Annotated in this window: 117 protein-coding genes, 2 tRNA genes and 4 pseudogenes (2 of these 123 cut by a window edge); 64 read left to right on the top strand and 59 right to left on the bottom strand. The window is 62.1% G+C overall.

The window, feature by feature from the left end:
* Both BDK61_RS08890 and BDK61_RS08885 read right to left on the bottom strand, forming a co-directional pair.
* Window positions 1–180 carry the 5' end (the start) of a CDC48 family AAA ATPase gene (locus BDK61_RS08890; RefSeq protein WP_121303034.1) on the bottom strand. 2094 nt of this gene lie to the left of the window's left edge, so the window shows 180 of its 2274 coding nt (coding positions 1–180); it begins with the start codon at window positions 178–180; its stop codon lies beyond the left edge, outside the window.
* Between the two features lie 3 nt (window positions 181–183).
* Window positions 184–423, bottom strand: coding sequence for a DUF7127 family protein (locus tag BDK61_RS08885; protein WP_121303033.1), 240 nt, complete (start codon window positions 421–423; stop codon window positions 184–186).
* 147 nt (window positions 424–570) lie between these two features.
* Between BDK61_RS08885 and BDK61_RS08880 the strand changes: the two genes are divergently transcribed.
* Window positions 571–1347: an alpha/beta fold hydrolase gene (locus BDK61_RS08880; RefSeq protein ID WP_121303032.1), complete on the top strand. Its 777-nt coding sequence runs from the start codon at window positions 571–573 to the stop codon at window positions 1345–1347.
* A gap of 71 nt (window positions 1348–1418) precedes the next feature.
* Here the strand turns inward: BDK61_RS08880 and BDK61_RS08875 are convergent, their stop codons facing one another.
* The 4 genes from BDK61_RS08875 to BDK61_RS08860 form a co-directional block, all read right to left on the bottom strand.
* Entirely contained in the window at window positions 1419–3149 is a 1731-nt protein-coding gene (locus tag BDK61_RS08875; RefSeq protein WP_121303031.1) for a histidine kinase N-terminal 7TM domain-containing protein, read from the bottom strand.
* Window positions 3150–3274: 125 nt separating this feature from the next.
* The gene (locus tag BDK61_RS08870) at window positions 3275–3961 is read right to left on the bottom strand and encodes a protein sorting system archaetidylserine synthase (protein WP_121303920.1); all 687 of its coding nucleotides are present in this window, start codon (window positions 3959–3961) and stop codon (window positions 3275–3277) included.
* Between the two features lie 72 nt (window positions 3962–4033).
* Complete coding sequence (locus BDK61_RS08865) at window positions 4034–4726, bottom strand: metal-dependent hydrolase (RefSeq protein WP_004961609.1); 693 nt, start codon at window positions 4724–4726, stop codon at window positions 4034–4036.
* Window positions 4727–4917: 191 nt separating this feature from the next.
* Window positions 4918–5214 (bottom strand): hypothetical protein, encoded by a 297-nt coding sequence (locus BDK61_RS08860; RefSeq protein ID WP_004961612.1) that lies wholly within the window; start codon window positions 5212–5214, stop codon window positions 4918–4920.
* 143 nt (window positions 5215–5357) lie between these two features.
* Here BDK61_RS08860 and tnpC point away from each other — a divergent pair.
* Window positions 5358–6831, top strand: a pseudogene (gene tnpC / locus BDK61_RS08855) (IS66 family transposase).
* Between the two features lie 7 nt (window positions 6832–6838).
* On the opposite strand, the pseudogene BDK61_RS08850 reads toward tnpC, so the two are convergent.
* Window positions 6839–7339 (bottom strand): annotated as a pseudogene (locus BDK61_RS08850) (DoxX family membrane protein); the annotation flags it as partial.
* Window positions 7340–7560: 221 nt separating this feature from the next.
* Here BDK61_RS08850 and BDK61_RS08845 point away from each other — a divergent pair.
* Both BDK61_RS08845 and BDK61_RS08840 read left to right on the top strand, forming a co-directional pair.
* A complete protein-coding gene (locus BDK61_RS08845; RefSeq protein ID WP_121303029.1) occupies window positions 7561–9024 on the top strand; it encodes an RtcB family protein in 1464 nt (487 codons plus the stop codon).
* A 55-nt stretch (window positions 9025–9079) separates the two neighbouring features.
* Window positions 9080–9496: a universal stress protein gene (locus tag BDK61_RS08840; protein ID WP_004961619.1), complete on the top strand. Its 417-nt coding sequence runs from the start codon at window positions 9080–9082 to the stop codon at window positions 9494–9496.
* A 15-nt stretch (window positions 9497–9511) separates the two neighbouring features.
* On the opposite strand, the gene BDK61_RS08835 is transcribed toward BDK61_RS08840, so the two are convergent.
* On the bottom strand, window positions 9512–10651 hold the full coding sequence (locus BDK61_RS08835; protein ID WP_007187813.1) for an acyl-CoA dehydrogenase family protein: 1140 nt from the start codon (window positions 10649–10651) through the stop codon (window positions 9512–9514).
* Window positions 10652–10734: 83 nt separating this feature from the next.
* On the opposite strand from BDK61_RS08835, the gene BDK61_RS08830 reads away from it, so the two are divergent.
* Window positions 10735–11529 (top strand): RIO1 family regulatory kinase/ATPase domain-containing protein, encoded by a 795-nt coding sequence (locus BDK61_RS08830; protein ID WP_121303028.1) that lies wholly within the window; start codon window positions 10735–10737, stop codon window positions 11527–11529.
* A gap of 16 nt (window positions 11530–11545) precedes the next feature.
* Here the strand turns inward: BDK61_RS08830 and BDK61_RS08825 are convergent, their stop codons facing one another.
* From BDK61_RS08825 to BDK61_RS08810, 4 genes are all read right to left on the bottom strand, one after another.
* A complete protein-coding gene (locus tag BDK61_RS08825; protein WP_004961626.1) occupies window positions 11546–12454 on the bottom strand; it encodes a DMT family transporter in 909 nt (302 codons plus the stop codon).
* 144 nt (window positions 12455–12598) lie between these two features.
* Window positions 12599–13084, bottom strand: coding sequence for an SRPBCC family protein (locus BDK61_RS08820; RefSeq protein WP_004961629.1), 486 nt, complete (start codon window positions 13082–13084; stop codon window positions 12599–12601).
* Between the two features lie 63 nt (window positions 13085–13147).
* Entirely contained in the window at window positions 13148–14404 is a 1257-nt protein-coding gene (locus BDK61_RS08815) for a Glu/Leu/Phe/Val family dehydrogenase (protein WP_004961632.1), read from the bottom strand.
* Between the two features lie 195 nt (window positions 14405–14599).
* Window positions 14600–14983 (bottom strand): DUF5658 family protein, encoded by a 384-nt coding sequence (locus BDK61_RS08810; protein ID WP_004961637.1) that lies wholly within the window; start codon window positions 14981–14983, stop codon window positions 14600–14602.
* A 235-nt stretch (window positions 14984–15218) separates the two neighbouring features.
* Here BDK61_RS08810 and BDK61_RS08805 point away from each other — a divergent pair, with 235 nt between their 5' ends.
* The 3 genes and pseudogenes from BDK61_RS08805 to BDK61_RS08795 form a co-directional block, all read left to right on the top strand.
* On the top strand, window positions 15219–16529 hold the full coding sequence (locus BDK61_RS08805; RefSeq protein WP_244209741.1) for a PKD domain-containing protein: 1311 nt from the start codon (window positions 15219–15221) through the stop codon (window positions 16527–16529).
* 41 nt (window positions 16530–16570) lie between these two features.
* Entirely contained in the window at window positions 16571–17422 is an 852-nt protein-coding gene (locus tag BDK61_RS08800) for an IS5-like element ISHma10 family transposase (RefSeq protein WP_121303027.1), read from the top strand.
* A gap of 17 nt (window positions 17423–17439) precedes the next feature.
* A pseudogene (locus BDK61_RS08795) lies at window positions 17440–18216 on the top strand (PKD domain-containing protein); the annotation flags it as partial.
* Window positions 18217–18234: 18 nt separating this feature from the next.
* On the opposite strand, the gene BDK61_RS08790 reads toward BDK61_RS08795, so the two are convergent.
* A complete protein-coding gene (locus tag BDK61_RS08790; RefSeq protein ID WP_004961643.1) occupies window positions 18235–19110 on the bottom strand; it encodes a class 1 fructose-bisphosphatase in 876 nt (291 codons plus the stop codon).
* Between the two features lie 268 nt (window positions 19111–19378).
* Between BDK61_RS08790 and BDK61_RS08785 the strand changes: the two genes are divergently transcribed.
* Together BDK61_RS08785 and BDK61_RS08780 are read left to right on the top strand one after the other, a co-directional pair.
* Window positions 19379–20236: a 3-hydroxyacyl-CoA dehydrogenase family protein gene (locus tag BDK61_RS08785; protein ID WP_004961648.1), complete on the top strand. Its 858-nt coding sequence runs from the start codon at window positions 19379–19381 to the stop codon at window positions 20234–20236.
* Between the two features lie 105 nt (window positions 20237–20341).
* Window positions 20342–21490: an acyl-CoA dehydrogenase gene (locus BDK61_RS08780; RefSeq protein WP_007187807.1), complete on the top strand. Its 1149-nt coding sequence runs from the start codon at window positions 20342–20344 to the stop codon at window positions 21488–21490.
* Here the strand turns inward: BDK61_RS08780 and BDK61_RS08775 are convergent.
* Both BDK61_RS08775 and BDK61_RS08770 read right to left on the bottom strand, forming a co-directional pair.
* Complete coding sequence (locus tag BDK61_RS08775) at window positions 21487–21741, bottom strand: hypothetical protein (RefSeq protein WP_121303026.1); 255 nt, start codon at window positions 21739–21741, stop codon at window positions 21487–21489. The genes BDK61_RS08780 and BDK61_RS08775 overlap by 4 nt on opposite strands.
* Before the next feature lie 89 nt (window positions 21742–21830).
* The gene (locus BDK61_RS08770; RefSeq protein WP_121303025.1) at window positions 21831–22121 is read right to left on the bottom strand and encodes a PadR family transcriptional regulator; all 291 of its coding nucleotides are present in this window, start codon (window positions 22119–22121) and stop codon (window positions 21831–21833) included.
* 86 nt (window positions 22122–22207) lie between these two features.
* Here BDK61_RS08770 and BDK61_RS08765 point away from each other — a divergent pair, with 86 nt between their 5' ends.
* From BDK61_RS08765 to BDK61_RS08730, 8 genes are all read left to right on the top strand, one after another.
* Window positions 22208–22495: a DUF7111 family protein gene (locus BDK61_RS08765; RefSeq protein ID WP_011223220.1), complete on the top strand. Its 288-nt coding sequence runs from the start codon at window positions 22208–22210 to the stop codon at window positions 22493–22495.
* Between the two features lie 292 nt (window positions 22496–22787).
* Window positions 22788–25466 (top strand): alkaline phosphatase PhoX, encoded by a 2679-nt coding sequence (locus BDK61_RS08760; RefSeq protein WP_121303024.1) that lies wholly within the window; start codon window positions 22788–22790, stop codon window positions 25464–25466.
* Between the two features lie 43 nt (window positions 25467–25509).
* Window positions 25510–26250, top strand: a complete 741-nt coding sequence (locus BDK61_RS08755) for a cell surface protein (protein ID WP_121303023.1) — start codon at window positions 25510–25512, stop codon at window positions 26248–26250.
* 18 nt (window positions 26251–26268) lie between these two features.
* Window positions 26269–26691, top strand: coding sequence for a hypothetical protein (locus BDK61_RS08750; protein WP_121303022.1), 423 nt, complete (start codon window positions 26269–26271; stop codon window positions 26689–26691).
* Window positions 26692–26950: 259 nt separating this feature from the next.
* Entirely contained in the window at window positions 26951–29125 is a 2175-nt protein-coding gene (locus BDK61_RS08745; RefSeq protein WP_121303021.1) for an alkaline phosphatase PhoX, read from the top strand.
* 47 nt (window positions 29126–29172) lie between these two features.
* Window positions 29173–29595, top strand: coding sequence for a hypothetical protein (locus BDK61_RS08740; RefSeq protein WP_121303020.1), 423 nt, complete (start codon window positions 29173–29175; stop codon window positions 29593–29595).
* Window positions 29596–29805: 210 nt separating this feature from the next.
* Window positions 29806–31341 (top strand): TrkH family potassium uptake protein, encoded by a 1536-nt coding sequence (locus tag BDK61_RS08735; RefSeq protein WP_121303019.1) that lies wholly within the window; start codon window positions 29806–29808, stop codon window positions 31339–31341.
* Window positions 31342–31414: 73 nt separating this feature from the next.
* Window positions 31415–31771: a hypothetical protein gene (locus tag BDK61_RS08730; RefSeq protein ID WP_121303018.1), complete on the top strand. Its 357-nt coding sequence runs from the start codon at window positions 31415–31417 to the stop codon at window positions 31769–31771.
* Window positions 31772–31794: 23 nt separating this feature from the next.
* Here BDK61_RS08730 and BDK61_RS08725 read toward each other — a convergent pair whose 3' ends face one another.
* Both BDK61_RS08725 and BDK61_RS08720 read right to left on the bottom strand, forming a co-directional pair.
* The gene (locus BDK61_RS08725; protein WP_121303017.1) at window positions 31795–33489 is read right to left on the bottom strand and encodes a potassium transporter TrkG; all 1695 of its coding nucleotides are present in this window, start codon (window positions 33487–33489) and stop codon (window positions 31795–31797) included.
* A gap of 1 nt (window position 33490) precedes the next feature.
* A complete protein-coding gene (locus BDK61_RS08720; protein ID WP_121303016.1) occupies window positions 33491–34174 on the bottom strand; it encodes a potassium channel family protein in 684 nt (227 codons plus the stop codon).
* Between the two features lie 124 nt (window positions 34175–34298).
* Between BDK61_RS08720 and BDK61_RS24165 the strand changes: the two genes are divergently transcribed.
* From BDK61_RS24165 to BDK61_RS08710, 3 genes are all read left to right on the top strand, one after another.
* The gene (locus tag BDK61_RS24165) at window positions 34299–34433 is read left to right on the top strand and encodes a hypothetical protein (protein ID WP_004961683.1); all 135 of its coding nucleotides are present in this window, start codon (window positions 34299–34301) and stop codon (window positions 34431–34433) included.
* A 128-nt stretch (window positions 34434–34561) separates the two neighbouring features.
* The gene (locus BDK61_RS08715) at window positions 34562–35440 is read left to right on the top strand and encodes a shikimate kinase (protein WP_121303015.1); all 879 of its coding nucleotides are present in this window, start codon (window positions 34562–34564) and stop codon (window positions 35438–35440) included.
* Complete coding sequence (locus tag BDK61_RS08710; RefSeq protein WP_004961688.1) at window positions 35437–35730, top strand: chorismate mutase; 294 nt, start codon at window positions 35437–35439, stop codon at window positions 35728–35730. Before BDK61_RS08715 ends, BDK61_RS08710 begins: the two co-directional genes overlap by 4 nt.
* Window positions 35731–35805: 75 nt before the next feature.
* Here BDK61_RS08710 and BDK61_RS08705 read toward each other — a convergent pair whose 3' ends face one another.
* The 4 genes from BDK61_RS08705 to BDK61_RS08695 form a co-directional block, all read right to left on the bottom strand.
* A complete protein-coding gene (locus BDK61_RS08705; RefSeq protein ID WP_121303014.1) occupies window positions 35806–36486 on the bottom strand; it encodes a carbonic anhydrase in 681 nt (226 codons plus the stop codon).
* A 264-nt stretch (window positions 36487–36750) separates the two neighbouring features.
* Window positions 36751–36931 (bottom strand) — tRNA-Trp (locus tag BDK61_RS23010).
* Between the two features lie 54 nt (window positions 36932–36985).
* Complete coding sequence (locus tag BDK61_RS08700; RefSeq protein ID WP_004961693.1) at window positions 36986–37213, bottom strand: DUF5795 family protein; 228 nt, start codon at window positions 37211–37213, stop codon at window positions 36986–36988.
* 41 nt (window positions 37214–37254) lie between these two features.
* Window positions 37255–38142 carry a DUF5794 domain-containing protein gene (locus tag BDK61_RS08695; protein WP_004961697.1) on the bottom strand — a complete coding sequence of 296 codons (888 nt, stop codon included), beginning with the start codon at window positions 38140–38142 and terminating at the stop codon, window positions 37255–37257.
* A 413-nt stretch (window positions 38143–38555) separates the two neighbouring features.
* Here BDK61_RS08695 and guaB point away from each other — a divergent pair, with 413 nt between their 5' ends.
* Window positions 38556–40040, top strand: coding sequence for an IMP dehydrogenase (gene guaB, locus BDK61_RS08690; RefSeq protein ID WP_011223206.1), 1485 nt, complete (start codon window positions 38556–38558; stop codon window positions 40038–40040).
* A 203-nt stretch (window positions 40041–40243) separates the two neighbouring features.
* On the opposite strand, the gene BDK61_RS08685 is transcribed toward guaB, so the two are convergent.
* Window positions 40244–40468 (bottom strand): hypothetical protein, encoded by a 225-nt coding sequence (locus BDK61_RS08685; RefSeq protein ID WP_004961702.1) that lies wholly within the window; start codon window positions 40466–40468, stop codon window positions 40244–40246.
* Between the two features lie 87 nt (window positions 40469–40555).
* On the opposite strand from BDK61_RS08685, the gene BDK61_RS08680 reads away from it, so the two are divergent.
* The gene (locus BDK61_RS08680) at window positions 40556–40996 is read left to right on the top strand and encodes a GNAT family N-acetyltransferase (protein ID WP_049944758.1); all 441 of its coding nucleotides are present in this window, start codon (window positions 40556–40558) and stop codon (window positions 40994–40996) included.
* A gap of 354 nt (window positions 40997–41350) precedes the next feature.
* On the opposite strand, the gene BDK61_RS08675 is transcribed toward BDK61_RS08680, so the two are convergent.
* Window positions 41351–41424 (bottom strand) — tRNA-Lys (locus BDK61_RS08675).
* Window positions 41425–41679: 255 nt separating this feature from the next.
* Between BDK61_RS08675 and BDK61_RS08670 the strand changes: the two genes are divergently transcribed.
* Window positions 41680–43146, top strand: a complete 1467-nt coding sequence (locus BDK61_RS08670; RefSeq protein WP_004961706.1) for a DHH family phosphoesterase — start codon at window positions 41680–41682, stop codon at window positions 43144–43146.
* Here the strand turns inward: BDK61_RS08670 and BDK61_RS08665 are convergent.
* Window positions 43143–43442, bottom strand: a complete 300-nt coding sequence (locus BDK61_RS08665; protein WP_004961709.1) for a PRC-barrel domain-containing protein — start codon at window positions 43440–43442, stop codon at window positions 43143–43145. The genes BDK61_RS08670 and BDK61_RS08665 overlap by 4 nt on opposite strands.
* A 203-nt stretch (window positions 43443–43645) precedes the next feature.
* Between BDK61_RS08665 and BDK61_RS08660 the strand changes: the two genes are divergently transcribed.
* Window positions 43646–44101, top strand: coding sequence for a redoxin domain-containing protein (locus BDK61_RS08660; RefSeq protein WP_121303013.1), 456 nt, complete (start codon window positions 43646–43648; stop codon window positions 44099–44101).
* On the opposite strand, the gene BDK61_RS08655 is transcribed toward BDK61_RS08660, so the two are convergent.
* Together BDK61_RS08655 and BDK61_RS24325 are read right to left on the bottom strand one after the other, a co-directional pair.
* The gene (locus tag BDK61_RS08655; protein WP_121303012.1) at window positions 44102–44641 is read right to left on the bottom strand and encodes a GNAT family N-acetyltransferase; all 540 of its coding nucleotides are present in this window, start codon (window positions 44639–44641) and stop codon (window positions 44102–44104) included.
* Between the two features lie 55 nt (window positions 44642–44696).
* Window positions 44697–45215: pseudogene (locus BDK61_RS24325) on the bottom strand (GNAT family N-acetyltransferase).
* Window positions 45216–45332: 117 nt separating this feature from the next.
* Here BDK61_RS24325 and nth point away from each other — a divergent pair.
* On the top strand, window positions 45333–46016 hold the full coding sequence (gene nth / locus BDK61_RS08645; RefSeq protein WP_121303011.1) for an endonuclease III: 684 nt from the start codon (window positions 45333–45335) through the stop codon (window positions 46014–46016).
* A gap of 16 nt (window positions 46017–46032) precedes the next feature.
* On the opposite strand, the gene BDK61_RS08640 is transcribed toward nth, so the two are convergent.
* On the bottom strand, window positions 46033–46539 hold the full coding sequence (locus tag BDK61_RS08640; RefSeq protein WP_004961725.1) for a universal stress protein: 507 nt from the start codon (window positions 46537–46539) through the stop codon (window positions 46033–46035).
* A gap of 87 nt (window positions 46540–46626) precedes the next feature.
* Window positions 46627–47109, bottom strand: a complete 483-nt coding sequence (locus BDK61_RS08635) for a DUF7321 family protein (protein ID WP_121303010.1) — start codon at window positions 47107–47109, stop codon at window positions 46627–46629.
* Between the two features lie 87 nt (window positions 47110–47196).
* Between BDK61_RS08635 and BDK61_RS08630 the strand changes: the two genes are divergently transcribed.
* The 8 genes from BDK61_RS08630 to BDK61_RS08595 all read left to right on the top strand — a co-directional run bounded on the left by BDK61_RS08630 (window position 47197) and on the right by BDK61_RS08595 (window position 52395).
* Window positions 47197–48120 carry a DUF7319 domain-containing protein gene (locus BDK61_RS08630; protein WP_011223200.1) on the top strand — a complete coding sequence of 308 codons (924 nt, stop codon included), beginning with the start codon at window positions 47197–47199 and terminating at the stop codon, window positions 48118–48120.
* A 64-nt stretch (window positions 48121–48184) separates the two neighbouring features.
* Complete coding sequence (locus BDK61_RS08625) at window positions 48185–48841, top strand: halocyanin domain-containing protein (protein ID WP_004961731.1); 657 nt, start codon at window positions 48185–48187, stop codon at window positions 48839–48841.
* Window positions 48841–49260, top strand: a complete 420-nt coding sequence (locus tag BDK61_RS08620) for a DUF7318 family protein (RefSeq protein ID WP_004961734.1) — start codon at window positions 48841–48843, stop codon at window positions 49258–49260. Before BDK61_RS08625 ends, BDK61_RS08620 begins: the two co-directional genes overlap by 1 nt.
* 1 nt (window position 49261) lies before the next feature.
* Window positions 49262–50128 (top strand): ubiquinol-cytochrome c reductase iron-sulfur subunit, encoded by an 867-nt coding sequence (locus BDK61_RS08615; RefSeq protein WP_121303009.1) that lies wholly within the window; start codon window positions 49262–49264, stop codon window positions 50126–50128.
* Window positions 50129–50131: 3 nt separating this feature from the next.
* Window positions 50132–50935, top strand: a complete 804-nt coding sequence (locus tag BDK61_RS08610) for a cytochrome b (protein WP_004961742.1) — start codon at window positions 50132–50134, stop codon at window positions 50933–50935.
* 4 nt (window positions 50936–50939) lie between these two features.
* Window positions 50940–51704: a cytochrome b family protein gene (locus BDK61_RS08605; RefSeq protein ID WP_004961745.1), complete on the top strand. Its 765-nt coding sequence runs from the start codon at window positions 50940–50942 to the stop codon at window positions 51702–51704.
* Window positions 51705–51815: 111 nt separating this feature from the next.
* A complete protein-coding gene (locus BDK61_RS08600) occupies window positions 51816–52115 on the top strand; it encodes a DUF7315 family membrane protein (RefSeq protein WP_005534631.1) in 300 nt (99 codons plus the stop codon).
* A gap of 10 nt (window positions 52116–52125) precedes the next feature.
* The gene (locus BDK61_RS08595) at window positions 52126–52395 is read left to right on the top strand and encodes a DUF7314 family protein (protein WP_004517812.1); all 270 of its coding nucleotides are present in this window, start codon (window positions 52126–52128) and stop codon (window positions 52393–52395) included.
* Window positions 52396–52440: 45 nt separating this feature from the next.
* Here BDK61_RS08595 and BDK61_RS24470 read toward each other — a convergent pair whose 3' ends face one another.
* The 4 genes from BDK61_RS24470 to BDK61_RS08575 form a co-directional block, all read right to left on the bottom strand.
* On the bottom strand, window positions 52441–52617 hold the full coding sequence (locus BDK61_RS24470) for a DUF7317 family protein (protein ID WP_007190444.1): 177 nt from the start codon (window positions 52615–52617) through the stop codon (window positions 52441–52443).
* Between the two features lie 233 nt (window positions 52618–52850).
* Window positions 52851–53312: a DUF7313 family protein gene (locus tag BDK61_RS08585; protein ID WP_004961752.1), complete on the bottom strand. Its 462-nt coding sequence runs from the start codon at window positions 53310–53312 to the stop codon at window positions 52851–52853.
* Between the two features lie 41 nt (window positions 53313–53353).
* Complete coding sequence (locus BDK61_RS08580; RefSeq protein ID WP_121303008.1) at window positions 53354–54067, bottom strand: NAD(+)/NADH kinase; 714 nt, start codon at window positions 54065–54067, stop codon at window positions 53354–53356.
* 54 nt (window positions 54068–54121) lie between these two features.
* The gene (locus BDK61_RS08575; RefSeq protein WP_004961756.1) at window positions 54122–55357 is read right to left on the bottom strand and encodes a digeranylgeranylglycerophospholipid reductase; all 1236 of its coding nucleotides are present in this window, start codon (window positions 55355–55357) and stop codon (window positions 54122–54124) included.
* A gap of 111 nt (window positions 55358–55468) precedes the next feature.
* Here BDK61_RS08575 and BDK61_RS08570 point away from each other — a divergent pair, with 111 nt between their 5' ends.
* The 4 genes from BDK61_RS08570 to BDK61_RS08555 all read left to right on the top strand — a co-directional run bounded on the left by BDK61_RS08570 (window position 55469) and on the right by BDK61_RS08555 (window position 58032).
* Complete coding sequence (locus BDK61_RS08570) at window positions 55469–56638, top strand: hypothetical protein (protein ID WP_121303007.1); 1170 nt, start codon at window positions 55469–55471, stop codon at window positions 56636–56638.
* Between the two features lie 68 nt (window positions 56639–56706).
* On the top strand, window positions 56707–57255 hold the full coding sequence (locus BDK61_RS08565; protein ID WP_121303006.1) for a hypothetical protein: 549 nt from the start codon (window positions 56707–56709) through the stop codon (window positions 57253–57255).
* Window positions 57255–57737 carry a metal-dependent hydrolase gene (locus tag BDK61_RS08560; RefSeq protein ID WP_121303005.1) on the top strand — a complete coding sequence of 161 codons (483 nt, stop codon included), beginning with the start codon at window positions 57255–57257 and terminating at the stop codon, window positions 57735–57737. Before BDK61_RS08565 ends, BDK61_RS08560 begins: the two co-directional genes overlap by 1 nt.
* Before the next feature lie 85 nt (window positions 57738–57822).
* On the top strand, window positions 57823–58032 hold the full coding sequence (locus tag BDK61_RS08555) for a TOBE domain-containing protein (protein WP_007190449.1): 210 nt from the start codon (window positions 57823–57825) through the stop codon (window positions 58030–58032).
* 29 nt (window positions 58033–58061) lie between these two features.
* Here BDK61_RS08555 and BDK61_RS08550 read toward each other — a convergent pair whose 3' ends face one another.
* The 4 genes from BDK61_RS08550 to BDK61_RS08535 form a co-directional block, all read right to left on the bottom strand.
* The gene (locus BDK61_RS08550) at window positions 58062–59432 is read right to left on the bottom strand and encodes a cryptochrome/photolyase family protein (RefSeq protein ID WP_121303004.1); all 1371 of its coding nucleotides are present in this window, start codon (window positions 59430–59432) and stop codon (window positions 58062–58064) included.
* Between the two features lie 103 nt (window positions 59433–59535).
* On the bottom strand, window positions 59536–60330 hold the full coding sequence (locus tag BDK61_RS08545; RefSeq protein WP_121303003.1) for a class I SAM-dependent methyltransferase: 795 nt from the start codon (window positions 60328–60330) through the stop codon (window positions 59536–59538).
* 249 nt (window positions 60331–60579) lie between these two features.
* The gene (locus BDK61_RS08540; protein WP_004961781.1) at window positions 60580–61443 is read right to left on the bottom strand and encodes a 2-oxoacid:ferredoxin oxidoreductase subunit beta; all 864 of its coding nucleotides are present in this window, start codon (window positions 61441–61443) and stop codon (window positions 60580–60582) included.
* The gene (locus tag BDK61_RS08535) at window positions 61440–63200 is read right to left on the bottom strand and encodes a 2-oxoacid:acceptor oxidoreductase subunit alpha (RefSeq protein WP_004961782.1); all 1761 of its coding nucleotides are present in this window, start codon (window positions 63198–63200) and stop codon (window positions 61440–61442) included. The genes BDK61_RS08540 and BDK61_RS08535 overlap by 4 nt, the downstream gene beginning before the upstream one ends.
* Before the next feature lie 205 nt (window positions 63201–63405).
* Between BDK61_RS08535 and BDK61_RS08530 the strand changes: the two genes are divergently transcribed.
* Entirely contained in the window at window positions 63406–64041 is a 636-nt protein-coding gene (locus BDK61_RS08530; protein WP_121303002.1) for an FAD-dependent oxidoreductase, read from the top strand.
* Between the two features lie 71 nt (window positions 64042–64112).
* On the opposite strand, the gene BDK61_RS08525 is transcribed toward BDK61_RS08530, so the two are convergent.
* Window positions 64113–64979 carry a universal stress protein gene (locus tag BDK61_RS08525; RefSeq protein WP_011223190.1) on the bottom strand — a complete coding sequence of 289 codons (867 nt, stop codon included), beginning with the start codon at window positions 64977–64979 and terminating at the stop codon, window positions 64113–64115.
* Window positions 64980–65110: 131 nt separating this feature from the next.
* Here BDK61_RS08525 and BDK61_RS08520 point away from each other — a divergent pair, with 131 nt between their 5' ends.
* Window positions 65111–65401, top strand: coding sequence for a transcriptional regulator (locus BDK61_RS08520; RefSeq protein ID WP_007190454.1), 291 nt, complete (start codon window positions 65111–65113; stop codon window positions 65399–65401).
* 37 nt (window positions 65402–65438) lie between these two features.
* On the opposite strand, the gene BDK61_RS08515 is transcribed toward BDK61_RS08520, so the two are convergent.
* The 6 genes from BDK61_RS08515 to BDK61_RS08490 form a co-directional block, all read right to left on the bottom strand.
* A complete protein-coding gene (locus tag BDK61_RS08515; protein ID WP_007190455.1) occupies window positions 65439–65855 on the bottom strand; it encodes a Rieske (2Fe-2S) protein in 417 nt (138 codons plus the stop codon).
* A 92-nt stretch (window positions 65856–65947) separates the two neighbouring features.
* Entirely contained in the window at window positions 65948–66820 is an 873-nt protein-coding gene (locus BDK61_RS08510; RefSeq protein ID WP_121303001.1) for an aminotransferase class IV, read from the bottom strand.
* Entirely contained in the window at window positions 66805–67539 is a 735-nt protein-coding gene (locus BDK61_RS08505; protein ID WP_011223186.1) for an anthranilate synthase component II, read from the bottom strand. The genes BDK61_RS08510 and BDK61_RS08505 overlap by 16 nt, the downstream gene beginning before the upstream one ends.
* Window positions 67536–69005 carry an aminodeoxychorismate synthase, component I gene (pabB, locus tag BDK61_RS08500; RefSeq protein WP_121303000.1) on the bottom strand — a complete coding sequence of 490 codons (1470 nt, stop codon included), beginning with the start codon at window positions 69003–69005 and terminating at the stop codon, window positions 67536–67538. The genes BDK61_RS08505 and pabB overlap by 4 nt, the downstream gene beginning before the upstream one ends.
* A gap of 70 nt (window positions 69006–69075) precedes the next feature.
* Window positions 69076–69663 (bottom strand): helix-hairpin-helix domain-containing protein, encoded by a 588-nt coding sequence (locus BDK61_RS08495; protein WP_121302999.1) that lies wholly within the window; start codon window positions 69661–69663, stop codon window positions 69076–69078.
* Between the two features lie 50 nt (window positions 69664–69713).
* On the bottom strand, window positions 69714–70511 hold the full coding sequence (locus tag BDK61_RS08490; RefSeq protein WP_121302998.1) for a shikimate dehydrogenase: 798 nt from the start codon (window positions 70509–70511) through the stop codon (window positions 69714–69716).
* A 133-nt stretch (window positions 70512–70644) separates the two neighbouring features.
* Here BDK61_RS08490 and BDK61_RS08485 point away from each other — a divergent pair, with 133 nt between their 5' ends.
* The 7 genes from BDK61_RS08485 (at window position 70645) to BDK61_RS08455 (ending at window position 79212) form a co-directional block, all read left to right on the top strand.
* Window positions 70645–72006 carry a sodium:calcium antiporter gene (locus tag BDK61_RS08485; RefSeq protein ID WP_121302997.1) on the top strand — a complete coding sequence of 454 codons (1362 nt, stop codon included), beginning with the start codon at window positions 70645–70647 and terminating at the stop codon, window positions 72004–72006.
* Window positions 72006–73361: a D-aminoacyl-tRNA deacylase gene (locus BDK61_RS08480; protein WP_121302996.1), complete on the top strand. Its 1356-nt coding sequence runs from the start codon at window positions 72006–72008 to the stop codon at window positions 73359–73361. Before BDK61_RS08485 ends, BDK61_RS08480 begins: the two co-directional genes overlap by 1 nt.
* Window positions 73362–73464: 103 nt before the next feature.
* Entirely contained in the window at window positions 73465–74625 is a 1161-nt protein-coding gene (ftsZ, locus tag BDK61_RS08475) for a cell division protein FtsZ (RefSeq protein WP_004592941.1), read from the top strand.
* A gap of 128 nt (window positions 74626–74753) precedes the next feature.
* The gene (locus BDK61_RS08470) at window positions 74754–75992 is read left to right on the top strand and encodes an ABC transporter substrate-binding protein (RefSeq protein WP_244209737.1); all 1239 of its coding nucleotides are present in this window, start codon (window positions 74754–74756) and stop codon (window positions 75990–75992) included.
* Window positions 75989–78442 carry a methyl-accepting chemotaxis protein gene (locus BDK61_RS08465; RefSeq protein ID WP_208644663.1) on the top strand — a complete coding sequence of 818 codons (2454 nt, stop codon included), beginning with the start codon at window positions 75989–75991 and terminating at the stop codon, window positions 78440–78442. The genes BDK61_RS08470 and BDK61_RS08465 overlap by 4 nt, the downstream gene beginning before the upstream one ends.
* Before the next feature lie 148 nt (window positions 78443–78590).
* Window positions 78591–78770, top strand: coding sequence for a protein translocase SEC61 complex subunit gamma (locus BDK61_RS08460; protein WP_004516835.1), 180 nt, complete (start codon window positions 78591–78593; stop codon window positions 78768–78770).
* Window positions 78771–78774: 4 nt separating this feature from the next.
* On the top strand, window positions 78775–79212 hold the full coding sequence (locus BDK61_RS08455) for a transcription elongation factor Spt5 (protein WP_004516836.1): 438 nt from the start codon (window positions 78775–78777) through the stop codon (window positions 79210–79212).
* A 331-nt stretch (window positions 79213–79543) separates the two neighbouring features.
* Here BDK61_RS08455 and BDK61_RS08445 read toward each other — a convergent pair whose 3' ends face one another.
* The gene (locus BDK61_RS08445; RefSeq protein WP_004961826.1) at window positions 79544–79843 is read right to left on the bottom strand and encodes a DUF7565 family protein; all 300 of its coding nucleotides are present in this window, start codon (window positions 79841–79843) and stop codon (window positions 79544–79546) included.
* A gap of 115 nt (window positions 79844–79958) precedes the next feature.
* Between BDK61_RS08445 and BDK61_RS08440 the strand changes: the two genes are divergently transcribed.
* Window positions 79959–80720 carry a PHP-associated domain-containing protein gene (locus BDK61_RS08440; RefSeq protein WP_049938819.1) on the top strand — a complete coding sequence of 254 codons (762 nt, stop codon included), beginning with the start codon at window positions 79959–79961 and terminating at the stop codon, window positions 80718–80720.
* Here BDK61_RS08440 and BDK61_RS08435 read toward each other — a convergent pair.
* Window positions 80717–81223, bottom strand: coding sequence for a metal-dependent hydrolase (locus tag BDK61_RS08435; RefSeq protein ID WP_004961832.1), 507 nt, complete (start codon window positions 81221–81223; stop codon window positions 80717–80719). The genes BDK61_RS08440 and BDK61_RS08435 overlap by 4 nt on opposite strands.
* 36 nt (window positions 81224–81259) lie before the next feature.
* Window positions 81260–81769, bottom strand: coding sequence for a CinA family protein (locus BDK61_RS08430; protein ID WP_011223177.1), 510 nt, complete (start codon window positions 81767–81769; stop codon window positions 81260–81262).
* 78 nt (window positions 81770–81847) lie between these two features.
* Here BDK61_RS08430 and BDK61_RS23350 point away from each other — a divergent pair, with 78 nt between their 5' ends.
* Together BDK61_RS23350 and BDK61_RS08425 are read left to right on the top strand one after the other, a co-directional pair.
* Window positions 81848–81991 (top strand): hypothetical protein, encoded by a 144-nt coding sequence (locus BDK61_RS23350; protein ID WP_004961837.1) that lies wholly within the window; start codon window positions 81848–81850, stop codon window positions 81989–81991.
* Between the two features lie 38 nt (window positions 81992–82029).
* Window positions 82030–83148 carry a pyridoxal phosphate-dependent aminotransferase gene (locus BDK61_RS08425; protein ID WP_007190467.1) on the top strand — a complete coding sequence of 373 codons (1119 nt, stop codon included), beginning with the start codon at window positions 82030–82032 and terminating at the stop codon, window positions 83146–83148.
* Between the two features lie 15 nt (window positions 83149–83163).
* Here BDK61_RS08425 and citE read toward each other — a convergent pair whose 3' ends face one another.
* From citE to glmS, 5 genes are read right to left on the bottom strand one after another with little or no spacing between them, the layout of a single operon-like run.
* Entirely contained in the window at window positions 83164–84204 is a 1041-nt protein-coding gene (citE, locus tag BDK61_RS08420) for an L-malyl-CoA/beta-methylmalyl-CoA lyase (protein ID WP_121302995.1), read from the bottom strand.
* Window positions 84201–85277 (bottom strand): 2-methylfumaryl-CoA hydratase, encoded by a 1077-nt coding sequence (mch, locus tag BDK61_RS08415; RefSeq protein WP_121302994.1) that lies wholly within the window; start codon window positions 85275–85277, stop codon window positions 84201–84203. The genes citE and mch overlap by 4 nt, the downstream gene beginning before the upstream one ends.
* Window positions 85270–86538: a methylaspartate ammonia-lyase gene (locus BDK61_RS08410; RefSeq protein WP_121302993.1), complete on the bottom strand. Its 1269-nt coding sequence runs from the start codon at window positions 86536–86538 to the stop codon at window positions 85270–85272. Before BDK61_RS08410 ends, mch begins: the two co-directional genes overlap by 8 nt.
* Window positions 86528–87991, bottom strand: coding sequence for a methylaspartate mutase subunit E (locus BDK61_RS08405; RefSeq protein WP_121302992.1), 1464 nt, complete (start codon window positions 87989–87991; stop codon window positions 86528–86530). The genes BDK61_RS08410 and BDK61_RS08405 overlap by 11 nt, the downstream gene beginning before the upstream one ends.
* A gap of 2 nt (window positions 87992–87993) precedes the next feature.
* Complete coding sequence (gene glmS, locus BDK61_RS08400; RefSeq protein ID WP_004592954.1) at window positions 87994–88434, bottom strand: methylaspartate mutase subunit S; 441 nt, start codon at window positions 88432–88434, stop codon at window positions 87994–87996.
* 121 nt (window positions 88435–88555) lie between these two features.
* Between glmS and mct the strand changes: the two genes are divergently transcribed.
* The 6 genes from mct (at window position 88556) to BDK61_RS08375 (ending at window position 94975) form a co-directional block, all read left to right on the top strand.
* Window positions 88556–89746: a succinyl-CoA:mesaconate CoA-transferase gene (gene mct, locus BDK61_RS08395; RefSeq protein ID WP_121302991.1), complete on the top strand. Its 1191-nt coding sequence runs from the start codon at window positions 88556–88558 to the stop codon at window positions 89744–89746.
* A gap of 70 nt (window positions 89747–89816) precedes the next feature.
* Window positions 89817–90257: a TRAM domain-containing protein gene (locus BDK61_RS08390; protein ID WP_004961865.1), complete on the top strand. Its 441-nt coding sequence runs from the start codon at window positions 89817–89819 to the stop codon at window positions 90255–90257.
* 203 nt (window positions 90258–90460) lie between these two features.
* A complete protein-coding gene (locus tag BDK61_RS08385) occupies window positions 90461–91021 on the top strand; it encodes a TATA-box-binding protein (RefSeq protein ID WP_004516850.1) in 561 nt (186 codons plus the stop codon).
* Between the two features lie 140 nt (window positions 91022–91161).
* A complete protein-coding gene (locus tag BDK61_RS08380; protein WP_121302990.1) occupies window positions 91162–93615 on the top strand; it encodes an ATP-dependent DNA helicase in 2454 nt (817 codons plus the stop codon).
* 58 nt (window positions 93616–93673) lie between these two features.
* Entirely contained in the window at window positions 93674–93835 is a 162-nt protein-coding gene (locus tag BDK61_RS24465; protein WP_004516852.1) for a DUF7563 family protein, read from the top strand.
* A 51-nt stretch (window positions 93836–93886) separates the two neighbouring features.
* On the top strand, window positions 93887–94975 hold the full coding sequence (locus tag BDK61_RS08375) for an ArsA family ATPase (protein WP_004961875.1): 1089 nt from the start codon (window positions 93887–93889) through the stop codon (window positions 94973–94975).
* Between the two features lie 17 nt (window positions 94976–94992).
* Here BDK61_RS08375 and BDK61_RS08370 read toward each other — a convergent pair whose 3' ends face one another.
* The 4 genes from BDK61_RS08370 to BDK61_RS08355 form a co-directional block, all read right to left on the bottom strand.
* Window positions 94993–95817 (bottom strand): SDR family oxidoreductase, encoded by an 825-nt coding sequence (locus BDK61_RS08370; protein ID WP_007190475.1) that lies wholly within the window; start codon window positions 95815–95817, stop codon window positions 94993–94995.
* Between the two features lie 55 nt (window positions 95818–95872).
* Window positions 95873–96688, bottom strand: a complete 816-nt coding sequence (locus BDK61_RS08365; RefSeq protein ID WP_121302989.1) for an endonuclease V — start codon at window positions 96686–96688, stop codon at window positions 95873–95875.
* Complete coding sequence (locus BDK61_RS08360; RefSeq protein WP_121302988.1) at window positions 96685–97629, bottom strand: rhomboid family intramembrane serine protease; 945 nt, start codon at window positions 97627–97629, stop codon at window positions 96685–96687. The genes BDK61_RS08365 and BDK61_RS08360 overlap by 4 nt, the downstream gene beginning before the upstream one ends.
* Window positions 97630–97847: 218 nt before the next feature.
* A complete protein-coding gene (locus BDK61_RS08355; protein WP_121302987.1) occupies window positions 97848–98792 on the bottom strand; it encodes a response regulator in 945 nt (314 codons plus the stop codon).
* Window positions 98793–99199: 407 nt separating this feature from the next.
* Between BDK61_RS08355 and BDK61_RS24160 the strand changes: the two genes are divergently transcribed.
* Complete coding sequence (locus BDK61_RS24160) at window positions 99200–99331, top strand: DUF7503 family protein (RefSeq protein ID WP_279629711.1); 132 nt, start codon at window positions 99200–99202, stop codon at window positions 99329–99331.
* 66 nt (window positions 99332–99397) lie between these two features.
* Here BDK61_RS24160 and BDK61_RS08350 read toward each other — a convergent pair whose 3' ends face one another.
* Window positions 99398–101485, bottom strand: coding sequence for a hypothetical protein (locus BDK61_RS08350; protein WP_121302986.1), 2088 nt, complete (start codon window positions 101483–101485; stop codon window positions 99398–99400).
* A 228-nt stretch (window positions 101486–101713) separates the two neighbouring features.
* Between BDK61_RS08350 and BDK61_RS08345 the strand changes: the two genes are divergently transcribed.
* The 3 genes from BDK61_RS08345 to BDK61_RS08335 are packed head-to-tail and all read left to right on the top strand — an operon-like array spanning window position 101714 to window position 104361.
* Complete coding sequence (locus BDK61_RS08345; protein WP_004961894.1) at window positions 101714–102166, top strand: DUF5788 family protein; 453 nt, start codon at window positions 101714–101716, stop codon at window positions 102164–102166.
* Between the two features lies 1 nt (window position 102167).
* Window positions 102168–103904 carry a DNA polymerase/3'-5' exonuclease PolX gene (gene polX, locus BDK61_RS08340; protein WP_121302985.1) on the top strand — a complete coding sequence of 579 codons (1737 nt, stop codon included), beginning with the start codon at window positions 102168–102170 and terminating at the stop codon, window positions 103902–103904.
* Window positions 103897–104361 carry a Mut7-C RNAse domain-containing protein gene (locus BDK61_RS08335; RefSeq protein WP_004961900.1) on the top strand — a complete coding sequence of 155 codons (465 nt, stop codon included), beginning with the start codon at window positions 103897–103899 and terminating at the stop codon, window positions 104359–104361. Before polX ends, BDK61_RS08335 begins: the two co-directional genes overlap by 8 nt.
* A 24-nt stretch (window positions 104362–104385) precedes the next feature.
* Here the strand turns inward: BDK61_RS08335 and BDK61_RS08330 are convergent, their stop codons facing one another.
* Window positions 104386–105405 (bottom strand): LolA family protein, encoded by a 1020-nt coding sequence (locus BDK61_RS08330; RefSeq protein ID WP_007190480.1) that lies wholly within the window; start codon window positions 105403–105405, stop codon window positions 104386–104388.
* 58 nt (window positions 105406–105463) lie between these two features.
* Here BDK61_RS08330 and BDK61_RS08325 point away from each other — a divergent pair, with 58 nt between their 5' ends.
* From BDK61_RS08325 to BDK61_RS08315, 3 genes are read left to right on the top strand one after another with little or no spacing between them, the layout of a single operon-like run.
* Window positions 105464–106219, top strand: coding sequence for an ABC transporter ATP-binding protein (locus BDK61_RS08325; RefSeq protein ID WP_195156667.1), 756 nt, complete (start codon window positions 105464–105466; stop codon window positions 106217–106219).
* Window positions 106219–107454 carry an ABC transporter permease gene (locus BDK61_RS08320; protein ID WP_011223165.1) on the top strand — a complete coding sequence of 412 codons (1236 nt, stop codon included), beginning with the start codon at window positions 106219–106221 and terminating at the stop codon, window positions 107452–107454. Before BDK61_RS08325 ends, BDK61_RS08320 begins: the two co-directional genes overlap by 1 nt.
* A gap of 52 nt (window positions 107455–107506) precedes the next feature.
* Complete coding sequence (locus BDK61_RS08315; protein ID WP_121302984.1) at window positions 107507–107986, top strand: DUF5797 family protein; 480 nt, start codon at window positions 107507–107509, stop codon at window positions 107984–107986.
* Window positions 107987–108009: 23 nt separating this feature from the next.
* On the opposite strand, the gene BDK61_RS08310 is transcribed toward BDK61_RS08315, so the two are convergent.
* Window positions 108010–109065 carry a DUF5787 family protein gene (locus tag BDK61_RS08310; RefSeq protein WP_121302983.1) on the bottom strand — a complete coding sequence of 352 codons (1056 nt, stop codon included), beginning with the start codon at window positions 109063–109065 and terminating at the stop codon, window positions 108010–108012.
* 136 nt (window positions 109066–109201) lie between these two features.
* Between BDK61_RS08310 and BDK61_RS08305 the strand changes: the two genes are divergently transcribed.
* A complete protein-coding gene (locus BDK61_RS08305; protein ID WP_004961916.1) occupies window positions 109202–109675 on the top strand; it encodes an RDD family protein in 474 nt (157 codons plus the stop codon).
* An 84-nt stretch (window positions 109676–109759) separates the two neighbouring features.
* Here the strand turns inward: BDK61_RS08305 and BDK61_RS08300 are convergent, their stop codons facing one another.
* Window positions 109760–110162, bottom strand: partial view of a bis(5'-nucleosyl)-tetraphosphatase gene (locus tag BDK61_RS08300; RefSeq protein ID WP_004961919.1) — the 3' portion only. Its footprint extends 29 nt past the window's final position; only the last 403 of its 432 coding nucleotides appear in the window; the start codon falls outside the window, past its right edge — the gene reads right to left on this strand; its stop codon occupies window positions 109760–109762.

The following is a 110162-nucleotide window of genomic DNA, read 5'->3' as shown; positions in this document are numbered from 1 at the left end:
GTTCCCTTCGTCCTCGGGGTAACCGGGCCACACCCGGGCGACTGCACGGCTGTCCTGTTTCCCTTCGAGAACGATGTAGTCGCCGTTCTCGAGTTCGAGTTCGTCCATCGCGGCGCGGTCGATAGCCGCGAGGCCTCGGCCAGCGTCTTTCTGTTTGAGTGGTTTAACAGTGAGTCTCATCAGTTATCTCTCCCCGTCTGACAGTTCGATAGTGAGAACCCCGTGGTTGATAAACGCTCGTGCGTCGTCAGCGGGGATGTCCTGTTCGTACTGGTGGCCGTCAGCGACGACGATGACGGTCCCATCGACCACATCGACACTCGCATCGGCGGCAGGTCCCACGTCCGCCGCGAACACGACGCTGTCGTCGTACTCGAATCGGCGGAGGGGCGTCTCGTCGAACAACTGCTGTTCTGAAGTCATGCTAACCCAAAGTAAGTGCTATAAGTATATAACCTCATCGCCGAAATACGCCGTACGGCAGAAAAATGAGGAGAGTTGCTTGAATGCGGTTCACACCTCATCTGAGCGCGCCAACCTTTTATCCACACCGCTTCCGAACGGTGTCGCATGGAACAGGTCGATCATGACGGGCGAGTCACGGCGTACAGACAGACACAGCCTGCGGCATCGGGGTCGACGGCGCTGTATGTCCACGGCAGCGGGGCGACACACCGCGTGTGGGGTCACCAATACGTGCCATCTGGACCGGCTCACCCCGCCGTCGCACTGGACCTGTCAGGGCACGGTGACTCCGACGATATCGACACCGAGGCTGGGACCCCGACGCTCGACGCCTACGCGGACGACGTGGTCGCTGTGGGGCGGGAGACAGACGCGGACGTGCTGATCGGGAACTCGCTTGGCGGGGCCGTCGCCCAGTGGGTCGCACTGGAGCGGGACTGGACGCCCGAGGCGATAGTGTTGCTTGGAACCGGCCCTGAACTCCCGGTGTTCGAAGGGCTGCAGGAATGGCTCGCAGACGACTGGGACCGCGCCGTCGAGTTCCTGCACGAACGGGACCGCCTGTTCCACGACACCGGCCACGAGGCCGCGTCTCGCTCCCGCGAGCAGATGGCGGCGGTCGGGCAGGCGGTAACCCGCCGCGACTTCATGACGTGTCACGGTTTCGACGTGCGCGAGCGACTGGGCGAGATTGACGTGCCCGTGCTGGCCGTCTGCGGCGAACACGACAAACTGACTCCGCGCGCGTATCACGAGACACTGGCTCACGAGATCCCCGACGGAGAGGTGTCGTTTGTCCCCGACGCTGCCCATCTGGCGATGGTCGAACAGGCCGAGACGTTCAACGACCTCCTGAAGGAGTTCATCAAGGACGCGGTCTGAGCGGTTTGAGATATACTGAAGCGGCGCTATTGAGACACACAACTACTGACTGGAGGGGGCGACAGTGGCGGTCACGGCTTCGGCTGTTCTGCTGAAGCAGATGGCAGGCGAATAGTGATGACCGAACCTCGTGGCGTATTCTCGGCAAACGTGATGGTTCCGCCGGAGGTAGTGATAGTCCAGTAGGCGATCCAGAGACCCAGCCCGTTGCTGTGCTTGAGAGCCGTTTCTGTCCCCGTTTCGATCACCTCCTGCTCTCGGTCAGGGAGTCCGGGACCGTTATCAGCGACCGTAACCGTAACGTCCCCGTCATCTGTGGGTCCCATAACCGTCACCGATACCTCTGGGACCGACTGGTCGTTGTGTTCGGCCGCATTTTCCAGAACGTTCCTCAGCGCGGAGTCGATCAAATCTACGGCGGATACCTCCGCCCGGTCCGGCCGTTCGACGCGAAACTCCACGTCTGGATACGTCCGTTCGAGGTCAGCTATTACGTCTGCAACGACAGCGCTGAGATCGACGGTCGTAGTTTCGACTGCGCCGTCCCCGACGAACCGCTCAAGGTCGCGAGCCCGCTCGCTTAATGTGACAATATCCTCTCCTTTCCGTTTGATTCGCTTCAGTTGTGGCTGGGCTTGCTGTGATTTGAGGAGGTTCTCAGTGGTCCCCAGAATGACCTGCATATCGTTACGGATGTCGTGGCGGAGGACGCGGTTGACGACCTCTAGGCGCTGGCGCTGGCGCTCGATGCGTTGTTCACGTTGTTTGCGCTCGGTTACATCAGTGAGTGTAATCAGTTGTCCCGTGACTGTGCCGTAGCCACGATGCAGCGGTGTCTGTCGTACTTCGTATGCTCGCTCTTCGCCATTCACAGGCACGGTAATTTCGGCACGGTCTGGGATGTCGTCGGTTGGCGAGTCACGGAGCTCAATCAAACCGGGGAGCACATCCTCAAGTGGCCGGCCGATCCACGCTGCCCCCGGTGTCCCGATAATGGCTTTCGCCTGTGGATTGAGATCGATGACAACGTCGCGTTCGTCGACGACGATGACAGCCTCTTTCATCGACGCGACGATCTCGTCCCGGGCGATCTCTCGGGCTGCAGGAATGACTTGAAGCAGTTGCCGACGAAAAACAGCGCCCCCCAGAAGGACGCCACTGAACACGAATCCGATCTTGGTCAGGTCAAATACGCTCGAGACGCCGGTAAGGTAGAGAATGTTTCCTCCCCACGGGAGGAGTGCTGCCAGGCTGAGTCCGATCGCCTGGGTACGGTAGACGCGTCCTGAGAACAGTGCCAGCTTCAGCATGAGGCCGGTCCCCACAGCCATCACGACGTACGCGTATGCGGTCCATGCCCAGAACGCGGGGCCCCGCTCCGTCACTGAAACGAGGAGCGAGCCCTGGAAAGCCAACTCCATCGAGGACCAGAACCACCCGTGGTATTGGTTTGTCCACACGAGCAAGATCATCAGGACAGGCCCGAGGAGTATGCCCGCCAGCTCTTTGCGGGTCGGAAGGCGAGTCTGACCCGTGTACTGGATGGCGAACAGGAGCCACGCGACGGGAACAGCCCCAATTGCGGGATACATGAGCTTGAGTGCGAGGCGCTTCGTTGCAAGGTCGGTCGCCCCGAGTTCAATCACAGACATCACCGACCACCAGGCGATGGCAACCATCAAAAAAACGAGAGAGCGAGACCCCGTGCAGTCGCGATAGTACACGCCAACACCAGCGATAAGAAGCGAAACTGCGGCGGAGAGAAGAGGGGTATATAGGTACCAAGAGAACTGGAATTCCATTCCTGCTGTTGAACTCTGTACCACATATGTATGGGATTAACAGACTTTAAACCACCAGATATACCGATCAAGATCGAGAGTTGTACGAGCCTGAGCGGAACTGAACGGCTGAAGCTGCTGGCGTCTTACTCTCCGGGGTAAAACCACGGGCCGAGCGCGAAAAACAGTAGCGCGATGGCGAGCATCGCCCGCGGGCCGGCCCGGAACAGCGCAGCCGGCGCGACGACGGCCACCGCCTGCACGACGCCCATCGGCACCGCGTGTTTGGGACCGGGTTTCGGATAGTCGAAGGGCGCGATCATCGCCAGTGAGAGACCGAGCGCGCCGACACTCAGGACGAGCGGGTTCGTGATGCCGCTCAGATACGCCGTCGCGATGATGATACTCCCGAGGGTGTTCGGCATGCCCGGCCGCTCATCGGGAGAATTGAAGTACGTCGAGTAGAAGGCGGTCCGGACGATGGAGCACACGACGTACGCGGAAGCGAGCAACGCGAGGCCGACGAACACGGCCGGGTGCGCGGACTCGATACCGCCGTAGGCGTCCGTCAACAGCACGTAGAGAAAGAGGCTCGGTGTCGCACCGAACGAAACCACGTCGGTCACGGAGTCAAGCAGCGGGCCGACCGCCGAACTGTCGCCGTTCCGGGCAACGATTCCGTCGATAGCGTCAGCGATAACCGCCAGCAGAATGAGCCGAGCGGCCAGATGGGGGTCAGTGAAGGCGATGGCTCCGGCGACGAACCCGACGACGGCGTTGAACAACGTCACCGTGTCGGCGACACTGAGTCGTCGGCGTACCTCGAAGCCCATGGTTCCCCGGTTGGCCACGGCGTATATGAAGGACTCGAAAGCGAACGCTCCACAGTGCCGACCGGCAGCCCATCACTCCTCCGGGAGGTCGTGGCCGATGCGCAGACGGATGGCGGTGGCGAGCGTCCCGACGACGAGGACGACCAGTTCCCAGCCGCTCCGGGCGATTGGGAACACACGGTCGACAGTCTCGGGTTCCGGCTGGCCCGGATTGGGGTCGATACCGGTACTCATCTGCACCTCGCTGGAGTTGCCCATCGACTGCGTGGTCGAGCCACCGCTCCCGCCCGTACCGGTGCCACCGGCTGTCTGAGCGCGCGGCTCGGGTAGCTCGACGAACGTCTGGACGATACCGCGCTGGCTCGACAGCTCCAGATGGCCGCTGAGCTGATAGAACTGGTCGTACAGCGGCCAGAAGAGGTTCGCACCGCCAGTAATCAAGTCCAGCAGTACGTGACCCACCGCATACACCACAACACAGAACCAGCTGACTCGAACACCGTACGCCCCCCAGCGGCGCTTAATATACGATTTGTCGCGCAGGTACAGGTCGGCTCCGATGAGGAGCGCCAGCACCGCCGGGATGACGAGGTTCGTCGTCGCGGCTCGGTGACCGGCCTGCCAGTAGAGACCGAGGAACGCGTCTACATCGGGAAACGTGACGACGAGTATCGACAGGAGCAACGACCGCTTATCGAATGCAGCACCCAGCAGCGTTGCGGCGAGTAACCCAACAAAAGCGTAGTGGACCACCAGCGAAGGCATATAATAATCACTACCACCACAGAAATGAGCGTTGTGGTGGGCTCTATCAGAATTAGAAACTACCCCACTTGATTAATATAGACACAGTAAATACATTGTTAGTGGGGAATCGGTGGGGTGGAACGGCACCCACTATCATTTCTGTAGATAAGAGCGACACGTCGGGTCAAAACAGCGAAAACGAGGACTGCTCAGTCTGCCGTGATTTCTTGCTGTGTCGTGGCCGTCTCAGTCTTCATTGGGGCGACGAGCCTGTAGACCCCGTACAGGGCCAAGACTAGGAGGCCGGCCAAGACCAGCCCGGTCCGGAGCGTCGGATCGACCATCGGGGTCGCGATGATCTCGCCCGCGTCGTTCGTCAGCGGTGCCGCGCTGTAGGGCTTACCCGCCAGTATCTCCACGATGCCGAGGACAACGACTCCCAGCAGCATCAGTCCGCCGCTGAGTGCCATCGCCGCTTTGTCGATGACGGTGGTGTGTTGTTGCATTGGTGGTCACCTCCTTAGCCGAGCAGGTACCTGAGTTTCGGGTGTCGGCATCGGTTTACCCCCAGAACGATTTCGGTACTCTCTCGTAGATTGCCCCTGACCTGCCAGTAGGTCAATGCAGGCGACAAAGGCGATTGTGAGGGATGGTCTCTCTGACAGAGACCATCCCGTGTCGTCTGCTTTGGGGAGTGCAGTCGCGTGACTTCCTCAGATGACAGCGTTGAGGTTTCGCGTGAGGAACTTCTTGCGCTCAAAAATCGTGTTGAGAAGCTTGAACAGGAGAATCAACACCTCCGCGAAGAGAACAAGCGGCTCAGAGCCAAACTTCGCTGGCACGAAGGACCGCACACCCCCTCCAGTCAGAAACAATCTGACTCTGAGGAGTCGTCCTCGTCTTCATCCGACGAGGACGACGAAGAACCTCGTACTGACGGCGGGACACCGGGTCGAAAATCCGGCCATAATCCCGAGTGGCGGTCTGCACCCGATCCAGATGAGGTGGTCGAAGTCACGTGTGACTGTTGCCCTGACTGTGGTGAGCAGTTCGATGAGTCGGAGGGCGTCAGCCCGCGACTCGTCGAAGAGATTCCTGATCCGCAGCCTGTGGAAGCTACCCAGTACAACCGCCATTACTACGAGTGCGACTCGTGCGGAACCGAGACGGTGGCATCACACCCCGACTGCCCCGATGAGGGGCAGTTCGGGGTGAACGTCATCGCGCAGGCGGCTCTTTCCCGGTACGATCACCGGCTTCCCTACCGAAAGATCGCTGATCGTTTCAACCAACTCCACGGATTGGACCTTTCGGGCGCGTCCGCGTGGCATGCGACCGAGCGCGCAGCGCGCGCCGGTCGCTCGGAGTACGAGCAGATACGTAGACAGATTCAACAGGCCGACGTGGTCAACGTTGATGAAACGGGAATCAAGCGCGACGGAGACCAAGCGTGGCTCTGGACGTTCCGAACGGACAAGCACACGCTGTACGCCGTCCGGGAAAGTCGTGGCCACGATGTTCCTGCGGAAGTCCTCGGGGAGGACTTCGCAGGAACGATTATCTGTGACGGGTGGACAGCGTACCCAGCTTTCAGCAAGAAACTCCAGCGGTGTTGGGCGCACATTCTCCGGGAGGCCGAGGATGCTGCCGAACAGCAGGAAGAAGGCGAACCGATCTACCGAGCGCTCACACAGTTGTATGCCGCTCTCCAGACTCAGCTGGAGAGCGACTTGACACTGCGCGAGCGGGCAGAATTACAGCGTGTCGCGCGGAGAGAACTCGAATCGTTGATTGAGCGGTCGGTCCCCGACGGACCAGTGGCAACACTACTCGGGAAGATCGAAGGAGGCCTCGACCACTGGCTCACCTTCGTCGGTGAGCCAGCGGTCTCGCCGACGAACAACGCTGCGGAAAACGCGCTACGTGAACCAGTCGTTCTTCGGAAAATCATCGGGACACTCCGGAACGACCGCGGAATGTTCGTCCACGAAACCCTCTTCTCCCTGCTGGCAACGTGGAGCCAGCAGGGACGCAATCCCTATGAGGAACTCAAGCGAGTCGTTCGGGACAACGAGATGATCTCACGAGCTCGCGCTGTACCGGTCGTTGAATCCACAGGGTAAACACATACGGGTGTCGTTTGACCAGTTTGGTCTTCTCGATGATCGCGTCGAGGCCGTAGTAGCGACCGGTGGCCAGCACGATCATCGTCATGAACAGCAGCAGGCCCATGAAGTCGCTGTTGACCAGCCCGTGGCCGAACTCCGCGTTGCCGATCCAGAACAGGGACATGAAGAAGGCCCCGAACACGGAGGCGAGCCTGACTAGCGCGCCGACCATCAGTCCCAGCCCGATGAGCGTCTCGCCCAGCGGAACCATCGCCTGAATGAGCCAGCCCAAGTGTTCGCCCATCAGCACGGGGATCGGACCGAGTGCCGTGCCAGTCATCTGCTTGAGATACATCGGCCCGTAGCTGTAGGCCAGCCCGTCTTCGATGAGCTTCGTTACGCCTGCGTGGAAGAACCACCAGCCGGTTACGACACGCAGGAACGCCAGCCAGTATGCGGTCCAGGCCCCGCCGAGCTCGAGCTCGAAGTCGTCTGCCAGGGGGTTCGCCGCTTGATAGGACATCTGTGTCACCTCACATATGGAGTTCCGCACCACGGTGGCATATAAGGGAGAGGGTGTTCCCACAGAGTGAAACCCATCTCAGCGGCTGAGAAGGCAGATTTCAGCGGTTGGGTGTATCGGGCCCTGTTCGGCTGTGGGTTTTAGGAGCTTTCGCGGGGATGAGAGCCACCCACGGGCCACCGTGAGGTTCAAACCCTCCATGCAACTACGGTACGACACCAATGGTACTCGAACTGACGGGCGAACACACCACAGCACGGGTGATGGTCAACGACGAATCGCTCGTCGAGAGCGGGTGTCGGGAGCAGATCGAGACGCTCATCGACCATCCGGCGTTCACTGAGCCGGTTCGAATCATGCCGGACACGCACTGGGGGGCCGGCGCACCTATCGGCTTTACGATGCCGTTGAGCGAGCGCGTCGTGCCGAACATCGTCGGCGTCGACGTGGGGTGTGGAATGGCCGCGACGAACCTTGGCCCGCAACTCCCGCTAGAAGACGCTGAGCGCGAGCGACGCGTCCGCGAGGCGGTCCCGATGGGGCGGTCGGTCCACGACTACGACGATGCGGTCCACTTCGTCGAAGCGTTCCCGTTCGAGCGGGCCAACCGCATCTTCGAGCAGTTCGACACGGCCTACGCCGAGCGGTTCGGCGAACACATCGACCCCGTCGAGTTCGACTTCAACGGCTACGACGGAGAGTACTTCGAGTCGCTGTGTGACCGCGTTCTGGCTGACCAGCGCCAGGGCATGGGGTACATCATCAAGAGCGCGGGGACGCTGGGCGGCGGGAACCACTTCGTCGAGTTCGGCCAGGCCCGCGAGTCGGGTGACTACTGGCTGGTCATCCACAGCGGTTCCCGGTATCTAGGTAAGTCCGTCGCCGAGTACTGGCAGTCGACAGCGACGGACCGCCGAACAATCGGCGAGATCCGCGACCAGCTTCCCGAAGAGTACGTCGAGTACCTGAAATTCGACCCCGATACAGTCGAATCCCGCGACCTCTACGCCTGGGTCACTGGCGGGATGGGCGAATCCTACATCCGGAAGGACCGCCTCCGCCGCGAACTGGACGGCAAGGAAATCGAGGACGCCTTCGACGCCTTAGGACAGGTTCAGGACGCCATCCACAGCAGCGACGACGAGGACCGCAACACGGACTTAGACTGGCTGGAGGGTCGCGAGGCCCACGGCTACCTCGTCGATATGCTGTTCGCCCAGCAGTACGCCCGCTGGAACCGCGAACTGATGAGCGATGCCGTCTGTGACGCCCTTGGCGTCGACCCCGTCGACCGCTTCCAGTCGATTCACAATTACATCGACTTCCGTGACCTCACTATTCGCAAGGGAGCGACGCCCGCTCGCGACGGACAGCGGTTGCTGGTCCCGTTCAACATGGCCGACGGGTCGATTATCGCACGCGGGAAGGGCAACGACGAGTACCACCAGACAGCGCCACACGGTGCGGGCCGTGTGATGAGCCGCCGGCAGGCCCACAGCGAGGTCGATATGGACGAGTTCGCCGAAGCGATGGACGGTATCTACTCGGAGTCCGTCATCAAAGGCGTCCGGGACGAAGCGCCGATGGCGTACAAGGACGCCGACGCGATACTCTCGGCTATCCAGCCCACTGCCGAGGTCGTCGAGTACGTCGACGCCGTCCATAATCTGAAGGCAACTGAGTGAGCGAACCTGTTGGTCTGGCAGAAAGTGATTAGGACACGAAGGCCCTGTCTCCGGTATGACCATTCTTGTGGCTATCGCCAACGATTCGGTCTCGCCGGCAGTCATTGATACGGCAGTTCGACTCGCCGACGGACTCGACGAGGAACTGTACGTCGTCCACCTCGTCGACGAGAACACCGCTGATGGCACAGCCATGCAACTCCGGGACGAGATGCGCGACCGGTTCCGCGACGCCACCGTCGTGGCGACGGTCGCTATCGAACACGTCGGCCGGTCAGCAATGCGGTCGGGCACGCGGATCGGCAACGAACTGCTCGAACTCGCGGCTGACGTGGATGTGCATCACATCGTCATGGGCCACGAGCCGAAGGGGCTGGCCGGCAGACTCCGGGAAGGCGACGCCGCAGTCGCTGTCATCGACGCCGCCGATGTGCCCGTTACTATCGTCCCCGAAGGTCCCGTCGACGCGTGAACGCCGTGCGGCGTATCACAGGCCCAGCTCCCGGCCGAGCACCATCCGCTGTATCTCGCTCGTTCCCTCGCCGATTTCCATGAGCTTCGCGTCCCGGTAGAACCGCTGCGGGGCGAAATCCGTCGTGTAGCCGTAGCCGCCAAGCACCTGAACGGCGTCTTCGGCGACCTCGCGACAGATTTCGCTGGCGTCGAGTTTCGCTAGCGACGACAGACGCGTCACGTCTTCGCCCTGGTCGTACATCGTCGCAGCCTTGTGGGTCAGCAGGCGAGCGCGCTCGATTTTGCGGTCCATCTCGACGATCTTGTCCCGGACGGCATCGAACTTCGAGATAGGACGGTCGAACTGTTCTCGTTCGGTGGCGTAGGACTTCGCGGCCTCAAACGCCCCCTGTGCGAGCCCCGTCGAGAGCGCAGCAATGGAGATGCGGCCGCCGTTGAGCGTCTTCAGGGTCTGTGCCCAGCCGTCGCCTTCCTCGCCGAGCAGTCGGTCCGCGGGAACCCGGCAGTCGTCGAACTGGAGTTCGCAAGTCGGCGAGGCGTTCAGCCCCATTTTGTCCCACTCGGTCGTCACGTCCCAGCCGTCGTCTTCGGGAGCGACGATGAATGTCGAGATGCCATCGTAGCCGGCCTCGGGGTCGGTGACGGCCTTGACCAGCACTGACCCGGCGACAGAAGCGTTCGTGATGAACTGCTTGGTCCCGTTGATGACGTACTCGTCGCCGTCACGCTCGGCCATGGTCTCCATGTCGCTGGCGTCGCTTCCGCTGCCCGGCTCTGTCAGCGCCCAGCCGCCGAGCTGGTCCCCAGAGGCGAGTGGTGTGAGCCAGCGCTCTTTCTGGGCATCCGTGCCGAACAGCTCTATCGGCTTGGCCCCAAGAGAAGTATGGGCCACGTACGAGAGCCCGATGCTTCCGGAAACGCGCCCGAGTTCCTCGGCGACGAGCGCATACATCAGCGTATCGCCGCCCAGCCCGCCCCATTCCTCGCTGATCGGCACCCCCATCACGTCCAGCTCGCCGAGTTCCTCGAATATCTCTGCCGGAAACCGGTGCTCGTCCTCGATGTCCTGCGCTATCGGCTGAATCTCGTTTTCACAGAACGTGCGGACCGAGTCCCGTATCATCCGGTGTTCGCCGGGAACGTCGAACTCCATACCGAGCCTATGTGTTGTGTTATTAAATACCTCGCGGGGGCAGACACAAGCTATTTGACCGCCCACGGCGTTTCTTAGAGGGAATGGCGTTCCGGCGACTCCTCCGTGGAACAGTCCCCTGGGAGCAACTGGAAGGTGTGGTGCGAGCGGTGATAGGGCGGTACGACGAGCCCGCGGCTCGCGTGGCGTTTCTGGAGGCGGACAACTGGCTCTCGACCCCGCTGGTCGTCAACGACCAGTGGTTCGTGAAAGTCATCACGGGGCAGAACTCGCTGGTCCACACGCTGCTGACCGCCGGCCGCAACATCGGCGCGTTCTCGTCGGGCACCGAGGGCTTTTTTGAGCACTTCGGGACGCCCTACGAGATGGCGGAACACGAACTGGCGGCGACCCGGCGGATGCGGGAGATCGGCGTTAACGCTCCCGAACCAATTGAGGCCTTCGAGTACGACGGAATGGGGGTTCTGGTGCTGGAGTATATTCCCGACTTCGAACCGCTGGACGACCTTCCGGCCCAGACCGTCGAGCGACACAGTCCAACGGTGTTTGACTTCCTCAACCGGATGCACAAGGACGGCCTCGCACACGGCGATTTCCGCTGTGAGAACGTGCTCGTGGCCCACGGTGACCTGTACTTCATCGACGCCACGAGCGTCCGCGAGGCGGCTATCAGGGATGCTCGCGCCTACGACGTGGCCTGTGCGCTTGGCGCGCTGGAGCCGCTCATCGGTGCACCGGCTGCTGTCTCCGCTGCCGCACAGTATTACGATACGTCTGAATTGTTGGCTGCCGAGGAGTTCCTCGATTTCGTCAACATTCGCCCGGACCACGACTTCGCTGCCGCCGAAATCCGCGGAGCCGTCGAAAAACACGCGTAGGCCGTCCGGAACAGTTTCAGTCCGCTGGCGCTGCTCCGACCGACCGGCTTCTAGCAACAACGCCGATACCGACGAGCACGACGGCGCCGCCGGCGACGGTCGACGGACCAGGTATTTCCGCGAGCAACAGCAGCGCCAGCAGCGCGCTCCCGACCGGTTCACCGAGCAGTGAGACACTGACCATACTGGATTCGACGTGTGCCAGCGCCCAGTTGAGGACGGTGTGGCCGAATACGCCGGGGCCAACGGCCATCGCGAAGAACAGTGCCCACTCCCGGGGCGGGTAGCCTGTCACAGGGTGGCCCGACGCGACGACGAAGACGAGCAGGCAGACCGCGGCGACACCGTAGACGACGGTCACGTAGGGGATAAGGGGGAACCGCTGGCGGAGCGAGCGTCCGGCGAGCACGTAGCCGGCGGCCATGACACCACCGACGAGAGCCAAGGCGTTGCCGTACAGTGGACGCTGGCCGACAGTCCCGCTTCCGAGCAGTTCGCCGACAGACATCACGATGATACCGCCGATAGCGACCAGAATGCCCGCCGTCGTGCCACGCGTGACACGCTCGTCCAGTAGCGCCCACGCGCCGATGGCGACGAACAGCGGCTGGCACTGGACCAGCGTGACCGACGCCGCAACACTCGTCCACGCCAGGCTCTCGAACCACGCGGCGAAGTGCACTGCGAGCGCGACGCCCGTCGCCCCGGCCGCCAGTACGTCCCGTCGAGCGAGTCGCCCGAACGCCGACCGATGCCGACCCAGCGCCAGCGGGGCCAGCAGCGCGGTCGTCAACAGGACACGGTAGAATGCCGCTACCGACGCCGCAGCGTCGGTCCAGCGGACGAGAATCGCGCTCGTACTGACCGCAAGGACTGCGATGACCAGCCCGATTCGCGGGTCGATTCGCGGCTCGGTCACGTCCACTCCGCTCCGCTGTGGCGCGGAGACATCACGACCACACCAGTTATCGTAACGACACGTCCACTCATCCTGTGGCAGTATCCGACACGGGGATAAAGAAACACCGGATACCATAGTTGGGACCGTGCCGTCTGCGGGCAGGCCAAGTTACCCTTCGAGTAGTTTCTTCGTCTGCTGATGGCGATACCGGAACATCGGTTCCATCCCGAGACAGCCGAAGGGGCCAAGGGCCCGGCCGAGCGGTCCGCCTGGCAGTTCAAACTCGACGTGGTCGTGGACGAGCGTCTCCCTGTCGCTCAACGCTCGGAAGGTGTGCGTATGCTCCCAGTGGGGAAAGGGCCCTTCCTCCATCACGTCGCGGAACATCGCTTCGTCCTCGCCTTCTTCCCGAGCAACGATGTTCGAGACCCACTGCTGGCGCGGCGGCACGCCAAAGGGCTTGATCGAGGATTCGACGACCGACCCGGCGGTTAGTTCGTCGGGGTTCGGCTCGCCATCCGGTCCCCGCTCCGCCTCGATGCGGATGTTCATCCAGTCGGGGGTCAGTGCGACCAGCCCGTCGCCTGTCGCGTGGAATTTCCAGACTTCTGCTAGCGGGGCTTCGACGCGAACCTGGCGCTCGTAAATGTCCATACACACAGTAGGGGAAGCGCTGGCAAAACACCCGCGGTAGCCGCGACTGATTCCGGGACGCGGTCAGGGCCAGATGCCGCCTTCCTCGGCCGCAGCGACGACGCGCTGGATAGCGACGACGTACATCGCCGTCCGGAAGTTCGGCGCGCCGGTCTCCTCGTAAGTCTCGACGAGGTCGTCAAACGCGTTCGTAATGATGGTCTCCAGTTCGTCGTTGACCCGCTCTTCGGACCAGTAGAACCGCTGGCGGTTCTGGACCCATTCGAAGTACGACACCGTGACGCCGCCGGCGTTGGCGAGGATATCAGGGAACACGGCCACGTCGCGCTCCGTGAATACGTCGTCCGCGTTCGGTGTCAGCGGGCCGTTGGCCGCCTCCACGACGATGTCGGCCTGTACATCCCGAGCGAGGTCGCCGTCGATAGCGTTTTCGAGTGCCGCCGGAACAAGCAGGTCCACGTCCATCGTTAGCAGCTCTTCGTTGGTCAGTTCCTCCGTCGCGCCCTCGTAGCCGGCTAGCGACCCGGTCTCGCTCTTGAACGCCTTCGCGTCGCGTGCGCCGAGCCCGTCGGGATTGTAGACGGCACCTGAGGAGTCCGATACGGCGACGATGTTCGCGCCCAGATCCTCGATGAGTTTCGCCGCCACGGAGCCGGCGTTCCCGTAGCCTTGGACAGCCACCGTCGCGTCCTCGATGTCCTTGCCAAGATAGTCGAACGCCTCGCGGGCCGTGAGCATCACGGACCGGCCAGTTGCTTCGACGCGGCCCGCACTGCCACCCGACTCCGGAGCCTTGCCGGTGATGACGCCGGGTTCGGTGGTGTTCTCCAGCGTCTCGTAGGTGTCCTTAATCCAGTTCATTTCCCGCTGGCCGGTGTTGACATCGGGCGCGGGGATGTCCCGGTCCTCGCCGATGATTTGCCGGAGTTCTTTCGCGAACGACCGCGTTATCCGCTCGATTTCGCTGGCCGAGTACTGGCGCGGGTCGATCTCGATACCGCCTTTCCCGCCGCCGTAGGGGATGTTGACCGCAGCGCACTTGTACACCATCCAGCCAGACAGCGCCTTGACCTCATCGCGTGTGACCTGTGGATGGTACCGGATCCCGCCCTTGTACGGTCCCCTGTCACCGTTGAACTGTGACCGGTAGGCCCGAAACACCTCGACGGAGCCGTCGTCCATCTCTACGGAGAGGTTCGTCTCCAGCACTCGCTCGGGGTGTTTCAGCCGTTCGAGCACGTCGGTCGAATATTCGAGATAGTCCGACGCGTCGTCGATCTGCTCCTGTAAACTCTCAAATGGGTTTACCTCAGGCGACATACGGCTAATATCTCAGACTGTGGGGAAAAGGGTACCGCCGTCCATGGGATTTTCCAGATAACAGTTACCCACGACGGAACCAGTCGGTCAGACGGAATGTCTGTGACTGAATCGCCCACGGCTACACGATACGTGCAGGATACTGGTCCAGCGAACGAACAGGTAACGTCGGAGGACAGCGCAATCCCAGAGCGGCTACAGGCTAACCAAGAGGGCCGCGTTGATCACGACGGCCGCCACCCACGGGAGCGCCAGCCCGAGCGGCACGACGACACCACGTTGGTCGCTCAGCAACTGGCGGGTCAGCCCTGCCAGCCCGAGAACGCCGATCTTCGTCAGGCCAAGAACGGCAATTCCAAACGTCTCTATCGCGGCCCGCATCACGGGGTTTCCTTCGTGGAGACCGTGCTGGAGGCCGATGTGTGTCAGCCACACGTCGACGATGAGCGTCACGGCGACGACAAACCATAGTTCTCGCTCGACGGCCGCAAGTTCGTCGAGCAGAGCGCTACACCACCCGTCGATGGTCCCTATCAGGACCGTTCGGTCCGTTGTGAACACGTCACCCTCCGCAACCACGCCCCCACGTGGTCTGTTATCCCGTTTTCACCCACCGTATTAAATACACACTGTTTACCACTGAAAGGGAGGGAGTAGGGGCTGTATACTCCCGACGACTACGATCCCAAGGGGTTGACCGTCGACAACACGTTCGATGTCCCAGTGCATATCATCGTAGCTACCCCACGCGTGATTATCACCTCTCATAATGGTGGCATACCATTGATATTGGGTGCCTGAATAGCTAGATACTATGAGTGCCATCGGTCATTCCCGAGTCACGCCTTTGATACCCGGGAGTCCGCGCCGATGGCTCCCGCTTCTGGTTTTGCTTCTCGCGGTCCCGCTTCTCATGCCGATTGCGACAGACACCGTTGTAGCCGAAGACACTGAACCACCAGAATGGGGCAACGCGACGCGGAGCGACGACACGACCATCGAGGTCACTCTGTATGACGACGAGTCGATAGCCACGAACACGATTCAAGCAGACGATTTTACACTGACTGCGGGTCGGGTAGAGAACGTCTCTGTCACGTCGATCAGTGCAGCGAAGGGGAATAAAAGTGGGGCGCGTGTGTCGCTCGCCCTCGAAAGCAAGGTAGACAAAAACAATGTCTCAATCAGCCTCCGCAATACTGCGAACATCACCGATACGGCAGGCAACGAACTCCCGGATGAGACAGTCACCGCAACCGGAATGGATGCTGTCGTACCGAAGTACAGGGATTTCAATGTCACGCGGGTCAACAGTTCGACCGCCGAAATCACCGTTGAGACACATGAACGATTAGATCAACTACGCGTCTCCATCGGCGGGGCATCGCTTGACACGCTCAATATCTCAGCCTTCACTGAACGTACCGGCAACTCAGCCGTCTACACCCGGGAATACACGTTCCCTGAAGAAGGTGAGTACTCACTGTTGCTGATGTCGGTGACCGACAGGCACGGGAACAACAACTCCTTTTCCCGACAGCAGACGTTCCTCTATGATGGGACTGGACCGAACGTCACCGTTACTGGTCCGAGAAACGCGACAGTTGGCGAACCGGTGGCGTTCTCTGCAGCGGAAACGACAGACGGCCAGGGTGTTGAGTCTATCCAGTGGCAGGTGGGTGATGACACGATCCTGAGCGGCGAGAACATCACCGTGGCATTCGCCTCGCCTGGCAGTCACGAGGTTGCAGTGACGGCTACCGATCCATTTGGGAACACGGAAACAGTGACCAGAGTCGTGTCTGTGACGGGGAATGGAACCGTTGGGAACGTGACCGTGCAGCAACCGAATGCGACTGTCGCAAGTGTCTCGGTGAATGGGACTGGGCAGTCACAGGTGATCCAGCCCCGAGTGGGTGCACTCACCAGCGGCCCGAACGGAACACTGGAACGACTCACGGCGTCGTTCCCGTCCAACGAATCTGCGACGCTCACCATCCGCTCTCGCCAGCCTCCGCCGTCGTTCGCGACTGCGACTGGCCACACTGGTATCAGCCGGTTTGCTCTCGACAATGGCGCAGTTCCAACTGCGGATGTGCTGGTTAGGTTTACTGGGCTCAATTGAATCCACAGACGGCGCCGGGATAGGTCGTTAGAATCACGGGTATGAAGCGGGAGAGTAATGTTATGCACAACACCCTCTTCCGCTTCGTGAAGCAAGTGGCTTCGCTCGCTCAAAAGCTTACTGACGCTGCGCTGATGGAACTGAGTGATCCAGCCGGCAACGGGTTTGCCGGCTGGAAGCACGCAGTCTTGCTCTATCTGCGCGAACACATGAGCGCGGAGTACGAGGAAATCATCGACTGGGCCGAAGAGATGGAACGTGTTCGAGCGGTATTGAATCTTCAACGCGGGGAGTTTCCCGCGCCTTCGACGCTGTGTAAGGCGTTCAAACGGGCATCGATGACTGTCTGGCGACAGCTGCTCCGCCGGTCGGCGGAGCTGCTGGACCAGAATGGTCACGCCGCAATTGATGCCACCTACTTCGACCGTCAGCAGGCATCGTCTCACTACTTGCGACGGATTGATCGTTCCGCCAAAACGATCCAGACGACGTTTCTCGTAGATACAGCTGAGGGAGCAATTCTTGACTTACACTGCAGCACGAAGTGGCCTGACGAAACCAAGATCGGCCCGAAGGTCGCCCTGCGGAACGCGGGCGACCTTCGAAGCTTGGCCGCTGACAAAGGCTATGATGACATGAGCTTCCGTGAGGAGCTTCGAAACGCCGGGATTCGTCCGCTGATAAAGCACCGTGTTTTCGCTCCTTACGATCACGCACACAACGCCCGAATAGACGACGAGCTCTATGGTCAGCGATCACAGACCGAGTCCGTCAACTCCTCAATCAAGCGCTCGCACGGCTCCGCCGTCCGAGCGCGTGACTGGTTCCGCCAGTTCCGGGAGATAACGCTCATAGCCGGCGTTTACAACGTGGAGCAGGCAATTGAACGCTGAAACGCCGAAATTCGCCGGATTCAATTGAGCCGTTTACTGTGAACCGCGACACACTTGCGGCGGTCGACGCGGAGCCCGGAGCTGTGACACTGTTCCGGAACAGCAACGGATGGACGCCGTTACCGACTGAAGTCGCCGACCGGACCGAATCGCACATCGTGTACCGGGCTACATCACCGAGTCTCTCAACGTTTGTTGTCGGAGTCGAGCGGGTGACAGCAGCAGACGCGGATTCGGAGACAGCGACGACAAATGAGACGGCAACGTCTGAAGCCGCGGCAAACGGGACATCGACATCTGAATCCGAGACGACTGAGACATCGACGCCTGAACCCGAGACACAAACAGAGACCGCCGGAGAACCAGATATCGTGGTCACGAACGCCACGGCTGCTCCGTCGACGCTCAGTCCCGGCGACCGGACCGTCATCACTGTCGATCTGGAAAACCGGGGCACTGCAAGCGGCGACCACAACGTAATCGTCGCGCTCAACACCTCGATACTGACAACGCGGACGGTCACCGTCCCTGCTGGCGAGACGCGAACGACGGAGTTTGCCCGCTCCGTTCCGGAAAACAGGACCGGCGAGCTAACGGTCGACGGGCAGCGCGTCGGGAACGTGACGGGTGACAGCGGTGGTCTCCCGATTCCAGCGCTCCCGTCGATCGGCGTTCCGAACCCGCTCTCGCTGTGGCCTGACGGCATCGTCGGAACCGTCCTCGGTGGGCTACTGGGCGTCGCTGTCGGGCTGTACGGCGTTCTCAAAGCGCTGGCGATCTATCTCGGCTACTAAATGACAGAAGCCGGGTCGTCAGTCGATATTCGCTTCGAGACGGTCGATCAGGTCGTCGTTCCCGAGATACAGCGGCGTCCGCTCGTGTAGCTCGTCGGGTTCGATCTCAAGTAACGACTGGTCGCCGTCGGAGGACCGACCGCCGGCTGACTCAAGGATGTAGGCCATCGGGTGGCCCTCGAACTGGACCCGGAGTTTCCCCTCGGGGCGTGATTCAAGTGCGGGGTACGAGAAGATGCCGCCGTAGGTGAGTACCTGATTGATGTCCGCGACCATCGCCCCGCCGTAGCGGAGTTTCAGTTCGTGACGGACCGCCTCGGCGTAGGATTCGAACTCGTCGGTCCAAGAGTCGACGCCGCCGCCAAACCCGAATACGGTGGGGTCTTCAGGGACCGTCACGTCGTCGTCGACGACCCGCTTGTCGCCGTCTTCAAGGATATACTCGCGGACGCTGCCGTCCCGAGCAACGACCATCGAGGTGATCGGACCGTAGATGACGAACCCGGCGGCGAGGAGATTGGTACCGACAGTCGGTGGCTGTTCGCTGTAGATGCCGAAAATCGTCCCCATCCCGCTGTTGGGTTCGAGGTTGCTCGACCCGTCGAGGGGGTCCATCGCGACATGCAGGCGACCGTCTGTCGTTTTCACGTCCGCGCGTTCCTCGCTAGCGTAGGAGGCAACGCCGTCGATGCCCAGCACCCGCTGTTCGAACAGTTCGTCGGCGCGCAGGTCAGCCGCGAGCTGGTCGTCGCCAGTGGGGTTGACGGAGTTGCTCTGGCCACGGTAGTCGGCAACAGCGCGGCGGACGTCCGGTGTCGTCGCGACGATGGTGTCGATGACTTCCGTGACTGTCTGCTCGGCTTCGGTGGTCGAAATGTCGAGTGACTTACTCATTTGTCAGGTGTAAGGGCAGAGACTGGCCATTCGGGGACCAGTCGAATTTTCTCCGAGCCTGCTGCCCGCAGGGTTTCTCATCACCAGTTGGTTCTCCGGCACACCATAAGTATCTTTTTGCTGACATTTACTACATTTCGAGTGAATATTCAGCCGCGGGGCAGTGCTTGCCGCTAAGCCTGTGACAGATTCTCTCGGTATAATTCCAGTCCTATGACAGTCCGATACCGTCGGCAGACTTACACGACCACCCGACGAAGACGCCGGTATGCATCTCGAAAAAGTAGACACCGTCGGCGTCGTCGGGGCTGGAACGATGGGCAACGGCATCGCGCAGGTCGCGGCGACGGCCGGCTACAACGTCGTCATGCGCGATATGACAGATGAACTGGTTGCCGCCGGGTTTGAGGAGATTCAGTCGAGCTTTGAGACACTCGTTGCGCGGGATACAGTGACAGAACAAGAGGCAGAAGCGGCAACAGCCCGCATCACTGGAACTACCGAGATGGACGACCTCGCGGATGCCGACCTCGTCGTTGAGGCCGTGACGGAAGACATGGATATCAAGCAGTCTGTATTCGAGGATCTCGATGCCGTCTGTGGGCCGGACACAGTGCTAGCCAGCAACACGAGCACGCTCTCGATTACGACTATCGCTAGTGTTACCGATCGACCCGAACAGGTCCTCGGATTGCACTTCATGAATCCCGTACCGGTCATGAAAGGCGTCGAGCTTGTCGTTGGCGAGAAAACCAGTGACGAGACGGTGACGCTGGGGCGGGAGTTCGCCCACGACATCGGCAAGGAAACCTGGGAGGCCGACGACAAGCCCGGCTTCGTGGTGAACCGTGTGCTGATGCCCTGGATCAACGAAGGCGTTCGCGCGTACGACGAGGGTGTCGCCGACAAGGCCGACATCGACCGTGGGCTGACTCTCGGGACGAACGTCCCGATGGGCCCGCTCGAACTGGCCGACCACATCGGTCTTGATGTGGTTCTCGACGCCTCTGAAACGCTGTATGAAGAGCTGGGAGACCGCTACAAGCCCGCATACCTGCTCAAACGGAAAGTCGCGGCCGGCGACCTCGGGAAGAAGTCCGGGCAGGGCTTCTACGATTATGACTGACCACTTTGCGGTGACAAACGCCGACAGTAGCAGGCCGAATACGATACCCGGCAACGGGCCGCGCGTTGGCCAACAGTAAAGACCCAACCCGCGTTAGAATCTGTCATGGACTTTAGCCCCACACAGGAACAACGCCAGATACAGGACATGGTCGCGGAGTTCGTCGACGACGAGGTCAAGCCGCGGGCAGCGGAGATCGACGAAACCGACGAGTTCCCGTGGGACCTCGTTGACGAGATGGCCGACCTCGGCCTGATGGGGATGCCGATTCCGGAGGAGTACGGCGGGGCCGAACTAGACTATCACAGCTACGCCATGGCCCTCGAAGAGATTTCGCGGGGAAGCGGCGGGCTCGGCACAATCGTCGCCGCACACATCTCGCTGGCCTGCAACATGATCTACGAGTTCGGCAACGAGGCCCAGAAGGAGACCTACCTCACGCCGCTGGCAGCGGGTGAGGAAATCGGCGCGTTCGCCCTCTCCGAAGCGGGCGCAGGCAGTGACGTACCGGCGATGGACACCACCGCCGAACCGGTTGACGGCGGTGACGCCTATCTGGTCAACGGCGGCAAGCTCTGGATTTCCAACGGCTCCGTCGCCGACACTGTTGTCCTGTTCGCCAAGACCGACCCAGAGGCCGGCAACAAGGGCATCTCCTCGTTCATCGTCCGTCCCGAGGAGGACGACGGCTTCATCGTCGAAGGGACCGAGCACAAACTCGGCGATAAGGGCTGTCCGACCGCCGAACTCCGCTTCGACGAGATGCGTATCCCCGCCGACCGGATGCTCGGAGAGGAAGGCCGCGGATTCGTCCACGCGCTCAAGACGCTCAATGGTGGACGCATCACCATTGCGGCCCGCGGTGTCGGCATCGCTCAGGCGGCGCTGGACGAGGCGCTACAATACGCCCAGGACCGCGAGCAGTTCGACCAGCCAATCAGCGACTTTCAGGCCATCCAGCACAAACTCGCCGACATGGACACGAAGACGCAGGCCGCTCGCCTGCTGATGCACCAGGCAGCCGATAAGAAGATGGCCGGCGAATCCTTTGTCAAGGAGGCTGCTCAGGCCAAACTGTACGCCTCAGAGGTGTCCCGGGAAGTGGCGAACGAGGGCATTCAGGTCCACGGCGGCTACGGCTACACGAAAGACTTCCCGGCCGAGCGGTTCTACCGCGACGCCAAACTCAACGAGATTTACGAAGGGACCAGCGAGGTCCTCCGCAACACGATTGCCAGCGAACTTCTCGATTAGGGAAGCGAGAGGAGCGCTTCGACGATCACCGCACGCGTGAAGTAAAACGGCTTTCCGTCCGCACGGTAGCAGTTCGCACTGATTGTTCCGAGCGCGAGGAGTACCGCCACGCCGACGGTCCCGGCGAGCATCCCGACAATTTCCGACGGCTGAACAGCTGTGCGTGCGAAGACATACGTTGCGACGCTGGCGAGCGCTGCGAACGGGAGGGCGTCCAGACCAGCCAGAAGGAGCGCGCGGGACAGGGACATACCTGTGTGCTGTGGGACAGCTCACAAAAGAATATCCCATCCACCAGTGCCGGCGAACGAAATGCAGCAGGTGTCGACGGTCAGCGGCGTCAGCCGTCTTCGTTGAGCGCCTCACGCATCCACTCGAACTGGGCTCGAAGTCGTCGCTTGCCGGCGTCGGTCAGCGAGTACTTGTCGGCGATGCCGTCCTCGCGGTGTTTGACGAACCCGGCCGACTCTAGGGCGTCAAGCGCACCGTAGAAGCTCTTCGGTTCGATCCGTGTGTCATACCGGCGTTCGAGCCGTGTCTTCAGCCGCTGGCCGGAGAGTTCCCCGTCTTCGGCGGCGGCCAGCAGGACACACATATCGCGTCGGCGACCACTCTGGAGCCACTTCGACATAGGCGTTCGTGGCGGGCCGTCCGCTTCGCGTTTATGATTTCGAACGGACCGTCAGGTTCGCATGCCCCCGGTTCATAGTACCGCTGATGACCGATTCCGAACTCCCCGTCGAGGCGTCGGCCGACGGCATCACGGCCACGTACCGAGAGACCGACGAGGAACGGCTACTGATATTCGAGAGCAACGGCGGGAGCGCTGCGGTCGCACAGAACATCGAGGGGTACGCGATGCTGAAGGTCCGACCGACCGCTGACGGCGACGAACTGGAGCGGTACTATGGCTTCGACATGGCGCTTGACCACGCGGCGGAACTGCTCGGTGTGTCCCCGAACGTGCTTCCGGTCCCCGACCCGGCCGCCGACATGGGGATGTAGCCGTTCGTCCCGCGCTCCACGGCGACGACCTGTTTAATTTTCAACCTGACATATCGTGGTATGGGGGTAGTGTCAGCTCCCCGTAGCACTTACTGGTAAGTAGGTGGGCTCCAACAGGTCCCTGAGCGGATGTTGTCAGAGCTATTCAGTACGTATTCCGCAAAAATAGTACTATTTCTTATACATCTGGAAAATTAGCAGTACGTGTGTATCCGATGTACCAAGACCTCTCTTAATACATCATACAAATATTATAAACTTGCTTTAATAATCACTGCTACCTCTCACTCGCATGGTCGATTTCACTCGACGGCAGGTACTTTCACAGTCGGTGGCTGCTGCACTTGGGGCCAGCGTCATCGGCGTGGCAAGTGGGGAAGAGGTCGAAGAAACAGACACACCCGGGGCACCGAGCGTCGCCGGAAGTCTCAAACGCTTCTCGACGACGGCGTTCGGCGCAGAGGTGACGGGACCGTTCGTCTTCGAGGACGGGTCACTGCTGTACAGCCTCCAGCACCCGGAAGGAGAGAACCCCGAACCGTTCGGACGGGCCGCGGTGGGCTATTTCAGTGGCTTCAATTTCGAGTTCGACGGGAGTAACGACGATTTCTCGGAGGTGGGAATTCCGGACACCGAGGAGAAACAGCGTCAGGTCCGGTCCGCGGCCGGTGACTACGAGGTCCTTATTCAGGGCCGCGAAGAGATTCAGGGCGGCGAGGAGCGCCTCGGTGTCCCACAGACACCCGACGGCGTCGACCTTATTGCGCTCAATGGAAGCAGTGGTGGCTATGGGCAAAATCCGGACTGCAACCAGTTCGTCGCAACAGACGACGAGGGCACCGAAGGATATTTGTTCACAAACTGGGAGAACTACCCCGGTTGCATCTCGCGAGTCCCGATAAGTCAGGATGAGAGTGGTGAGTGGAGTGCCGATGTCGGTTCGGACATGACACTCAACGTCGTCAACACTGAGTCGTTCCGCGATATCGGCGGGACGTGGGTCAACTGCTACGGTGACCTCAGCCCGTGGGAGACGATGATTTCCGCCGAGGAGAACTACAGCCACCCGCGCGTCTCATACACGCACACAGTGGGCGACATCGTGGAGTCCGGCACCGGTGTCGGAAAAATCGGTGGCTGTCAGTTCTGGAACCGTCCGAATCCGTCGGAGATCGGGGAGGCACTCGGTGACTACGTTGAGGCCGGTGACATTGAGGAAGAGTTCACTATTCAGGGCTACTGGTCTCAGGCCGGTGTCGAGAAGGCGGCGTACTACCTCGGTGCGGACACGGTCGACCAGACTGAGGACGGGAACGATATGACGCTAATCGATGACGTCTACCCGAACCCGTACCGCTACGGGTACTTCGTCGACATCCGGGAACCGGCTGCCGAGACGCCGAGTCCGATGAAGTACTACGTCATGGGTCGGGCCGCCTGGGAAGCACCCGATATCCAAGGCGACCAGCGGACTGTCTACGGCTGTTCGGACGGCGATAGCAAGGGCATCTACAAGTTCGTCGCCGACGAGCCAATTCCGGAGTACGACAACACCGACGACATCGCAGGCACGCTGTACGCGCCAAAGATTACCAACGACGCGGCCAACGCCGCCGAAGCCGGTCAACGTAACTCTCCCGCACAGACTCCGCTGGAAATCGAATGGATGGAGCTCGGTCACGCCACGAACGGCGAGGCTGCCGAGTGGATCGCGGAGTACGACGACGTCACGCAGGCCGACTACATCACGGAGCACACCGAATACAGTGTGGACGAAATCGGGACGGACGTCTCGGTGTCCGACGCGGTCAGAGAAGCCGACCTTACAGTCCTCCAGAGCGCAAGCGGCAATCAGAGTTACATCACGAACGAGGACATCGTCGAGTGGGCCGAACAGTACGAGGCCAACGGTCCCGACGGCGTCGACGAAGAACTCCGTCGCGTTCCGTTCCTTGAGACCCGCGCAGCCGCCAAGGAGATCGGTGCGACCATCGAGTTCAACAAGGCCGAGGGTGTCGACACCGTGGATAACTCACAGCCCGGCGATTTCATCTACTTCGGCATTTCGGAGTTCAACGACGACCTCGCAAACGACGAGGGCGACATCCAGATGGACCGCGTCGACGGCGGCGTCGTCTATCGCGGTGTGCTGGAATCGGATTACAACGTCTCGACGCTCGAACCGGTCATCACCGGCCCCGACTTCACCGACGAGCCAGAAGACGCAAACGACGCACTCCGGAACATCGACAACGTCTACACGATGCGTGATGGTCGCGTCCTCTGCTGTGAGGACGGCTTCGGCGGCCCCGCGCGCTCGTACCCGAACGACGGGCTCTATGTCTACCAGCCGACCGTCACCGTCAGCGCCAACTCCGCCGCGGTCGGGAGTGGGTCGACGGGTACCGTCTCGCTGACTGCCTCGTCGCTCCCTGCTGGCTTCTCCGGCGCTCGGCTCACCGTCAGCGTCTCGAACCCCGAAATCGCGTCTATCACCGGCGTCTCATTCCCCGACGCACTCGGACTCACCGAGAGTTCCGTCAGCGATGACGGCTCGTCGGCGACGATTCGCGTGGCCGATGTCAACACGAACGTCCAGTCCGGCGCGAGGGATGTGTCGCTCGCAACGCTCGATGTCCGCGCCAACGGCGGCGGCACGACCGACCTGACTGTCTCCATCGAGCAGATGGATGACGAAAACGGGAACGCCATCGAGGCAGAAGCTCGAAACGGCATCGTTGTGGGTGGCCCGCAGACGGTCGTCGGCGACGCCGCGCCGACCGACCCCGACGGCGACGGTCACTTCGAGGACCTCAACGGCAACGGCCGTCTCGACTACGAGGATGTGCAGGTGCTGTTCTCGAATATGGACTCCGACAGCGTGCAGCTGAACACCGGCGCGTACGACTTCAATGAGAACGGCAAACTCGACTTCGCGGATGTGACGGCGCTCTACGAAGAGGTCAACTGACGGCCGCAACCGACCCCCTCTCATCTTTCCATACAGGAACACAATGACAGACGACAGCCCCCTTTCGATACGCGGTTGCGTCAGAACCGCTGGCACCCCGCTCGCGCTCGTCGCGCTCGTCCTCCTCGCGGGGACGGTCCCCGCGCTCGCTGCAGGGCAGAGTACGCCAGCAATCAGCATCGAGACCGGCTCCGTCGCTGCCGGTGAAACGATGGCCGTGCCGGTCGTTCTCACCAGCGCACCGGACGGACTGGCCGGCTACCAGCTCAAACTCTCCGTCGATGACCCCGCAGTCGCCCGATTTGAGAACGCAAGCTACCCCGACCGCCTCGGCCTCACGACTGACCCTGTCATTAGTTCAGACGGTGAGACAGTCACGCTTGAGGCGGCTGACCTCGACGGGCAGATAGAACCCGGCGCGAGCGACGTGACGCTCGCGACGGTCCAACTCACCGGTGTCGCCGGCGGCGAGACACAGGTGACCGTCGCGTCGAGTCAGGTCGACGCGGACGGCGGCGGCGTGGTCGAACCTGCGACCGAGCCGACGGCGGTCGCAGTCTCTCCGAGCGCATCGACGGAGACAGCGACCGCTGTGAGCGACGCATCCTCACCCGCCAGCGAGTCCACAGCCGAGTCAGCGGGCACCGCAAACGCCGCAGGTACCACAACGGATAGCGGCGACCGGTCGACGACTAGCGCGAACGGGCCACTCCCAATAGCGCTGGCCATCGCCGCACTCGCTGCGGTGGCGGCGCTCGCAGCTAGAACGAGCCGACAACCGTAGCACCAGACCAACCTATCCATGCCACAATCAGACACCACTGTTGCACCGATGGACAGTTCGACCTATCGTGAGTACATCCTCGACATACGCATCGCCGAACGACCGACAGGCGAGGGTGACACACGCTATCGGTTCGAGGCCCCAGACCACGAGGGCGTCGAGTTCGATGACCCCGAGATGGCAACGCTATACGCTGATGTGTACTTCGATGTGAACGGCTTCCAAGAGGCCGGGACCGGCGAGCGCGGCGTGCCACCGACAGTCATACAGGCTGGCCGTGATACGCTGGTCGCCTACTTTCTCACCCAAGCGGGCGTCGATGTCCACTGGGCGGCGTCGTTTTACCGCGAGAAACCGGAGAAAATTGAACGATACGTCTCACGCGTCCGCAAGCGGTCGAAGAAAATCCGCGAGGGGGCAAAAGAACAGGGCCACGCCTGAGTACCGCTACACTGTGACAGACTGCGGGCCGAGTCCACTGATGGAGCAGACAGACCCCTCACAAGCGTCCTGCTCCTGTAGCACTGTGCCATCTGGCTCGTATATTTAATAGATAATATATTCGGCAAAAATAGCGCTGCATCGTGATTTATTCACAAACTGTCTGTTACCCTGCAACCGGGATATCTCTGTACAGAAAATATCCTTATACGCACATATTATAAACCGGTTTTAAAGCACCCTCCGCTTGAACAGGTGCATGGTCGATTTTAGTCGACGACAGGTACTCTCGAAATCGGTGGCAGATGCGCTTGGGGCCAGTGTCATCGGTGTGGCAAGTGGTGATGAGGTCGCAGAATCTGAGACAGTCGGCTCGGGGACTGTCAAGGGTGAGCTCAAACGATTTTCGACGACAGCGTTCGGGGCGGAGGTGACAGGGCCGTTTGTCTTCCAGAACGGGGCACTCCTGTACAGTCTCCAGCATCCTGAGGAGGAAAATCCGGAGCCGTTCGACACTGCTGGAATCGGCTATTTCAGTGGTTTCCAGTTCGAACTTGATGGGACTAACGACGACTTCGACGAGCTGTCGACGCCACAGACCGAGGCGGAGCAGCGTCAGGTCCGGTCAGGCGACGGGGAATACGAAATCCTCGCACACGGTCGGGACAAAATCAACGACGGCGAGGAGCGCCTCGGCGTGACGCAGACGCCGGACGGAACAGACATCACGCTAGACAATTTCGAAGGGACGCAGTACGGTGCGGCTGGGACGAACCCTGACTGTAATCAGTTTGTCCCGACAGACGAGGACGGAACTGAAGGGTACCTGTTTACCAACTGGGAGAACAGTCCGGGCAACGTCAGTCGAATCCCGTTGCGCCAGACTTTCGACGGCGAGTGGGAAGCCGACCTCGATGACGCGATCAACCTGGCGAACACGGAGCCGTTCCGTGAGATCGGTGGCACGCGGATCAACTGTTACGGCGATCTTAGCCCGTGGGGAACAATGATCTCTTCAGAGGAGAACTACGCCCACCCCCGTGTGTCGCTGACCAACCAAGTCGGTGACATCGTCGACGCCGGCACCGGAAAGGGACGCATCGGTGGTGCGCAGTTCTGGAACCGACCGAACCCGACTGAGATTCAGAGCGCCGTCGACGACTACTACGGCGACGAAGCTTGGAGCATCCAGGGATACTGGGCGCTGGACGGCGTGGAATTCCTCGCGTATTATCTCGGTTCTGAGCAGTCATATCAGAACTCAAACAGCAATAGCACCGAACCGATCTCTGATACGTATCCGAACCCGTACCGATATGGCTACCACGTCGACTTCCGCGAGCCGACCGCTGACCCGCCACAGCCAGTCAAGTACTACGTGATGGGGCGGGCCTCGTGGGAGGCACCGAACATTCAGGCCGACGAGCAAACTGTCTATATGTGCTCGGACGGCGACAGCAAGGGCATCTACAAGTTCGTCGCCGACGAGCGGATTCCGAAGTACGACGACCCGATGGACGTGTCGGGCACGCTGTACGCGCCGGAGATCACGAACCCACAGGCGGACGCGTCGACGGTTGGCACACGGAAGTCTCCGGCTGAGTACTCGCTCGACATCGAGTGGATTCCGCTGGGTAGTGCAAGCAACGCGGAAATCGAAGAGTGGATTGCCGAATACGACGACATCACGCAATCTGACTATCTCCGAGTCCACGCCGGGTCTGACTGGATGGAGGACCGCGAGGCCGCCCTCGAGGAGGCTGACCGAGAAGTCATCGAGAACGGCAACCAGAACTACATCACCAACGAGGAAATTGTCGAGTGGGCCGACCAGTACTACGCCGAAGGTCCTGACGGCGTTGACGAGGAACTCCGCCGGGTTCCGTTCCTCGAAACCCGTGCGGCGGCAAAGGAAATCGGCGTATCGATCGAGTTCAACAAAGCAGAGGGTGTCGACAGCAAGGACGGTGCCGGACCAGGCGACCCAGTCTACTTCGGTATTTCAGAGTTCAACGACGACCTCGCAAACGACGAGGGCGACATCCAGATGGACCGCGTCGACGGCGGGGTCGTCTATCGCGGTGTGCTTGAATCCGACTACAACATCTCGACGCTCGAACCGGTCATTGTCGGCCCCGACTTCACCGACGAGCCAGAAGACGCCGACGACGCGCTCCGGAACGTCGATAACGTCTACGTGATGGACGACGGACGCGTCCTCTGCTGTGAGGACGGCTTCGGCGGCCCCGCGCGCTCGTACCCGAACGACGGGCTCTACGTCTACGAGCCACAGGAGCCCGAAGAAAAGACGAGAAACGGGAATAGCGGTAACGGCAACAGCGGCAACGGTAACAACGGCAACGAAAATAGCAACAACGGTAACGAGAATGCCACAGCGGCAACGAGAGCAACAGCTAACGAGGCACGCCGCTGACCAAGCACCACTCCGACAGCTATCCAGCTTTCGATTTTACCCAAGAAATGGCTCAGACTGACAACTCAAACACTGTAACCGACTTAGAGACGTATCGTGAGTATATCCTCGGCGTCCGAATCACCGAACGGACCACTGCTGACGGCGAGACACGGTATCGCTTTGAGGCCCCAGATCACCAGAGAATTGCATTCGACGACCCGGACACGGCGACGCTGTACGCTGATGTGTACTTCGACGTAAATGGTTTTCAGGAGGCCGGGACCGGCGACCGCGGCGTGCCGCCGACGGTCATACAGGCTGGCCGTGATACGCTCGTCGCGTACTTCCTCACGCAGGACGGCGTCGACGTTCACTGGGCCGCGTCGTTCTACGGCGAGAAACCGGAGAAAATCGAACGGTACGTGTCACGCGTCCGTAAGCGGTCGAAGAAAATCCGCGAAGGGGCGAAAGAACGGGGCCACGCCTGAGTCGCCACTGCAGCGTCTCTAGTAGTTCCAGCGGCAAGATCGACACCGGACGACGCGACTGCATACGCAGTCGGTGCGCTGCCAGAACGGAACAGCGACCGCATCGAACTGACGCTGTGCACGAGTAGATTCGCCGGAAACGGCGCTGTTAGAACGTGGGGCTTTTTCATATCGGGAGTGTGAGCGTCAGTTAATGGTCGGTGATTAGTGATGTCGGTTCGCGTCGACTGGCGACAGAGCGTCGCTCTGACCGGCACTGTCATCAAGTATCTCGCCGTCGCAATGCTGGTCCCGCTCGGGATCAGTTTGCTGTACGGAGAGGATACCGTTGTCTTCCTGATTTCTATCGCAATTGCCATCGTGGTCGGCCTTGCACTGGAGCAAGTCAGCGACAGCCACGAACTCGGGCCACGCGAAGCGCTGCTGTTCGTCGGGCTCTCGTGGGGGGCTGTCGCAGTCATCGGTGCGATTCCCTACGTTATCGCCGGGTACGGGACCGAATCAGCGCTCGGTGAGCCTGTGAACGCACTGTTCGAGTCGATGTCCGGGTTTACAACCACTGGCGCGACTGCTACCGATGAAATATCGTTTGCTCGCCACTCCCACGCGCTGCTGATGTGGCGACAGCTCACCCAGTGGCTCGGCGGGATGGGTATCATCGTCCTGATGGTCGCCATTCTCCCAGAGGCAGCCGTCAACGGGGCACAGTTGATCGAATCGGAGGCACCCGGCCCCGAACTGCAGAAACTGACGCCGAAGATAGCCGAGACTGCCCGACTCCTCTGGCTGTTCTATCTGGGCTTTACCGTTCTGTATATCCTCATTCTGCTTGGCCTCCATTACACAGGCTACGCACCGAATATGGACGCTTACAACGCCGTTGCCCACGGGTTCACAACGCTGCCGACCGGCGGCTTCTCGCCACAGGCTGAGAGCATCGCCTACTTCTCACCGGCCGTCCAGTGGGCCGTCATCCCGTTCATGCTCATTGCCGGGATGAACTTCGCGTTGTTTTACCTCCTGTTGCAGGACGAGTATGCGGCCTTCCTCCAGGACCGTGAACTCCAGGCGTACCTCGGTGCAAACGCCGGCGTGGCCGTCATCCTCTGGGGCCTGCTGTTTACCGGGTCCGCACCGCCGCTCGAACTCGGTGGCATCACGCAGGGTGCGCTGGAGAACTCGCTCAGGCAAGCCACATTCCAGGTCGCCTCGCTACTGAACTCGACCGGGTACGCGACGAGTAACTTCGCTGAGTGGGGCAACACCGCACAGGGAGTCCTGTTGTTCGCGATGTTCATCGGCGGCTCCGCAGGGTCGACGGGTGGCGGTGTCAAGATCGTTCGCTGGCTCGTCGTCCTCAAGAGCATCCGACGGCAACTGTTCACGACTGCCCATCCCAGTGCCGTCAGACCAGTTCGGCTCGGCGGGCAGGTTATCGATGAGGACGTTATCAACGCGATATACGGATTCACGCTTTTGTACCTGCTCACGTTCGGCATCGCGACGGTGTTTCTCCTCCTTGATGCGGGCCGTGTCGGACTCGAACTAACTGTCTTCGAGGCCATCAGTGCAAGTCTTGCGACTATCGGGAATATCGGCCCCGGGTTCGGGTTTCTGGGGCCGTTCGGGACCTACGAACTCTTCCCGGAAACCAGCAAACTGCTGATGATATTCCTGATGTGGATCGGTCGACTGGAGATAATCCCGGTGTTCGTGCTATTCACGGGTGCGTTCTGGAACGAGTGAGTCCGGGAAACACCTTCTGCCGTTGTTTGTAGCTGCCAGTTCAGTTATATTCCTCCCAGATAGAGATGTGAGTATGTCTAGTCATGAAAACGAGCCGACACCGCCTGAGGGGCTCCCGGATGAAGTAGCAGCGGAACTGCCACAGTTGACGCCTGATGAACTCCGCAATACGATCATCTATGCGCAGGAGCTGTTACAATTCCACGACGAGACGGCCTCACCGGTAGATCCGGGCCCCAACGAGGAAATCCTTCGTGCGACCAAACGCGACGGCTACACCGAGGTGGTGAAGCGGACGACCTGTGCTGAAGACTGTGGTGACTGCCCACACGGTCCGTATCTCTACCACGTCAAGGAGGAGACCAGACCCGAGGGCGGTACGAAAGTCCACTGGATGTTCCTCGGCGAAGTCTACCCTGATGAAGAGTGAAAGACTGCGGGGCGACCGCTCAGCTACGGGTCGAGCCCGTACAGCCCGGCGCGGATGAACACGAGTATCGGGATAATCTCCAGTCGGCCGACCCACATATTCAACACGAACATCCCCTCCGCAATCGCGGGCATCGACGGGCCGGTGATGCCCGATGAAAGGCCGACGTTCCCCTGCGCGCTGGCAACTTCGAACAGGGCATCGGCGTAGCCGAACGCTGGTCCTGCGACGTTGGTGAGGACGACGCTGCTGATGATGAGAATGATGAGCCACAGCAGCGTGACGATGGCCGCTTCGCTGAACTCCCGCTCCATCGACTCACGGTCGAGCGTCCGGTTGCCAATACGGGCCGTAATCACCGCGTTTGTCGGGAGGAACACCCGCGAGAACTGCCAGATGATGCCGCGAACGATGGTGTAGCCCCGGATGATTTTGATGCCTCCGACAGTGGACCCCGCAGCGCCGCCAAGCACCATCGCACCGGCCACGAGTACCTTGCCGCCGGCGAGCCAGCGACCGATTGGTGCCGACTGGAAGCCGGTACAGCTGAGGGCGCTGACCCACTGGAACGTCGAGTCCCGGACAGCATCGAGCTGTGCGGCGTTGAGCATCGGCACGGAAACCGGCAGGAACGACTGGGTGGCAAACGCCTCAGTCGTTGCAGGAACGGACCACGCGTTTTGTACTGAGAGACCAACGACGCCGACCGTGAGCAGGATGAACAGCCAGCGGGTCTGCAGGTCCGTCACCAGTTCACGAACCTGCCTGTCGTGTAAGACGACGTAGTGGACCGGGAACGCAATCGCACCGAGAATCATAATCGGCAACAGGACGGTCTCGACAAGCGGCGAGTTGTACGTTGCAATCGAGTTGTCAGTGACCGAGAACCCGCCGGTCGTGAGCCCAGTCATGGCATGGTTGAGTGCCTGCCAGGCGACCTCCCACAGCGGCAGCGACTCCGCGTACTCGCTGTCGCTGGCGAGGATAGCACCGAACAGCAGCGCGAACGAAAGGACTGTGTAGCCGACAACGAGTTTCCAGACCGTTCGGACGGTAGAGACGACGCTTGGATGGATCTTTTCCTCTCGGGCCTCGCTCTGGTAAAGGGCGTAACTACCGCTGCCGGGTCGTGAAAGGATAGACACGGTCAGGACGATGACGCCGACGCCGCCGACGTACTGGATGAACGACCGCCACCACTGGACTGCGCGGGGGAGCGAGGGCTCGTGAACCGCCATCGTCAGGCCGCTCCCGGTCCATCCGCTCATGCTCTCGAAAAAGGCATGGAGCGGATTCCGGAAGTACGCCAGACTGGAAAGCGTCGTCGTTCCGCCGACCCTGATCGGCGCCCACGTACTCGTGTCCGTTCCGACCGGAACAAACGTATCCATGACAGCAGGAGGCGTGAACCACGCGGTCAACAGGAACGGCAACGAGCCGAACGCGGCGACCAGCAGCCACCCGCCGGCGGCGATGACCATGCCGTGTTTCATCTGTGGGGCTGGAGCATCGGAGAACCCGCGGTTCGCGAGACCGCCGACGCCAGCGGTCATCCCGGCCGCGGTAAAGAACCCAAACGCGGCGTAGAACTCTTGAAAGCCCAGCGCAACCGCGGCTGTAATCGTCATCAACCCGGCCTCCATCAGCAGGAGGGACCCGATATCGCGGGCGATTGTCTGCAGGTCTGTCGGGAACAGCCCGCCGTTCCGTCGTGACATATCAGTTGTGGTCCTCGGAGTGACCGAAGATGTCAGTCACCTCCGGCGTCGCACCCTCTCCCGAGTAGACCGTGAGGAGGTCGTCCGCCTCGATACGCGTATCGCCGCGGGGCGTTATTGGGTCACCATCGCCATTACGCTCGATAGCTACGATAAGCGTCTGGCCGCCGATGAGGCCGTCTGTGTTGGCCTCCTGCAACGTTTTGCCTGCAATCGGTGCGTCAGGCTGGACCGTTATCTCGAACACTTCCGCGTGATCGCCAATGCGCATGAAGTCAACGATAGACGGCCGTTTGACGGCCCGATAGAGATACTCGGCGATGAGCCGCTGTGGGTTCTGCATCGTGTTGACGCCGATCTGGCGGAACACGTTCATGTGCTCGGGATTGTGGACAACTGAGACGATGTCCGGCACTTCGAGTTCCTGTGCCAGTAGACAGACCATGATGTTGGTCGCGTCCTGATCGGTTGTCGAGATGAGCGCGTCGGCACGGTCTGCACCGGCGTCCTCTAGCGTATCCTTCACCGTCGCGTCGTCGTTGATAACGAGACAGTCGTACTGTCTCGACGCGCGTTCCGCTCGTTCCGCGTCGCGTTCGATAACGACGACCTCGTTGCCCCCTGCTGTCGCAATCTCAAGCAACGGCGACCCGATATCACCGGCACCAACGATGACAATATACATTTTTGCCAGTGTACTGAACCGATGGTTGAAAGCCTACCGTTCCCAGTCACAGGGAGGCCATTGCGGTAATTCGGGGCAGTCCCGCTCCCAAACCACTATACTGTCCCCGACTGAATCCCACGGTATGGCAACTCTCACCGAGCAGTTCGACCATCCAGCGTGGCTGACAGCCGCCGGGACGCTGGCCGGCTATGGCATCATCCTCCTATTCATGTTCCTGTTGCTGTTTATTCTGCCGTATCTCCTGTTCCCAGCCTAAGACGGGGTACTGCAGTCGGACGCCGGTGTATCGCATTACTAGACAGAACCACATCGGCTGCTGCGGTCAATATGACCGCTACAGGGGTATCGCAGTTAGTAAATAGGTTCGTGTGGGAGTACACGTCGATGGAAGGGAAGGCAGCAGCGCCCGCAGCAGGGACGGTCCTCAACGCGCTCGCGACCGGCCGCGGCGCGGCGTTTGCTATCGACGAGTACACGACAGCGACCGTCACGCTCTCGACCGAGACCGACGGCGTCACCGGTGAGGTGGACGGTGCGCCGGACGCCGACACGCGGCTCATCGAACGCTGTGTCGAGTACGTCATCGACGCCCACGGCGGCCCACAGAACGTGGGTGTCCCGGCAGTCTCCGGCGGGACCGTCCGCACCGAGAGCGAGGTCCCGATGGCGTCGGGGCTCAAAAGCTCCAGTGCGGCCGCAAACGCGACTGTCATGGCGACGCTCGACGCGCTTGACGCGACCGAGCGGATGAGCCGCGAGGACATGGCCCGTCTCGGCGTCATGGCCGCCCGCGACGTGGGTGTCACCGTCACCGGGGCCTTCGACGACGCGTCGGCGTCGATGCTCGGCGGCGTCACCGTCACCGACAACGAGGACGACGCGCTCCTTGCCCGCGAGGAAATCGACTGGGATGTGCTCGTCTGGACGCCGCCGGAACAGTCTTTCAGTGCTGACGCGGATGTCGAGCGATGTCGGCAGATCGCACCGATGGCCCGCCTCGTCGAGGACCTCGCACTCGATGGCGACTACCAGCGGGCCATGACCGTCAACGGCCTCGCGTTCTCGGCCGCGCTGGATTTCGAGACGGACCCGGTTCTCGACGCGCTCCAGCACGTCGAGGGCGTCTCACTGTCCGGAACGGGGCCGTCGTTTACCGCCGTCGGCGAACGGGCGGCACTCGAAGCTGTACAGGACACCTGGGACAAGCGACCCGGGGCGACCTGGCTGACGACGACACAAACAGAGGGAACACACACAGTATGAGCACGAATTCAAACCCAGAGGATATGTCGCTGGACGAACTACGCGACGAAATCCGGACAATCGACCGCGAGATCGTTGAGAAGATCGCACAGCGAACCTACGTGGCCGACACCATCGCACAGGTCAAAGACGAGAAGGGGTTGCCGACGACCGACGAGCAACAGGAGCAGGCCGTCATGGACCGCGCCGGCGACAACGCGGAGCAGTTCGATGTCGACCAGAATCTCGTCAAAGCGATCTTCCGGCTCCTGATCGAACTGAACAAGGTCGAACAGCGAGAGAACAGATAGTAAGAACCTGTTGTGATGTGGTCGGTATAGTCCGAGACTCGGTTTTAACGCTCACTCACCACCTTCACCGTCCTGTTAGTACTCCCAGAGACGGTTGATCCGTGAGTCGATATCGGGATGGGCTGCCCGGAGCGCGTCGACATCGGTTTCGCCGTCGACGTTGATTACGTGGACCTCACCCCGTTGCCCCCCGTACACGTCCTGAAAGTCGTAGACGACACCGAACACGTCGACGGCGTCGGGCACGTCATCGCTGTCTCGGAGGAACTCGACTTGCCTGTCGACGTTGTACTCGACGAGTCGGTTGACAGCCGCCGCCCGCTCGATGTCTTCGGGAAGGTGTTCCAGCGCGGGCTCAAGATGCGGTTTGAGAACGCCGAGACAGTGCTCGATACCGGCCGGCTCATCGAGGCCGTCCGTCAGGTCGTCGTAGGTCGCCGTCACCGCTCCACAGCCGGTGTGGCCGACGACGATGGCGGTTTCGGTCATCGTGTGCTCGATGGGGTACAACACGTCACCCGAGACCGCCTCGCCGGACGCGGTCCGCTGGATGACTCGGTTTCCGATATTGCTACAGGTGAAGAGATGTCCCGGCTCGCTGTTGCCCCACATATGGTCCTGTAGCACCCGCGAATCGGAGCAACAGACCGTGACGGCGTCGGGCGTTTGCGAGTTCTGGACGCTGTCGAACCGGTCCCGGAACGCCGCCGCGTGGTCGGCGTTTCCGGCAAGTAAATCACGTAATAACTGACTCATGCGTGGGCAGATAGCCGCCATGCAGTAAACTCATTGGACTTGGGCAGTGTTGGCGTCTGCAACTCGGCACTGACTACAGGTCCGTGCTTTCAGAATGCTCTGGCAGTGCTGAGGATGGGTTTAGAGCCAGATATATCGGGTTGCGACGTCCTACTGTGATGCAAGCCAGCGAACAGACCGGTCTGAAAGGGTAACGGTATGTGGTCGGAGAGACTTGAGCAAAAGAGCCTCTGCTGGCAATTTTGGAGCGTGAAACGCGAGAAATGGGGTCGGAGGGATTTGAACCCCCGATCGGCTGATATCTCCGTCCTGCGCCTCGGAACTCCAGAGGGTCATCGTCGCGAACCGGTGATCAGCCGGCCGCTCAGTATATCAGCCCTTGGAGTGTCGTCCCAGGCGCGTGGCCTCTGGAGTCAGCCGCCTTCCCGGACTAGGCCACGACCCCGCACTCCGGCGTAAGCCGACTCGCATTAAAGGGATTTCGATTGGCAGACGGCGCTCAGTCGCGGTCGGTGTCAGACCAGTCGCATTCCTGGCACTTGTATCCAGTAACGAATTCTAGCGCAGAGGGCATGTACCCCACGGAGATGACGTTCTCGCCGCATTCCGGGCAGTCGTCATCGGCGTCTTCGATAGGCTCTGCGTCCATAACACCGTCTCCTTCGATGAGTTCGGCCAGGCTCTCGGGGGTTTGCATCCGACCCTGGACCACGCGATTGTCGCTCATACCGGACGACCGGGCCTGAGAGGCCTAAAAGTTCTCCCTCGTCACAGCCACGGGGCGCGTTCTTGATCCGGTTCGTACTCGACCGCGGCCCCTTCGTCGGTCTGCTCGTCGGCGGCGACGCCCTGGGACGCGCCGCCGTCGGCGAAGGCGGCGGTGAGGTCCACGGCGTCCGGTCGGTATTCCGTGTGACGCGTGCGGGCGTTCTCCGGGTCGAACGACAGCAGCGCCGTGACAGCGAGCACGGCCAGCGCCACGGGCGCGTCGGTCGGCATCACGCCGAGGACCGAAAGGGCGAGGACGCCGAGCGCGACAGCACTACCGAAGCGAAAGCGGTCGATGTCGACGGCGTTACGCAGCCACGGGCTCGCCAGTGCGACGGCGAGGGCGAAGCCGATACCGACGCCCGTGGTGGCGGCCGCGCGGAGCAAGACACCGGGTTCGATAGCGGTGACCAGCGTTGCGCCGGCGGGGTCAAGGCTCGCCAGCAGGCCGAGGACGACGATGACGGCTGGCCGCGGCAGGTACTCGCCGATTCGGGCGCTCGCGGTCTGTGCTGCGATGGCGAGGATGACGAGGCCGGCGAACCGTTCGAGGGTCCCCAGTTCGACGAGTCCCGCAATCGTCGGCGCAAGGGCCGCTTCGACGAGCGCGATCGGCATCAACACGGCTCCGATGATGAGTACAGAGCGCGCCTGCTGCCGGGGGCCACCTTCGAGTTCGGCTAACACGACAGCGACGGTGGCCGACCCGCCGAAGACGAGCAAGCCCACTTCGAGGACGCCCATCCAGGTCGAGAGTGCCCCCGCGAGGACGAGCACCGGGAAGATGCCGTCGACGAGCGGCAGACCCATAACGGTCGCCAGCAGCCGGCCACCGCGGCCGACCTGCTGCTCAATGTCGAGTGCAATCGGGTGTCTGGAGCTACTCATGTCGTGCTACGGTTGAGCGTAACCCAACTCCCGTCGGGAGGTTCTCACTCGGTCCTGACGAACACGACAGAATTGCCAGAACTTCTTACCGAACCACGTGAACGCTGTATTGCCCGACGCTGTGGACGTCATCTGACGGGCAGTACCGTTCCGTGCGGGTTCGGTGAGTCGCATGTTTTTAATTATCCTTCATTCGCACATAACCGTTGCGTGAGAACTGCGCACATACGCCACCGTTTCTCCGGAATAGCCCGTTGTTTGTGGACGAATGTCTCACCTTCGGGACCAGGGAGTGACAAATGAGAGATCGATAGCGGATTTCTGGAACGGGGTGCCAGAGAGACGTGTGGCATCGAACCTCACGTAGCGCCGAGTCTCGCAACGTTTTTGCCGGGCCGTCGTTGACGATTTACATGGCGAACGATTCCGAGCCTTTCTCAGAGAAGCTCCGAGTGCCGGAGGCGCTGACGTTCGACGACGTACTCCTCAGACCCAAGGAGTCCCGTGTCGAACCCGACGAGGCAGATACCACAACGCGGGTCTCGAAGTCGGTCGAACTGACCGTCCCCGTTGTCTCCGCGGCAATGGACACCGTCACCGAGAGTGACATGGCGATCGCGATGGCACGCCAGGGCGGCATTGGCGTCCTCCACCGCAACATGAACGCCGACCAGATGGCGACCGAGATCGAGCGGGTCAAACGCGCCGACGAGCTCATTATCCGCGATGTCGTGACGGCCAGCCCGAACCAGACCGTCCGCGAGGTCGACGAGATGATGGAACACGAGGGCGTTTCCGGCGCGCCGGTCGTCGACGACGACAACGGCGAAGTGCTGGGTATCATCTCCGGGACGGACATCCGGCCGTATCTGGAGGTCGGCGAGGACGACGCCGTCACGGATGCGATGACTGACGAAGTCGTCACCGCCCCCGAGGACGTGACGCCCCGTGAGGCGCTGGAACTGATGTACGACCACAAGATCGAGCGCGTCCCTATTGTCGATGGCGAGAACCGACTCGTCGGGCTGGTCACGATGCAGGGCATCCTCCAGCGCCGCGAGTACGACCAGGCCGCCCGCGCGGACGACGGCTCGCTCCGCTGTGGTGCCGCTGTCGGCCCCTTCGAGATGGACCGCGCGCAGGTCGCCGACGAGGCCGGTGCTGACATCCTGTTCATCGACTGTGCGCACGCCCACAACGCGAACGTCATCGAGAGCGCCCGCGAGATCAAGGCCGAAGTAGACGCTGACGTGGTCGTCGGCAACATCGGGACCCGGGAAGCCGCCGAGGCCGTCGTCGACTTCGCTGACGGCGTCAAGGTGGGTATCGGCCCCGGCTCCATCTGTACGACTCGTGTGGTTACCGGGTCGGGGATGCCACAGATCACCGCCGTTGCGCAGGTCGCCGACGTGGCGAGCCAGCACGACGTGCCGGTCATCGCCGACGGCGGCATCCGGTATTCCGGCGACGCCATCAAGGCCATCGCCGCGGGCGCTGACGCGGTGATGCTCGGTTCGTACTTCGCCGGGACCGACGAGGCTCCGGGCCGCGTCATCACGATGAACGGCAAGAAGTACAAGCAGTACCGCGGCATGGGCAGCGTCGGCGCGATGAACGAGGGCGGCGGCGAACGCTACCTCAAGGACGACGAAGAGGGCGAGGAGTTCGTCCCCGAAGGCGTCGAAGCCGCGACACCGTACAAGGGCTCGCTGGCCTCCGAACTCCACCAGCTCGTCGGCGGGATGCAGTCCGGGATGGGCTACGTCGGAGCCGAGACGATACCCGAGTTCAAGCAACGCGCCGAGTTTGTTCGGGTCTCTGCCGCGGGACAGCAGGAGAGCCACCCACACGACGTGATGATTACGGACGAAGCACCCAACTACAGCCCCGACAACTAACGCTGTTGACCGAGGAACGCAAGAAAGTCGAAGCCGACTATAATGCGGTTTCGCAGGCCGGACTACACGCTTCTTTCTGTGCCGCATTTGCGTCGGGATACGCTTTGAACGACGCACCACAGCTCGCACACTCGAACGTGTCGAAGTCGGACATAGCGGCCCAGTATACTCGCGCCGCGAAAAAATCATTTCGGGAGTGTCCGTCAGTCGTAGTAGTCTTCGTCCAGCGGCAGTTCCGTCCCGGACGACGTGACTTTGTCGACAGTCGTCTCCAGACGGAGTGTCTCACTGCACTCGGGACAGATGACCGCCACGTCGACCTGAAGAGAGTCATCGGCGTCGTAGATTCCCAGAACCTCCGCGTCAGAGGCGTACAGATACTCCGCCGACAGTTCGTGCTCGTGGTCGCGAGCGTAGTCGTACGTCATACGTGCCCGCTTCACCCGCATCTGTGTTGATGGTTTCGGCGATTCTAAGTGACAGCACATACAGGGGACCCGCTCGAAGTCGCGGACATGGGCGACTTGGAAATCAGTGTCGGCACCTGGGATGCGTTCGAAGATGCGGCAACAGCCGTCAGAACAGCAGTGTTCGTCGAGGAACAGGGCGTCTCCGAGGACGAGGAACTCGATGGAAACGACTCGGATGCGGTCCAGTTTCTGGCCCGTGACGACGAGTATCCCGTCGGGACTGCTCGGCTCCGGTTCCCCGAGTCCACGGTCGGCAAGGTTGAGCGAGTTGCGGTCCGCGAGCCCTATCGGGGCGATGGCGTCGGCGCAGCGCTGATGCGGGCCGTCGAAGACGCCGCTCGGGACGACGGCGCAACCGAACTCAAACTCCACGCACAGACCCACGTTGAACCATTTTACCAGCAGCTCGGCTATGAGACGGTTAGCGACGAATTCGAGGAAGCAGGCATCCCACACGTCAAGATGCGAAAGCAACTGGACGGCTAACTGGCCTGCCTAACGGGTCGGAAGAGAGTCAAATCACGGTCGGGCGTGTTCGCTTCGGGCTTCGCGCCCTCTCTGGTTCAAATGTCTCCTACTACACCCGTGGCTCGCGGATTTGCGAGCCACAGTAATAGCGGGCCGGAAGGGATTTGAACCACGGTCGGACGTGCTCGCTTCGCTCCGCGCGACCTCCCTGATTCAAATCCTTCGAACGTTTTCACTGCTCACTGTCGTTCGTAGGAAAACGGGCCGGAAGGGATTTGAACTACCTGCACTTCGCTCCCACAGGTCGCTCGTTCCATCGTTCAAAACCGCTTCGTAGCCGCTCTGCTCCTCACGAAGTGTTCGTCGCAAAAGCGGGCCGGAAGGGATTTGAACCCTCGACCGACGGCTTAAGAGGCCGTCGCTCTGCCAGACTGAGCTACCGGCCCAGTGCACTCAATTCTCTGGACGGCCCGGTAAAATAGGTTTTCATTCGAACGCCTTGTGTCGGTTGGTCCCACGTTTCTTGCACACACCAGTCGGCTAGCGGCGATCGGCTGTCATCGGTGTCGTTCGGGGCACGACTGTGACCGTGTCAGATGACGATTGACGGCCTCTCGGGCCGGCTTTTCAGGAAGCCGTTCCCAGTTGTTGGAGAAATAGCTGGCATTAAAGAGGCTTGACGCCAAGCGATACAGACACTAATGAGTACAGCCAGCGGCATCACGATGGCCTCTATGTCGACCTACGCCATCCTCGGGTGTGGGAGTGTTGGCCACGCCGTGGCGGAAGAACTCGTCGAGGAGGGGAAAGACGTCCTCATCCTCGACGCGGACGAGGGGCGAGTCGAGGCCCTCCGCGATCAAGATCTTAATGCACAGCAGGCGGACATCTGCGAAACCGACGTCGCCCAGACGGTGGCCGACCGCGACGTGGTGCTCATCATGTCTCCGGACGTGACCGCCAACGCCGAAGCAGTCCAGAACATCCGTGAGTCCGGCGGCGAGCAGTTCATCATCGCTCGCGCCGACGACCCGGTGTCTGCCGACGACCTCACGGAACTCGGTGCGGACGTGGTCATCAATCCCTCCGCGGTCATCGCCGATTCGGCGCTTCGAGCGCTGGAAACGGGTGAACTGGAGTACAAGGCCTCACAGCTGGGGGATGTCATTGACGGGACCGAAGAACGCATGGCGATACTTATCCACCGGTCACCGGACCCGGACTCCATCGCCTCGGCGGCGGCGTTGCGGGCCATCGCCGCAAGCCGCGACGTGGACGCCGACATCATCTACGAGGGCGAGATCGGGCATCAGGAGAACCGCGCGTTCGTTAATCTCCTCGGTATCGAGCTAACCTCGAACGAGGATGTCAACCTCGATGAGTACGACACGTTCGCGCTGGTGGACGTTGCCAAGGGAGGCGAACCGGCTGTCGAGTCGGTCGATATCGTCATCGACCACTACGAGCACGAGCACGAACTGGAACACGACGCCGCCTTCTCCGATATCCGGCCGAATATCTCGGCCACGTCGACGATCCTGACGAAGTACATTCAGGAACTGGACCTCAATCTCAACCAGAGTGTCGCCACGGCGCTGCTGTACGGTATTCGCGCCGAGACACTGGATTTCAAGCGAGATACGACGCCGGCGGACCTGACCGCCGCGGCGTACCTGTATCCGTTCGCCGACCACGACACGCTCGAACAGGTCGAATCGCCGTCGATGAGTCCGGAAACGCTGGACGTGCTTGCCGAAGCGATTCGGAACCGCGAGGTGCAGGGAAGCCACCTCGTCTCCAACGCCGGGTTCATTCGGGACCGCGATGCGCTGGCACAGGCGGCCCAGCACCTCCTCAATCTGGAGGGCATCACGACCACAGCGGTGTTCGCTATCGCCGATGATACAATCTATCTCGCCGCTCGGTCCAAGGACATCCGGATGAACATCGGCAAAGTACTATCAGACGCGTTCGGCGGGATGGGCGAGACAGCGGGCCACTCCACCGATGCCAGCGTCGAGATACCGCTTGGCATCTTTACCGGCCTCGATACCAGCGATGACAACAGAGATACACTGCTGGAACTCACTGAAGAAGCAGTTAAGCGGAAACTGTTCGAAGCAATGGGTGTCGACAGTTCCAGTAGCGAGAGTTCGAACGGTAACTAGGCGGGGACTTCTTCTTCTTCGTCGCCGGCCTCGGGCTGGCGGAGCCGTTCGACAATGTCGCTGACGATAACGACATCGCCGACAGCCTGGACCCACCGGTACGGAATGATGACGCCTCGCGACGCGTTCACCTCTTCGTCAAACAGCTCCGTGTTAAGCTGGTGGAGTGCCAGCCCTGTCACTTCCTTGCGGTCGAGTTCCAGCCGAAGGTCCTCGACTTCGCCGACGAACACGCCGTTTTTCGAATACACCTCGCGACCCACGAGGGCTGTAATCTCTTGTGGTAGATTCTCCATTCCCATACGACGGTGGTTGGTCGGACGGCTTATAAAGCTTCTTTGCGACTGAAACGTCCGCGGCGCGGGGAGTCAGTACCATGCAGCACTTCCGAAACCGATTGTCGGGCTAATTCTGTCTTCCCAGTAGCACTACCGCCACACGGGTACCAGTCGTCTGTTCGGGCCGCGGGACTTTTACCCTGCTTTCCCGTTCGCTCGGTATGCTCTCCCCTGGTGACCCTGCCCCGGATTTCGACCTGCAAGGGACCGCGGACGGAGGTGCTGGTGCCTATCGGTTGTCGGCTGCGACGAACCGCGCGCCGGCGGTCGTGGCGTTCGTTCTCGGCGACGACTCCAAGTCGCGGACCGTCCTCAGTGCGCTGGCCGATGCAGACTGGGCGAGCGTATCGGATGCCGTGGCTGTCTTTGGCGTTCTTCCAGCAGGTATCGACGACTGCCGGTCGCTCGCGGCGGCGTTGTCGCTTCCCTACCCGCTGCTGGCCGACACTCACGGCGTCGCTACGCAGTTCGGCGTCCGAAAACAGGGCGGGAGTATCCAGCGAGCGGCGTTCGTCGTCGACCAGCGATGTCGTGTTCAGGTGGCAACTGTGTTTGACGACACCGACGGGACCACGCCGGCCCTTGACACGGTTCTGCGTGGCCATGCTGAGTTGTAGCTACTCACCGTGGTCCAGTTCGCCCTCTAACAGACCGTAGATGTACACGTCTTCGTAGCAGCCATCGCGGAACCAGTGGTCCCGCAGCGTCCCCTCTCGCTGGAACCCCGTCTTTTCAAGCACGCGCTGGGAGCCCTCGTTGCCGACGAAGACCTTCGCGTACACTCGATGGAATCGACGCTCCTGAAAGGCGTACTCGGTGAGCCTCTGGGCGGCGTCGGTCGCGTAGCCGTTGCCCCACGCATCCGGCGTGAGCCAGTAGCCAAGTTCGGCCATTCCGATCCGGTCTGTGACATCGTTCAGACCGATTATACCGACCGCCTCGCCGTCGACACAGATGAGCAGATGCACGTCATCAGTTTCGCCGCTGGTGACGGATTCGACCCACTCACGCTCAGCCTGTTCGGAGATCGGCTCTGTGGCCGACAGACCGTGCCTGACATCCGGACTGTTGACTGTCTCTTGCAGGAACTCGACATCTTCGCCTTCGACCGTTCGGAGCGTTACTGTTTCGCCCCGGAGGAATGCTGGTCCGGGCATATGTAACCCGACGAAGGGGTGCTGAAAGAAGCTTCGGAAGGTGTGTGAGTGAGCTTCATGGAGCCCAGTTATCGGCGAGCAGGCCGTACTCCAGCAGATCGACGTAGTCGCCGTTGACGAAGGCGTGGTCGCGCCGTCGTCCCTCCTGCTGGAATCCCACTTTTTCCAGCACACGTGCGGAGGCCGGGTTGGTGGCGTAGCAGTCCGCACCGAGTTTGTTCAGTCGCAGTCCCTGAAACGCATACTGTGCGAGACAGTCCACAGCATCGGTCGCGTAGCCGTTGCCCCAGTGGTCCGGACAGATAGAGTACCCGAGCACACCGAATCCTCACGGGTGGTGGTCTTCGTGTAACATACACGTTCCCACCGGATCATCGTCCACACAGACGACGAAGTGCGTGTCAGCATCACGGGCGTTGAGGTCTTCGGCGGCTGGCTCGGAGAGTGGCTCGTTGAACCCGATGTTGTGCCGGACCTGCGGCTCGTTTAATAGCTGCTGTAGCAGGTCGCTATCGGTTGCTTGCTGCGGGTGGAGCGTCACGCGCTCACCGTGGATGAACGCTGGTCCTGACACGCGTGAAACCACTCGCAGATGATACAAGGGTGTTGTCGTGGTATGTGAAGTGACACCATTCACATACTAGGCAGTTGAGAACGACACGCCAAAGGGAACTCAGCACTGCCCTGCGGTATGGGAACGCCGCTGGAGTCACGCGAGGAACAGGCAACAGAGGTCGTCGACCGACTACATGAGGAATACCCCGACTCGACGATTTCACTGAACTACAGTAGCCGCCTGGAACTGCTAATTGCCGTCGTCCTTTCGGCGCAGTGTACCGATGAGCGAGTCAATGAGGTCACAGCAGACCTATTCGAGAAGTACAAGGGTGCCGAGGACTACGCTGCGGCCTCCGAGGAGCAACTCGCTGAGGACATCTACGGCATCACGTTCCACAACAACAAGGGCGGCTATCTCCAGGGAATCGGTGAGATTCTGACCGAAGAACACGACGGCGAGGTCCCGGACACGATGTCCGCCCTCACTGACCTCCCGGGTGTCGGCCGTAAAACGGCGAACGTCGTCCTCCAGCATGGCCACGACATCGTCGAGGGCATCGTGGTCGACACGCACGTCCAGCGGCTCTCGCGGCGACTGGGCCTTACCGAAGAAGAGCGCCCGGAAGCTATCGAGCAGGACCTGCTCGACGTGGTGCCGGAAAGCGAGTGGCAACAGTTTACGCACCTGCTCATCGACCACGGGCGAGCCGTGTGTGGTGCGCGCTCGGCCGACTGCGAGGCGTGCGTGCTCGCGGACATCTGTCCCTCGGAGAAGGGCGACAGCGAGGTCGACCTCGCCAGCGGCGAGGCATGGTAGCCCCGCGCCGAGCGACTCAGCTTTCGTCGTCACTGAAACGCGCAGTGAGCACTGGCACGTCGGACGTGCGAACGACTTTTTCGGCGACGCTACCGAGCAAATACCGTTCAATGCCCGTCCGGCCGTGGGTCCCCATGACGATGAGGTCGATGGCGTTCTCGTCGGCGTAGTCGAGGATTGCTCTGTGCGGGGGACCGCGCTCAATGGCGGTGACGGTGTCGACTGTGTCGACCTCGTCCGCCGCTGCCTCGACGATGGCCTGTGACCGCTCCTGTAGCGACGATTCGATGTTGTGGTCTTCACCGACCATGCCCGGCTCCGACTCGTCGTGTTCCTCCGCAATCATGCCAGTCGTCGCTCCCTCCGGGCCTGCAGAGGTCATCCCAATGTGCGGCGACGACGTATCGAGCACCGTCATGATGTGTAACGTCGCGTCGTGCGTCTCGGCGAGATTGCGTGCATGCGCGAGTGCGGCTGCTGCTCCGTCACTACCGTCGGTTGGAAAGAGGATGTGTTCGTACATTGGAACCACAACTAGAGATGGACATGCAAGGCTAATGAAACATCTAGCCTGTTCGCAGAAACCGAGAATCAGACCCGCTGTCGGCACTCATGCCACGTACCGGAGGGCGTACCGGGCGACACCGACCAGATACGCCAGCAGCCAGAAGATGACGTAGCCGAACACCCCGATGCGGAGCCGAGAACGCCAGTGGCTGAACGTCTCGTCGCCGATTTCGTCCAGCAACAGGTCCTCGTCGTACTCGTTGTAGAGGTCGTGCTCTCGCTTCGCGCGGAAGATGCGAACGATTCCCGTGCCACCGAAGGCAAGCAGCGCGTAGGCTTGCAGGCCGAGCATCGCGTGGACAGCAGACAGGCCACCAAGCTGGTCCGGCAGGCGCGGGATCATCCAGAACACCATTGGGACGGTGGTCAACACCAGCCCTGTTGTGACGAACTTCAGGTGATGTATCAGCACGTCCCAGGTGACTGGCTCCGTCTCGATGATGTAGTACGCGCCATACAGGAAACAGGGGAGGCTGAGGCTCACCGACAGTAACACGACTGTGGCCACGAGGCCGTCCGACACCATGGGCCGACCTAGGGACAGTGCTCGCTAAAGACTGCCGGATGCCGAAGGTCAGAACTTGTAAGCCGTCGCGGTCCCTACACCCGAGCAATGGCCGACCCGGACTCGACGTCTCCCACGGAGGACGAGCGCGGGAACACCCCTGCGGATGCGGTAGCTGCCGAAACCGAGCCTGGCGAACCCGGAGCTACGGGCGACAGCGCTGAGACGGCCGGTGCTGGCGAGTCGGGCGATGATGGCGAGTCGGGCGAGGCACTTGATACGGAGGCGCTCCGGAAGCAGGTCGAAGAAAAGTACGACTTCGACAACTTCGGCCCGGCGGACATGGCCGAGATGACCGCCGAGGAGTGGGACGTTGCCTTCGACGAGGAATCCTGGATCATTGGCGACGAACTCCTCGACCGAGTTGCGCGGGACCTGCGAAACCGCGTGGCGAACCGTGATGTGTTCGCTCGCATCGAGCGGCATCAGGACCCGCCGCGGGTGCTCGCGTACTCCGACGAGGGCTACGCAATCGTCTATCCCGATGGGAGCCTCGAAGGTGAGGGGACCGTCATGCGTGACGTAAAGCCCACGGTCGCGCTGTGTTCCATGGATTCCTACGACGTACCTGAGAACGTCCCTGACAGGCCCCTCCCCCAGCCGGAAGAGGTCCCCGAGGGCGGTGGCGAACTCGGAAACTGGATGTTACAGGCGATTGCCGGGGCACAGTTCCTTGCTGGGGTTGCCCTGCTCGGGGGTGCAGCACTGGCGACCGGTGGCGTCATCGGCAACAGGGGGACCAGCATCGCGCTGCTAGTCGTGGCTGGTGTTGCCTTCATCGGTGTGTCGCTTGTCCTCTTTTTCACCGTCGCAAACGCGCGGCTCTCGGACACGTTCCGCTCTGAGGAGTACCGGGACAGACTGCGGGCAATCGGACTCGAGGATGGCGAACGACCGGAGTTCGTTCCGGAGCTGAGCCCGCAGAATTCGGGGTCTGAAGAGGGGGCTGGCGAAACTGACGAAGCCGGGTAATGACGGTTCCTGCGGGTGGTATTCGGTGGGTTTATACAAACTCAGTCCTGATTCCAGAGTGTATATGAATAGACGGGAGTTCGTCCGGACAGCAGGGGGGGCCGCCGGTGCTGCGGCGACCCTCAGCGCCACCGGCGCAGCCGCCGCACAGGAGGAAGGCGGTGACGGTGCCAAAACCGTCCCGGACTACGGCGGTTTCCTGGATTCGGTCGGGAACTTCGACGGGTCGACCGTCGACGCGACCGGGCAGGACACAGTAACTGTCGAGGTCGGCGTGCAGGCCAACGGCGGCGCGTACGGATTCGGTCCGCCAGCCGTCCACGTGGACAACGGCGCGACCGTCCAGTTCGAATGGACGGGTAACGGTGGCGGCCACAACGTCGTATCTGACGGCGACGGTCCGCTGGACTCCGGCAGCACGGCCTCCAGTGCCGGCGTCAACTACGAGCACACCTTCGAGGAGGACGGCATTTACCCGTACCTCTGTGTCCCCCACGAGGGACTCAACATGAAAGGGGCGATTGTTGTCGGCGAGGAGTACCCGACACAGACAATCGGCGGCGGCGGCCCGGTTGAGGTTGACCCACACTACGCCGGCGTCCCGATTCAGCCCCACTTCGTTGGGTTCGGCGCTGGACTTGCAGTCATCATCCCGCTGATCTTCACCTTCTTCCAGCTGAAGTACGGCGAGTCGCCCCACACTAGCGGAGGGAACAACTGATGGCATCCGAAGGCTCCACCTACGGCGATATTCACCGGTACGAACCGCCACGCGAGAGCACGGCAGCGGCTGTCGGCATCGTGCTCCTGACGATCATTCAGGTCGGCCTTGTCGGGCTCTTCACCTACGGCATGATTGCCGGGTGGGCGTCCGGTATCGGGACGACGTTGACGGTCCGCCTCATCGAGGCCAATATGTTCATGGGCGGCGTGTTGACGGCGATATTCATCGACCTGTCGTTCATCATGCTGCTGTACCGCAAGGAGTTCCTTCCCGACGTGATGATCGTCAAGAAGCGCCGTCGCAAGTGGGAAGACCTCTACATCCGTCAGGAAGACGTCGACGGCACGACGGTGGCGGACGGCGACAAGCTCGCAGAGACATTCAAACGCGCAGTGTACCCATACTACAAGAAATAATATGCCACTTGATGAAGACAAATATCCGGCTGAAACAGGCCGTCGTCGCTTTGTAAAGGGCGTCGTCGGGAGTGCAGCACTCTCAGGCGTTGGCGTCGGTGGCGCAGCAGCCGTTGACGCGACAACAGACGCCGCCGGCGAAGGTGGCGGGACAACCCCGTTCGTCGCTGTCGAAAATACCTCCGGACCGGCACCACGGGGAATGCCGATCATCCCGATCAAGATAAACGGTGGCGAGATCAGTGGGCTTTGGCCAGAGTACGACGAGAACGCCGGGGCGGCCGTTGCACCTGACTTCGGCGGGAGCGGTATCGACTACTCCTCGCAGTGGTTCCAGTACTGTGGTATCCAGAGCACTGCCGCTATCTACCCTCAGTCAGACCGGAACAGCACGTTTCTCAACGACACCGGGACCTTCTCCTGGCAGGGAGAGTATGAATCCGGCAAACCACTCACGGTCGATATGTTTGAGGACTACAAGGAGTGGGGCAACGGCATCGGCGACCCCGGCGTCGGGAAGCCTGCAAGCGTCGTCTGGCGGACCAACAGCGACGGAAAGAACGGCGCTCCGGTGCAGATAATCCGATCAGTCGAAGTCGAGAAGATGGCCAACGGCGAGGGCGAGTACGGAGACCTTCCCGGAAATGTCCAGTCATTCATTTCAGAGGCGACTGATCAAGGCTTCATCGCCTGGCTGAACAAATGTACACACTTCTGCTGTGTGCCGGGATTCAAGACGCAGGAAGGGAGTGCAGACTTCGGCGGCGCAAACTCTATTTACTGTCAGTGCCACCAATCAGTGTACGACCCGTTCAGTCCCGTGCAATCGACGTTCGTGGCGCTGCCACGCCCACCACAGACGGATTAACCAATGAGTCTCGAACGCAAAGACGAACACGATCACAAAGGCTGGATGGAATCGCGCGAGCTGACACCGATCGAATCGGTGTACCTGACCGTGCTCATCTGGCTCGACAAACGGCTGCGCGTTGTTGACTATCTGGAGATCCTCGAGGATCTCTACTACAAGGTCAACATGCAGATGCCGAAGAGCCACACGGAACAGTACAACCTCGACAACAAATTCTGGTACTGGTACCCACTGTATGCACTCGGGTCGTTCTCGACAGTTGCGTACATCGTTGCCGCGATATCAGGCGCGCTGCTGGGCTTCTACTACGCTCCGGCCGCCGCGGCTGCTGACGGGTCGCCGACGGTCGCGTACGACTCAGTGATGCTTATCATGGGCCAGCTCAACCTCGGCTACTTCCTGCGCTCGGTCCACCGCTGGGCCGCGCAGATTATGGTTGCCGCGGTGTTCCTCCACATGCTCCGTGTGTACTTCACCGGGGCATACAAGGAACCGCGCGAGCTGAACTGGCTCATCGGCATCGTCCTGATCTCGCTGACGCTGGTGTTCGGATACACCGGCTACCTGCTGCCGTGGAGCCAGCTATCGTTCTGGGCCGGCCAGATCGGTGTCGAGATGTCCCTCTCCATCCCGCTTATCGGTGAGTGGGTTGCACAGCTGATGTTCGGCGGGTTCACGCTTTCGCAGGCCACGCTACAGCGGATGTACATCCTGCACGTGTTCTTCCTGCCGTTCATCACGACTGCCATCATCGCGGTCCACATCGGCATCGTCTGGATGCAGGGGATCGCTGAACCACACTAATACTATGAGCGACAACGACACAGACGACGTTCGCACGGACGGTTCCGGCACCGGTATCGTCTCGCCGGACGACGAGACCCCCGCATGGTCCGAACGCAAAGAGCGGACCCAGGGGCTCTCCCGGCTGACCTACGAGTACTTCGAGCGGGCGCGCCGCGAGGACCAGGACCTTCGCCAGCAGTCGGACTACGTCGAGCGTGACGTGCTCGCGTTCCCGGCTTGGCCCCACGAGATGATGCGCAACATTGCGCTGACTTCCTTCTTTGTGGGCATGATTCTGTTCGTCTCGGCGACACTGCCACCGGAAATGCCGAACCCCGCCAACTCCAGCGTGACGCCGGCGATCATTCTGCCGGACTGGTATCTCTACTGGTCCTTTGGCCTGCTCAAGCTCGGTCCGTTGAACCCGGACCTGAGCATCCTCGGCGGCTCGAAGCTCATGGCTGACCGAACCTACGGTGTGCTGGCAAACGTCGTGGTCGTCGGCTTCGTCGCGATCGTCCCCTTCCTGAACAAGGGGTCTGCACGCCGTCCCGTCGAGCAGCCGTTCTGGGCTGCGGTCGGGATGTCCGGCGTCATCTTCAGCCTGACCATCGCTGCACTGTCCATCAAGAACCTCGTTCCGATGGACTCCCACCTGCTGTTCGACCTGACGTTCCTCGTCCCCATCATCAGCGCGACGATCACCTACGCGGTGCTCAAGACGATGCGCGAGGGCTACATGTTCGACCTCAACCGTCGGTACTACCGGCTGCGACCGCCGAAGTAACCGACTCGGCCAGTTTCTCCGTCGTTTCTTTGCATCCGCCGCTCCGTTCCACCGCAAGCGTAGTGACTTCGTCTCGCCGCAGTAAAGTGGCTTCCGTCCGTAGTAGTAGCGATGACAGAGGACCAGTCAGCGGGGACTGAAGACGGGTCGGAGCGGCGGGACGTTGTGGTGCCGCTTCGCGTGTACAAGGCCGTGACAGTGTTTTCAACGCTGTTTGCGGTCGCCAGCGTCGTCGCCGGCTTCATTCTCGTCGACGTGGCAACACAGCGAGCGTCAGCGCCCGCCTCGGAGATCGATGTTCCGGTCGGCATCGCCGGAATCGCGTGCATCCTCGCTGGCACAGTCGTCTATGCGTTTTCGACACGGTTCCGTACCGAGGAAATGGGAAAGTCTAAAGACGACGCTACCTAACGTTCGGATAATGGCTGACGAGTTCATGAAGGGGTTCGCGTGCCTCATGGTCGGCGGACTGGGCTGGATGACCATCAAGGGCTGGTACAACACGCCGAGTTTCGAGGGGGCACAGCTCACCGGCGAACTTACTATCGAGGAACCGACCACGTTCGACCAGATCGCTCTGTTCATGGGCGATGCGTTCTTCTGGTTCGCGGTCCTGGGCGCACTGACCTTCTGGGTCGTGCTCCCGCTGATCAGTGAATTTCAGGCGTACCTCAACGAACGGTCGGCATAATAGTACGCAGTAACCGTGTCTTTCTAGCTGGGACCGACGCTAGTCTCAGTTCGCAGTCTGATCGATCGGTGCGCTGTCCTCGTCACGTACCTGAATTCCGCGAGAACGAAGTGCCGTAGCAAATTTTGTTGGCGACACCCCGCTGTAGGTCGCCGCTTCTTTCAGTGTGAGTGTTTCCCCGCGATACAGTGTCAGCGCCGTAGTGAGGGACCTGTGTGACATTTTCGTCTACACTGAAACAGATACAGTGCGGGTATTAAACTATTTCGGCTAATTCCAGTCCAATTAGTCGCTGAGTTTGTTTCGAATTGGTCATTTGCAGGCTATAGTGGCATAGAAGCACACGAACGCCGGATACTGTCTAGGAAGTAGCTGCTGACCGTATGTGTGCATCTTCCGATAGGCACGGCTAGCAAATTACAGGGACTCGACGCCGGTAGAATGAGAGGACGTGTTTAGACGATGGCGCTCCAGGGACCCTTGATGACCCAGAACAGGCTCTGGTAGCCCGCGTACATGAACACCACGAGAGCGGCGACGATAGCTCCTTTCGGTCGTTCCAGTGGAATGTCACGGCGTGCTTCGACTTTCCGGGACTCGAACTCGAAGAAGTCAGTGATGACTGCGCCGAGCACGAGCACGGACAGGACCATCCCACCGTGATGGTGGAGCGTCATGTAGAAAAACGATAGCACGACCAGTGCGATGTTGGAGAACGTGTGTGCCGGGTGTCGGCTAACCGCCTCCGCGCCATCGTTTTTGTACTGTTTGACGTGGCTTCTATGGGCGAGCTGCCGTGTGAGGAAGTTTACAATTACCACTCCGAAGATGATGTATTCGATGAGGAGCGCGCCGCCGACTGTGGGGCTCCCCAGAATGGTATCCAGTGGCCCAAAGAACGTTACGGATGGCTGCATATGCAAAGCTCTGTCCACCGTCCATTAGTGTCTTTCCAATCTCACTCGAACCTGGACTGGCTCTCGTCGACGACAGCAGTCCGAACGGATGACCCGAGCGAGATCGTGATACTTTCCTGATAGCTGACGTGGCGCGAAACCCGGTTATCGACAAGTAACTCGACAGTCGCCTCGTCGCGCTCAATCGAGGCACTGAGTCCGTCGACAGGCAACACCCAGTGGTCCGGGTCGGTCGCAAACGGTGCGATCGGTGCCACCACTGCCTGATTCGACGGCGCCAGAATCGGGCCGTCGACACGGTGGGCGTAGCCCGGTGAGCCAGCGGCCGTCGCGATGACGACACCGTCGGCCCGAAACTGTCCGATGCGGTCGGCTGTCGACGCGATAGTGAACTCGGAGATGCGGGCGGCGTCAGCAGTGACGAGGGTCACGTCCCAGAATGCCTGCTCGACCGTCCCATCAGGCATCGTCACATGGAGAACGGGATGCGTTTCAATCCGGGCGTCAGCAAGCCCCGACACGGCGGCGACAGCGGTGTCCCGTGGTACTGACCGGACGCCGCGACCAGCCGCGACCGGCAACACAAGCGGGTCACCCTTGGCCCGTGCCACGGTAGCGACGGCGTCCTCGCCAACAGCGACGACTCGGTCGGCCTTCGGAACAGTGCCGTCACTACCCCGTTCAACAGCCACGCCAGCGTCTCGAAGTTCGTCTGCTATGGCGTCGTCACCGACCACACCAACGGGGGTTCCCATCATCTGAAACTCCGGGCCGGCGGAAAAAAACCTGCCGCACTCCGCGCGGTCACTTCAAATATCGAGGCGGCGGCGCGCGTATTCGACGAGAATCGGCATATCCGAGAGGTGGGTTAGCTTCGCAATCGCCCGACGGTCGCCGCCATTGATCTGCCGAAGGGTGTCCTGTCCGGTGCTCCGGAGGTCGTCCATCAGCTGGTCGTACCGCTCGTTCGGGGCGAGATACAGCAGTTCCGTCATCATCAGGCGGGCGTTGTGTTTCGGGGCCACCTCGCTGTGCCAGAGTTGGTCGTAGACAGAGAGGTTCTCCGCCGAGGTGTCGGGTTCGTCTGGTTTGAGCGCCGAATCAGCCGTTGCGGCGGCGGCGCGGGCCGACTTCATCCCTTTATGAATCCCCTCGCCCCACAGCGGGTCGACGGTCGGAACAGTATCGCCGATAGCCATGAAGTTGTCCGTGCTCATCGAGTCAGGGGGCTGGATGTGGGCCGACCCGCGGTGGGCCTGTGTGCCCTCGATTCGCTCGGCGTCATCGAACCGGGGGTCCGAATCGAGCCAGTACTCGAGATAGTCGTCGATGCCCATCCCGTCTTTCGCGTACTTCTGGTGGGAGCCGTTCTGGATGTAACAGAGGCCGACTTTCGCCGTGTCTTCGCCGGTGTGGAAAATCCAGGAGTAGCCACCCGGGGCGAGGTCGTGATCTAGGCGGAGCATCATCGCATCTCGGAGGTCAGCGTAGTCGTCGTGGTCGACTTCGACGCCCTCAAACTCGTACTCGACGCCGATAGCCTGATGGTTCCGCTGGAGGTTACACACGTCAAGTTCCTTCGCCAGCGGCGCGGCAGGGCCGGTGGCGTCGATGACGATGTCCGCATACACCTCTTCGTCGCCGTCATAGCGGACACCGACGATCTCACCGTTTTCCATGATGGGGGCCGAGACGCGGGAGTCAAAGCGGTAGGTCGCGCCCTTGTCTCGTCCCTCCGAGACAAGCCACTGTTTGAACTCCGCAAACTCCAGAACGGCTCCGGTCTGATTGCGGACGTAGTGGTCGTTAGGGGACTCAAGGACGACGTTGTCCGTGTAGTTCATCACCACGTCATCGGGAATGGCAAAGCCCGTCATCGCCGACATGAATGTCCCGGCGGTGGACTTGTTGCTCTGACGCGGGAACCCGTCTTCGGGCTCGCTTTCGAGAACGAGCACCTCGTAGTTTCGCTCCGCTAGATCACGGGCACACTGCGCCCCGGCAGGCCCGGCTCCGGCTATTACCACGTCAAAGCGCTCGCGCATGGTTGTGAGTATTTCCTGTCGGTAATCAGTCTTTCCGAATCCACCGAGGGCGCTCTCGAAAGGGTAAAGACGGCCCCACTACCATGACGGGAACACCCGGGGCGACATACAATGGTTCTCAAGACAGGCGCGGGCGTGCTCGCGGACAGGCGGCGGCTTCCCACGGCACTACGGGCAGTGCTGGGATACTACGCGGACACCGGCGTGTTCGACGCCGGCAGTCTCTCGCTGAAATCCGAGATCGACGAGCGCACAGAGGCGATGGTCAACGACGTAACCGACCGCATCGAGGACGCCCTCGAAGACGAGTTCGGCCGGCCAGTCGAGTTCTCCTATGACACGAAACTTATTCTGCCCGCACAGCTAACGCTGGGCTACGTCTACCGCAACGCTCGTCAGCAAGCACCCGGTGACCCTGTCATTGACGCTATCGCCGACGGGGTTCCAACAGTCGACGAGACGGCGCTGGAACAGGGGCCGGCACAGGACCTCGCCCCCCGCGAGATGGTCGTCCGCGCCGAGCAGATGACCCGTCTCTCTATCGAGGCGCTCATCGACGGCGACATGCGCGACGCCATCAATGACGACGAGTTCGAAGATTTCAAGGTTGACTTTGACGCGAGCGAGGCCGACCGCCGCCGCGTCGCCGAGGTCGCCCAATCCGCGCTACAGTCCCATCTTGACGGTCTGTTGGAAGACATGCCACCTGTTGTCGAGAACGCGTACCAGTGGGCCGTCGACTACAGCGAAGCCCATCAGGACCGTGACGACTACTTCCGGGAACTGATGACCGCGGCCGAGGACGGTGACGCCGATGCCCTGACCGATATCCGCGAGGCGTACAAGTTCGCCGAGTACGACGAGGAGCCAGCGACACTCACGGAGACGGAGAAGGAACTCCCCTACAGCAAGACCCAGTACGCCCGTGTCGGCGTCCTTTACGACGGGATGCTTGACCTCTACCGACTCGCTGGCCTCGATATCGACGACGAGTTTGCCAAGGCCATCGTCCTCGCCATCATCGGCGCACAGGTGTGGCTCGACGACGTCGACGACTACGACGACGACCGCGCGGAGGGGCAACTGACACCCGTTACCGCAGAGTACCTGCTCGCGCCCGACGACGAAGCCGCCTATCGGCGCGTCGTCGACGTGACCGAACAGTACCTCGACCTCGCGAAGTCCTATGCAACGGCCGCCGACTCGCCGTTGACCGGCGTCGCTGTCGAGTACATCTACCGCTCCGGCGACCCGGACGTCCTGCCCGGCAAGCCTGAGTAGGCGCACGAGCGATATCGATTCGACCCAAGCGCCAGAGTTTATATCCCGCCGCCCGCACCGAGATTTGAATGCTTCACTCGTGGGTGGGCAGGGCCGCAGCTATCTGCGGATTGCTGGCCGTGCTGTTCGCACTCATGGTCGGATTCGGCACCGCCACGCCGGCCTCCGAACTGGGCGATTATCCCGCAGAGGACGCACTAGCTGCGGACTACGACAGGTACGTCGGCGAGTCTGTTCAGGTGACTGGCACGGTCACCGGAACTGAGCCGGTCGAAATCGCCGTCGAGTACGAGTACGCTGCCAACGGCAAACGCTACAGCGGCACACTCGCGATCGTGGTCCGGAACGTCGACAGAGCCGTCGCCGAAGGCGAATCGCTGCAGGTGTACGGGACGCTCGGCCCGGATTGGACCATCACCGCGGAGAACAGCGTGAGTGTGCCCGCGACAAACTACGTTGCGATGCACCTCGTTTCTGCCCTCGCCGGCCTGTGGACCCTCGGACGGCTAGTCTGTGGTTGGCGGCTGAACTGGCAGACAGGGGCACTATGCCGGCGTGAGGAGCCACTCCGGCCGATACGGGCTCTCCGCACACAGGTGCAGGAGGTGCGTGCCTGATGCCGGACCTGCTCTCGCACGCTTTCATCGCGTTCACCATCTGTACCCTCCTGTCACTGCGGTACGACTGGCTCACTGGCGAGTATGTGACTGTGGGTATGGCGGGCGCGTTTATTCCGGATATGGCGAAAATCAAGCTCCTAGTGGACTCCGCGACCGTCGAGGCGGCGCTGGACATCCCCTTTGACTGGCTGGGCGTCCACACGCTCGGCGGCGCGTTCGTCGCCGTTCTCGTAGGGGCGGTCGTCGTGAACCGCTCCGACCGACGGCGCGTGGTCGGGTTGCTGTCGCTCGGGGCGGCCAGTCACCTGTTTGCCGATGCGCTCCTGCTGAAGGCCTCTGGACGGTCGTACGAAGTGCTGTGGCCCCTGACACAGTACCACCCGCCGACGCCGGGGCTGTATCTGAGTACGGATATCCGGCTCACCGGCGTCACCGGAGCTATCGCGGTGTCGGCATGGCTGTTCACGGCCGAATCATGACCATACCGGCTGTCTGCCTGCCAGCCCCGCGGCCATACTTCCCGGGATGACAACTGTATTACTGTTACCTACCTAACTAGTTCGTATGGCACTCAGTGCCCGGAACAATCTCAGCGGGACGATTCGCTCGGTGACGACGGACGAAGTGATGGCGGAGATCGTCATCGAACTGGACGGCGGCGAGACGGTCACGTCGACGATCACACGCGGGTCCGCCGACCGACTCGACCTTGCCGAAGGCGACGAGGTGTCGGCGGTAATCAAGGCCAGTGAAGTGATGGTCGACAAGGACTGAAAACGGCGTCAGCAACGCGCTCGAACCGACTACCGCTTCCCCAGCGCTGTCTCGAACACGCGCTGTGCGCGCTCGTAGGCGGCGTTCCGGTCAACGATTGGGTGGTAGTAGTCCGGGGCCAGTTCCTCGCGTTCGCCGTCCGAGAGCGTCGGCCAGTCGACGATCTTGGTCGACGGAACGCCACGAAGTTCCGGAACGTACTCGGTGACGTAGTCCGCCCCACTGTCGTACTTGCTCATCTGTGCGACCGGGTCGAAGATTCGCACGTCCACAGAGTCGGTCCCGGTCGAGGCCGTCCACTGCCAGCTGGCGGCGTTGTTAGCCGGGTCGTGGTCGACCAGTCGCTTCCGGAAGTGTCGCGCCCCCTCGCGCCAGTCGACGAGGAGATGCTTTGTGAGGAAGGACGCGACGTTCTGGCGCGGCCGGTTGTGGATGTACCCCTCCTGTTCGAGCTGGCGCATCCCGGCGTCGATGAATGGATACCCCGTCTCGCCGTGCTTCCAAGCCTCGAAGTTGTCCTCGTCGTTTTCCCACTCGATACGGTTCGGGAACGTCTTGTAGCTCTCCGACAGCAGCGTTGGGTTGTAGTACAGCAGATGGTAGCTCTGTTCGCGCCACGAGAGTTCGTAGCGGTACTTCTGGATGTTCCGCTGGGCGTCGCCAGTGGCTTCTGTATGTCGGTCAGAGGCATCGCGCCACATCTCGCGGATGCCGATCATCCCCGCTGCGAGGTACGGCGACATCCGCGAGACAGCGCTGGTCGGCCGCTCGACGGCGGCCTGCATATCATCTCGGGTATCGTTGTACGTCTCGATGCCGCCGGTGAGGAAGTCGTCGTACCGCTGCCGTGCGCCCTCGTAGCCGGGCGTCGGCAGGTCCATCTCCGTCTCAATGGTCGGCGCTGTCGTCGGGTCCGACACGTCGACGAGTGAGCCCGAGTCCGGACTGCCGACCGGCGGCAGCTTGTGGTGGGCCTGCCAGTCGTCGTAAAAGCGACTGTGGTTCTCGTACTGGCTATCGAGCCCCGCCGGGTCGACGAGCACGAGGTCGGTCAGCGATTTCGTCGGGAGCGCTTCGTCGACTCGCCGCTGGCGGTTCCGCCGCGCGGGCCGGTAATGCTCGTTGTAGTACACCCGGTCGGCATCGTACTCATCGACAACATTCGAAAGCACATCAACGGCGGTCCCCTTCTTGACGAGTAACTCCCCGCCGTGGTCCCGATACGCCTGTTTCAGCGCCCGGACACCAGCCAGCAGAAACGCTTTTTGCCGCTTCCCGATGTTTGCCAGCAGGTCCGTGTCGAGAACGTACACCGGCAGTACTTCGTCGTCCGCGGCGGCGGCAGTCAACCCTCGATTGTCCGGTATTCGGAGGTCCCGCTGATGCCAGAAAACGTGCATGCATTTTGTTAGGGATACCAGCATATGGGTCCGAACCCGATTCTATTGTGTGTGGGCCCGGAGGATATGGTGTCTGGCGCTTCGCCTCCACCATATCGCCGACCTACCGCGACGCAGGTTTGCGAACGAGATAGCAGTACTGTGTGAAACTGAAAAACGTCTCCCCGGCGACCTCCTGCTCCCGGAGGTCGTTCGCCCAGGCCTGTGCCGCCATCCGCCCGATAGCTCCATGGTCGGCCGCATAGTCCTCAATGAACTGCATGAGATGATACGCGAACGTCTCTTCTTCGAGTCGGGTGTTGACAATAGTGTTCGGTTCGACCCGGTCGACCGTCAGCCCAGCCTCACGGAGAACAGGGGCCAGACGGGAGCCGAGCCGTGGCTGCGGGCAGTGGTCGTCGAACGCCCTGAGGACGCGGGCCATTCGCTCTGGATTGGGACTGCGCCAGACAAGCGACGCGAAATCAGCGTCACAGACGACAGCGGACCCGCCGGGCCGCAGGACTCGGGCCAGTTCTGCAACCGCCGAAGAAACTGTTTCGAGGTACTCGAACACCTGCACCGCAACGGCCGCATCGACCGATTCGTCGGCCACTGGAAGGTCACCTGCGTCTCCCTGTGACACGGTCACCTGCGGGAGCGAGGCACAGCGTTCTCGGGCGAGTTCAAGCATCGCCTGGCTCCGGTCGATACCGTGAACGTGTCCCTCGTTGCCGACCGCCCAGCCGATCTCCGCCGGCTCGAAGCCCGGCCCACAGCCAATAGAAAGAACGGTGTCGCCTGGTTCGGGTGCGAGCAGGCCCCGGACTCGCTCCCGACGCGCCGCTGCGGCCGGTGTTCTGTATATCGCTTCCTCCTGCCGGGCTTCCGCTTCGTCGTAGTCAAGCGTGCCACCCATCTCCGCACAGTTCTCATTCGGTTGTCATAAATGAAACCATTCGGCAGCGTTACACTCGCCACAACTCGCTGCTAGGGTCCGTTAGTAAAAACGGCCCCCTCGGCAAGCCAATAGAAACAGCAGGTAGCATACGGCGGCCGCAGGCCGCCGTTTCACTGGAATCGAGGCTGTGGCCTCGATTCCGGCCTTTTTAGCGTAGATTTTTACGCCGAGTGGTGCGCGAAGCGCACCCGAGGCACAAAAAGGTACTTAGTAGAACTCGCGGACGAGATCCATCGCGCCCTCAGGCGCGCCGTCCGGAATCTCAGCCATCGAGCCCTCGACGCCCTCGCGTTCCTCGAAGGGGACGGAGTCTTCGTCCTGATACAGGACGCCCATGTACTCCTTCTCGCTTTCGAGGATCTTGTCCTTGGCCTGGTCGCGGTCCGCCGGGTCGTGGTCGGTCTCGTCGAGGTCCACGATGGCGTCGCGGAAGTAGTCGTAGGTGTCCACGTCGTTGAACGTCACACACGGTGAGTAGACGTTCACGAAGCCGAAGCCGTCGTGTTCGACGGCTTTCTGGACGATCTCGGCGTGTCGCTGTGCGTTCGAGGAGAACGACTGCGCGATGAACGTCGCACCGGAAGCCAGCGCCAGCGCCTTCGGATTGACCGGCGGCTGGTTCGGCCCGTCAGGTGAGGTCGAGGTCTCGAAGTCCTCACGCGAGGTCGGCGAGGCCTGCCCCTTGGTCAGCCCGTAAATCCGGTTGTCCATCACGACGTAGCTCATGTCGACGTTGCGCCGCACCGCGTGGATGAAGTGGCCGGCACCGATGGAGTACCCGTCACCGTCACCGCCCGAGACCATCACTTCGAGGTCCGGGTTGGCCATCTTCACGCCGATGCCCACCGGCAGCGCGCGGCCGTGGACGCCGTGGAGCGCGTAGCTGTGCATGTACGTCCCGATCTTACCGGAACAGCCGATACCGGCGACGATGAAGGTGTTGTCGGGGTCGTTGCCCGTCTCTGCCAGTGCCTTCATCATGCCGTTCATCGTCCCGAAGTCACCGCAGCCGGGACACCAGGTCGGTTGCTTGTCGGATTTGAAGTCTGTGAAGCGAACGTCGGAACTCATTGTGTTGCCTCCGGGGGTGTGTCAAGCGTTTGCTTGATCTCGGTTGCCAGTTCGTCTGCTTTGAACCGCACGCCGTTGTACTTGTTGATGCGCTGTACCCGTTCGAGGACGTCGTGCTCAATGACATCCGCAAACTGGCCAGTGGCGTTACACTCGACGACAATGACGTCCTCTGCGGCTTCGATCTCTTCGGAGAGGTCCGGCCGCGGGAAGATGTACGGCACCGAGAGGAACCGCACGTCGTAGCCGTCTTCCTCCAGCAGCGTCAGCCCCTCGCGCAGGGCTCCTTCGTTGGAGCCCCAGGAGATGACGAGCGTATCGGCGTCGGAGTCGCCGAACTCGCGGTAGTCGAAGTCCTCCTGCTCGCGGGCGGTCTCGACTTTCCGCTGGCGCTTGTCGACCTGCTCGATACGCACGTCCGTGTCTTCGGTCCGCCGGCCAAGTTCGTCGTGTTCGAGGCCGGTGGTCATGTGCGCGCCGTCGGTCGTGCCGGGGAACGCACGCGGCGAGACCCCGTCTGCGGCCGCGAAGTGGGCCTGGAAGCGCCCCTTCTCGTCCAGCCAGGCGTCGATCTCGTTCTCGTCGACGACCTTCCCGCGGTCGATTTCGACTTCGTCCATGTCGAAGGTCTCGGGGGAGAAGGTCTGTTCCGTCACGGCCATTGCGAGGTCCGAGACGAGGAAGACCGGCGTCTGGTATTTTTCGGCGAGGTTGAACGCCTCGACGGTCTTCCAGAAGCACTCCGAGACAGTCGTCGGAGCGACGACGAACCGCGGAATTTCGCCGTGGCCGCCGTACAGTGTCATGTTGAGGTCGCCCTGCTCCTGCTTGGTCGGCATCCCGGTCGACGGACCGGAACGCATCACGTCACAGATGACCAGCGGCGTCTCGCTGGTGGCGACCAGCCCGAACGTCTCGGTCATCAGGTCGATACCCGGACCGGACGTGGCGGTCATGGCTCGGGCACCGGCACGTGCCGCGCCAAGCGCCATGTTGATCGCGGAGAGTTCGTCTTCGGCCTGAACGACCTTGCCACCGAACTGGTCGACACGGCCGGTCATGTATTCCATCACGTCCGTCGCTGGCGTGATTGGGTAGCCGGAGTAGAAGCGACAGCCGGCGGCGATAGCACCCATGCCGATGGCCTCGTCGCCGTTGAGAAGCACGTAGTCCTCGTCGGTCGTCTCCATGTCGTAGTCGAACTCGCCGTACTCCTCCTGGACGTAGTGCTGTCCCTTCCGGGCGGCTTCCTTGTTGTTCTCGACGATGGCCTCGCCCTTGTCGCCGAAGCGCTTTTCGAGGCTTTCGTCGAGGTTCTCGATGGGGAAGCCAGTGACTTCACACGCCGCGCCGAGGGCGACGACGTTGAGCATGATGGCCCCACCCGCGTCCTCGGCGAGTCGTTTCAGCGGTACTTCGAGTGCCGTCGCGTCGCCGGGGACTTCCACGTCCTGCATCGTCGAGCGCTCACCGTCGTAGATGATGACGGAATCCTCGTGGAGTTCGTCCTCGTTCTCGTGGATGGTGCGCTCTGTGAGTGCAATCAGGATGTCTAGGCGGTCAACGACACTCTCGACGCGGTCGACTGACGTCCGTACCTTGTAGGCAGTGTACCCGCCACGGATGCGGGAGGCGAAGTCCTTTGAGGTGAAGACGTGTCGACCAGCCCGGGAGAGTGCCTGCGCGAAAATCTTCCCGGTGGAGTCGATTCCATCGCCGGCTTCGCCGCCGATGGCCCAGTTCAGGTCCTCTGGCATTATATCCCTCGGGTAGCCAGCGTGGTAGGAAAAGCCTTCCGTAACCGCCCGCGCGCGCACTACTCGCTTTCGAGTGAATTCCGGGGTAGTTTCGAGTGAAAACCGGCATAATCACCCGTATGTTAGAAAATGCCGGCAACTGATGCCGGTAGGCGTGAAACTCCGCGACCGTAACCCCCTTGCCCAGTCACGGCAACTCTCAGGTATGGATGAACAAGTCCTCGACGTGGTTGCCGTCCGAGATGTCGGACCGGACACCGTGGCGATCGACTTCGAGACACCGGAGGCCTTCGACGCACAGCCGGGGCAGTTCGTCAAGCTGACGCTGGGCGTCGACGGGGAGGACATCTCGCGGTTCTACACAATCTCCTCGCCGACAGTCGACGAGGCGTTCGAGATTACCGTCGGCACCGACCCCGACGGCGAGCTAGCCCCCCAGCTCGGCGCGCTTGAAGCGGGCGACGGTGTCCGCATCGCCGGGCCGTTCGGGTCGGATTACTACGAAGGCGAGAGTCGCGCTGTCGTCCTCGCCGGTGGGCCCGGCGTCGGTCCAGCCGTGGGTATCGCCGAGCGCGCACTGGACGACGGCAACGAGGCTGCAGTCGTGTATCAGGACGATGCGCCGGTCCACGAGGACCGACTGGACGCGCTCGCCGAGGCCGGGGCGCTCGTCTCGGTCATCGACAGCGAGGAATCCCTGACTGAGCCAGTCGCCGACGCCATCGAAGACGGCGGCCAGGTGTTCATTTATGGCTTCGCGGACTTCCTCGACGCCGCCACGGAAGCGCTCGAAGCTGCCGGCGTCAGCACTGACGACGCGAAAGTCGAGAACTTCGGATAGGCGGTCGAGTGCCGTCCGAGCGTCGTCTCGCCGGCTGGCTATAATTCCACGATACACCACTGGGAGCGGTGTTAGCTTTCCTCGCCGACGTCCGACGCTCGAACGGTCATCACCGGAACCGGCGAGGTTCGGACCAGTTTTTCGGCAACGCTGCCCAGCAGGTAGCGGTCGACACCCGTGCGACCGTGGGTCCCGATGACGACGAGGTCGGCATCAGTGTCCTCAATGGCGTCGAGGATGGCCTGATACGGGATACCGTGAGTGATTGCTGTCTCAACGGCTTTGACTCCCATCTTAGTGAGTTGATCGGAGCCATCCTCGACGGCATCCGTCGCGACCGACTCCAGTTCGTCAACGATGACGGTGGACCCCACATCGATACCGAGCGACCGCGTGTCCACCACCGAAACGAGATGGACTGTCGCGTCGGTTTCGCTTGCGAGTGTGCCCGTCGGCTCGATAGCTGCCTCCGCGCCGCTACTGCCATCAGTCGGGAGCAGAATGTCGTCGAATGAGATGGTTCCCGGCTCCGCGTCGGCTTTGACAGAAAGGACGGGCACGTCGGCGAGGCGGACGACTTTCTCGGTGACGCTCCCGAGGAGGAACCGCCGGACGCCGGTTCGCCCGTGCGTTCCCATAATGATGAGGTCGATACCGGTCTCGTTGGCGTAGTCGAGGACCGCGTCATGGACGACTCCCTCGCGAACGGCGGCGGTGATGGACAGGCCCTCGGTGTCGACGTGGTCGGCCTGGGACTCGATGAAGGCTTCCGCCGGAGAGTCGCCGTCGTAGTCCCAGTCGTCCGTGGGTCCGTGCTCGTCAACGACCGAGAGGACGTGGACGGTGGCGTCGTGAGTGCGTGCAAGCGTCGCGGCAGCCTCGAACGCACGCTCGGAACCGGGACTTCCGTCTGTCGGCACAAGGATACTATCGAACATCGATTGGTCTCGCTGTTCACCGCCGTCGGTGATAAAGTACCGTGACGGAGCGAGGAACTGTCCGGGAGACGGCAACGGTGGCGCCACGAGAACAGAACAAAGCCTATAACAGTCGGATGCCAATTTTTCCCATGCGCGAGGCAAGTCGGACGACGCGCCAGCGCATCGCTGACCAACTACGCGACAAAGCGATGGCCGCCGGGACAATCGCAAACGAGTTCGAAATACAGACCAGCGACGCGCTCACACACGTAGAGCATATCTCGAAATCTCTGGAATCAACCGACGAACAGCTCCTTGTTGCCCCACCCGAGTGCGAGGAGTGCGGCTTCACGGACTTCGACGACCTGACGAACCGACCGAGCCGGTGCCCGGAGTGTAAATGCGAGGCCGTCTCGGAGCCGGCGTACCGAATCAGCTGACAGGAGGGCGGTTCCCAGCGGCATCGATTCTGTGCGCTCAGTTCCCGGAGAAGCCGATGCGACCTCGTGAGGAAAGGTCATGATTGCCGGAGGGTCCCTGATTTTCGAACTCGTAGCGCTCGTCGGTCAGGTAGACATCACCGTCCTCAGTAGTGATCGCGACTTCCTCCAGCACTGCCCCCTCGCAGGGACCGTAGTTACACAGCCCCGACTCGGATTCGAACGTCGCCCCGTGTTTCTCACACACCAGTTCCCCGTTACGAACCGTCGCCCCACTGCCTTTGTCAAGCCGGACATCTGTCCAGTGTGGACAGTAGTTCTCGAACGCGACGACGGCGTCGGACAACTCAACGATAATCGCTTCTTTTGTGTCGAACCCGTCACGAACGGTGAACAGAAAGGTTCCATCGTCGGGCACTTCATCCAGCGCAACGATACGGCTGTCCTCGTCCATACTACGCGTCCATAAGGATGTGAGCCGTTTCAAACCGCCGGTCCCGGCCCTATTCTCGTCTTGAGGAGACGACCACCAGAACTGAATCGGCCTCAGTAATGGCGCTCCTCGATACGCTCGTCGAACAGTCGCTGCAGGAGCTTCGTCATCGGCCCGCTCCCGACGGAGATGCCGTCGACGGTCGCAATGGGGCGGATCTCCCACGTCGAGTTGGTGAGAAACGCCTCGTCGGCGTCACGCAGGGCATCGAGCGAATAGTGGCCGGTTTCGACGGGGAAGTCCTCGCCGCGGGCGATGTCCATCACCACGTCGCGGGTGACCCCCGGCAACAGGTCGAGGTCCGTACTCGGCGTCCGGAGGCCGTTGTCCGTGACGAAAAAGAGGTTGCTCGTCGCCCCTTCGGCCAGATTCCCGTCCGTGTCCCGAATGAGACACTCGTCGGCGGGTTCGCCGCCAGCAGCGGCCTTCCGGAGTTCGAGCCGGCCGAGAATCCCGTTGAGGTAGTTATGCGTCTTCGCGTCCGCCGGAACGGCCTCGCCCGGAATCCGCCGAGTCCGAACCGTCTGGACTGACGCCGGCTCATCCCAGATGCGTTCGCCGTCGAGCCCGCCCCGCGGGAGTTCCTTGCAGATGACGACGACCGTCGGGTCGACGTCGGCCCCCGGCGTGAGCTTCCCGGGCTGGACGCCCCGCGTGACAGACAGCCGGATGTACGCCTCCTCGAGGTCGTTAGCCGCGAGCGTCTCGTCGACGCGCTCCCCGAGGTCCTCGGGCACGGCGTCAGCGAAGCCCAGCGTCTCGGCCGTCCGCTGCAGGCGCTCGCGGTGGGCGTCCCACCGGAACGGCTCGCCGCCGTAGGCCCGGAGCGTTTCGAACGCCGCGTCGCCGTACATGAACCCGCGGTCGCGCACCGACACCGTTGCCTCGTCCTCGGGGACGAGCGTCCCGTTTACGTGGTATTGCATAGTAGGCAGAAGTTCTCGATCATGGTCTTGCCGTGGTCTGTCAGGATGCTCTCGGGGTGGAACTGCACGCCGATATGCGGGCGGTCGCTGTGGCGGACGCCCATGACGACCTGCGACTCGTCCGTGCCGTCGGCGGTGGCAGCGTCGGCTGACTCCGGTACCGCAGCGGCCTCAGCGTCGTCGCTGACAGTGTATGCCGTCTCGGTCAGTACGTCGGGGAGGTTCTCGCGGTCGACCGCCAGCGAGTGGTAGCGCCCGACCTCGAACGGGTCCGAGATGTCTTCGAACACACCTGTGCCGTCGTGGGTAACCGACGAAGACTTGCCGTGGACAACCGCCTCGGCGTGGCCGACTGGCGCGCCGTTGGCCGCACACAGTGCCTGGTGGCCGAGACAAACCCCTAGCGTCGGGTATTCCAATTCCTCGAATATCGGCATCGAGACGCCGGCATCCTCGGGCGTCCCTGGCCCCGGCGAGACGACAATGCCATCGGGGTCCATCTCCCGGATACCTTCGACAGCAATGGCGTCGTTGCGCCGAACGACCACATCGTCCTCGGTCCCGCCCAGTCGGAGAACCACCTCGCCGACGTACTGGACGAGGTTGTACGCGAAGGAATCGTAGTTGTCGATGACCAGTACGGTCGGAGCCAGCGAGTCCGTCGCCGGGCCGCCCGCAGTGTTGTTGCCGCTATCGTCGCCGCCACGGTGGCCGCTCATTGCTGGTCCTCCATGGCAAGGTCGACACGCCGGCCCAGCGCCTCGTCGACGGCGTTAACGAGCGCGCGGCCCTTGTCCAGCGTCTCCTGATACTCGCGGTCCGGGTCCGAATCGTGAACCACCCCGGCACCGACGCGGAGGTGGTACTCCTCGGCGTACCGGACCAGCGTTCTGATGACGATGTTCAGCGTCGCCCGGCCATCGAAGCCGAACAGGCCGATGGAGCCGGTGTACGGTCCCCGTCGCGTGGCCTCGACCTCGTCGATAATCTCCATCGTCCGGGGTTTCGGCGCGCCGGTAATGGTGCCGCCCGGGAACACCGCAGCGATGGCGTCCTGCAGAGACGCGCCGTCGCGGAGTCGGCCCTCGACAACCGAGACGAGGTGCATTACCTCGGAGTAGCGGTCGACGCGGCGGTAGTCAGACACTTCCACGCTCCCGAATTTGCTCACTTTCCCCAGGTCGTTGCGCTCCAGGTCGACGAGCATCGCGTGTTCGGCGCGCTCCTTCTCGTCGTCGAGCAGGTCCGTTTCCAGTCGGTCGTCAGCGTCAGGCGTCTCGCCCCGCGGGCGGGTGCCAGCGATGGGTTCGGTCTCGATACGGTCGCCATCGCGGTGCAAGAGGAGTTCCGGGCTGGCGCTGACGAGGTCAACGCCAGGGAACTCAAGCAGGGCAGAGTACGGTGCGGGGTTCACAGTTCGAAGCGCGTCGAAAGCCTCAATCGGATGGACTGCGGCGGGTGCGCGGAGACGCTGTGAGACGTTCGCCTGAAACGTGTCGCCGTCGCGGATGTACTGCTTGACCGTTTGGACTCGGTCAGCAAATGACTCGCGCGTGCAGTCACTCTCGAAGGTTGCTTCATCGGTCTCGACCGGCGGATCCTCGACACTGGGGTCGCCCTGTGCCGCTGCCCGCGCCAAGTCCAGCGCGTGCTGCTTGCCGAACTCGTAGGCCAGTTCGGGCGTCTCAAAGTCGTCGACCCGCGGGCAGGCTGTCACACGCAGCGTCACCGACTCACCGCGGGGTTCCTCCCAAGCGGCGAAGCGGTCGTAGCGGGCCACCTGCAGGTTTGGGAGCGCGCGGTCGGCATCGGCGCTGTCGGGCAGTGACTCCAGTTCCCGCGCCACGTCGTAGGAGAGCCATCCAACGGCTCCGCAGGGATACGGCACGTCGCAGTCACCACGGACCAGCCGCTCGCCGTCGAGAAACTCAGTCAGTGCGGCGAGGGTCCCGCCAGCTCGGGGGTCGACCTCGCGGAAGTCCGCCGGAGCGGTCCCGAAGTAACCCCACCCCGACTGGCCGCCGGTCGTCGCCAGATACACGCCGCCAGTTTCGTCGCGCGCCCGGCGATAGGCGAGAAACGGGTCATCGACGTCCACTCGAACCTCGACAGGGACGCGCGCCGCTGGATGCGCGTCGGTCGCAAGGTCGGTGAACGTGGTCCGGTCGGTTTCGACCGATTGCATTACCGAATGAAAACAGTGCGGCGACTAATTCCCTTGCGGTTCGGCGCAAAAAGACGGAACGTCAACGGTTTCAGAAGTCTTCGGCCCGCTCGATCCAGCCCGAAACGCGGCTCTCTGAGAGGTCGGTGTCTGCGGCGATGTCCGCTGCATCCGCAGCGGCCAGTTCGCCCACCGTCTCGATACTGATATCGGCGAGTCGGTCGGCGTAGGCGGGACCGATACCCTTTATTTCCGTGACTGGGGCAGTACTTTCCTCGTCCTCAGTCTCGGCATCAGCCTCGGCCGGTTCTTCGTCAGCGGTGGCCTCCGAGTCGCTGGCTTCGTCGTCGACCACTGGTTCTTGCTCGGACCCTGCTGGAGAAGCATCGGTCGCAGATGTCGATTCGTCGTCGGTCGCAGTCGGTGACGCCGCAGTCTCCGACTCGGCCGTCTGAGCAGATGTTGCACTCCCATCCCCTGATTCAGTCCCGGCCCCGTCCGCGGTATCGGATGTGTGGGTCTCGGTAGTCGTCGCGGTGTTCGTCCCCTTCACAGCGTCTTCGTCTTCAGTAGAGGGCTCTCGCTCGACGGTCACGTCCACGTCGCGATTGGTTCCCGACGTGGATGACCCAGTCCCGTCAAGCCCGAGGGCAGATTTCAATTTCTGAAGCAGACCCATACATAAACGTATTTATCCCCAACACAAATCTCTTGCTGGTGACCGCTCCGTTACAAGTGTTCGCGCAATCGGCCGTCCATCCTGTCTACAGGTGCGTCCTCGCCAGTCCAGCGTTCAAACGCTTCAACCCCCTGATACAGGAGCATCCACGCGCCGTCAACGGTCGTTGCGCCCGCGGCCGCCGCGTCCTGTAGCAGACGGGTCTCGATTGGCGTGTACACCGCATCGAGCACCGCGAGGTCGCTGTGTAACGCGTCGGCGGGGACCGGCGTCTTGTCCTCCTCCATGCCGACGCTGGTGCAGTTGACGAGGATGTCGGCGTTTGCGAGCAGGTCGGAGAGCGAATCGAGCCCGTGGCCGGAGGCGTCCGGGACTTCATCGGCGAGCGCGTCGGCTTTAGACTCGGTCCGGTTCGCGATCCGCACCGACAGCCCCTCGTCGGCGAGACCGAACGCGACCGCTCGCCCCGCACCGCCGGCCCCAACGACGACCGCCGTACCCGACAGCGACACGTCGTGATGGTCCAGCGCTCGGACCGCACCGACCGCGTCGGTGTTGTAGCCCGTCGGCGTCCCACCAGTGAAATCGACGGTGTTGACCGCGCCGATGCGCTCGGCGAGCGGTGCGGGGTCAACGGCGTCTAGCACGTCCTGCTTGAACGGGATTGTGACGTTGAGGCCGTCGACTCCGAGCGTCTCTGCCGCTTCGATGGCTTCGGCACCAGCATCCGCTGGTGGTTCAAACGTGACGTAGCGTGCATCAAGTCCCAGTGCCTCGTAGCCCGCCTCGTGCATCGGGGGCGACAGCGAGTGCCCGACCGGGTTGCCGATGAGTCCGTAAACGTCCATACCAACGCCAGCGCGCCCCGGTCGTATGAACGCCACGCTCTGTGGGAAGCACGGTCTGCAGACGACACTTTCGCAAGCTTTTCAGCCAGACCCAGCCACACTTCCGACAGTGAGTCGTTTTCGCCATCCACTGATGCAAGTCGCAGTCGCGCTGGCCCTGACTGTCGGCTGGATTTACCTATTTATCTCCGGCATTGAGGTCGGGAACGTGACCACCGTCGCGGTCAGTGGGCTCGCCGTCCTCGGGGCGTCGTTCCTCTTGGCCTGGGGCGCTGAAACCGCCGAGAAAGACGTACCGAGGGCGTTCGCTATCGCCGTCCTCGCCATTCTCGCCGTGGCTCCCGAGTACGCCGTTGACGCGCTGTACGCCTGGAACGCCGGGGCTGGTGGGGCGACGACGGAGGCCTGTCGCCAGTTCACGGCGGCAGAAATCGAGTCCGCAAGCGGGGGGCTCGCTCGCGCCTGTCACGACGCGAACCTCGCGATTGCGAACATGACCGGCGCGAACCGCATCCTCATCGGTATCGGCTGGGCGGGTATCGCCGTGTTCACCGTCTGGCGCGCCGCAAAGACACGGGACCCCGCAGTCACGAAACGCGACGGCTTCCTGAAAGACGCCGTCCAGCTGGACACCGACATCGCAACCGAGATCTCCTTCCTCTTTCTGGCGACGCTGTGGGCGTTTCTTGTCCCTCTTGGCGGCGGTATCGGTATCTTCGATACGCTGTTTCTGGTGGGCCTCTACGTCGCGTACATCGGCCTCGTGCTCAAGTCCGATATCGAACACAGCGAGCACACCGTCGGCGTCCCAAAGTACTTCCAGGAGTGGTCGCTGCCGTGGCGGCCACTCGTCGTCTTGGCGTTGTTTGGCTACTCCGGCGCAATGATTTTCACCGCGGTTGAGCCGTTCGCCCACGGCCTCGAAGAGATCGGCGTCGCGAACGGCATCCCCGAGTTCTTCATGATCCAGTGGGTCGCCCCGCTGGCCAGTGAGTCACCTGAACTCATTGTCGTCGCCGTGCTGGTCAACAAGGCCCGCTCGACGGCGGGGTTCAACGCCCTCATTTCCTCGAAACTCAATCAGTGGACGCTGCTCATCGGGACCATCGCAGTGGTGTACTCCATCGCACTCGGCGGGTACGGCGTCCTGCCGTTCGACGCCAGACAGGGCGCGGAGATCTGGATTACGGCGGCCCAGTCCTTCTTTGCGCTCGCCATTCTGGTCAACTTCGAGATCAGTATCCGGGAAGCAATCGGGCTGTTCGCGCTGTTCATCTCGCAGGTGGTTCTGGAGTTTGCCATCATCAGGGACCTTCTCGCTCTGCCGATATCGAGTCACGACCTTCTGCTGGCGTATACAGGGCTGTACATCCTCCTCGGGGTCGGACTGTTCGTCCAGCGCCGCGAGGCGCTGAAACACCTGCTTGGGCTGGCCGGTGACGCCGTCCGGTCCGCGGTGGGTCGTGAACCGGTCCATCTGGAGAACGCCGATTGATGCTCGGAATCGTTGTCTCACACGCCGACGCGGCATCGATGCACATCGGAGAGCACCTGCGCTCATTGCGGGACTGGGAAACGAGCGTCGACGAAACGCGGCCCGACGACGAAGGCGGCGGTACGGTGTACCAGATTGACAGCGTGGAACTCCGCGAGTTCGAGGCGTTACATCTGGACATCGAAAACGTCGCGGCAGCGTTCGACGACCCGGACCTGCTGGTGTTCGCCTCAAAACACGCCGGCGAGACGGACGAGCTCCTGACGGCCCACCATACCGGAAACTTCGGTGTCGCGGAGTACGGCGGCGAAGACGGGCAGTTCGCCCGCGCCTGTCCCGGGGCTCACAAGGCCGTGGTGTCGGCACTCCAGCGCCACGCTCCGCCGGACTACGAAGTCGGGATGGAGTGTACGCACCACGGCCCGACAGCAGTCGGTGTCCCGTCGATGTTTGTCGAGGTCGGCAGTGCGGAGCCACAGTGGGAGGACCCCGACGCCGCCGAGGCCACCGCCAGAGCGATACTGGACCTCGCCGACGAACCGGCTGACAGGCCGCGTGAGAACGGGACGCGCCGCCACCTCCTCGGGGTCGGCGGCGGCCACTACGCCCCGCGGTTCGAGCGAGTTGTTCGTGAGACGGACTGGGCGGTCGGCCACATCGCCGCCAACTGGTCGTTGGACACGCTGGCGGAGTGGGCCGACAGCGACGAGGAGCGCGACACAGTGCTCGACCGCGCCGTCCGGGCCAGCGCGGCCGACTACGCTCTCATGGAGGGCGACCGGCCGGACCTCACGGCCGCCATCGAGTCGCTGGGCTACCGCGTCGTCAGTGAGACGTTCGTTCAGGAAACAACCGGTGTCGACCTTGGCCTCGTCGAGGCGCTAGAAGACGCTGTCAGGCCAGTTGACGAGGGCCTTCGATTCGGAGCACTTGCACCTGGATACGACGGCGAGTGGACCGTACTCGACCTCCCGAGGGAACTTATCTCGGACGTGCGCGGCGTTGATAGCGAGGCACTACGCGACACTATTGAGCGTCAGTCCATTGCGTACGCAACCGAGCAAAACGGGACCGTGGTCACCGAACCGATTGTCTGTCCGGCGACGACGGAACTGGAAGCGGTCGTCGACCCACTCGTCGAAATCCTCAAACAACGCTTCGACAGTGTCGAGCGAAACGCGGACGAACTCGTTGCCCGCGAGACAGCGTTCGATCCGGACCTCGCGCGAACTGCTGATATCCCTGAAGGACCGAAGTTCGGGAAACTCGCCTCTGGCGAATCAGTCGAAATCGACGGCGAAGAAATCGACCCGGAGCGGTTCCAGCGCGAGCGTATACGTCGATATACGCTGTGAACACTGGCGCGTTAGCCGCCAAAGCTGGCACTCAACACGTCAGACGGGCGTCAGACACAGGGGGAAAACTAATAACTATTCGTCTGCAAGGACGCTTTAAATTATGGATTCGATAATTGACGACGCTATCGACGAGGCAGAACAAGACGGGGAGGACGCGGCTGGCGGGACTGTCGACGAAACGACATCGACGCCGTCGCAGGACATGTCCACATCGGGGACGATGTCCGACGAGGAACTGGCAAGCGTCGTCAAAGATCTGGAGACGAAGATTACTGTCGTCGGCTGTGGTGGCGCTGGCGGAAACACGGTCACCCGGATGATGGAGGAGGGCATCCACGGGGCCAAACTTGTCGCCGCAAACACTGACGCACAGCACCTCGCCGACGAGGTGGCCGCCGACACCAAGATTCTCATCGGCCGCAAGCGTACCGGTGGCCGCGGTGCGGGTTCGGTCCCGAAAATCGGCGAGGAGGCCGCACAGGAGGATATCGAGGACATCCAGCAGTCTATCGACGGGTCGGATATGGTGTTCGTCACCGCCGGTCTCGGCGGCGGCACCGGCACCGGTGCGGCCCCGGTCGTCGCACAGGCCGCGCAGGAAGCCGGCGCACTCACCATTTCTATCGTCACGATTCCGTTTACCGCGGAGGGTGAACGCCGCCGTGCCAACGCCGACGCTGGCCTCGAACGACTCCGTTCGGTTTCGGATACGGTCATCGTCGTGCCGAACGACCGCTTGCTGGACTATGCGCCGTCGATGCCGCTGCAGGACGCGTTCAAGATCTGTGACCGCGTGCTGATGCGCTCGGTCAAGGGCATGACCGAACTGATTACCAAACCCGGCCTCGTCAACGTGGACTTCGCCGACGTTCGGACCATTATGGAGAACGGCGGCGTCGCGATGATTGGCCTCGGCGAATCTGACTCCGAGAACAAGGCACAGGACTCCATCCGCTCGGCGCTTCGCTCCCCGCTGCTCGACGTGGAATTCGACGGCGCGAACTCCGCGCTCGTCAACGTCGTTGGCGGCCCCGACATGAGCATCGAGGAGGCCGAGGGTGTCGTCGAGGAGATCTACGACCGTATCGACCCCGACGCTCGTATCATCTGGGGTGCGTCGGTCAACAACGAGTTCGAGGGCAAGATGGAGACGATGATCGTCGTCACTGGCGTCGAAAGCCCACAAATCTACGGCCAGAGCGAGGCCGAGCAGGAGAAGGCCGCCCAGCAGCTCGGCGAAGACATCGACTACGTCGACTAAACTGCCTCGCTGTCTCAGTTTTCTATTTCCCCGTAATCGCCGTTACGTGCCGCCCTATCTACATTTTCTCTATCATAAATGATATTCTCGCCGAAAAGCGTTTATCCGGAAATTCAGATTCTTTCTTTATGTACTCTGACTCGAGGCGTGGTGTTCTCAAAAAATGTATCGCAGCTGGGAGCTTGGGCCTCTCGTCTGGCTGCCTTGGTACCCTGGGCGGGAGCGGTGACACCGTCCAGTTTGGTGCGGTTCTCCCACTCAGTGGTGCGCTCGCTCCGCTCGGGCAACACGGCAAGCGCATGGTCGAGCAGGCAGCGAGCGACGTCAACGCGGCCGGTGGTATCGGCGGTAACGATGTCGAAGTGACCATCCTCGATACCGAAGCGAACGCCGAAACCGCTGTCGAGCAGTACGGGACGCTTGTCGACCGTGGTGTCATCGGCTTCGTCGGTGGCCTCGTCAGTGACGCGTCGCTCGCCCTTGCACCGGAGGCGGCCAGCGACGAGATCATGGAAGTCAGCCCAGCCAGCACCGCCCCGCAACTATCGACGGCCGGCCAGGCCAACGGGCGGAAATTCTTCGGTCGAACGGTGCCAAGCGACGGGACGCAAGCACTGGTGATGGCGAAAGTCGTCGATGACTCGCTGTACATCGATGCGGACTCCGTCGCATTACTGAGCCTCGACAACTCGTTCGGTGCTGGACTGGCCGAGGCACAGCGTGAGGCGCTGGACGCCGAGGTTGTCGCCGATGTTCGGTACGACCCATCGTCGGAATCGTTCGACGACACGCTCGCAGAAGTGTTCCAGAACGACCCTGATGCCGTCACTTTCACCAGCGTCTCCGGTCAGGAACGCGGTATCCTTGATGCGTACAGCCAGTCGGAGTACGACGTTCCATGGGTGTTGTCAGCGGGAATGTTCGGCGGCGACCTCCCATCATACTTTGAAGGGTTCTACAGCGCCAGTCTGTCTTCCGCGCGAACGCAAGCGTACTTCGAACTCGTCCGCCGACTCCCGGATATCGATCAGCCCAAAGCGTACTCGGTTAACGCCTACGACGCGCTGTTTTTGATGGCATGTGCCGCCGAACAGGCCGGTGAAGCCAGCGGTCCGGCAATCGCCGAAACCATTCAGTCGGTTTCCGGCGGGTCTGGGCACACTGTTTCAGTCGGTGACTTCGGTCGTGTTCGGTCACTCACTGATGCAGGCCGATCAGTGAACTACCAGGGCGCGTCCGGAGGCGTCGACCTGACTGCGGACCTCGAACCGCTGAGTTCGTACCTGATCGAACAAGTCAATAATGGGTCAGTCGAGTCGCTAGAGCTATTGCAGCCACAGTTCTTCGAATCGGGAGGGAATCAATGAGTTCACTCCCGAGCCGGATGGTTCAGGCGACGGAACGTGCGCTCCCTGACGTTATTCGGCGGCGGTACGCGGCGAAGTTCGGCGTCCTGCTGCTCGGCGTGGTCGTCGTTCTCGCGCTGGGCGGCGCGGCGATCCACCTCGATACGGGGTCGCTGGTCGAGTCACAGACCGAAGAACAGATCATCGGTGTTGCGGAGTCCCAGTCGAGTTCCGTGTCGAGCTGGGTCTCGAACAAGCAGTCGACGGCGACGTTCCTTGCAGCGTCTATCGGTGACCGGTCCGAATCGACATCGGACAGAGAACAGCAGCAGTGGCTCGAACAGAAGCTTATCGGGCTCCCCGGAGATGTCCGGGCGCTGCATTACGTCGATGCCGCTGACGGCACAGTCACCGCCAGCACTGACGACGAACTCAACGGCGTCGCACTGAGCAACGTTGACGACCCGTGGACCGACGCGAGTGGTGCAGTCGTCTCGTCGGGACCGACGGGCACGTCCGAAGCGTACCAGAGCGGGAACGAATCGGTCATCGCATTCATCCAGCCCGTCTCCGGCAGCGACGAATACATCGTGCTGACGGCGTCGCTCGAGGCGCGCTCCCACGAGTTCACATCACCATTTGCGACCGGCGACGTGAAGGTCGTCGGGTCGAGCGGGCAGATCATCCTCGACAATCGAAAGAGTTCAATTCTCGAAGAGTATGCGGCAACCGGGGACGCGACCGATACCAGTGTTGACTCGGCACTGAACGGCGAAACCGGCTACAAGTCCGTCTCCGCCAGAACGGGGATGGAAGACGGGCAGTACGTGATGGCGTACACGCCGGTGACCGGCACTGACTGGGCGCTGCTGTATCACGTGCCCCAGGACCGCGCATTCGCCCTGCAGTCGGCTGTCTCGCAAAATATCGCACTCCTGGTGGCGCTTGCTGTTGGGGCACTGTTCGTCGTCGGCGTGACAATTGGGCGCGGAACCGCAAACGCACTCTCCCGCGTGGCCGAAAGCGCCGAGGACATCGCCGCCGGTGAGATCAACAGTACCCTCCCGGAGACCACGCGCGTCGACGAAATGGGACAGTTGTACGACTCATTCGCGTCGATGCAGGCGTACCTGACGACCGCCGCGGACCAGGCTGACGCGCTCGCCGAAAAGCGGTTCGACGACCCATCGCTCGACGAAAGCATCCCCGGAGAGTTCGGTGCGGCGCTGGAGGAGATGGGCGAGGATATCCAGACGTTGATTACCGACGTCGAGGCCGCCAGAGACGAGGCGGAGGCGGCAAAAGAAGACGCCGAGTCGATGGCGTCTGCCCTCGAAGCGAAGGCAGCCGAGTTCAGCAACGTGATGGACAAGTCGGCGGACGGGGACCTCACCCAGCGGATGGCCACCGACAGCGACTACGACGCGATGGTCGATATCGCGGAGAGCTTCAACGAGATGATCGCGGAACTCGAACGGACGGTCAACCGCATCGAAGGGTTCGCTGGAACCGTTGACAGTTCAACGGAGACCATTTCGGCGAGCGCACAGGAAGTGCGGTCGGCCAGCGAGTCGGTGAGCGAGTCGGTGCAACAGATCGCCGAAGGCGCTGACGAGCAAAATCGGAACATCCAGCAGGTGAGCGACGAGATGACCGACCTGTCGGCGACCGTCGAGGAAATCACCTCGTCGACCGACGAAGTCGCGTCGAAGTCCCAGCAGGCCGTCAACGACGGCGAATCCGGCCGCGAGTACGCCGAGCAGGCCGCCACCGAAATCGAAGCGCTCGAACGGAAGTCCACCGAGGCTATCGAACAGGTGGAGTCCCTCGCAGAGGAGATGGAGCGCATCGGCGAGGTCACGACGCTCATCGACGAAATCGCGGAACAGACGAACATGCTCGCGCTTAACGCGAACATCGAAGCCGCTCGGGCCGGTGAGGCAGGCGAAGGGTTTGCCGTCGTGGCCCGCGAGATCAAGACGCTCGCCGAGGAGACGCAGGAAGCAACGACTGACATCGAGTCGATGATCGGCGAAATCAGGTCCCGGACGGACTCCACCGTCGAGGATATGCGGGACATGGGCGAGAGCGTCGATACCGGGAAAGAGACGGTCGAAAACGCAACCGACTCGCTGACCAGTATTGTCCAGCAGGTCAACGAAGCTAACGACGGGGTGCAGGCTATCAGCGACGCGACCGACGAGCAGGCGGCCTCGATGGAAGAGGTCGTCTCGATGGCCGAGGAAGTCGGCTCGATCAGCGAGGAGACATCCGCCGAGGCCGAGAACGTCGCCGCGTCCGCCGAGGAACAGACGGCGTCGATCACGGAGGTCACCGAGAAGATACAGTCGCTCTCCAGTCAGGCGACTGACCTCAAGCAGCTTATCGACCAGTTCGAAACCAGCGATGCCGATAACGGTAGCGAGCTGGGGACACACGAATCGGGCGGAACTGCGCTGACTGACGACTGACCGAGCGGGTTCGGGTCGCCTGTTCCGGGTATCGCCCCGGTCTGTCGGCTACTTTTCATTCGAGACGATACCCAGCGCATTCTGTGAGGGTGAGGACTCGTCGCCGCGCACCACAATATAGAAAAGCCACCAGTGGGTACGACCCGCTATGGACGTTCCATACGATCTCACCTCCTACATCCGCGTACTCAAACTGGCGAGTACGCCGTCGTGGGAGGAGTTCTCCCAGATCGCGAAAATCGCCGGCGCGGGCATCGCGCTGGTCGGACTGCTCGGGTTCATCATCTTCGCTGTGATGACCTTCGTGCCTGGCAGCAAGCCGGTGTAAACCGATGGGGATCTACGCAGTCAAAACCACGGCCAGCCAGGAACGCACCGTCGCGGACATGATTATCTCCCGCGAGGAAGACGAGATCCACGCCGCGCTCGCGCCGGACTCGCTCACGAGCTACGTCATGGTCGAAGCGGACGACCACAACGTCTTCGACCGCATCCTCGACGAGATTCCCCACGCCAACGGCGTCGTGCAGGGCGAATCTTCGATGGCGGAAGTCGAGCACTTCCTCTCGCCGAAACCGGACGTGGAAGGCATCGCGGAGGGCGACATCGTCGAACTCATCGCCGGCCCGTTCAAGGGCGAGAAGGCGCAGGTCCAGCGCATCGACGAGGGCAAGGACCAGGTCACCGTCGAACTGTACGAGGCGACGGTCCCGATTCCGGTTACCGTGCGTGGTGACCAGATTCGAGTGCTGGACTCCGAAGAGCGGTAGACCCATATCCACCGGCGGAGCCGGTGGTTCACGGGCCTGAACGACTGAGGGCCCGCGTTTTCGCCCACGTTTTTCGAGGAGTGGTGCGCGAGCACAGTGAGCGCACCCGACGAAGAAAAAGGTGGAACAGTAGGAGGCGACGGTCCCGATTCCGGTTACCGTGCGTGGTGACCAGATTCGAGTGCTGGACTCCGAAGAGCGGTAGGCGAACGGGTCTCGTGCAATTCGAACGGATGCGTAGCGACCCGCAAGGAAGCAATCAAGCGTTTTCAAACTAGTTGGCAATCATTGTCGAGCAAAGTCAGGCACCGTCGTAAAACAGCGGTAGTTGCTACGCTTCGCCGCCTTCCAGTCGGTCGATGACCTCGCTCATGTTGGCGGCGGCCTCAACGGATTCCTTTATCTGTTCACGACGGCGGACCTCGGCGGCGGAGGCGTCGTAGGCGCGAACGTACTCCGCGCGGGAGTGTTCGTCGAACGCGTGCTTGATAGCGAAGTAGCCGTCGGGGACGACGGCACCACAGACCTTACACTCGATACGGTCGTGTTCGACCGACTGGTGGATGATAAGCTCCTCGACGCGGTCGAACTGTCTCTCGTCTCCTTCGATGTCGCACTCCCAGCGTGGCATTTGCTCAGTGGCAGGCGACCCGGGGTTAAAAACGTTGGCTGCCACCTGTCAGAAGTCTGTCTCTCAGATTGCCAAAACGGAAACCCCTAATGGCAGTACGGAGTTAGCGTTGACCGTGCAACCCGAGGGGTACGCCGTTGATCTCCACGTGAAAGTGCTCGACGACGGGGTCGTCGAGCGCGCGAAGGCACGTGGCCTCGACGCGCTGGTGTATGCGCCGCATTTCACGCGGCTGTCGGAGATACGGCGGCAAGCAGAGGCGTTTTCCGACGAAGAGCTGACTGTGTTTCCGGCCAGAGAGATATTTACTGGCACCTGGCAACAGCGCCGGCACGTACTGGCGATAGGCCTCGAAGACCCGATTCCGGATTTCATTACCTTCGACGGCGCGATGCGGGAACTGGACCGCCAAGACGCGGCTGTACTGGTTCCGCATCCCGGTTTTCTCAATGTCAGTCTCGGACTGGACGACATCGAAGCGTACGACGACATCATCGACGCGCTAGAAGTGTACAACCCCAAGCAGCTGTCCCATCACCGAGACCGTGCGCAGTCGTTCACGTCGGAAACCGGTCACGAGCCGTTCGTCTCCTCGTATGCCCACGTTCGCGGCACCGTCGGCGAGGCGTACGTAACGTTCACCAAAGCGTTCGAGAGCGTGGCGGGGCTCAGTGCGGCGCTGAAAGACGACGTGGAGCGGTCGCTGTTCCATCGCGATGGTCTCTCACACGACCTCCGCCGGGCGGTCGAGTGGGCGCATCTGGGGCTGGAAAACACGTGGGGCAAGTTCGACCGACTGATGTTACAGGGGACCGAGCCGACACATCCTGACCATGTCGCGTACGACGGTCGATTCAACGACGTGAAGGTGTACTAAACCAGAAACGCGCTGTTCTCGACGACGAAGGTCCTGACCGTTGGCGGCAGATACTGTGGGAGCACGTGGACGAGCAGGGCAACCGCGAGCAGTTCGAAGGCGGTAATCACGACGGTAACGGCTTCGGCGCGGTCGCTTGAGGTTGTCACGCCCGTCGGTGAGCCATACTCTGTGTCCGAGAACGGGTAGAACAGGGCAATCCCCCGTCGGGAACCGAAGTAGTCAAGCACGTAGTGCGTGAGGACACCGAGCCACACCCACTGGAGATTGCCGCCGTGATACAGCGGATGGGCCAAGAATATGATGAGGACGGGGAGATTGTGCAGGGTCTTGCGGTGCTTGCCGAAGGCGGTGTCGACATCGGGAAACAGTGCGCCCAAGACGATGGGAAGGAACACTTCCGCGATTGTTGCGAAGGTCGTCACGTCGCCCGAGGGGTCAAGAACGTATCCCAGTCCGATGCTCAAGAGGACGGCGTTCAGGACGTGCCCACGTTTGTTCATCTACCTGACCGTCCGTGTCCCAACTGAAAGAGCTTACTACTCCTGTAAGGCGGTTTCCAGGTCCCGGAGCGCCTGTGTCGCGATGGCCGATTTGATCTCGCGACGGGTACCATCGAACTCGTAGCGAGACACTGTCACGCCGGACTCGTTGGTTCCCCAGGGGGCGGCCTCGGCGACGGCGATGTACACCGTCCCGACGGGCGTCTCCGGCGAGCCGCCGCTCGGCCCAGCGACGCCAGTCGTAGCGACGCCCCAGTCGGTCCGGGCGGTGTCGCGAACGCCCCGAGCCATTTCGATAGCGACCGGCTCGGAGACCGCGCCGTGAGCGTCCAGCGATTCCCGCGAAACAGCCAGCAGTTCACGCTTGGCCTCGTAGGAGTAGGTGACCAGCGAGCGGTCGAAGTAGTCGCTGGAGCCGGGTATGTCCGTTATTTTCGAACCGACAAGGCCACCGGTACAGGATTCCGCGGTGGCGACCGTGGCAGCAGCTTCTCGGAGACGCTTGCCGACGCGCTTCTCGACCGGGGTCGCAGTGTCGTCTGCCATTGTCCGTAGTTGTCGTGATAGGCGAATAAACGTTCAGGCCAGGCCGATATATTTCAGCTTGGAGACACAACTGTGTATATGAGCTATCAGACGACGCTTGGCTGGTCACTCGTTACATCGGGCCTCGTGACGCTGTTCCTCTGGGTCCTGCCGGGGTCGGACCTCCTGTGGGGGATGCTGTTGCTCGTCCTCGGCGGACTGACGCTGTATATTCGCCAGTAGACAGAAAAGCAGACGGGGCCGGCAGTCGGAGTGGACATATGGACTACACGGAACCCCAGTTCTTCCGGGTCATGCAGTACGCGGCCCGGGCCGACCGGGACGTGGTGGACATGGTGTCGGGCAATCCCGACTGGGACCCGCCTGAGGGGCTTCGGGACGGGCTACGGGACTATGCCGAAGCGTCCGCTGACGACTATCAGTACCCACCCAGCGTGGGGCTGACGCCGCTCCGCGATGAAATCGCCGCTCGGCGCGGAGTGGACCGGAACCGCGTACTCATTACGAACGGCGCTGGCGAGGCGAACCACCTCGCGATGACCGGCGGGCTCCATCACTTCGACGGCAACGAAATCCTCCTGACTGACCCGGTCTACCCGTACTACGCCGGCCGGGCGAACTTCATCGGCGCGGACATCTCCTTCGTTCCGGTCGACGAGCACAACCGACTGGCCCCCGCGGACGTTCGGGCGGCCGCGAGCGAGGAGACGGCCGTCATCGTGGTGAATTCGCCCAACAACCCCACCGGCGCAGTGTACGACGCTGAAGCGATGGCCGAGTTTGCAGCCATCGCCGAGGAGTACGATGCCCTGCTACTCAGCGACGAGGTGTACGACCACTTCGACTACGCAGGTCGGTTCAGTTCAGCGCTGCGCGCCGACTCCGACCACGTCGTCGCCACCAACTCCTTCTCCAAGACGATGGCGATAACGGGGTTTAGGGTCGGCTATGTGATTTTCCCGCCGGAGGACGGCCCCACCGGGACACTGCTCGAACGCGCTCGCACTCAGCACATGCTCACGAACGTCACCGGGAGCCGACCAGCGCAGTACGCCGTCCTGCGGGCGCTGAAGACGACGAGTCCGGACTACTACGCCGCCTGCCGACGGCGACTCGAAAGGCGCGTCGACGACTTCTGTGCCGCACTGGCTGCGGCTGGGGCCGAGTACAACCGCCCCGACGGCGGCTTCTACGTGATGGCGCGGTTCCCCGACTTCCCCGGGTCATTCGAGAACGTGTACGAACTCATCGACGAAGCCGGCGTCGCCGGGATGCCTGGCGAAGCCTTCGGCGAGTCCCGTAGCGACTGGATACGGTTCGCGCTCGTGACTTCCCGGGTGGACGAGGCAGCCCAGCGGCTGGCGAACTACTTCGGATAAAAAGCTGTTGCCAGCTTAGCCAAAAATCAGTTCCACGTCTCTCGCCCGCGCCAGCAAGTCGTCATCGTAGTACGCCTCGGTCTGGGCAGGATGAGTCTCGTCGATGGCTCGGACCGTTTTGACGGTGTTGGCGAAGTTCTTGTATGTCGCTTCGTCGACCATCTGGCCGTCGACGACGACCGCGCCAGTGCCCTCGCGTTTGGCCTCGTTGAACGACTCGATTTTGTGGAGGTCTCGCTCCATTTCTTCCACTGTCGGCATGTGGATTCGATTCGCCTGTTCGGTCTGCTTTGGGTGGAGCGACCACGAGCCGTCGATACCGATGGTCGCCTCGTACTCCACCTGATCGGCGTACCCTTCGGCGTTGTAGTAGGTGACGCCAGCGCGTTCGTGGAACAACTGGTCGAAGGGGCCGCCGATGGCGACGATGTCGGCGGCGCTCGTCTCGTTCGACAGCGCTTCGAGCAGGCCGTCCCAGCGGGGCCGCTCGCCGTCGAGCGTGCGCCCGCCGAGTTCTGCCGTGTAGTCGACCGGCCCGAACACGAGCCCGGAGAGCCGGGAGTCTGTTGCGTACTGGCAGATCTCGCGGAGGTCCGAGCGGCCGGGGGCCGTCTCCAGAATGATCGCCATCTCCAGCGTCCCCTCGGGAAGCCCGGCGTCGCGCTCAGCGTCGGCAATGACGCCTGCGGCGTCGCGCACGTCGTCGAGGCGACCAACCTTCGGGAAGACGAAGCCGTCGAGTTCCTCGCCGACTGCCTCGGCCAGGCGAGTCACCTGCTCGATGCCACGCTCACGGGCGTCGGCGTCGTCGTAGGCCCACTCGACCCGCGGGAGAATGTCCCCGGCGAAGTCGTCGGCGTGGTCCGGGATGTGTTCGATTATGTTGTCGACGGCTTCGTCTTTCATCGACGGCGCAGTGCCGTCCTCAATGTCGGGGACGAGCCAGTCGGGGGCCTGAAACCCCTCGCTGGTGAGTCCCGAGACGAGGAACTTCGCGCTGTTGTCGTTCGGTATCGCGGCCGGTGCGGTCTGGAATGTGCGACAGAGTCGTGTCATGTATCTCGCTGAATGAGTGCGGTTCGCCGGCCCGAGTAGACCGGGGTCTGGTCCTGATTGAACGCGACGTGCTCGAACGTGACCGCGCCGGCCTGCTCCGGTCCGGCGTCGGGGTCGCAGTCGAGGACGCGAGTGAAGCCGTAGACGGTGTCGCCCAGCGTGACGAAGTCGTGGAACCGCTCGTCAGCGAAGCGACGCTCGCGGTAGGTCGCCTCGTCGGAGCGGGCGTGGGCCAGCGCAACCGAGCGTGTCACATCGCCGTACGCGACGATGTCGCCCGACGGCGAGTCGGCCATTTCGTCGCGATTGTGGTGCTGGCGCGCGGTGTTGAGCGTCGCCAGCGGCAGCCCGGCGACGAGCTGGTCGTCCATCGTCCGCCCGCGTTCGTGGCGGTAGGCGACGGCGGCGTTCTCCGTGTCGGCGCGTTCGAGTGCCGCTTGGAAATCCTCGAAGTACTCGCCGTCCGGGGAAACGAGGGTGTCGGGCAGCATAGGCCCATCCTCATCCTGTTCCCCGACTGCGCCGCCATCCGTAGCCGCTGGCTCGCGTCGCGGAATCATGTTCGTCCGCCGGTAGGAGACCAGCGTCTCACCGGTCTCGCGGTCCCGGCCCTCCGTTTCCCAGGTGACGATACCGTACTGGGGTCTGGAGGACGATGTCTTGGTGTCGACGACAGTCGAAGTGACCGACAGCGGCGTCCCGGCCGTCACCGGCTGATGGAACGTCACGTCGTCGCGGCCGAGGAAGTAGCCGCCCTTCTCCGAGAGGTCCTCAACAGTGATGCCCATCACGCACGCCAGCAGGTAATCCGGGTGGACCGGGCGCTCCTCGAAATCGCGTTCGCGGGCGGTATCGGCCCGCCAGTACGCCGGGTCGTGGTTGAGCGTCTGGCCCATCCACTGCTCGCTGCCGTGATGGGTGAGTCGGAGGCCGGGGTCGTGAGCGAGTTCGTCGCCCTCGGCGAAGAACTCGAAGAAGTGGCCTTTCTCTCGGGTGTCAGCCCTGTCCAGTAGCGGATTGAACGTCTCGTCGTCCGAGAGGTCCAGCGCGTCGGGGTCAGTCCAGTCAGTCATCAGCCGGCACCTCCTGTGTGGCGTCCCGTCTGGCAAGCGCCCGCCGCATCTCGTTCGTGACGACCATGTACCCCTCGTCGAAGCCCATTCCGGGTTTCGCCAGCACTTGGGCGGCATCGGTCGCCAGTGCGACGTGGGCACAGGCCCGCGCGGAAGTCACGGTCTCGTTGCACGTCCCGCCGACGTAGGCCCGGGTGTCCGTGCCATCGCAGTACAGCACCGCTTCGGCCGAGCGTTGGATGCCGCCGAGGTCCGGCGTCTTAATCTGGACCAAGTCGGCCGCTTCCGCGTCGACGAACGCCTGCACGTCGTCGAAGGTGTTGCACCACTCGTCGGCGACGATGTCCACGTCGACGCCTGCATCGGCCAGTCCCTCGCGGAGTTCGGCCATCTCGGTTATCTGTGCCTGCCGACCGCCAGCGTCCATCGGTCCCTCAACCTGAAGGGGGTACGGTGCGGCGGCCTCCCGCAGCGTCTCGAAGTAGTCGGTCACTTCGGTCCGGTCGTACGGCGGGCCAAACACCTTCCCGAGGATGCCGTACACGTCCACGTGGAAGCGCGGCGAGTACGGCTCCGGCCCGAGCGCTGTCGCCCGGTCCGAGAGCCAGGCGAGGTAGTCACGCAGTCCTTCGCCGTTCTCGCCGACCTTCTCGACGCTGTTGAACAGGCCGTGGGGCAACACCGGCACGCCCTTGATGAGCATCTTCTCGGCGTTGATACGACGTTCGTCTCCCGACTGGCCGAACACCGGAACCGGCGAGGTCGCCGGCTCGGTGTCGTAGGTGTCCGCGAGTACGTCCGTCGGCGTCACCCCGCGTGCTTGCGCGGCGGCGTTCAGCAGCGCCTGCGAGACGCCGTAGCGGACCGCGGTGTGGAGCTGGTCGCCGCCCGAGCGCTGTGGGCTCATTTCCTCCAGCATCGTCGCGTTGGCCCCGAACTGGGTCGCGTCCTGCCCACGGAGTGCGTCAGCGACAGCCCCCTCGACGACAGGCCGGTACTTTTCAGCCCGGAACAGCGGGTCACGGCCGCCGGCCCCCGAGTACTGGACCGCGGCGCAGTCGCCCGTTGCGATGGAGCCGTCTGCGAGTTCGATTTCAACGATGAGCGCCTCGCCGGCCTCGCGGATGCGGTCGAACCCGTCCGTGACCGGCTGGCCGTCGTAGGCGAACCCGGTCTGGGTCGCCCCATTCTTGATGGCCTGCTGGTCGTCGAAAAAGAACCCGGAGAGGCCTGGAACCGTTCGAACGTCTTCAATCCGCATCGCTTGCACCCCCTGTGGGGCTGTTGTCGCCGCTCGGCCGCCCGATGAGCTTCCCATCGCTGATGGCGTCCACGTCATCGGCGACCATCCGGAACGACTGGTCGCGGCCTTCGGTCTCGGCTCGCTCGCCGAGTCGCGCGGCGTGAATCTCCTTGATGTCGTCCGGGAGCGCGAGGTCCGCGAACTCGAAGATGCGGACCCGGCCATCGTCGTCTCTGGCCGGGAGCACCGCGCCCTTGGCGGCGTCGCTGGGCGCAAAGGGCACGTCCAGTGCCCCGCTGTCGAAGGCGTTGATAACTCCCTGTGCAACGTCGCCGTCGCCGGCCTCGTAGATAGCGTCCATCAGCGCCCGTGTCTCCCGTTCGATGAGCGCCTGTTCCTCGTCGATACCCCCGAGGTCGATATCCTGTTCAATCATCATATCGATAAGCTGTCTCGTCGTTCGCAGTCCGGCCGCGTTGGCCTCCTTCGTCGGCACGCCCTGGAACTCCTGGGCGGACTTCGTGATGACTTTGTCCGGCTGGGCGACGGCCGCTGTCGCGCCGCCGAGGCTGATGACGCCGTTTGCCCGCGCCTCGTCGGGCGGGAAGCCCCCCATCCACTCGTGGAAAACGGTCGTGACGGTCACTTCATCGCGGAGATACTCGTTGCCGAGCTTCCGCAAGGCCCGCAACGCTGCCACGTCCTGCACGAGGTTTCCGACCTGTCCGTAACCCAGTGTGAGCGACCGGACACCCTGTGTCGCGGCGAGCTCGCCCTCGACGAGCATCACCGCGATTGCGATGCTCGGTGGGACGAGCGTCCCGGTCAGCGGACCGAAGGGCTCGCGGTTGATTGTCACACCGCGCTCAGTGTAGGCCCCACAGAGCCGGTCGACGAACTGCCAGTGTTCGATGGTCGTCGCGAGGTCGTGTCGCTTCGTGTATGGGATGTTGTAAGAAATCGGTCCGCCCTCGAAGCTCTGGAAGCCGCCGGCAAGCGTGACCATCGCCAGTAGCCGGGCATCGGGCGTGCCGTGCCGGACCTCGACCGGTGCGTCGAGCGCCCGGATGAGTCGCCGGCAGTCTTCGACGCCGTGGTTCACCGCGGGGAAGCCGTTCAGTTCGTTTTCGTCGCTGCCGCGAGAGGCGGCGAGTCCCTCCTCAGCCTTCTCGTACTCGTTGTCGCGCGTGTACGAGTCGATGGTCGTCGGCAGGAGGTCCGCACCGCCCTCGTCCTGTAGATACCGCAGCAGGTCGATCTGTTCTTCGAGGCAAGGGACGCCCGCTCGCGGCTGGAGGAGCGGCTGGTCGGCGGACTCCAGCACTTGGGCGAACTGCTTTGAGGCCGGCAGCGACTCGTGGAAGGCGATGGCCTCCTCGAAGTCGACTTCGCGGCCTGTGTGCCAGTTGTCTCTGAGGTCGTTTGCGATGCGCTGTAGCTGGTCGTCGCTGAGTCGCTCGTCAGTTGGCATAGTCACCCGTCAACCCTGATCTGCTCCGCCTCTGTTGTCGTCAGTTGCAGGTCTTCGCGGAGCATCTCGATTGCCTCCTCCGGGTCCGTCTCCGCGTCGAAGACGCGGTCGAAACCCATCTGTCGGAAGGTCGCCTGCGTCTCCTCGAAGTCGGACTGTCCGACGGCGAGGTTCCCACCGACGTACGTGAGCACGTCGAGCCCAGCGTCGTCGAGCTCGTCGTGCAGCCCCTCGCAGTCCTGGCGGGCGTGCCCGTACAGCGAGGATACCAGTACTGCCTCGGCGTCATGAGATTTCGCGGCGGAGACGAACTCGTCCTGTGCGGTCTGGACACCGAGGTTGATGACCTCGAAGCCTGCGGCCGAGAGCGCCTGCTCTAGAATCGTGATGCCGACGACGTGCGCGTCGGAGCCAATCACGCCGAGGATAACGGTCCGGGGCATGTACTACCCCGTCATCGGCGGGCAGTGATAAACCTAATGGTCTTTCATGATAATATGGCCTTAAGGAATTTATAACGGACATTCAAGAAGGTTTATGCGGCCGCCCCGTCGTGGTTTTTGCATGGGTGCGCTTGACGACTTGCGTGTGCTCGACCTGACACAGGTCCTCGCCGGACCGTACTGTACGATGTTGCTCGCAGACATGGGCGCGGACGTGGTAAAGGTCGAACGCCCCGGCGGCGACCTCATCAGGTCGAACCCCCCGTTCGTGAGTGACGGCGACGAGGAAGCCTACGGCGGCTACTTCCAGAGCGTCAACCGTGGGAAACGCTCGCTCGAACTCGACCTGGGGGCCGATGCGGACCGCGAGGCGTTCCTTTCGCTCGTCGAGCGTGCAGACGTCGTGGTTGAGAACTTCAAGGCTGGCACGATGGAGAAGTTCGACTGCGGCTACGAGACGTTGCGAGAACACAATCCGGACCTCATCTACTCCTCCATCCGGGGCTTTGGCGACCCGCGGACGGGCGAAACCCACCGACAGGGCCAGCCGTCGTTCGACCTCATCGCGCAGGCGCTGGGCGGGGTCATGGAAATCACCGGCCAGTCGGATGGCCCCCCGACGAAGGTCGGTCCTGGCGTCGGCGACCTCTTCACCGCCGTACTGAACGCCGTCGGCATCCTTGCAGCCGTGCATCACCGCGAGCGCACTGGTGAGGGGCAGTACGTCGATACAGCGATGTATGACTCGATGGTGTCACTATGCGAGCGGACGGTGTACCAGTATTCCTGTGACGGCGAGTCGCCGACCCGACAGGGGAACTCTCATCCGACGCTGTTCCCGTACGACTCCTTCGAGGCCGCCGACGGTCATGTCGTCATCGCGGCGTTCTCTGACGGGCACTGGGAGGCGCTGTGCGAGGCGATGGAGCGCCCGGACCTCGCCGCGGAGTATCCCGACGCCGGCAGCCGGATTGCGAACCGCGAGTCGCTGCGGGCCGAAATTGCGGAGTGGACCGCCGCTATCGATTCGGAAACGCTCCTTGACCTGCTTGAAGGGCGCGTGCCGGCCGCGCCGGTCCAGAACACCGCCGACATCTTCGACGACCCGCACATCCATGACCGGGAGATGCTCGCCGAGGTGGACCAGCCGGGCGCGGACGATCAGATGACCATCGCCGGCAGCCCAATAAAGATGACCGAGACGATGCCCTCGCCCGGCGATCGTGCGCCGCTGCTAGACGAGCACAGGACGGAACTGCTTGATGAGGCTGGGGTCGATACGGGAACCAATCGAGTGGAAAGCGACGACTAATCGGCAACTGCCGGCAATTTTCACCACATCAGGGCAGGACCATTATCTATCATGAGCCGTAGAATAGGCTATGGTCGAAGTTCCAGATGCGCTCAGTACATTGTTCAGTGCCCAAATAGAGACGGACGGGGACCGATATATTGTTGAAATTCCGAAAAGTGAAGTATCTCACGGTGCAGTCTCGCCGGGCGAGACCTACCGCGTCGGCCTGCTCTCGCAGGTCGACGCCAGTGCGTCGGCAACAGCCCAACCGCAGACGCCCAAACAGGACACCGACCCGGAACGAGCCAACACCGGCGTCCCGCAACCGCCAGTCGACGAGGGCGAAATCCGAAACGTGACCATCGAATCGCTGGGCGACCAGGGCGACGGCATCGCCAAGGTTGAACGCGGATACGTCGTCATCGTCCCCGACGGCGAGCCGGGCGATTCGCCGACCGTCGAAATCGAGACCGTCCAGGAAAACGTCGCGTTTGCGAGCGTCGTCGACAACGACGGCCACACTGTATAGCGGTATCGTCGCGTTTTCAGCGGCTCAGTGACCGCCGGGCTGGCCAGACTACGGGGCCGGAGCAAACTGTCACGGCAGGGTCGTTCAACCGACAGACCCCTACTTGAATGGAATCTGTCGGACGTGGTAGAGGTCGAAGAACGACTAGTAATCACAGCATCACAAACGTTTATATGATTTAAATCCGGTATTTAAAACACTATATGGTCGACCCAAAAGAGAGCATTGACATCGAAAATGTCGTTGCTTCGACCGGTATCGGACAAGAACTCGACCTTGAGAGCGTCGCGATGGACCTCGAGGGAGCCGACTACGACCCCGAGCAGTTCCCGGGCCTCGTCTATCGGACACAGGACCCCAAATCCGCCGCGCTCATCTTCCGGTCGGGCAAGATTGTCTGCACGGGTGCGAAATCGACAGACGATGTCCACCAGAGTCTGCGCATCGTCTTCGACAAGCTCCGTGACCTGAACATCCAGGTCGACGACGACCCCGAAATCGTCGTCCAGAACATCGTCAGCTCCGCTGACCTCGGGAGTTCGCTCAACCTCAACGCCATCGCTATCGGCCTCGGGCTTGAGAACATCGAGTACGAGCCGGAGCAGTTCCCGGGCCTCGTCTACCGACTCGACGAACCCGACGTGGTCGCGCTGCTGTTCGGTTCGGGGAAGCTCGTTGTCACCGGTGGCAAGCGCAAAGAGGACGCCGAAGAAGCCGTTGACACCATCGTCGAGCGGCTGAGCGACCTCGGCCTGCTGGACTAACGGCTCAGTGCCAGTGACTGGGCGGCGGCCAGTCACAGCCCGTTTTTCGGTTCATTGCGGTCCCGACGCGACGCGCACAGAGCGATTGCGACGGACAGGAACCCCGCGGTTCAAATACCGGGACGACTAACCCCGTTCCGATGGGAGACTCCGCCTCGACGGGCACAGAGTCCTGGCGCACGTATTTCGGCTTCGACGAGCCCTACGAGAATCAGGCCGACGCCGTCGAACGAGCCATCGAGGCGGGCAAGGCACGCGGCTTTCTCGCGATGGAAGGTCCGTGCGGAACTGGCAAGACGATGGCCGCGCTCACCGCTGGCGCAACGCTAGTCCGCGATACAGACCTGTACGAGCGAATGGTCGTCGTCACGCCGGTCAAACAGCAACTCCAGCAGTTCGTCGACGACCTCCGAGCGCTTAACGCTGGAATCGACGAGCCGTTCGACGGCATCTCACTGGTCGGCAAGCGCGACCTCTGTCCGTACGGTCGTGAGGGCCAGTTCCCGGACGACGTAGGGACACACGACCGCTGTGAGGACCTCAGGGAGGCGACGGCGCGGTTAGTTGAGGACGACGGGCGCTCGGACGGCGCGGCCGTCGCGGACGCCGCAATCGCCGGTGAGGCTGACGATGACCAGTGGTGGGACCCGCGGAAAGGACAGGACCTCGCCGCGGCTGCACGCCCAGATGCGGTCGAGCAATCGACCCTTGGCGACGACACACTTCAGACGGCCGGCGCAGCCTCGCCGTACCGGCAGGCCCAGCCAACGGCTCCAGAGTCGATGGCAGAGGGGTCAGACCCGCCGCTGTACTGTCCGTTCGAGGCGGACTGGTACGCCCGCAACAAGGGCTCGCCCGTCGACTTCTCGGCCGGGGACGAGCACGTGGTGACGATGGACGACTACCTCCCGGCGGCAACGGAGCGCGGGACCTGCCCGCACCGGGTCATGAGCGTGATGCTGAACGAGGCTGACGTTATCGTTGGGAACTACAACCATCTGTTCGACCCGGGCTCTCGCCCGCTGCTGTCTGACGTACTCGACAATCAGACGCTCGTCATCGTAGACGAGGCGCACCGACTCGAAGAGCGCGTGCGAGACCTCCTGTCGGACCGCCTCGGCCGTCAGAGCATCGTGCAAGCGCGCAACGACTGCACGACACTCATCCAGCGCGCCCAGCAGAGCGCCGACCACAAGGCACAGGTCCGTGAGGTGCTGTCAGCCCGCGAAGTCCCGCTGGACGCAGTTGATCAGGCCCGGAAGTTCTACGACGACCTCGTTCGGTGGCTCGACAACCGCATCGAATCCTTCCTCGACGCCGAACACGAGGGCTGGCGCGCGGACCCGTCAAGCCTCCCCGAGCACGACAGGGAGATTCCGCTTCGGGACCCCGACACGGTCGAACAGGACGAACTGACCGAGTGGGCCGAGCGTAAGGGCTACGAGGGCTCGCTGTGGCGCTCGCTGTCGAAGGTTGGTGCGGCCGTCGAGGACGCTATCGACCAGCTCGGTCTGACCCGCCAGCCGGTGTGTGCCGCTGTCGGCGTGCTGGCCGGGCAGTGGTGGGAGCGCGACCACGCAACGTTCCTCCGGGAGATCGAACTGGAGCATTCGCCGAACCACGGCCAGACCCTTGATGCCGATTACCAAGCCGTCTACACGCCGGGACTGCTGTGTTACAACTGCATGCCAGCGACGGCCCTGCGTAACGTCTTCGACGACCTCGGCGGCGGTATCCTGATGAGCGCGACGCTGGAGCCGCTGGACGTGTTCACCCGCGTGTCGGGGCTGGACTCGATGGCCGAGACGGGCTCGACGGCCCCCGACGAGCAATCCGGCGACGGACGGCCGGTCCGGTCGACGACCTACGACCTGCCGTTCCCGCCTGAGAACCGGGCGTCGTACCTCGTCGACGCGACACCGTTTACCGCACGCAACCGCGGCGACCCCGGAACGATGCGGCCGCTCGGCGACAACTGGAATCCAACGCGAGACGAGTACGCACAGGCGCTACGCGCGCTGGCCCGCTCACCGGGCAACGTCATGGTGGCGATGCCAAACTACCGGGAGGCGCGCTGGGCCGGCGCATACCTGCAAGACGCCGTCGAGAAGCCGGTCCTCGTGGACGAGTCATCGAGTAACGAGGAGACCGAACGGCTGAAACGCGAGTTCTTCAGCGGCGATGGAAAAGTCATGGTCACATCGACTCGCGGGACGCTGACCGAGGGCGTCGACTACGACGGCGAGAAGCTCTCGACCTGCGCGGTCGTCGGCATCCCGCTGGTGAACATCGGGTCGCCACGTGTCCGGGGTGTCCAGCGCGCCTACGGTGACGCCTTCGGCGAGGACAACGCCTTCGAGTATGCCCTGACAGTTCCGGCTGTGCGGCGCGCGCGCCAGGCCATCGGCCGCGTCATCCGTGGCGTTGACGAGGTCGGGGTGCGGGCGCTGGTCGGCCGACGGTACACGCCGGACGCGCGGCATTCGGTGTCTCCGTACCTGCCCGCCGGCGAGCGCGAGGAGTTCACCCGGATGACGCCGGATTTCCTCGCGAGCCAACTGGATTCGTTCTGGGCCGACCACCGTGCCGATTAACCGGAATATTTCGTTGGCAGCGGAAGGCATATACATCGTGGAACGAGTGTACCTATAGATGCCCGAGTGTCAGAACTGCGGTGAATTTGTAACCGAGCAGTACGTACGGGTTTTTACACCAGAAGCCGTCGAAGGCCATGGCCCCCGGGTCTGTCCAAACTGTGAGGACAAACTCCGGGACGGCGCGGATGTCCGTGAAGCGCGGTCCTCGAGACAGTAGGACAACTCCTTTTCGGGAAGTACTCAAGGCCAGACAAGCGTAGCTTCTGGCATGAGCGAACTCGACGTCGAAGCGGTCGACGATATTAATGCACCCGCAGGAATCGATGCGGCGGAGTACGTCCTCTACGGCGGAAAAGGCGGCGTCGGCAAGACAACGTGTGCTGCGGCCACCGCGCTGGCCTCCGCGCGCGACGACACGGCGACGCTCGTCGTCTCTACGGACCCTGCCCACTCCCTGTCGGACACGCTGGATGCGGATATCCCGGCGACACCGACGCGCATCCGCGAAGACATCCCGCTGTACGCGGCTGAAATCGACCCGGAGGCCGCCGTCGGCGAGGGACCGCTCGGTGTCGAGGAGGACGCACTGGGTGGCGTGGGCGAACTGCTCGGCGGCGACGGGATGTTTGGCGGAGGTGCAGGCGGTGCAGCGGGCGCAGGTCAGGCCGAGGACCCGATCGGCGGTGAGGAGGGGCTTCTCGGCGGGTCGATGCCCGGAGCCGACGAGGCTGCGGCGCTCCGCCTCTTGCTGGATTACGTCGACGACGACCGCTTCGACCGCGTCGTCATCGACACCGCCCCGACCGGCCACACCCTCCGGCTACTGGAACTCCCTGAGACGATGGACTCAATGGTCGGGAAGATTCTGCAACTCCGCGAGCGGTTTTCGGGGATGATGGACAACCTCACCGGCATGTTCGGCGACGATCAGGACGTCGACGCCGAGGCCGGCATCGAGGACCTGCAGGAGCTTTCGGACCGCATTGAGCACCTCCGGGGGATTCTACAGGACCCACAAAGGACGGATTTCCGCATCGTGATGGTGCCCGAGGAACTGTCCGTTGTCGAATCCGAGCGTCTGCTCGCCCAACTCGGCGAGTTCAACATCCCCGTCAGCACCGTCGTCGTCAATCGAGTGATGCAAGACCCGAGCGAGGTGCTTGGCGAGGACGTGGACATCGCCGGCCCGAACCACGCCGACTGCGAGTTCTGCGCGCGGCGCTGGCAGGTACAGCAAGACGCGCTGGCCCGGTCACAGGACATGTTCCGCGGCCACGACGTACGCCGTGTGCCGCTGTTCGCCGAAGAAGTGCGCGGCGAGCGACTGCTGTCGGTTGTGGCGGCCTGTCTGGACTAAACTGAGCGGGGCGGTGATTAGCGTGTCAGCTTCCGGATGACACCGAACGCTGCGTCGCGCCACCGCGCCGGCAAGTAATCGAGCATAAGCAGTAGCTGTGCGCCCTGTCCGACCGGATACCGCGGTTCAGGGTCGCTGGCGTTGGCAGCGTCACGGATAGTCAGCGCAACTGTCCCAGGCGTGACAGAGAGCGCGTCCTGAATGCCGACGAGGTTCGAATCCTCGTGGGCTTGATACAGCCAGTCGTACGCGCCGGACGTATCAAGGTCATCGAGTTCCTCGTCGGCGCGGTTGTCGAAGTTGGTCTCAACCGGCCCGGGTTCGACGAGCACCACGTCGATGCCGAACTCCTCGACCTCCATCCGGAGCGCGTCACTGAGTCCCTCCAGCGCGAACTTCGAGGCGGCGTAGCTACCCTGATTGGGGAAGGCGATACGGCCCGCGACGCTGGAGACGTTCACGATGGTTCCGTTCTCGCGAGCCCGCATGTGCGGGAGCGCTTCACGGATGAGTCGGTGCGGGCCGTAGAGGTTCACGTCAAACTGGTCGTGCAGGTCCGCCGTCGACACATCCTCAACCGCGCCGAACTGCGCATAGCCGGCGTTGTTTATCAGGCAGTCGAGTCGCCCTTCGGACTCGATAAGCGCCTCAACGACCCGCTCGCACTCCCGCGGGTTCGTCACGTCAAGCTCAGCGGTTTTACAGCCTGCATCTTCGAGGTCTTCGATGTCCGATTCCTCGCGGGCGGTCGCCCAGACAGTCCAGTCGTCGGCCAGGAACGCCTCGGCACTCGCCCGCCCGATACCCGAGGACGCCCCCGTAATCAGCACCGTCTTCGCCATGTGTTGGCCGGGAGAACACACCCCGGGAAGTTATACTGTCGGTTATCCGAACGAGCTACTCGACGGTTGCCTTTGCCTCGTCGGCGTAGCTGTCGGCCAGCCGGGTCGGCTCGGGGAGCTTGTAGCCGTCGGCGGTAGCTTCGACGATATCCGCCGCCGTGCTTGCGCTGACGCGATGGCCGGGACTGACGATGAGCGGGTTGATGTGCCGATTCGGTGAGTCGTACTGGCGCGTCTGGAGTGCGTGGCCAATTACTGTCCCGTCGGGGCAGGTCTCGACGCTGTCGTCGGCTGTAATCGGAATCCGCGTCCCTTCCGGGTATCTCTCGTCGAGGGACTGCTCCGGTGTGCCACAGAGGAGGTTCTTTGCGACGCCGACGGCCGGCACGTCCAGCGTGACGCCGATGTGTGTCGCCAGCCCGGCTTCCCGGAAGTGGATGCGGCCACTACCGTCGACAAGTACCACGTCGGGGTCAGTCTCTAGCTCCGCAAACGCGGCCAGAATTGCGCCGCCCTCACGGAACGACAGCAGGCCGGGAATGTACGGAATCTCGGTGCGTTCGACGGCGCTGACTCGCTCGATGACCTCACCGTTCTGTAGCACGACAATCGCCGAGACGGCCTTGTCGTCGACGAACGCTTGGTCGACGCCAGCGATGAATGGCGGCTCCGTTCGGTCGTCGGCGCTGGTGCTCAGTGTCGTCTGGTCGACGTCCGGTGCATCTCCGGTGCGCGTGATCGCCTCGGGCAAAACGTCCATCTCGTCCTCGAACCGCGCCGCCGCCGCGATATCACGTTGCAACTCCTCCATCTCAGTCTGCGAGAGCGCCGGGTCGGGAACGAATTCGGGGCGAACCGGGTGCACCGTCATGGACGACGCCGGCCCGGACCGCCGGGACCGCCCGGTCCACCAGGGCCGCCGGGGCCGCCGCCACCGCCGAACTGTATCTGGCCGGGCATCCGGGTCTGGCCCTTGATTTTCTGGCCGTACCAGAGCCCGATGATGAGGCCGATAAGATGGGCGAGATGCGCGATGTTGCCACCAAGCAGGCCGGCCCCCATCGGATTGAGCGACCCGAAGATGCTCAACAGGAAGTAGAAGCCGGTGATCGCCCAGATCGGGACGGGAATCAGGAAGTACAGGTAGACGCGGAGGTCCGGTTTCAGGACCGTCAGGAACGCCATGATCGCCAGCGCCGCGCCACTGGCTCCGAGGACACCAGCAGACGTTCCCTGCAACGTCTGGATTGCGATCTGTCCGAGGCCTGCCAGCGCGCCGGACACGAGGAAGAAGATAGCGAACTTCTTCGACCCGATCTGCTGCTCGACGAGTCGGCCGAAGAAGTAAATGATAATCCCGTTTCCGAAGATGTGATAGAATCCGAAGGGGGCGTGTGAGAACACGGACGTAACCCAGGTCCAGATGTACTCAGGGTTGTTCGGATGGAGAACGAACAGCGTCTGGAACGCTTCGCGGCCAAGCGAGAGGATAACAATATGTTCGAGAATGAACACAATTCCCATAATCGCCAGGAACAGATACGTGACGTTCCCCCGGAAGTACGCCAGCGGCCCCCCGGGCCCGGTGTCGATACCGAACCGGTCGGCGACACCGCCGCTCCCTGATGTCTGGCCAGTATTTACACTCTCGTCGAACCCGCTGTCGAACACGCCGCCCGGATCGCTCCAGTTGTCCAGTCCGGGGCAATCGTGGGCCTCGGGAAGCCGGTGTTCCGCACAGTAGGTCCCCCCACAGTGCCCACACTGGTACGGCATGTTCTCCTGCTTTCCACAGGCATCGCACTCCGACATTATACTACGGTAGGAGTGGACGGTGGAAAGGGATTGTGCTTATACTGTCGGCTGTTCGTCTGTGACAACTCTCGCCTTCGTGAGAGAGCTGATATCTCGTGACAGGGACAGTCAACAGCAGGACAGTGGACCGGCCACCGATCGATTATCGCGTAGCTGAGAAGTACCCTGCAAAACCGTACGAGCCAGCGAGCAGCACACAGCAGTCAAACGGCGATTCACTCGCCAATATCGGGGTTGGTTTCAGCGTCTCGAAGCACACCGATCCACGCCGGTTCGCCATCGTACTCGATGGACCCGCCGGAGACCTCGATGGTCCGCGTTTCGCCGTTGGCCTGTCGGCCCTCAAACTTCGAATGGAACGTATCGAGCTCGTCTGAGTCCGCTGCTCGGAGTGACTCGGGAAGTCGGTCGCCGTCGCCCTCTGCCGTGAGGAGAGCCGGGGATTCGTCGATGAGTTCACTCTGGTCATAGCTGAAAATGTCGGCCAGCTTCTGGTTCACGTAGACAAACGTCCCGTCCTGAATGATACAGACGCCCGCCAGCTCCTGTTCGACGAGCCGTTGATACCACGAGAGGGCGTTCCAGAACCGCTGCTCGGTTCGATGTTGCTCGACGGCATTTTCGATTCGGTTGGCGAGAACATCGTATGTGTCTGACCGCCCTCCCTTCTGCATGTAGTCCGTAACGCCCGACGCGATTGCCTCGCTCGCGATCTCTTCGCTACCTTTGCCAGTGAACAGAATAAATGGGATATCCTGATACTGCTCGCGGACGAGTTCCAGAAACTCCAGCCCATCGGTGTTTGGCATATCGTAATCGCTGACGATACAGTCGACCTGCTCTGTCCGGAGGAAATCGAGTGCGGCGACGGCGCTGGTCTTCGTCACGACATCGAAGTCGTCGTTAATGCGTTCGAGATACACCTCGACCAGTTCACCCACCTGTGGGTCGTCGTCGACGTGCAACACGGTACACTGCTGGGACTGCTCGACTTTCGCCAGCGGAATCGGGACCTCTGCCCGCATCTCGTCGCGTCGGTCTACTGATTCAGTCCGGAGAAGCGGTGTATGCCGTGTTGCCACGCGTCGGCTCCCGCTGATGGCTGCACTGGAGAGCTCCACTGTCTTGTCTCCGAGCCGCCACTGTTCCTCAGGAGCCATCTTTCCCCCCGGTGCTGCCGACAAAGCCACCAGTGATCATCAATTGCATCAAGAAAGTAGCGATCGTTGTATACCTCGACCACCCTACGTCCGGCAACTGAAGGGAGCCGGTAGGATGTCTATATTTCGGATAGTCATCAGTTAATTTCCATTCATACATCAATACACAACCCTGATTGTCAGTTACATACCTGCCTACTAAACGTTACTGATGGGGGGTATCGCTAGCGTCTTCTCATGCGTACATACGACTTCCGCGTGTAATTCTCCCACTAAACACGCGATTTAACTCTTGTGCCGGTTGATTTCTGGATTTATCTTTTAATTCTATCCTTAATACAATATATAATATGTAGGAACCATTCAAATAAATTTAATTATCTTCCACCCAACATCCAATTCGTATCATGTCCGATACTACCATGCGCGAATACCTCGCAGAGCACCCAAAAATGGCCGGCGCACTGTTCACCCTCCTGATGTTACTGTCACAGGCAGGGACTGCAGCAGCTAATAATAGTTCGTACTTCGGTCCGTAATTTCAGAGTAGATCAGATACTTTCCAGCTTATTAAGCCGAGTTCGATAGGAAGCTACATCAATCATTTACGAGACAGCTTCAGCTAAATCAAGGGATTTGCTCCAATATAACTTGTCTCCGATCTGCACCGGTACTTTTTGCATGAGAAGGAAATCCTCTAATTCTGTTCTATCGAGCACAAGTGGACCAATCTCGCCGGATGCCAGATGATGACAGGAATAATCATTTACTAAAGGCATGGTAATAGCACCCAATTCGTCGACATCGGTTGGGTACATATTCATGAGTACTTCAAATTCTGTCCCATGAGGAGTTATTTTAAGCATATTCGGTGTCCCTCCCTCTGGCTGAGTAACAGTAACACCACCGTCACCCACGACAATATACTGTCCACCGAGAATGCTCTCACCGCGCGCAATAGTTAGCGCCGCTCGGAGCGGGAAGCCGCAGTTCAACAACCGTGCGACAGTCTCACCGATGCGAACCGCACCGTCGTTTAGTACTTCGTTAAGCGTGACGATGCCAGCGATTGCGCCCTTTTCGACGAGCGCCAGACCCTGATTATACGAGTTGCAGGCGTTCAGCAGGAAGGTGTCGATGCCGACCGAATCGACCGTCGTCACGTCGAGCTTGCCGTCGGAGCAGACGAAGCCGTCGTGTTCGGTGTGGCCGATATAGTGGAAGAACTCTGCGTCGGTCGTGAGGACCGTTCCGAGTTCCGCCGTCGTCAGGTCGTCGTGGACTGTGACATCGAACGGCAGGTCGTCGCGGGTGCCATACACTTCGTCGACGAGCTGTCGTTCCTCGTCCATCCGGGCGTCGTTCTGGACGACTCGAATCGTGATATCCTCGGCGTTCGTATCGCGGTCGAGTCGGTGTTCGAACGCCGCTTTGGTCAGCTTGCTCGCACCGATAGGAATGCTGTCCCCGATCCAGGCCTGTTCGAGTGAGTCGTGGGCCTGTGGCTCGACGTAGTCCGTATCTGGTGGCGCGGTGGCAGTGTCTGAACTCGCGGCGCGGGTGATGACATCGTCGCGGGTGAACTCGGCCTCGGCCTCCGCCGGAACGCTCGCCTGGTTTAGCCGCTGTTGCTGGTGCGTTCGGACGATAGCGAGGTCATCGACGACGTACGGGAGCTGTTCCGCGTTCGCCGGCACCGGGTCGATGTGCGTTGTCAGCCGCCACTTCGGGATGTGGTCCTCAATAACGTCGTACGGCACCTGCAGATAGGTGGCGACCTGCTCCGCCAGTGGTTGCTGGTACAGCGACTGGAAGTCGAGGTTGACGTAGGGCTCGATAGCTGCTCGCTCGTGCAAGTCGATCTGGTGGAACCCCTCAGTGCGTGTGACACAATCGAGGAAGAAGAGACGCTTGAGCGTGCGTCCGACCTCGGATTCGAAGCCTCGTGCGGTATCTAGCGAGTACGTAAATCCCGTGTCGGTCGTGAGCCGTGGCTCGGATGCGGGGACGAGCGAGGCTCCGAGGTAGTACGAAAGCGGCGCGGCGACGAAGATAGACGCGAGATCGGGCGGGAGTTCGAGCGTGACACCGGTATCCGGACTGTCGATATCCGCTGGGATGTCCAGCGTATCACCGATTTCAAGCGCCGGCGGGTGGCCGCGGAGCGTCGGATAGGAGCGCTCGGGGTCGTGGGCCTTGAGTGCCGACCCGAAGGTTTCGATCGCGGCCATCACGTCAGCCGGCTGCTCGGTCGTCGTGACCGTGGCAGCCGGCCGGTCGTGCTGGGAGCGAGCGCCGATGAGCAGGTCCGTCGGAGCGTCGAACTCGATTCGGGTCCGGTCCGAGTCGACGGTGACCTCGACTTCGGCGTCCTCGACCCGCATATACGTCTTGATCTGCGTCAGCGGGTCAAGGACGTAGTCATCCGCCGGCAGCGTCTCAGACTCGAACTGCGCAACCTCGGCGGCTATCGCTCCGTCGTCGTCACGGACGTACACCATGACCACCGTCGGTAGTTCGATAGCGCGCGTCCGTATCCGGACAGCGTCCCCGACGGGATACTGAAACACGTCGGCCGCCGTCTCCCTGAGCGCGATTGGCGTCGGCGTGTGTATCCGGTAGCGCTGGCGCTCGATCTGGTCAATGACCGCGAGCCCAGGACGGTCGTCAAGCGGTTCGAACGTTAGAGTCATATAATAAACGAGGGGGACAGTATTACTCTCGTACAATGAGAACGGCAGAGACAATGAAAAAGATATCGCCGACCTCGTTTTATTTCAGTCAGGACCGTTCACAGCGTCTCCCAGAAACACGGAGGCTGAACGGGCACACGTGGGTAGAGCAAAAACAGGCGACGCCGTACAACCGCTGGCGACCGATGGGCGAAGCGGGTAAGGGCAACCCGGTCTAAGGCGCTGCTAGTGAAAGAGTTCGAGCGCAAACAGTTGCTGGAGCGCATCGAACGCGACAGCGCGACCGTCGGTGCGAACATTCCCGATGAAATCACCGTGCAGGGCGAGGAGATCGAACTCCAGTCGTTCGTCTTCGAGATCAAGCGTCGGGAGACAATTCCGCGGGGCGAGCGCGAGCGCGTCGAGCAAGCGAAAAAGAACCTGCGGCGCGAGCGTCTCCAGCGCAAGCAACGGATCGAGGACAACGAAGTGAGTTACGAACGCGGCGAGGAGCTTGCCACGGCCATCATCGGCATCGACCGGGCGCTCAACGCCCTCGAACAGCTCGGTGCGGCCAACATCGAGCAGGAAGCGCAGGCTCAGGAGACAGCCGACAGGAAACGCTGGATGAAGTTCCTGCAGAAAGCGCTTGGACACGAGGACGCAGACTCCGGCACGGGTCGTGCCGGACGGAGCTACTAACATGAGCCGGAACGACGAAATCGCAACACTGCTCGAAGAGTTCGCCGACCTGCTAGACGCCAAAGGCGTCGAGTACAAGCCCCGGGCCTACCGCCGGGCGGCCGAGAACATCAGGGACTTCCCCGGCGCAATCGAGGGGCTGGCCGCCGAGGGCGAGGACAGCGTTGGTGAAATAGACGCCGTCGGCGACGCCATTTCTTCGAAGGTGGTCGAATACGTCGAGACCGGCGAAATCGAGGAGCTGACCGAACTCCGCGAGGAGCTTCCCGTCGAGATGGACGCACTCACAGCGGTCGAGGGGGTTGGGCCGAAATCCGTCGGCTCGCTGTACGAGGCGCTGGGCATCACCACCCTTGATGAACTGGAAGCCGCCGCCGAGGCCGGCGAGATACAGGCGGTGTCGGGCTTCGGCGCGAAAACAGAGCAGAACATCCTCGACAACATCGACTTCGCCCGTGAGGCCCACGAGCGGTCGCTGCTCGGCGAGGCCCGACCGTACGGTGACCGGATTCGGAGTTACATGGCCGCCGGTGACGCCGTGACCGAGTGCGCGCTCGGCGGCTCGATTCGCCGCTGGCGGCCGACTATCGGCGACGTGGACGTGCTCGTCGGGAGTACCGACGCTGAGGCCGTCGTCGAGCGGTTCGCCGACTGGGAGGGACTCGACCGGGTTATCGAGTCCGGCGAGACGAAAGCCAGCGCCTACGCGGACGACGTTCGGGTCGACCTTCGGATCGTCGACCCATCGGAGTTCGGTGCGGCGCTACAGTATTTCACCGGCAGCAAAGACCACAACGTGGCAGTCCGAAACCGCGCCATCGAGCGGGACCTGAAAGTCAACGAGTACGGCGTCTTTGATGTCGAGGACGTCGAAGACGATGACCAGCGGGCTGGCGAACTGGTGGCCAGCGAAACCGAGGAAGCGGTGTACGACGCACTGGGAATGGACTGGGTTCCGCCGGAACTCCGCGAGAACCGCGGCGAAGTCGAGGCCGCCGCGGACGGAGCGCTCCCCGACCTCCTCGCCGAGGGCGAAGTTCGCGGCGACATCCACACCCATACGAACTGGTCGGACGGCAGCAACAGTATCACGGAGATGGTCGAGGGCGCGGCCGCGTTCGGCCACGACTACCTCGCCGTCACGGACCACGCGACCGGGCCGGGGATGGTCGGCGGCGTCGGCGTCCCGGATGAGAAACTCCGCGAGCAGTTGACCGAGGTCGAATCGGTTGCGGCGGATGCTTCCATCGACGTGTTCACCGGCGTCGAGGCCAACATCGCCGCGGACGGCAGTGTCTCGGTCGCCGACGACCTGCTGGCAGAACTGGATGTCGTGGTCGCCTCGCCACACGCCGCGCTGGACGGGGACGGCACAGACCGCCTCGTCGCGGCCGCACAGCACCCCGACGTGAACGTCATCGGCCACCCGACGGGGCGCTATCTGAACCGTCGAGAAGGGCTGGACGTGGATGTGGAGCGGCTCGCATCTGTCGCTGCCGACAACGACACGGCGCTGGAAATAAACGCCAACCCCGCCCGGCTGGACCTCGGCGGTGGCGCGGTCAAGCAGGCCGTTGAGGCTGGGGCGACAATCGCCATCAACACAGACGCCCACAGCCCGGGTAACTTCGAACTCTTGCGCTACGGCGTCCACATGGCTCGGCGGGGCTGGGCCGAGACGGACAACGTACTGAACACCCGCGACGCCGAGGGTCTCCGCGAGTTCCTCGATGCCTGAGCACACCCCTAGCGACCGACTCGCGCTTGATGCGATGCTCGGCAAACTCGCCACCTATCTGCGGATGTGTGGCTACGACACGGCGTACGCGCTGGACCGGGACGCCGAGGCCGATGACGACCTCCTCGACATAGCGGAACGTGAGGACCGGCTGGTGATTACCCGGGATAGTGACCTCGCCACCCGCGCACCCGAGAGTGTGCTCCTCAGCGAGCGAGAGATTGAAGACCAGCTGCGAGAACTCGCAGACGCCGGCTTCCGCCTCTCGCTGGCTCCGGAGCCGGACTACTGTGGCGTCTGCAACAGCCCGGTCGAGGAAGTCGACCCGGTAGAACCGACGCCGGAGTACGCACCGAGTGCAGGTGACGAGCGGGTCTGGCGCTGTACCGACTGCGGGCAACACTTCTGGAAAGGGAGCCACTGGGCGTCAGTCGAGGCGACGCTGGAAGACGTATAGAATACAGAAAATTACCGGGCGTCGCTACAGTTCTTCAGCGACGGCGACAGCCTCGTCGGTCGTCCCCTCGACGACCACGCCAGTCGTGACATCGTCTTCAGTCCAGTAGACCACAGCCCTGTCGCCGCGTTCGATTGCGGTCGCGTTCTGGCCGTTCACCTGCACCGCCGTCCCGTTCTCCGCATCGTCCAGATAGCTCGATGCGCCGGTCGCGGTCAGAACCGTCACGTTCTCGCCGTCAGTGTCGTACTGCTGTGCCACAGCCGTACTCTCGGGCCGGCTAATGTACCGGGCTTCTTCGAAGGTCCCGTTCTCGTACTCTGGCAGGTCCAGGTCCGTCGCGGACTGGGCTGCGTCGTATGAGTCGTACGTCTCGACGGTCGTAACGGCAACTCGGTCAGCCGGTGGGGCGAACTGGCTGTCGTCGATGCTGACGTTGAAGTTCGTCTCCTCGACGGTGAGTTCCGTCCGGTTCGTCCCGTCGTCAGTGGTCATCTTGTGGACGCGGTAGTCCTCAGTATCGACCCACAGCGTCGTGTTCGGCGCGTCGATGCTCTCGTTGGTCGGTTCGAGGTCGAGAACGTACGTCGATTCGCCGTTGACCTCCTCAGTTCCCCGGAGCGTCGCAGTGACGTTCTCCTCGGGAACCGGGTCGGTGGTGTCGTTCATCGCCACGGATTCCTCGGTCAGTTCGCGGGCATACGACTGGTTCTCGCCGACCGCCCAGACGACGGTCCCATTCGTCCCCATCTCGTAGGACCGGTTCTCACTTGTGACGGCGGCCCACGTCTTGTTCGGCTCAGCGGCAGCGTACTCCACCGTCGCAGTCTTCGATTCCGAGTCGTTCGTGACGGTCACTGTCGCGGTCCCGGTAATTGTCTCGGCCGCGTCGTAGCGCTGCTCGGTCTCGTCGAGCACGTCGTCGCCGGATGGCTGCCCCATCTGCTCGAAGCCGGAAACGCCGGCGACTGCCCCCACAGCCAGCAGTCCGATGGTGACAAACACAGCGACGATAGCCAGTCTCCGTCCGGTATCGGCTGTCATTGTCCGGGCTTAGGACTGGAATGGTAAGTGGGTTGCTCCTGTCACAGCGCGGACTACTATGACAGAGGGCGAACCCCTCATTGCCGTCCAGTCCGTACGCGTGGCCGTGAGCGAGTCAGCGAACACGACTGTCCGCGTCGACGGCGTCAGCAAGCAGTACGACCTCGGCGGGACGGTGACGGCGCTGGACGACGTGAGTCTGGACCTGTCGGCGGGGTCGTACACGGCGGTGATGGGACCGAGCGGCTCCGGGAAGAGCACGCTGTTGAACCTCATCGGCGGGCTGGACACGCCGTCGTCGGGGCAGGTCGTGGTCAACGGACAGGACGTTTCGGCGGCCAGCGAGGCCGAGCGGGCCGACATCCGCGGGACAGAGGTCGGGTTCGTCTTCCAGACGTTCAATCTCATGCCGCGACTCTCCGCGGTGGAAAACGTCGCTCTGCCGCTGGTCTTCGACGGTTGGGACCGCGCCCGCCGCCGCGAGCGGGCGAGGTCGCTCCTCTCTGAGGTTGGACTCGGCGACCGCACCGACCACGTCCCCTCGGAACTCAGCGGCGGCCAGCGCCAGCGGGTCGCCATCGCCCGTGCGCTGTCGACCGACCCGGCGTTGATTCTCGCCGATGAGCCCACCGGCAACGTCGACACGGACACCGGTGCACAGATACTCGACCTGTTCGATGACCTCCATGCGGCGGGCAATACGTTCCTGCTGGTGACCCACGAGCGCCACGTCGCCGAGCGGGCGGAGCGAATCGTCCACGTCGAAGACGGCCACATCCAGTCCGTCGAGGACGTCTCCGGGGGCGAACACTGATGGACACCAGCGAGAGCGTCCGCATCACGCTCCGGTCTATCAGGGCGCACAAGCTCCGGTCGGCGCTGACGGTCGTCGGCGTCGTTATCGGCATCGCGTCGGTCATCACGTTCGCCACGTTCGGGGCCAGTGTTGAGGCCGAAATCGTCGGCGACATCGAGACATCGAACGCAGGCAACATCTACGTGTTCGGAACCCCGTCCGGCGATGACGACTTCGACCGGACCCTCCAGCCGGTGTTTACTGAGCACGACATTCAGGAGCTAGAGGGGATTGCTGGGGTACAGGCGGTGCTCCCGCGTGGTATCGTCCAGACACAGTCGGTACGGCACGGGAATCAAACGCTTGCTAGACAGCAGGTCACAGCGACGCGGCCGGCCAGTTTCACGCCGGGGGTCCTCGTCGAGGGGCGCTCCTTCGAGACCGACGAGAATGCCGTCGTTGTCAACGAACGCATGGCCGGCTCGTTCTCCGAGAACATCACCACCGGTGAGCGCCTCACGATGACGATGCCTGACGGGAGCGAGCGGAACGTTACTGTCGTCGGCGTCGTCAACGGGACTCGCGGGGAAGTCCCGGTTAGCGAGTTCGCCCGTCAGCCCCGGGTGTATGTTCCTATCGACGCCTTCTATGAGTCTGTCGTCGAGAGCCCGTCGGCGGGTGTGCGGCAACGCGCGTACCCGCAGGTAACCCTCGTCGTCGACCCGCGAGAGATTCCGGAGACGCAGTCGGAGATTCAGACGTACCTCTCCGGTGAGTCCGACGCGCGGTCACTCTCGGCCGACGACACGGAGCTGGTCGCCCGGTCCGGGAACGACTTCGTCGAGGAGATCAGCGATGTCATCGAACGCATCACGCGCTTTGTCACCGGCATCGCCGTCATCGCACTCGTCGTCGGCGCTATCGGCATTGCTAATGTAATGCTCGTCAGCGTCACCGAGCGGACCCGCGAAATCGGCATTATGAAAGCCGTCGGCGCGCGCAACCGTGACGTGATGCAGGTGTTTCTCGTCGAGGCCGCACTGCTCGGAACGCTCGGCTCGCTGCTCGGGGTGCCGCTCGGACTGCTCGTCGGCTACGGGGCGACGCGGTACGCTGAAGTGACCTTCTCGCTCGCGCCGCTGTGGATGGCGCTGGCGGTCGGCGTTGGCGTACTGGTCGGCGTCGTCGCCGGCCTCTACCCGGCGTGGCGAGCGGCGCGGGTCGACCCCATCGACGCACTCAGACACGAGTGAGCCTTACCCGGATTCAGAACACCGAAATACGTGGTCGTCGTACCGACGCGCCATGACCCTCTCGGAGGAGGCCCGCGAGCGGCTCGCCGACATCGTCGAACTCCAGCCGACGAAAAACGGCGAGCTACAGGAGCGCTGGGACATGGACAGCGGGAGCGAGGTACACCAGTACCTCGAAGCCGAACTCAAGGAGTACTACTACCGCAACGACAACAGCCTCATCTGTGCGACGCCGGAGGCGACGACGCTCATCGACGGGGAGGACTCCGAACGGATACAGACGGTGACAGTCACCTCGCTCCAGCAGGCTGTCGTCGACGTGATTGCCGGCCCGGATGAGGAGAGCCAGAGCGTCGTCGCCGTGTTACACGCCCTCCGCGAGGTCGGCGAGGACCGAGATACCGACGACGTTCGTTCTGCGCTCCGGAGCCTCGCAGACAAAGGTATCGTGGAGACAGTCGAGAAGACCGTCCCGACGTTCAGGCTGGCCGTTCCGCGCGGCGAGCTAGATATTGAGCTGTCCGAGGAGTGAGGGCGGACCGCGGTGTCGGTCAGCTACTCTGACAGCCCCGGCCGCTGGCGGCGTCGTCGCCGCGCTAACAGCCGCTTTATTGCCCTGCCCGGCCCGCCGTCAAGCGGCCAGTCCTTCGACCGCCACGTCGGCGGTTCCGGCTCGTAGGACGGACACTGCCCCCGACACTCCGCCGCTGTCGGTAGACACTCCTTTGCAGCGCAGTGGGGGTACACGCCAGTCTCGCCGGCAGTGAGCTGGAAGTGGCGGCAGTCGGGGCGCATCGTGTCCGCGTAAGCGCGCCACCCGCGAGCGTACGCCCGCTCAGCGATGGCGAGACGCCGCTCGTGCTTCCAGTCGGTGTCTACGTACTCGAACCGGGCGGCGCTGGTGTCATCGTCCGGTCGGTCCAGAATTCGCGTTCCGGGCTCAGCCACTGACAGCGACCGCGGTTGCCAGACCGCCTCAGCCGTTCCGGATTCGGAGTCGACCGTCAACACGCCGGCGGCTGCGGGCAGGTCCGCCAGTAGAATCGGCTCCACACGCTCGTCGGTCGCCGCCGTCGCAACCCACACCTCATCGGCCAGCGAGAGCGCGATGTCCCGCTCCAGTTGTGGGACGAGATTCCTGGCGGCGCTGGCCGTCAGGTCGGGCTTGTTCTCGATGGCGACGACCCGCCGGAGCCAGTCCGGATAGGGACGTACCCGACGAATTTCGATGCGATTGCTGCGCTTGCGAGTCTCAATGGCATCACGGTCGGCCGCCTCGTGAATCGACTCCCGGACGTACCGCCACGGGTAGCCCGGGTCAGGCAGCGCATCGCGATAGTAGGTCCAGTCCGCCGGCGCGTTCTGCAGGACGTGCAGGTGGTCCGAGTCAAACGCTTCGGTGCCGAATTTCGCCCGTTCCCGGAGTCCATCGGGATCGCACTCCAGTACAATCGTATCCCAGCGGCGGTGTTTCGTTCCGAACTGTCTGGCGACCAGCACCGCCGCGTCGTCGGACGGCGACCACTCGCGCTCGGCCCACTGGCAGACGGACAGTTCGAAGGCAAACTCAGAGGTGGCCGACACGGCCGACCGTTCGACGGTCGACAGCAAAACCTTTTATTGTGAGACCGGCCCGGTCAATATCATTCCATAATCCCTCTCATATGACACTATCTCTGGTTGGTGTTATTTTATTTATATAATGCTACGAAAGTTTTATTTTTTCGGACGAAAGGCTCACTAGTGTATGGATAAACATCCACGAGCAAACCTCGAAAAGAAGGCAGGGCTCGGCAAACGATTCGCGGCCCGATTCCTCGACGGATTCCTCATCGCCATCGTCTTTGGAATCATCTTCTTCGTCATCGGCGGCGTCGGCGGTGCCGCTTCCGGCGAGAGCAACGCCGCTATAGCAGGGTTAGCTGGAGCCTACCTCTTCATGCTGATCGGATTCCCGTTCGTATACTTCCTCTATCACACGATCATGGAGGCAATGTACGGCTACACGCTCGGGAAACACGCACTCGGGCTCGTCATCGCCGACGAGAGCGGCGGCGGCATCACATGGGTCGACTCGATCGTCAGGAACGTGTTCCGACTCATCGGCTTCTTTTTCTCGCCGTTTTCGGCGTTGCTGGCCGTAATTCTCATCGCGGTGAATGACGACGAACAGCGTCTCGGCGATATGGCTGGAAGCACCATTGTCGTCGAACAGGCCTAACGAAGCCGAAAACGCCCGTTTCGAACAGCAAGCGAGAGGGCTATCGCTGTCTCCGGCGGCAAGTCGACTCCCGCTACGAGACCGCTACTCCTCGCCGTCTTCCCGTTCGTCGAGGAACCCGTGTGCCTGTTCGAGTATCTCGCGGGGGCCGTCCTGCGTGACCGTGTTGATGGCCTGCTCGTAGTCGCGCCACTGCAGGTCGCGGTGTTCTGTGGACAGTTCAGCTGACGCTTCGAACGATTTCGCGACGAACAGGTGGACCGTCTTGTGGATGGTATTGCCGTTCGCCTCGAACACGTAGTCGTAGTCTTCGCGGAACCCGTCTAAAAGCCGGAAATCGCCGATACCGGCCTCCTCTTTCACTTCGCGTATGGCGGTCTGCTGGAGTTCTTCCTCGCCCTCAACGCCGCCCTTGGGGAATTCCCAATCGCCGGGTCGGCTCTTGAGCAGGAGGTACTCCCGCCGGCCACGCGTATCGCGAAAGAGG

The organism is Haloarcula quadrata (assembly GCF_003634715.1).
GTDB lineage: Archaea > Halobacteriota > Halobacteria > Halobacteriales > Haloarculaceae > Haloarcula > Haloarcula marismortui.
The sequence above is the reverse complement of the archived record's forward strand: the minus strand, read 5'-3'. Positions and strand labels throughout refer to the sequence as shown.

Excerpts from the sequence above, each read along its gene's own strand:
- BDK61_RS08885 (WP_121303033.1), bottom strand. The coding sequence starts at position 423 with ATGACTTCAGAACAGCAGTTGTTCGACGAGACGCCCCTCCGCCGATTC.
- BDK61_RS08880 (WP_121303032.1), top strand. The coding sequence starts at position 571 with ATGGAACAGGTCGATCATGACGGGCGAGTCACGGCGTACAGACAGACA.
- BDK61_RS08875 (WP_121303031.1), bottom strand. The coding sequence starts at position 3,149 with ATGGAATTCCAGTTCTCTTGGTACCTATATACCCCTCTTCTCTCCGCC.
- BDK61_RS08870 (WP_121303920.1), bottom strand. The coding sequence starts at position 3,961 with ATGGGCTTCGAGGTACGCCGACGACTCAGTGTCGCCGACACGGTGACG.
- BDK61_RS08865 (WP_004961609.1), bottom strand. The coding sequence starts at position 4,726 with ATGCCTTCGCTGGTGGTCCACTACGCTTTTGTTGGGTTACTCGCCGCA.
- BDK61_RS08860 (WP_004961612.1), bottom strand. The coding sequence starts at position 5,214 with ATGCAACAACACACCACCGTCATCGACAAAGCGGCGATGGCACTCAGC.
- BDK61_RS08845 (WP_121303029.1), top strand. The coding sequence starts at position 7,561 with ATGGTACTCGAACTGACGGGCGAACACACCACAGCACGGGTGATGGTC.
- BDK61_RS08840 (WP_004961619.1), top strand. The coding sequence starts at position 9,080 with ATGACCATTCTTGTGGCTATCGCCAACGATTCGGTCTCGCCGGCAGTC.
- BDK61_RS08835 (WP_007187813.1), bottom strand. The coding sequence starts at position 10,651 with ATGGAGTTCGACGTTCCCGGCGAACACCGGATGATACGGGACTCGGTC.
- BDK61_RS08830 (WP_121303028.1), top strand. The coding sequence starts at position 10,735 with ATGGCGTTCCGGCGACTCCTCCGTGGAACAGTCCCCTGGGAGCAACTG.
- BDK61_RS08820 (WP_004961629.1), bottom strand. The coding sequence starts at position 13,084 with ATGGACATTTACGAGCGCCAGGTTCGCGTCGAAGCCCCGCTAGCAGAA.
- BDK61_RS08815 (WP_004961632.1), bottom strand. The coding sequence starts at position 14,404 with ATGTCGCCTGAGGTAAACCCATTTGAGAGTTTACAGGAGCAGATCGAC.
- BDK61_RS08805 (WP_244209741.1), top strand. The coding sequence starts at position 15,219 with ATGAGTGCCATCGGTCATTCCCGAGTCACGCCTTTGATACCCGGGAGT.
- BDK61_RS08800 (WP_121303027.1), top strand. The coding sequence starts at position 16,571 with ATGAAGCGGGAGAGTAATGTTATGCACAACACCCTCTTCCGCTTCGTG.
- BDK61_RS08790 (WP_004961643.1), bottom strand. The coding sequence starts at position 19,110 with ATGAGTAAGTCACTCGACATTTCGACCACCGAAGCCGAGCAGACAGTC.
- BDK61_RS08785 (WP_004961648.1), top strand. The coding sequence starts at position 19,379 with ATGCATCTCGAAAAAGTAGACACCGTCGGCGTCGTCGGGGCTGGAACG.
- BDK61_RS08780 (WP_007187807.1), top strand. The coding sequence starts at position 20,342 with ATGGACTTTAGCCCCACACAGGAACAACGCCAGATACAGGACATGGTC.
- BDK61_RS08775 (WP_121303026.1), bottom strand. The coding sequence starts at position 21,741 with ATGTCCCTGTCCCGCGCGCTCCTTCTGGCTGGTCTGGACGCCCTCCCG.
- BDK61_RS08770 (WP_121303025.1), bottom strand. The coding sequence starts at position 22,121 with ATGTCGAAGTGGCTCCAGAGTGGTCGCCGACGCGATATGTGTGTCCTG.
- BDK61_RS08765 (WP_011223220.1), top strand. The coding sequence starts at position 22,208 with ATGACCGATTCCGAACTCCCCGTCGAGGCGTCGGCCGACGGCATCACG.
- BDK61_RS08760 (WP_121303024.1), top strand. The coding sequence starts at position 22,788 with ATGGTCGATTTCACTCGACGGCAGGTACTTTCACAGTCGGTGGCTGCT.
- BDK61_RS08755 (WP_121303023.1), top strand. The coding sequence starts at position 25,510 with ATGACAGACGACAGCCCCCTTTCGATACGCGGTTGCGTCAGAACCGCT.
- BDK61_RS08750 (WP_121303022.1), top strand. The coding sequence starts at position 26,269 with ATGCCACAATCAGACACCACTGTTGCACCGATGGACAGTTCGACCTAT.
- BDK61_RS08745 (WP_121303021.1), top strand. The coding sequence starts at position 26,951 with ATGGTCGATTTTAGTCGACGACAGGTACTCTCGAAATCGGTGGCAGAT.
- BDK61_RS08740 (WP_121303020.1), top strand. The coding sequence starts at position 29,173 with ATGGCTCAGACTGACAACTCAAACACTGTAACCGACTTAGAGACGTAT.
- BDK61_RS08735 (WP_121303019.1), top strand. The coding sequence starts at position 29,806 with ATGTCGGTTCGCGTCGACTGGCGACAGAGCGTCGCTCTGACCGGCACT.
- BDK61_RS08730 (WP_121303018.1), top strand. The coding sequence starts at position 31,415 with ATGTCTAGTCATGAAAACGAGCCGACACCGCCTGAGGGGCTCCCGGAT.
- BDK61_RS08725 (WP_121303017.1), bottom strand. The coding sequence starts at position 33,489 with ATGTCACGACGGAACGGCGGGCTGTTCCCGACAGACCTGCAGACAATC.
- BDK61_RS08720 (WP_121303016.1), bottom strand. The coding sequence starts at position 34,174 with ATGTATATTGTCATCGTTGGTGCCGGTGATATCGGGTCGCCGTTGCTT.
- BDK61_RS24165 (WP_004961683.1), top strand. The coding sequence starts at position 34,299 with ATGGCAACTCTCACCGAGCAGTTCGACCATCCAGCGTGGCTGACAGCC.
- BDK61_RS08715 (WP_121303015.1), top strand. The coding sequence starts at position 34,562 with ATGGAAGGGAAGGCAGCAGCGCCCGCAGCAGGGACGGTCCTCAACGCG.
- BDK61_RS08710 (WP_004961688.1), top strand. The coding sequence starts at position 35,437 with ATGAGCACGAATTCAAACCCAGAGGATATGTCGCTGGACGAACTACGC.
- BDK61_RS08705 (WP_121303014.1), bottom strand. The coding sequence starts at position 36,486 with ATGAGTCAGTTATTACGTGATTTACTTGCCGGAAACGCCGACCACGCG.
- BDK61_RS08700 (WP_004961693.1), bottom strand. The coding sequence starts at position 37,213 with ATGAGCGACAATCGCGTGGTCCAGGGTCGGATGCAAACCCCCGAGAGC.
- BDK61_RS08695 (WP_004961697.1), bottom strand. The coding sequence starts at position 38,142 with ATGAGTAGCTCCAGACACCCGATTGCACTCGACATTGAGCAGCAGGTC.
- guaB (WP_011223206.1), top strand. The coding sequence starts at position 38,556 with ATGGCGAACGATTCCGAGCCTTTCTCAGAGAAGCTCCGAGTGCCGGAG.
- BDK61_RS08685 (WP_004961702.1), bottom strand. The coding sequence starts at position 40,468 with ATGACGTACGACTACGCTCGCGACCACGAGCACGAACTGTCGGCGGAG.
- BDK61_RS08680 (WP_049944758.1), top strand. The coding sequence starts at position 40,556 with ATGGGCGACTTGGAAATCAGTGTCGGCACCTGGGATGCGTTCGAAGAT.
- BDK61_RS08670 (WP_004961706.1), top strand. The coding sequence starts at position 41,680 with ATGAGTACAGCCAGCGGCATCACGATGGCCTCTATGTCGACCTACGCC.
- BDK61_RS08665 (WP_004961709.1), bottom strand. The coding sequence starts at position 43,442 with ATGGAGAATCTACCACAAGAGATTACAGCCCTCGTGGGTCGCGAGGTG.
- BDK61_RS08660 (WP_121303013.1), top strand. The coding sequence starts at position 43,646 with ATGCTCTCCCCTGGTGACCCTGCCCCGGATTTCGACCTGCAAGGGACC.
- BDK61_RS08655 (WP_121303012.1), bottom strand. The coding sequence starts at position 44,641 with ATGCCCGGACCAGCATTCCTCCGGGGCGAAACAGTAACGCTCCGAACG.
- nth (WP_121303011.1), top strand. The coding sequence starts at position 45,333 with ATGGGAACGCCGCTGGAGTCACGCGAGGAACAGGCAACAGAGGTCGTC.
- BDK61_RS08640 (WP_004961725.1), bottom strand. The coding sequence starts at position 46,539 with ATGTACGAACACATCCTCTTTCCAACCGACGGTAGTGACGGAGCAGCA.
- BDK61_RS08635 (WP_121303010.1), bottom strand. The coding sequence starts at position 47,109 with ATGGTGTCGGACGGCCTCGTGGCCACAGTCGTGTTACTGTCGGTGAGC.
- BDK61_RS08630 (WP_011223200.1), top strand. The coding sequence starts at position 47,197 with ATGGCCGACCCGGACTCGACGTCTCCCACGGAGGACGAGCGCGGGAAC.
- BDK61_RS08625 (WP_004961731.1), top strand. The coding sequence starts at position 48,185 with ATGAATAGACGGGAGTTCGTCCGGACAGCAGGGGGGGCCGCCGGTGCT.
- BDK61_RS08620 (WP_004961734.1), top strand. The coding sequence starts at position 48,841 with ATGGCATCCGAAGGCTCCACCTACGGCGATATTCACCGGTACGAACCG.
- BDK61_RS08615 (WP_121303009.1), top strand. The coding sequence starts at position 49,262 with ATGCCACTTGATGAAGACAAATATCCGGCTGAAACAGGCCGTCGTCGC.
- BDK61_RS08610 (WP_004961742.1), top strand. The coding sequence starts at position 50,132 with ATGAGTCTCGAACGCAAAGACGAACACGATCACAAAGGCTGGATGGAA.
- BDK61_RS08605 (WP_004961745.1), top strand. The coding sequence starts at position 50,940 with ATGAGCGACAACGACACAGACGACGTTCGCACGGACGGTTCCGGCACC.
- BDK61_RS08600 (WP_005534631.1), top strand. The coding sequence starts at position 51,816 with ATGACAGAGGACCAGTCAGCGGGGACTGAAGACGGGTCGGAGCGGCGG.
- BDK61_RS08595 (WP_004517812.1), top strand. The coding sequence starts at position 52,126 with ATGGCTGACGAGTTCATGAAGGGGTTCGCGTGCCTCATGGTCGGCGGA.
- BDK61_RS24470 (WP_007190444.1), bottom strand. The coding sequence starts at position 52,617 with ATGTCACACAGGTCCCTCACTACGGCGCTGACACTGTATCGCGGGGAA.
- BDK61_RS08585 (WP_004961752.1), bottom strand. The coding sequence starts at position 53,312 with ATGCAGCCATCCGTAACGTTCTTTGGGCCACTGGATACCATTCTGGGG.
- BDK61_RS08580 (WP_121303008.1), bottom strand. The coding sequence starts at position 54,067 with ATGGGAACCCCCGTTGGTGTGGTCGGTGACGACGCCATAGCAGACGAA.
- BDK61_RS08575 (WP_004961756.1), bottom strand. The coding sequence starts at position 55,357 with ATGCGCGAGCGCTTTGACGTGGTAATAGCCGGAGCCGGGCCTGCCGGG.
- BDK61_RS08570 (WP_121303007.1), top strand. The coding sequence starts at position 55,469 with ATGGTTCTCAAGACAGGCGCGGGCGTGCTCGCGGACAGGCGGCGGCTT.
- BDK61_RS08565 (WP_121303006.1), top strand. The coding sequence starts at position 56,707 with ATGCTTCACTCGTGGGTGGGCAGGGCCGCAGCTATCTGCGGATTGCTG.
- BDK61_RS08560 (WP_121303005.1), top strand. The coding sequence starts at position 57,255 with ATGCCGGACCTGCTCTCGCACGCTTTCATCGCGTTCACCATCTGTACC.
- BDK61_RS08555 (WP_007190449.1), top strand. The coding sequence starts at position 57,823 with ATGGCACTCAGTGCCCGGAACAATCTCAGCGGGACGATTCGCTCGGTG.
- BDK61_RS08550 (WP_121303004.1), bottom strand. The coding sequence starts at position 59,432 with ATGCACGTTTTCTGGCATCAGCGGGACCTCCGAATACCGGACAATCGA.
- BDK61_RS08545 (WP_121303003.1), bottom strand. The coding sequence starts at position 60,330 with ATGGGTGGCACGCTTGACTACGACGAAGCGGAAGCCCGGCAGGAGGAA.
- BDK61_RS08540 (WP_004961781.1), bottom strand. The coding sequence starts at position 61,443 with ATGAGTTCCGACGTTCGCTTCACAGACTTCAAATCCGACAAGCAACCG.
- BDK61_RS08535 (WP_004961782.1), bottom strand. The coding sequence starts at position 63,200 with ATGCCAGAGGACCTGAACTGGGCCATCGGCGGCGAAGCCGGCGATGGA.
- BDK61_RS08530 (WP_121303002.1), top strand. The coding sequence starts at position 63,406 with ATGGATGAACAAGTCCTCGACGTGGTTGCCGTCCGAGATGTCGGACCG.
- BDK61_RS08525 (WP_011223190.1), bottom strand. The coding sequence starts at position 64,979 with ATGTTCGATAGTATCCTTGTGCCGACAGACGGAAGTCCCGGTTCCGAG.
- BDK61_RS08520 (WP_007190454.1), top strand. The coding sequence starts at position 65,111 with ATGCGCGAGGCAAGTCGGACGACGCGCCAGCGCATCGCTGACCAACTA.
- BDK61_RS08515 (WP_007190455.1), bottom strand. The coding sequence starts at position 65,855 with ATGGACGAGGACAGCCGTATCGTTGCGCTGGATGAAGTGCCCGACGAT.
- BDK61_RS08510 (WP_121303001.1), bottom strand. The coding sequence starts at position 66,820 with ATGCAATACCACGTAAACGGGACGCTCGTCCCCGAGGACGAGGCAACG.
- BDK61_RS08505 (WP_011223186.1), bottom strand. The coding sequence starts at position 67,539 with ATGAGCGGCCACCGTGGCGGCGACGATAGCGGCAACAACACTGCGGGC.
- pabB (WP_121303000.1), bottom strand. The coding sequence starts at position 69,005 with ATGCAATCGGTCGAAACCGACCGGACCACGTTCACCGACCTTGCGACC.
- BDK61_RS08495 (WP_121302999.1), bottom strand. The coding sequence starts at position 69,663 with ATGGGTCTGCTTCAGAAATTGAAATCTGCCCTCGGGCTTGACGGGACT.
- BDK61_RS08490 (WP_121302998.1), bottom strand. The coding sequence starts at position 70,511 with ATGGACGTTTACGGACTCATCGGCAACCCGGTCGGGCACTCGCTGTCG.
- BDK61_RS08485 (WP_121302997.1), top strand. The coding sequence starts at position 70,645 with ATGCAAGTCGCAGTCGCGCTGGCCCTGACTGTCGGCTGGATTTACCTA.
- BDK61_RS08480 (WP_121302996.1), top strand. The coding sequence starts at position 72,006 with ATGCTCGGAATCGTTGTCTCACACGCCGACGCGGCATCGATGCACATC.
- ftsZ (WP_004592941.1), top strand. The coding sequence starts at position 73,465 with ATGGATTCGATAATTGACGACGCTATCGACGAGGCAGAACAAGACGGG.
- BDK61_RS08470 (WP_244209737.1), top strand. The coding sequence starts at position 74,754 with ATGTACTCTGACTCGAGGCGTGGTGTTCTCAAAAAATGTATCGCAGCT.
- BDK61_RS08465 (WP_208644663.1), top strand. The coding sequence starts at position 75,989 with ATGAGTTCACTCCCGAGCCGGATGGTTCAGGCGACGGAACGTGCGCTC.
- BDK61_RS08460 (WP_004516835.1), top strand. The coding sequence starts at position 78,591 with ATGGACGTTCCATACGATCTCACCTCCTACATCCGCGTACTCAAACTG.
- BDK61_RS08455 (WP_004516836.1), top strand. The coding sequence starts at position 78,775 with ATGGGGATCTACGCAGTCAAAACCACGGCCAGCCAGGAACGCACCGTC.
- BDK61_RS08445 (WP_004961826.1), bottom strand. The coding sequence starts at position 79,843 with ATGCCACGCTGGGAGTGCGACATCGAAGGAGACGAGAGACAGTTCGAC.
- BDK61_RS08435 (WP_004961832.1), bottom strand. The coding sequence starts at position 81,223 with ATGAACAAACGTGGGCACGTCCTGAACGCCGTCCTCTTGAGCATCGGA.
- BDK61_RS08430 (WP_011223177.1), bottom strand. The coding sequence starts at position 81,769 with ATGGCAGACGACACTGCGACCCCGGTCGAGAAGCGCGTCGGCAAGCGT.
- BDK61_RS23350 (WP_004961837.1), top strand. The coding sequence starts at position 81,848 with ATGAGCTATCAGACGACGCTTGGCTGGTCACTCGTTACATCGGGCCTC.
- BDK61_RS08425 (WP_007190467.1), top strand. The coding sequence starts at position 82,030 with ATGGACTACACGGAACCCCAGTTCTTCCGGGTCATGCAGTACGCGGCC.
- citE (WP_121302995.1), bottom strand. The coding sequence starts at position 84,204 with ATGACACGACTCTGTCGCACATTCCAGACCGCACCGGCCGCGATACCG.
- mch (WP_121302994.1), bottom strand. The coding sequence starts at position 85,277 with ATGACTGACTGGACTGACCCCGACGCGCTGGACCTCTCGGACGACGAG.
- BDK61_RS08410 (WP_121302993.1), bottom strand. The coding sequence starts at position 86,538 with ATGCGGATTGAAGACGTTCGAACGGTTCCAGGCCTCTCCGGGTTCTTT.
- BDK61_RS08405 (WP_121302992.1), bottom strand. The coding sequence starts at position 87,991 with ATGCCAACTGACGAGCGACTCAGCGACGACCAGCTACAGCGCATCGCA.
- glmS (WP_004592954.1), bottom strand. The coding sequence starts at position 88,434 with ATGCCCCGGACCGTTATCCTCGGCGTGATTGGCTCCGACGCGCACGTC.
- mct (WP_121302991.1), top strand. The coding sequence starts at position 88,556 with ATGGGTGCGCTTGACGACTTGCGTGTGCTCGACCTGACACAGGTCCTC.
- BDK61_RS08390 (WP_004961865.1), top strand. The coding sequence starts at position 89,817 with ATGGTCGAAGTTCCAGATGCGCTCAGTACATTGTTCAGTGCCCAAATA.
- BDK61_RS08385 (WP_004516850.1), top strand. The coding sequence starts at position 90,461 with ATGGTCGACCCAAAAGAGAGCATTGACATCGAAAATGTCGTTGCTTCG.
- BDK61_RS08380 (WP_121302990.1), top strand. The coding sequence starts at position 91,162 with ATGGGAGACTCCGCCTCGACGGGCACAGAGTCCTGGCGCACGTATTTC.
- BDK61_RS24465 (WP_004516852.1), top strand. The coding sequence starts at position 93,674 with ATGCCCGAGTGTCAGAACTGCGGTGAATTTGTAACCGAGCAGTACGTA.
- BDK61_RS08375 (WP_004961875.1), top strand. The coding sequence starts at position 93,887 with ATGAGCGAACTCGACGTCGAAGCGGTCGACGATATTAATGCACCCGCA.
- BDK61_RS08370 (WP_007190475.1), bottom strand. The coding sequence starts at position 95,817 with ATGGCGAAGACGGTGCTGATTACGGGGGCGTCCTCGGGTATCGGGCGG.
- BDK61_RS08365 (WP_121302989.1), bottom strand. The coding sequence starts at position 96,688 with ATGACGGTGCACCCGGTTCGCCCCGAATTCGTTCCCGACCCGGCGCTC.
- BDK61_RS08360 (WP_121302988.1), bottom strand. The coding sequence starts at position 97,629 with ATGTCGGAGTGCGATGCCTGTGGAAAGCAGGAGAACATGCCGTACCAG.
- BDK61_RS08355 (WP_121302987.1), bottom strand. The coding sequence starts at position 98,792 with ATGGCTCCTGAGGAACAGTGGCGGCTCGGAGACAAGACAGTGGAGCTC.
- BDK61_RS24160 (WP_279629711.1), top strand. The coding sequence starts at position 99,200 with ATGTCCGATACTACCATGCGCGAATACCTCGCAGAGCACCCAAAAATG.
- BDK61_RS08350 (WP_121302986.1), bottom strand. The coding sequence starts at position 101,485 with ATGACTCTAACGTTCGAACCGCTTGACGACCGTCCTGGGCTCGCGGTC.
- polX (WP_121302985.1), top strand. The coding sequence starts at position 102,168 with ATGAGCCGGAACGACGAAATCGCAACACTGCTCGAAGAGTTCGCCGAC.
- BDK61_RS08335 (WP_004961900.1), top strand. The coding sequence starts at position 103,897 with ATGCCTGAGCACACCCCTAGCGACCGACTCGCGCTTGATGCGATGCTC.
- BDK61_RS08330 (WP_007190480.1), bottom strand. The coding sequence starts at position 105,405 with ATGACAGCCGATACCGGACGGAGACTGGCTATCGTCGCTGTGTTTGTC.
- BDK61_RS08325 (WP_195156667.1), top strand. The coding sequence starts at position 105,464 with ATGACAGAGGGCGAACCCCTCATTGCCGTCCAGTCCGTACGCGTGGCC.
- BDK61_RS08320 (WP_011223165.1), top strand. The coding sequence starts at position 106,219 with ATGGACACCAGCGAGAGCGTCCGCATCACGCTCCGGTCTATCAGGGCG.
- BDK61_RS08315 (WP_121302984.1), top strand. The coding sequence starts at position 107,507 with ATGACCCTCTCGGAGGAGGCCCGCGAGCGGCTCGCCGACATCGTCGAA.
- BDK61_RS08305 (WP_004961916.1), top strand. The coding sequence starts at position 109,202 with ATGGATAAACATCCACGAGCAAACCTCGAAAAGAAGGCAGGGCTCGGC.